Annotated in this window: 103 protein-coding genes, 3 tRNA genes and 1 pseudogene (2 of these 107 running past the window's edge); 47 read left to right on the top strand and 60 right to left on the bottom strand. The window is 70.8% G+C overall.

Annotated features, from left to right (window positions below; all coding sequences use genetic code 11):
- The 3 genes in view from ACPXCS_RS04825 to pdhA are tightly spaced (each overlapping or abutting the next) and all read right to left on the bottom strand, a layout consistent with a single transcriptional unit that may run on beyond the window.
- Positions 1 to 1,038, bottom strand: the 5' portion of a protein-coding gene (locus tag ACPXCS_RS04825; protein WP_425944223.1) for a dihydrolipoamide acetyltransferase family protein. 546 nt of this gene lie to the left of the window's left edge; only the first 1,038 of its 1,584 coding nucleotides appear in the window; the start codon lies at positions 1,036 to 1,038; its stop codon lies off the left edge, out of view.
- The gene (locus ACPXCS_RS04820) at positions 1,038 to 2,042 is read right to left on the bottom strand and encodes an alpha-ketoacid dehydrogenase subunit beta (protein ID WP_425944225.1); all 1,005 of its coding nucleotides are present in this window, start codon (positions 2,040 to 2,042) and stop codon (positions 1,038 to 1,040) included. The genes ACPXCS_RS04825 and ACPXCS_RS04820 overlap by 1 nt, the downstream gene beginning before the upstream one ends.
- Positions 2,039 to 3,181 (bottom strand): pyruvate dehydrogenase (acetyl-transferring) E1 component subunit alpha, encoded by a 1,143-nt coding sequence (pdhA, locus tag ACPXCS_RS04815; RefSeq protein WP_425944227.1) that lies wholly within the window; start codon positions 3,179 to 3,181, stop codon positions 2,039 to 2,041. Before pdhA ends, ACPXCS_RS04820 begins: the two co-directional genes overlap by 4 nt.
- A gap of 188 nt (positions 3,182 to 3,369) precedes the next feature.
- Here pdhA and ACPXCS_RS04810 point away from each other — a divergent pair, with 188 nt between their 5' ends.
- Complete coding sequence (locus tag ACPXCS_RS04810) at positions 3,370 to 3,855, top strand: Lrp/AsnC family transcriptional regulator (protein WP_425944526.1); 486 nt, start codon at positions 3,370 to 3,372, stop codon at positions 3,853 to 3,855.
- Between the two features lie 42 nt (positions 3,856 to 3,897).
- Here the strand turns inward: ACPXCS_RS04810 and ACPXCS_RS04805 are convergent, their stop codons facing one another.
- The gene (locus ACPXCS_RS04805) at positions 3,898 to 4,488 is read right to left on the bottom strand and encodes a TetR/AcrR family transcriptional regulator (RefSeq protein WP_425944229.1); all 591 of its coding nucleotides are present in this window, start codon (positions 4,486 to 4,488) and stop codon (positions 3,898 to 3,900) included.
- The gene (locus ACPXCS_RS04800; RefSeq protein ID WP_425944231.1) at positions 4,485 to 6,002 is read right to left on the bottom strand and encodes a 3-hydroxyacyl-CoA dehydrogenase; all 1,518 of its coding nucleotides are present in this window, start codon (positions 6,000 to 6,002) and stop codon (positions 4,485 to 4,487) included. The genes ACPXCS_RS04805 and ACPXCS_RS04800 overlap by 4 nt, the downstream gene beginning before the upstream one ends.
- A gap of 160 nt (positions 6,003 to 6,162) precedes the next feature.
- Here ACPXCS_RS04800 and paaN point away from each other — a divergent pair, with 160 nt between their 5' ends.
- Positions 6,163 to 7,854: a phenylacetic acid degradation protein PaaN gene (gene paaN / locus ACPXCS_RS04795; RefSeq protein ID WP_425944233.1), complete on the top strand. Its 1,692-nt coding sequence runs from the start codon at positions 6,163 to 6,165 to the stop codon at positions 7,852 to 7,854.
- A 60-nt stretch (positions 7,855 to 7,914) separates the two neighbouring features.
- On the opposite strand, the gene ACPXCS_RS04790 is transcribed toward paaN, so the two are convergent.
- From ACPXCS_RS04790 to ACPXCS_RS04780, 3 genes are read right to left on the bottom strand one after another with little or no spacing between them, the layout of a single operon-like run.
- A complete protein-coding gene (locus ACPXCS_RS04790) occupies positions 7,915 to 8,679 on the bottom strand; it encodes a TrmH family RNA methyltransferase (protein ID WP_425944235.1) in 765 nt (254 codons plus the stop codon).
- Positions 8,676 to 9,890, bottom strand: a complete 1,215-nt coding sequence (locus ACPXCS_RS04785; protein ID WP_425944237.1) for an HTTM domain-containing protein — start codon at positions 9,888 to 9,890, stop codon at positions 8,676 to 8,678. Before ACPXCS_RS04785 ends, ACPXCS_RS04790 begins: the two co-directional genes overlap by 4 nt.
- Entirely contained in the window at positions 9,887 to 10,924 is a 1,038-nt protein-coding gene (locus ACPXCS_RS04780; protein WP_425944239.1) for a DUF5819 family protein, read from the bottom strand. The genes ACPXCS_RS04785 and ACPXCS_RS04780 overlap by 4 nt, the downstream gene beginning before the upstream one ends.
- Before the next feature lie 389 nt (positions 10,925 to 11,313).
- Here ACPXCS_RS04780 and ACPXCS_RS04775 point away from each other — a divergent pair.
- Positions 11,314 to 11,783, top strand: a pseudogene (locus ACPXCS_RS04775) (acyl-CoA dehydrogenase family protein); the annotation flags it as partial.
- A 62-nt stretch (positions 11,784 to 11,845) separates the two neighbouring features.
- Here the strand turns inward: ACPXCS_RS04775 and ACPXCS_RS04770 are convergent.
- From ACPXCS_RS04770 to ACPXCS_RS04755, 4 genes are all read right to left on the bottom strand, one after another.
- Positions 11,846 to 12,193 carry a rhodanese-like domain-containing protein gene (locus ACPXCS_RS04770; protein WP_094058009.1) on the bottom strand — a complete coding sequence of 116 codons (348 nt, stop codon included), beginning with the start codon at positions 12,191 to 12,193 and terminating at the stop codon, positions 11,846 to 11,848.
- Between the two features lie 47 nt (positions 12,194 to 12,240).
- On the bottom strand, positions 12,241 to 13,095 hold the full coding sequence (locus ACPXCS_RS04765) for a hypothetical protein (RefSeq protein WP_425944241.1): 855 nt from the start codon (positions 13,093 to 13,095) through the stop codon (positions 12,241 to 12,243).
- Positions 13,096 to 13,144: 49 nt separating this feature from the next.
- Positions 13,145 to 14,572, bottom strand: a complete 1,428-nt coding sequence (locus tag ACPXCS_RS04760) for a DUF2252 domain-containing protein (protein ID WP_425944243.1) — start codon at positions 14,570 to 14,572, stop codon at positions 13,145 to 13,147.
- 383 nt (positions 14,573 to 14,955) lie between these two features.
- Complete coding sequence (locus tag ACPXCS_RS04755) at positions 14,956 to 15,747, bottom strand: ScbR family autoregulator-binding transcription factor (protein WP_425944245.1); 792 nt, start codon at positions 15,745 to 15,747, stop codon at positions 14,956 to 14,958.
- A gap of 159 nt (positions 15,748 to 15,906) precedes the next feature.
- Here ACPXCS_RS04755 and ACPXCS_RS04750 point away from each other — a divergent pair, with 159 nt between their 5' ends.
- A complete protein-coding gene (locus tag ACPXCS_RS04750; protein WP_425944247.1) occupies positions 15,907 to 16,905 on the top strand; it encodes a ScbA/BarX family gamma-butyrolactone biosynthesis protein in 999 nt (332 codons plus the stop codon).
- Positions 16,902 to 17,825, top strand: coding sequence for an NAD-dependent epimerase/dehydratase family protein (locus tag ACPXCS_RS04745; protein ID WP_425944249.1), 924 nt, complete (start codon positions 16,902 to 16,904; stop codon positions 17,823 to 17,825). Before ACPXCS_RS04750 ends, ACPXCS_RS04745 begins: the two co-directional genes overlap by 4 nt.
- Here the strand turns inward: ACPXCS_RS04745 and ACPXCS_RS04740 are convergent.
- From ACPXCS_RS04740 to ACPXCS_RS04730, 3 genes are all read right to left on the bottom strand, one after another.
- Complete coding sequence (locus ACPXCS_RS04740; protein WP_425944251.1) at positions 17,770 to 19,098, bottom strand: cytochrome P450 family protein; 1,329 nt, start codon at positions 19,096 to 19,098, stop codon at positions 17,770 to 17,772. The genes ACPXCS_RS04745 and ACPXCS_RS04740 overlap by 56 nt on opposite strands.
- Positions 19,099 to 19,232: 134 nt before the next feature.
- Positions 19,233 to 19,892, bottom strand: a complete 660-nt coding sequence (locus tag ACPXCS_RS04735) for a response regulator (RefSeq protein WP_425944527.1) — start codon at positions 19,890 to 19,892, stop codon at positions 19,233 to 19,235.
- Positions 19,882 to 21,153, bottom strand: a complete 1,272-nt coding sequence (locus tag ACPXCS_RS04730) for a sensor histidine kinase (RefSeq protein ID WP_425944253.1) — start codon at positions 21,151 to 21,153, stop codon at positions 19,882 to 19,884. Before ACPXCS_RS04730 ends, ACPXCS_RS04735 begins: the two co-directional genes overlap by 11 nt.
- Before the next feature lie 211 nt (positions 21,154 to 21,364).
- On the opposite strand from ACPXCS_RS04730, the gene ACPXCS_RS04725 reads away from it, so the two are divergent.
- The 4 genes from ACPXCS_RS04725 to ACPXCS_RS04710 all read left to right on the top strand — a co-directional run bounded on the left by ACPXCS_RS04725 (position 21,365) and on the right by ACPXCS_RS04710 (position 25,546).
- Entirely contained in the window at positions 21,365 to 22,090 is a 726-nt protein-coding gene (locus ACPXCS_RS04725) for an ABC transporter ATP-binding protein (protein WP_425944255.1), read from the top strand.
- The gene (locus ACPXCS_RS04720; RefSeq protein ID WP_425944257.1) at positions 22,084 to 24,285 is read left to right on the top strand and encodes an FtsX-like permease family protein; all 2,202 of its coding nucleotides are present in this window, start codon (positions 22,084 to 22,086) and stop codon (positions 24,283 to 24,285) included. Before ACPXCS_RS04725 ends, ACPXCS_RS04720 begins: the two co-directional genes overlap by 7 nt.
- A 140-nt stretch (positions 24,286 to 24,425) precedes the next feature.
- Positions 24,426 to 24,959, top strand: a complete 534-nt coding sequence (locus tag ACPXCS_RS04715; RefSeq protein WP_425944259.1) for a winged helix-turn-helix transcriptional regulator — start codon at positions 24,426 to 24,428, stop codon at positions 24,957 to 24,959.
- Between the two features lie 251 nt (positions 24,960 to 25,210).
- The gene (locus ACPXCS_RS04710) at positions 25,211 to 25,546 is read left to right on the top strand and encodes a hypothetical protein (RefSeq protein WP_425944261.1); all 336 of its coding nucleotides are present in this window, start codon (positions 25,211 to 25,213) and stop codon (positions 25,544 to 25,546) included.
- Between the two features lie 124 nt (positions 25,547 to 25,670).
- Here ACPXCS_RS04710 and ACPXCS_RS04705 read toward each other — a convergent pair.
- Positions 25,671 to 25,754 (bottom strand) — tRNA-Leu (locus ACPXCS_RS04705).
- A gap of 471 nt (positions 25,755 to 26,225) precedes the next feature.
- On the opposite strand from ACPXCS_RS04705, the gene ACPXCS_RS04700 reads away from it, so the two are divergent.
- The 7 genes from ACPXCS_RS04700 (at position 26,226) to ACPXCS_RS04670 (ending at position 34,982) form a co-directional block, all read left to right on the top strand.
- Positions 26,226 to 27,080, top strand: coding sequence for an FhaA domain-containing protein (locus ACPXCS_RS04700; RefSeq protein ID WP_425944263.1), 855 nt, complete (start codon positions 26,226 to 26,228; stop codon positions 27,078 to 27,080).
- A 10-nt stretch (positions 27,081 to 27,090) separates the two neighbouring features.
- Complete coding sequence (locus ACPXCS_RS04695; protein ID WP_425944265.1) at positions 27,091 to 27,600, top strand: FHA domain-containing protein FhaB/FipA; 510 nt, start codon at positions 27,091 to 27,093, stop codon at positions 27,598 to 27,600.
- Positions 27,601 to 27,732: 132 nt separating this feature from the next.
- On the top strand, positions 27,733 to 29,280 hold the full coding sequence (locus tag ACPXCS_RS04690; protein WP_425944267.1) for a Stp1/IreP family PP2C-type Ser/Thr phosphatase: 1,548 nt from the start codon (positions 27,733 to 27,735) through the stop codon (positions 29,278 to 29,280).
- 27 nt (positions 29,281 to 29,307) lie between these two features.
- Positions 29,308 to 30,750 (top strand): FtsW/RodA/SpoVE family cell cycle protein, encoded by a 1,443-nt coding sequence (locus ACPXCS_RS04685; RefSeq protein ID WP_425944269.1) that lies wholly within the window; start codon positions 29,308 to 29,310, stop codon positions 30,748 to 30,750.
- Positions 30,747 to 32,225 (top strand): peptidoglycan D,D-transpeptidase FtsI family protein, encoded by a 1,479-nt coding sequence (locus ACPXCS_RS04680; RefSeq protein ID WP_425944271.1) that lies wholly within the window; start codon positions 30,747 to 30,749, stop codon positions 32,223 to 32,225. Before ACPXCS_RS04685 ends, ACPXCS_RS04680 begins: the two co-directional genes overlap by 4 nt.
- Positions 32,226 to 32,394: 169 nt before the next feature.
- Positions 32,395 to 34,413, top strand: a complete 2,019-nt coding sequence (gene pknB, locus ACPXCS_RS04675) for a Stk1 family PASTA domain-containing Ser/Thr kinase (RefSeq protein WP_425944273.1) — start codon at positions 32,395 to 32,397, stop codon at positions 34,411 to 34,413.
- Between the two features lie 161 nt (positions 34,414 to 34,574).
- A complete protein-coding gene (locus tag ACPXCS_RS04670) occupies positions 34,575 to 34,982 on the top strand; it encodes a hypothetical protein (protein ID WP_425944275.1) in 408 nt (135 codons plus the stop codon).
- Between the two features lie 162 nt (positions 34,983 to 35,144).
- Here the strand turns inward: ACPXCS_RS04670 and ACPXCS_RS04665 are convergent, their stop codons facing one another.
- Genes ACPXCS_RS04665 through ACPXCS_RS04640 form a run of 6 tightly spaced genes read right to left on the bottom strand, consistent with a single transcriptional unit; the run spans position 35,145 to position 39,507 of the window.
- Positions 35,145 to 35,894 (bottom strand): class E sortase, encoded by a 750-nt coding sequence (locus ACPXCS_RS04665; protein ID WP_425944277.1) that lies wholly within the window; start codon positions 35,892 to 35,894, stop codon positions 35,145 to 35,147.
- A 13-nt stretch (positions 35,895 to 35,907) separates the two neighbouring features.
- A complete protein-coding gene (locus tag ACPXCS_RS04660) occupies positions 35,908 to 37,179 on the bottom strand; it encodes a class E sortase (protein WP_425944279.1) in 1,272 nt (423 codons plus the stop codon).
- Positions 37,176 to 37,814, bottom strand: coding sequence for an aminodeoxychorismate/anthranilate synthase component II (locus ACPXCS_RS04655; protein WP_425944281.1), 639 nt, complete (start codon positions 37,812 to 37,814; stop codon positions 37,176 to 37,178). Before ACPXCS_RS04655 ends, ACPXCS_RS04660 begins: the two co-directional genes overlap by 4 nt.
- Positions 37,811 to 38,008 carry a hypothetical protein gene (locus ACPXCS_RS04650; protein WP_179272487.1) on the bottom strand — a complete coding sequence of 66 codons (198 nt, stop codon included), beginning with the start codon at positions 38,006 to 38,008 and terminating at the stop codon, positions 37,811 to 37,813. The genes ACPXCS_RS04655 and ACPXCS_RS04650 overlap by 4 nt, the downstream gene beginning before the upstream one ends.
- A 17-nt stretch (positions 38,009 to 38,025) precedes the next feature.
- Positions 38,026 to 38,703: a class E sortase gene (locus tag ACPXCS_RS04645; RefSeq protein WP_425944283.1), complete on the bottom strand. Its 678-nt coding sequence runs from the start codon at positions 38,701 to 38,703 to the stop codon at positions 38,026 to 38,028.
- A 24-nt stretch (positions 38,704 to 38,727) separates the two neighbouring features.
- On the bottom strand, positions 38,728 to 39,507 hold the full coding sequence (locus ACPXCS_RS04640; protein ID WP_425944285.1) for a DUF881 domain-containing protein: 780 nt from the start codon (positions 39,505 to 39,507) through the stop codon (positions 38,728 to 38,730).
- 139 nt (positions 39,508 to 39,646) lie between these two features.
- Here ACPXCS_RS04640 and crgA point away from each other — a divergent pair, with 139 nt between their 5' ends.
- Positions 39,647 to 39,901: a cell division protein CrgA gene (gene crgA / locus ACPXCS_RS04635; RefSeq protein WP_311682564.1), complete on the top strand. Its 255-nt coding sequence runs from the start codon at positions 39,647 to 39,649 to the stop codon at positions 39,899 to 39,901.
- A gap of 256 nt (positions 39,902 to 40,157) precedes the next feature.
- Here crgA and ACPXCS_RS04630 read toward each other — a convergent pair whose 3' ends face one another.
- Together ACPXCS_RS04630 and ACPXCS_RS04625 are read right to left on the bottom strand one after the other, a co-directional pair.
- Positions 40,158 to 41,048 carry a rhomboid family intramembrane serine protease gene (locus tag ACPXCS_RS04630; RefSeq protein WP_425944287.1) on the bottom strand — a complete coding sequence of 297 codons (891 nt, stop codon included), beginning with the start codon at positions 41,046 to 41,048 and terminating at the stop codon, positions 40,158 to 40,160.
- Between the two features lie 93 nt (positions 41,049 to 41,141).
- Positions 41,142 to 41,669, bottom strand: a complete 528-nt coding sequence (locus tag ACPXCS_RS04625; RefSeq protein ID WP_425944289.1) for a peptidylprolyl isomerase — start codon at positions 41,667 to 41,669, stop codon at positions 41,142 to 41,144.
- A 338-nt stretch (positions 41,670 to 42,007) separates the two neighbouring features.
- On the opposite strand from ACPXCS_RS04625, the gene ACPXCS_RS04620 reads away from it, so the two are divergent.
- The gene (locus ACPXCS_RS04620) at positions 42,008 to 42,709 is read left to right on the top strand and encodes a DUF5324 family protein (RefSeq protein ID WP_425944291.1); all 702 of its coding nucleotides are present in this window, start codon (positions 42,008 to 42,010) and stop codon (positions 42,707 to 42,709) included.
- 175 nt (positions 42,710 to 42,884) lie between these two features.
- Here ACPXCS_RS04620 and ACPXCS_RS04615 read toward each other — a convergent pair.
- A tRNA-Ala gene (locus ACPXCS_RS04615) sits at positions 42,885 to 42,957 on the bottom strand.
- Positions 42,958 to 43,137: 180 nt separating this feature from the next.
- Here ACPXCS_RS04615 and ACPXCS_RS04610 point away from each other — a divergent pair.
- Together ACPXCS_RS04610 and ACPXCS_RS04605 are read left to right on the top strand one after the other, a co-directional pair.
- The gene (locus tag ACPXCS_RS04610; RefSeq protein ID WP_175433579.1) at positions 43,138 to 43,686 is read left to right on the top strand and encodes a helix-turn-helix domain-containing protein; all 549 of its coding nucleotides are present in this window, start codon (positions 43,138 to 43,140) and stop codon (positions 43,684 to 43,686) included.
- A 193-nt stretch (positions 43,687 to 43,879) separates the two neighbouring features.
- A complete protein-coding gene (locus ACPXCS_RS04605) occupies positions 43,880 to 45,586 on the top strand; it encodes a protein kinase domain-containing protein (RefSeq protein ID WP_425944293.1) in 1,707 nt (568 codons plus the stop codon).
- 31 nt (positions 45,587 to 45,617) lie between these two features.
- Here the strand turns inward: ACPXCS_RS04605 and ACPXCS_RS04600 are convergent, their stop codons facing one another.
- Complete coding sequence (locus tag ACPXCS_RS04600) at positions 45,618 to 46,976, bottom strand: hypothetical protein (RefSeq protein WP_425944295.1); 1,359 nt, start codon at positions 46,974 to 46,976, stop codon at positions 45,618 to 45,620.
- Positions 46,977 to 47,116: 140 nt separating this feature from the next.
- The gene (locus ACPXCS_RS04595; protein ID WP_003999697.1) at positions 47,117 to 47,245 is read right to left on the bottom strand and encodes a DLW-39 family protein; all 129 of its coding nucleotides are present in this window, start codon (positions 47,243 to 47,245) and stop codon (positions 47,117 to 47,119) included.
- A gap of 337 nt (positions 47,246 to 47,582) precedes the next feature.
- Between ACPXCS_RS04595 and ACPXCS_RS04590 the strand changes: the two genes are divergently transcribed.
- On the top strand, positions 47,583 to 47,948 hold the full coding sequence (locus ACPXCS_RS04590) for a DUF6344 domain-containing protein (RefSeq protein WP_425944297.1): 366 nt from the start codon (positions 47,583 to 47,585) through the stop codon (positions 47,946 to 47,948).
- Positions 47,949 to 48,291: 343 nt separating this feature from the next.
- Here the strand turns inward: ACPXCS_RS04590 and ACPXCS_RS04585 are convergent.
- From ACPXCS_RS04585 to dnaA, 9 genes are all read right to left on the bottom strand, one after another.
- Positions 48,292 to 48,365: transfer RNA gene (locus tag ACPXCS_RS04585), tRNA-Ile, on the bottom strand.
- A 100-nt stretch (positions 48,366 to 48,465) separates the two neighbouring features.
- Positions 48,466 to 49,284, bottom strand: a complete 819-nt coding sequence (locus ACPXCS_RS04580; protein ID WP_425944298.1) for a DUF3566 domain-containing protein — start codon at positions 49,282 to 49,284, stop codon at positions 48,466 to 48,468.
- A gap of 18 nt (positions 49,285 to 49,302) precedes the next feature.
- The gene (gyrA, locus tag ACPXCS_RS04575) at positions 49,303 to 51,897 is read right to left on the bottom strand and encodes a DNA gyrase subunit A (protein WP_425944300.1); all 2,595 of its coding nucleotides are present in this window, start codon (positions 51,895 to 51,897) and stop codon (positions 49,303 to 49,305) included.
- A 42-nt stretch (positions 51,898 to 51,939) separates the two neighbouring features.
- Positions 51,940 to 54,012, bottom strand: coding sequence for a DNA topoisomerase (ATP-hydrolyzing) subunit B (gene gyrB / locus ACPXCS_RS04570; protein ID WP_425944301.1), 2,073 nt, complete (start codon positions 54,010 to 54,012; stop codon positions 51,940 to 51,942).
- A 363-nt stretch (positions 54,013 to 54,375) separates the two neighbouring features.
- Positions 54,376 to 54,906, bottom strand: coding sequence for a DUF721 domain-containing protein (locus tag ACPXCS_RS04565; RefSeq protein WP_425944303.1), 531 nt, complete (start codon positions 54,904 to 54,906; stop codon positions 54,376 to 54,378).
- Positions 54,903 to 56,024 carry a DNA replication/repair protein RecF gene (gene recF / locus ACPXCS_RS04560; RefSeq protein ID WP_425944306.1) on the bottom strand — a complete coding sequence of 374 codons (1,122 nt, stop codon included), beginning with the start codon at positions 56,022 to 56,024 and terminating at the stop codon, positions 54,903 to 54,905. Before recF ends, ACPXCS_RS04565 begins: the two co-directional genes overlap by 4 nt.
- Before the next feature lie 55 nt (positions 56,025 to 56,079).
- Complete coding sequence (gene gnd / locus ACPXCS_RS04555; RefSeq protein ID WP_425944308.1) at positions 56,080 to 56,955, bottom strand: phosphogluconate dehydrogenase (NAD(+)-dependent, decarboxylating); 876 nt, start codon at positions 56,953 to 56,955, stop codon at positions 56,080 to 56,082.
- Positions 56,956 to 57,119: 164 nt separating this feature from the next.
- Positions 57,120 to 58,250, bottom strand: coding sequence for a DNA polymerase III subunit beta (dnaN, locus tag ACPXCS_RS04550; RefSeq protein ID WP_356441910.1), 1,131 nt, complete (start codon positions 58,248 to 58,250; stop codon positions 57,120 to 57,122).
- Between the two features lie 881 nt (positions 58,251 to 59,131).
- Positions 59,132 to 61,282: a chromosomal replication initiator protein DnaA gene (gene dnaA / locus ACPXCS_RS04545; RefSeq protein ID WP_425944311.1), complete on the bottom strand. Its 2,151-nt coding sequence runs from the start codon at positions 61,280 to 61,282 to the stop codon at positions 59,132 to 59,134.
- A gap of 374 nt (positions 61,283 to 61,656) precedes the next feature.
- On the opposite strand from dnaA, the gene rpmH reads away from it, so the two are divergent.
- The 9 genes from rpmH (at position 61,657) to ACPXCS_RS04500 (ending at position 68,593) form a co-directional block, all read left to right on the top strand.
- Positions 61,657 to 61,794, top strand: a complete 138-nt coding sequence (rpmH, locus tag ACPXCS_RS04540) for a 50S ribosomal protein L34 (protein ID WP_003956500.1) — start codon at positions 61,657 to 61,659, stop codon at positions 61,792 to 61,794.
- A gap of 21 nt (positions 61,795 to 61,815) precedes the next feature.
- A complete protein-coding gene (rnpA, locus tag ACPXCS_RS04535) occupies positions 61,816 to 62,187 on the top strand; it encodes a ribonuclease P protein component (protein WP_078650725.1) in 372 nt (123 codons plus the stop codon).
- Positions 62,184 to 62,558: a membrane protein insertion efficiency factor YidD gene (gene yidD / locus ACPXCS_RS04530; protein WP_365736438.1), complete on the top strand. Its 375-nt coding sequence runs from the start codon at positions 62,184 to 62,186 to the stop codon at positions 62,556 to 62,558. Before rnpA ends, yidD begins: the two co-directional genes overlap by 4 nt.
- Positions 62,559 to 62,561: 3 nt before the next feature.
- Positions 62,562 to 63,848 carry a membrane protein insertase YidC gene (yidC, locus tag ACPXCS_RS04525; RefSeq protein ID WP_425944315.1) on the top strand — a complete coding sequence of 429 codons (1,287 nt, stop codon included), beginning with the start codon at positions 62,562 to 62,564 and terminating at the stop codon, positions 63,846 to 63,848.
- 15 nt (positions 63,849 to 63,863) lie between these two features.
- Positions 63,864 to 64,376, top strand: coding sequence for a protein jag (locus ACPXCS_RS04520; RefSeq protein WP_425944317.1), 513 nt, complete (start codon positions 63,864 to 63,866; stop codon positions 64,374 to 64,376).
- 126 nt (positions 64,377 to 64,502) lie between these two features.
- Positions 64,503 to 65,219: a 16S rRNA (guanine(527)-N(7))-methyltransferase RsmG gene (gene rsmG, locus ACPXCS_RS04515; RefSeq protein WP_425944319.1), complete on the top strand. Its 717-nt coding sequence runs from the start codon at positions 64,503 to 64,505 to the stop codon at positions 65,217 to 65,219.
- Positions 65,220 to 65,484: 265 nt separating this feature from the next.
- The gene (locus ACPXCS_RS04510; RefSeq protein WP_425944528.1) at positions 65,485 to 66,561 is read left to right on the top strand and encodes a ParA family protein; all 1,077 of its coding nucleotides are present in this window, start codon (positions 65,485 to 65,487) and stop codon (positions 66,559 to 66,561) included.
- The gene (locus ACPXCS_RS04505; protein ID WP_425944321.1) at positions 66,558 to 67,655 is read left to right on the top strand and encodes a ParB/RepB/Spo0J family partition protein; all 1,098 of its coding nucleotides are present in this window, start codon (positions 66,558 to 66,560) and stop codon (positions 67,653 to 67,655) included. The genes ACPXCS_RS04510 and ACPXCS_RS04505 overlap by 4 nt, the downstream gene beginning before the upstream one ends.
- A gap of 320 nt (positions 67,656 to 67,975) precedes the next feature.
- Positions 67,976 to 68,593: a GNAT family N-acetyltransferase gene (locus tag ACPXCS_RS04500; protein WP_425944323.1), complete on the top strand. Its 618-nt coding sequence runs from the start codon at positions 67,976 to 67,978 to the stop codon at positions 68,591 to 68,593.
- A 95-nt stretch (positions 68,594 to 68,688) separates the two neighbouring features.
- Here ACPXCS_RS04500 and trxA read toward each other — a convergent pair whose 3' ends face one another.
- From trxA to ACPXCS_RS04465, 7 genes are all read right to left on the bottom strand, one after another.
- Positions 68,689 to 69,021, bottom strand: a complete 333-nt coding sequence (gene trxA / locus ACPXCS_RS04495; protein WP_030847066.1) for a thioredoxin — start codon at positions 69,019 to 69,021, stop codon at positions 68,689 to 68,691.
- A 44-nt stretch (positions 69,022 to 69,065) separates the two neighbouring features.
- Positions 69,066 to 70,034 carry a thioredoxin-disulfide reductase gene (gene trxB / locus ACPXCS_RS04490; protein ID WP_425944326.1) on the bottom strand — a complete coding sequence of 323 codons (969 nt, stop codon included), beginning with the start codon at positions 70,032 to 70,034 and terminating at the stop codon, positions 69,066 to 69,068.
- 166 nt (positions 70,035 to 70,200) lie between these two features.
- Positions 70,201 to 71,259, bottom strand: a complete 1,059-nt coding sequence (locus ACPXCS_RS04485; RefSeq protein WP_425944328.1) for a hypothetical protein — start codon at positions 71,257 to 71,259, stop codon at positions 70,201 to 70,203.
- Positions 71,256 to 71,975, bottom strand: coding sequence for an RNA polymerase sigma factor SigM (sigM, locus tag ACPXCS_RS04480; protein WP_425944330.1), 720 nt, complete (start codon positions 71,973 to 71,975; stop codon positions 71,256 to 71,258). Before sigM ends, ACPXCS_RS04485 begins: the two co-directional genes overlap by 4 nt.
- Positions 71,976 to 72,000: 25 nt before the next feature.
- Entirely contained in the window at positions 72,001 to 73,719 is a 1,719-nt protein-coding gene (locus tag ACPXCS_RS04475; RefSeq protein ID WP_425944332.1) for a protein kinase family protein, read from the bottom strand.
- 140 nt (positions 73,720 to 73,859) lie between these two features.
- The gene (gene murJ / locus ACPXCS_RS04470; protein WP_425944334.1) at positions 73,860 to 76,136 is read right to left on the bottom strand and encodes a murein biosynthesis integral membrane protein MurJ; all 2,277 of its coding nucleotides are present in this window, start codon (positions 76,134 to 76,136) and stop codon (positions 73,860 to 73,862) included.
- 43 nt (positions 76,137 to 76,179) lie between these two features.
- Entirely contained in the window at positions 76,180 to 78,588 is a 2,409-nt protein-coding gene (locus tag ACPXCS_RS04465; protein ID WP_425944336.1) for a DUF6049 family protein, read from the bottom strand.
- Between the two features lie 255 nt (positions 78,589 to 78,843).
- On the opposite strand from ACPXCS_RS04465, the gene ACPXCS_RS04460 reads away from it, so the two are divergent.
- Positions 78,844 to 80,286: a CCA tRNA nucleotidyltransferase gene (locus ACPXCS_RS04460; RefSeq protein ID WP_425944338.1), complete on the top strand. Its 1,443-nt coding sequence runs from the start codon at positions 78,844 to 78,846 to the stop codon at positions 80,284 to 80,286.
- Positions 80,287 to 80,387: 101 nt separating this feature from the next.
- Here the strand turns inward: ACPXCS_RS04460 and ACPXCS_RS04455 are convergent, their stop codons facing one another.
- From ACPXCS_RS04455 to ACPXCS_RS04440, 4 genes are all read right to left on the bottom strand, one after another.
- Entirely contained in the window at positions 80,388 to 80,900 is a 513-nt protein-coding gene (locus ACPXCS_RS04455) for an LppU/SCO3897 family protein (protein WP_425944340.1), read from the bottom strand.
- A 110-nt stretch (positions 80,901 to 81,010) separates the two neighbouring features.
- Positions 81,011 to 82,288 (bottom strand): MFS transporter, encoded by a 1,278-nt coding sequence (locus ACPXCS_RS04450; protein ID WP_425944342.1) that lies wholly within the window; start codon positions 82,286 to 82,288, stop codon positions 81,011 to 81,013.
- 89 nt (positions 82,289 to 82,377) lie between these two features.
- Complete coding sequence (locus tag ACPXCS_RS04445) at positions 82,378 to 83,460, bottom strand: inositol-3-phosphate synthase (RefSeq protein WP_425944344.1); 1,083 nt, start codon at positions 83,458 to 83,460, stop codon at positions 82,378 to 82,380.
- 44 nt (positions 83,461 to 83,504) lie between these two features.
- Entirely contained in the window at positions 83,505 to 84,179 is a 675-nt protein-coding gene (locus tag ACPXCS_RS04440) for a helix-turn-helix transcriptional regulator (protein ID WP_425944346.1), read from the bottom strand.
- A gap of 798 nt (positions 84,180 to 84,977) precedes the next feature.
- Here ACPXCS_RS04440 and ACPXCS_RS04435 point away from each other — a divergent pair.
- Positions 84,978 to 87,248 carry a transglycosylase domain-containing protein gene (locus ACPXCS_RS04435; protein WP_425944529.1) on the top strand — a complete coding sequence of 757 codons (2,271 nt, stop codon included), beginning with the start codon at positions 84,978 to 84,980 and terminating at the stop codon, positions 87,246 to 87,248.
- A gap of 120 nt (positions 87,249 to 87,368) precedes the next feature.
- Entirely contained in the window at positions 87,369 to 88,880 is a 1,512-nt protein-coding gene (locus ACPXCS_RS04430; RefSeq protein WP_425944530.1) for a glycosyltransferase family 87 protein, read from the top strand.
- Positions 88,881 to 88,964: 84 nt separating this feature from the next.
- Here ACPXCS_RS04430 and ACPXCS_RS04425 read toward each other — a convergent pair whose 3' ends face one another.
- From ACPXCS_RS04425 to ACPXCS_RS04415, 3 genes are all read right to left on the bottom strand, one after another.
- Positions 88,965 to 89,996: an alanine racemase gene (locus ACPXCS_RS04425; RefSeq protein ID WP_351349899.1), complete on the bottom strand. Its 1,032-nt coding sequence runs from the start codon at positions 89,994 to 89,996 to the stop codon at positions 88,965 to 88,967.
- 134 nt (positions 89,997 to 90,130) lie between these two features.
- Positions 90,131 to 91,252 carry a peptidoglycan bridge formation glycyltransferase FemX gene (femX, locus tag ACPXCS_RS04420; RefSeq protein WP_425944348.1) on the bottom strand — a complete coding sequence of 374 codons (1,122 nt, stop codon included), beginning with the start codon at positions 91,250 to 91,252 and terminating at the stop codon, positions 90,131 to 90,133.
- A 167-nt stretch (positions 91,253 to 91,419) separates the two neighbouring features.
- Entirely contained in the window at positions 91,420 to 91,725 is a 306-nt protein-coding gene (locus tag ACPXCS_RS04415) for a hypothetical protein (RefSeq protein ID WP_425944350.1), read from the bottom strand.
- Positions 91,726 to 91,988: 263 nt separating this feature from the next.
- Here ACPXCS_RS04415 and rpsF point away from each other — a divergent pair, with 263 nt between their 5' ends.
- From rpsF to rplI, 4 genes are all read left to right on the top strand, one after another.
- Positions 91,989 to 92,279: a 30S ribosomal protein S6 gene (gene rpsF, locus ACPXCS_RS04410; RefSeq protein WP_030237450.1), complete on the top strand. Its 291-nt coding sequence runs from the start codon at positions 91,989 to 91,991 to the stop codon at positions 92,277 to 92,279.
- A gap of 71 nt (positions 92,280 to 92,350) precedes the next feature.
- Positions 92,351 to 92,938, top strand: coding sequence for a single-stranded DNA-binding protein (locus ACPXCS_RS04405; RefSeq protein WP_425944351.1), 588 nt, complete (start codon positions 92,351 to 92,353; stop codon positions 92,936 to 92,938).
- 45 nt (positions 92,939 to 92,983) lie between these two features.
- Positions 92,984 to 93,220 carry a 30S ribosomal protein S18 gene (rpsR, locus tag ACPXCS_RS04400; protein ID WP_003949403.1) on the top strand — a complete coding sequence of 79 codons (237 nt, stop codon included), beginning with the start codon at positions 92,984 to 92,986 and terminating at the stop codon, positions 93,218 to 93,220.
- A gap of 18 nt (positions 93,221 to 93,238) precedes the next feature.
- Positions 93,239 to 93,685: a 50S ribosomal protein L9 gene (gene rplI / locus ACPXCS_RS04395; RefSeq protein WP_010032778.1), complete on the top strand. Its 447-nt coding sequence runs from the start codon at positions 93,239 to 93,241 to the stop codon at positions 93,683 to 93,685.
- 167 nt (positions 93,686 to 93,852) lie between these two features.
- Here rplI and ACPXCS_RS04390 read toward each other — a convergent pair whose 3' ends face one another.
- Entirely contained in the window at positions 93,853 to 95,190 is a 1,338-nt protein-coding gene (locus tag ACPXCS_RS04390; RefSeq protein ID WP_425944352.1) for an MATE family efflux transporter, read from the bottom strand.
- 460 nt (positions 95,191 to 95,650) lie between these two features.
- Between ACPXCS_RS04390 and dnaB the strand changes: the two genes are divergently transcribed.
- Entirely contained in the window at positions 95,651 to 97,132 is a 1,482-nt protein-coding gene (gene dnaB / locus ACPXCS_RS04385; RefSeq protein ID WP_425944353.1) for a replicative DNA helicase, read from the top strand.
- A 59-nt stretch (positions 97,133 to 97,191) separates the two neighbouring features.
- Positions 97,192 to 98,577 carry a serine hydrolase domain-containing protein gene (locus tag ACPXCS_RS04380; RefSeq protein WP_425944354.1) on the top strand — a complete coding sequence of 462 codons (1,386 nt, stop codon included), beginning with the start codon at positions 97,192 to 97,194 and terminating at the stop codon, positions 98,575 to 98,577.
- Positions 98,578 to 98,641: 64 nt separating this feature from the next.
- On the opposite strand, the gene ACPXCS_RS04375 is transcribed toward ACPXCS_RS04380, so the two are convergent.
- Together ACPXCS_RS04375 and ACPXCS_RS04370 are read right to left on the bottom strand one after the other, a co-directional pair.
- Complete coding sequence (locus ACPXCS_RS04375; RefSeq protein ID WP_425944355.1) at positions 98,642 to 99,094, bottom strand: GNAT family N-acetyltransferase; 453 nt, start codon at positions 99,092 to 99,094, stop codon at positions 98,642 to 98,644.
- A 33-nt stretch (positions 99,095 to 99,127) separates the two neighbouring features.
- A complete protein-coding gene (locus ACPXCS_RS04370; RefSeq protein WP_425944356.1) occupies positions 99,128 to 99,592 on the bottom strand; it encodes a MarR family winged helix-turn-helix transcriptional regulator in 465 nt (154 codons plus the stop codon).
- Positions 99,593 to 99,733: 141 nt separating this feature from the next.
- On the opposite strand from ACPXCS_RS04370, the gene ACPXCS_RS04365 reads away from it, so the two are divergent.
- Together ACPXCS_RS04365 and ACPXCS_RS04360 are read left to right on the top strand one after the other, a co-directional pair.
- On the top strand, positions 99,734 to 100,942 hold the full coding sequence (locus tag ACPXCS_RS04365; protein ID WP_425944357.1) for an MFS transporter: 1,209 nt from the start codon (positions 99,734 to 99,736) through the stop codon (positions 100,940 to 100,942).
- A gap of 46 nt (positions 100,943 to 100,988) precedes the next feature.
- Complete coding sequence (locus tag ACPXCS_RS04360; RefSeq protein ID WP_425944358.1) at positions 100,989 to 101,420, top strand: GlcG/HbpS family heme-binding protein; 432 nt, start codon at positions 100,989 to 100,991, stop codon at positions 101,418 to 101,420.
- 64 nt (positions 101,421 to 101,484) lie between these two features.
- Here the strand turns inward: ACPXCS_RS04360 and ACPXCS_RS04355 are convergent, their stop codons facing one another.
- Complete coding sequence (locus tag ACPXCS_RS04355; protein ID WP_425944359.1) at positions 101,485 to 102,351, bottom strand: GNAT family N-acetyltransferase; 867 nt, start codon at positions 102,349 to 102,351, stop codon at positions 101,485 to 101,487.
- Between the two features lie 593 nt (positions 102,352 to 102,944).
- Between ACPXCS_RS04355 and ACPXCS_RS04350 the strand changes: the two genes are divergently transcribed.
- On the top strand, positions 102,945 to 104,528 hold the full coding sequence (locus tag ACPXCS_RS04350) for a globin domain-containing protein (RefSeq protein WP_425944360.1): 1,584 nt from the start codon (positions 102,945 to 102,947) through the stop codon (positions 104,526 to 104,528).
- Between the two features lie 13 nt (positions 104,529 to 104,541).
- Here ACPXCS_RS04350 and ACPXCS_RS04345 read toward each other — a convergent pair whose 3' ends face one another.
- The 5 genes from ACPXCS_RS04345 to ACPXCS_RS04325 all read right to left on the bottom strand — a co-directional run bounded on the left by ACPXCS_RS04345 (position 104,542) and on the right by ACPXCS_RS04325 (position 108,343).
- Positions 104,542 to 105,024 carry an NUDIX domain-containing protein gene (locus tag ACPXCS_RS04345; protein WP_425944361.1) on the bottom strand — a complete coding sequence of 161 codons (483 nt, stop codon included), beginning with the start codon at positions 105,022 to 105,024 and terminating at the stop codon, positions 104,542 to 104,544.
- Positions 105,025 to 105,186: 162 nt separating this feature from the next.
- Complete coding sequence (locus ACPXCS_RS04340) at positions 105,187 to 106,092, bottom strand: LysR family transcriptional regulator (RefSeq protein ID WP_425944362.1); 906 nt, start codon at positions 106,090 to 106,092, stop codon at positions 105,187 to 105,189.
- Between the two features lie 194 nt (positions 106,093 to 106,286).
- Positions 106,287 to 107,471, bottom strand: coding sequence for a cystathionine gamma-lyase (locus ACPXCS_RS04335; RefSeq protein WP_425944363.1), 1,185 nt, complete (start codon positions 107,469 to 107,471; stop codon positions 106,287 to 106,289).
- The gene (locus ACPXCS_RS04330) at positions 107,468 to 107,959 is read right to left on the bottom strand and encodes a low molecular weight protein-tyrosine-phosphatase (RefSeq protein ID WP_425944364.1); all 492 of its coding nucleotides are present in this window, start codon (positions 107,957 to 107,959) and stop codon (positions 107,468 to 107,470) included. The genes ACPXCS_RS04335 and ACPXCS_RS04330 overlap by 4 nt, the downstream gene beginning before the upstream one ends.
- Before the next feature lie 6 nt (positions 107,960 to 107,965).
- The gene (locus tag ACPXCS_RS04325; protein ID WP_425944365.1) at positions 107,966 to 108,343 is read right to left on the bottom strand and encodes a phage holin family protein; all 378 of its coding nucleotides are present in this window, start codon (positions 108,341 to 108,343) and stop codon (positions 107,966 to 107,968) included.
- A 60-nt stretch (positions 108,344 to 108,403) separates the two neighbouring features.
- On the opposite strand from ACPXCS_RS04325, the gene ACPXCS_RS04320 reads away from it, so the two are divergent.
- From ACPXCS_RS04320 to ACPXCS_RS04305, 4 genes are all read left to right on the top strand, one after another.
- A complete protein-coding gene (locus tag ACPXCS_RS04320; protein ID WP_425944366.1) occupies positions 108,404 to 108,721 on the top strand; it encodes a cupin domain-containing protein in 318 nt (105 codons plus the stop codon).
- A 155-nt stretch (positions 108,722 to 108,876) separates the two neighbouring features.
- The gene (locus tag ACPXCS_RS04315) at positions 108,877 to 109,089 is read left to right on the top strand and encodes a DUF5326 family protein (protein WP_425944367.1); all 213 of its coding nucleotides are present in this window, start codon (positions 108,877 to 108,879) and stop codon (positions 109,087 to 109,089) included.
- Between the two features lie 334 nt (positions 109,090 to 109,423).
- Positions 109,424 to 110,137: an IclR family transcriptional regulator gene (locus ACPXCS_RS04310; RefSeq protein ID WP_425944531.1), complete on the top strand. Its 714-nt coding sequence runs from the start codon at positions 109,424 to 109,426 to the stop codon at positions 110,135 to 110,137.
- Between the two features lie 99 nt (positions 110,138 to 110,236).
- Positions 110,237 to 110,671, top strand: coding sequence for an SsgA family sporulation/cell division regulator (locus ACPXCS_RS04305; protein WP_031115219.1), 435 nt, complete (start codon positions 110,237 to 110,239; stop codon positions 110,669 to 110,671).
- A 93-nt stretch (positions 110,672 to 110,764) separates the two neighbouring features.
- On the opposite strand, the gene ACPXCS_RS04300 is transcribed toward ACPXCS_RS04305, so the two are convergent.
- Entirely contained in the window at positions 110,765 to 112,129 is a 1,365-nt protein-coding gene (locus ACPXCS_RS04300; protein ID WP_425944368.1) for a YibE/F family protein, read from the bottom strand.
- Between ACPXCS_RS04300 and ACPXCS_RS04295 the strand changes: the two genes are divergently transcribed.
- Positions 112,043 to 112,456, top strand: partial view of a hypothetical protein gene (locus tag ACPXCS_RS04295; protein ID WP_425944541.1) — the 5' portion only. It continues 213 nt past the right edge of the window; the window shows 414 of its 627 coding nt (coding positions 1-414); its start codon is at positions 112,043 to 112,045; the stop codon falls past the right edge of the window. The genes ACPXCS_RS04300 and ACPXCS_RS04295 overlap by 87 nt on opposite strands.

Here is a 112,456-nt window from a genome sequence, read left to right as displayed (position 1 = left end):
CGCGTTCATGGCCGCGCGCGCCCGCATCAGCTCCGTGGCGTCGGCGTCCACCCAGCAGGTCGCGTCCGGGATCTCCCGGCGGCTGCGCGCCAGCTTGTCGGCGACGGCGCCGCGGACGCCCTTGAGGGGCGTGCGGATCTCGCCGGGGGCCGCGGTCGCGGAGGACCGGATCGCGGGGGCTGCCGGGGCGGCCGCCTGTGGCGCGGGCACGTGCGGCTGCGCCGCCGGGGCGGCCGCGCCGCCGCGGCCCGCCGCGCGCAGCGCGTACTCCACGTCCGCCCGCAGGATCAGCCCGTCCGGGCCGGAGCCCGTCAGTTCGCGCAGGTCGAGGCCGTTCTGCCGGGCCAGCCTGCGGACCAGGGGCGAGATGACCGGGACGGGTCCGTCGTCGACGGCGAGGCCGCCCGCGTGCCCGTTCACCGGGCGGGCGGAGCCGCCGGCCTCCGTCCGTACGGCCGCGCCGGCGCGGGCGGATCCGGCCGCACCGGTCCCGCCGTCCGGGGCCGCCTCGGCCCGCCCGTTCGCGGCGGCGCCGGGGCGTGCGCCATCGGCGGCGGCCGCCGTGGAGGCACCCGTCACCGGCCGTCCCGGCCGGACCCTGCGGCGCCGCGCGGGCGCCTCGGACGTGCCGTACCCGACGAGGACGTTGCCCGAGCCGTCACCTCCGGCCCGGGACGAGCCCGCGCCACCGTCACGGGACGCGCCCGCGGCCCCGCCACCGGACGAGGACCCGGCACCGGCACCGGACAAGGACCCGGCGCCGGGGTCCGCGCTGCCGCCGGACGGCGTCCGCTCCCCCACCGCCACGGTGATCAGCGGCGCCCCGACGGGCAGCTCCGTACCCTCCTCGCCGAAGCGGGCCGTGACCACACCGCCGTAGGGGCAGGGCACCTCGACCATCGCCTTGGCCGTCTCGACCTCGACCACCGGCTGGTCGATGGCGACGACGTCGCCCACCTCGACCAGCCAGCGCACGATCTCCGCCTCGGTGAGCCCCTCTCCGAGGTCGGGCAGCTTGAACTCCAGCACCTGTGCCATCAGCTCTCGGCCTCCCACTGCAGGCGCCCCACGGCGTCCAGGATCCGGTCCACACCGGGCAGGTGGTGGCGCTCCAGCATCGGCGGCGGGTACGGCAGGTCGAACCCGGCCACACGCAGCACCGGCGCCTCCAGGTGGTGGAAGCAGCGCTCCGTGACCCGGGCGGCGATCTCCCCGCCCGGGCCCCCGAAGGAGCCCGACTCGTGGACCACGACCGCGCGTCCCGTCCGCCGCACCGAGGCGCACACCGTCTCGTCGTCGAACGGCACCAGGGAGCGCAGGTCGACGACTTCGAGGTCCCAGCCCTCGGCCCGGGCCGCCTCGGCCGCCTCCATGCAGACGGGTACGGACGGCCCGTACGTGATGAGCGTGGCGCTCCGGCCCGAGCACCGCACCACCGCGCGGCCGATCGGTTCAACGGGCGTGGGCTCCTCGGGGTTCCAGGAGTCCTTCGACCAGTAGAGCCGCTTGGGCTCCAGGAAGACGACCGGGTCGTCCGAGGCGATGGAGGCGCGCAGCAGCCCGTAGGCGTCGGCGACGGTCGCGGGCGTGACCACATGGAGCCCCGGAGTCGCCATGTAGTACGCCTCGGAGGAGTCGCTGTGGTGCTCCACGCCGCCGATGCCGCCACCGTAGGGGACGCGGATGGTGAGCGGCAGGGGCATCTTCCCGCGCGTGCGGTTGCGCATCTTCGCGACGTGCGAGACCAGCTGCTCGAACGCCGGGTAGGCGAACGCGTCGAACTGCATCTCCACGACCGGGCGCAGGCCGTACATGGCCATGCCGACGGCGGTGCCGAGGATGCCCGCCTCGGCCAGCGGGGTGTCCGTGCAGCGGTCCTCGCCGAACTCCTCGGCGAGTCCGTCGGTGACGCGGAAGACGCCGCCCAGGGTGCCGACGTCCTCGCCCATGACGTGCACGGCGGGGTCGGCGGCCATCGCGTCGCGCAGGGCGCGGGTGAGGGCCTGTGCCATGGTGGCCGGCTTGACGGCGACGGTGGTCATCGGTGGGTGCCCTCCTCCTCGGCCTCGGCCTCCAGCTCGGCCCGCAGCTGCTCCCGCTGCTCGCGCAGCTGGGGCGTGGGCTCGGCGTAGACGTGGGTGAACAGGTCCATCGGGTCCAGGACCGGGTCCTGGTTCATCTGCTCGCGCAGGGCGGCGGCCATGGTCTCGGCGTCCTGGCGGGCGGCCTCGATGCCGGCCTCGTCGAGCAGCCCCCGCGCGGTCAGCTCGCGCTCCAGCAGCACGATCGGGTCGTGCGCGCGCCAGGCCTCGACCTCGGCGTCGCCGCGGTAGCGGGTCGCGTCGTCGGCGTTGGTGTGGGCGTCCATGCGGTAGGTGATCGCCTCCACCAGGGTGGGTCCGCCGCCCGCGCGGGCGTGGCGCACGGCGTCGGAGAGCACCTCGTGCACGGCGGCGGCGTCGTTGCCGTCGACCAGGCGGCCGGGGATGCCGTAGCCGACGGCCTTGTGGGCCAGCGACGGGGCCGCGGTCTGCTTGGCGAGCGGGACGGAGATCGCGAAGCCGTTGTTCTGCACGAGGAAGACGACCGGGGCCTGCCAGACCGCGGCGAAGTTCAGCGCCTCGTGGAAGTCGCCCTCGCTGGTGCCGCCGTCGCCGACCATGGCCAGCGCCACCACGTCGTCGCCCTTGAGGCGGGCGGCGTGCGCGAGGCCCACGGCGTGCGGCAGCTGCGTGGCGAGCGGGGTGGACAGGGGGGCGACCCGGTGCTCGTAGGGGTCGTAGCCGGTGTGCCAGTCGCCGCGCAGCAGCGTGAGCGCCTGGGCCGGCTCCACGCCCCGGGCGACCACGGCGAGCGTGTCCCGGTAGCTCGGGAAGAGCCAGTCGCGCTCCTGGAGCACCATCGCGGCGGCGACCTCGCAGGCCTCCTGGCCGGTGGTGGAGGGGTAGACGGCGAGGCGGCCCTGCTTGGTGAGGGCGGTGGCCTGCGCGTTGTAGCGGCGGCCGCGGACCAGCTGGGCGTAGAGCGTCCGCAGCAGCTCCGGGTCGGCCTTGGCGGCCGCCTCGGTGCCGAGGACGCGGTACGGCTCCGCGTCGGGCAGCAGCGGCGCGGGGTCGGTACGCGGCTGCCAGGCGGGCGGCGGGGTCGGCCGGTACGCGCCCCGCTGCTCCATGACCGTCATGACGGCACCTCCTCGTGGGAGCGGCTTGGAGGCACGTCGGCTGTGATGCGCCTCACCTACCGATTGTTCGGTCGTCGGCACATTTTGGCTACGGGTGGCCTCAGGCTGTGGACAAACGGTTCTCCACAACCTGAGATGGACGCAGTACGTCCATGGCGGGGAGGGTGGCGCGGGTGGCATCTGAACAAATGGCCGAAAGCCAGGACGACAGCGGCTCGCTGCCGCCGGCCCGGCCGCTGGACGCCGTCGACCAGGACATCCTGCGCATGCTCCAGGCGGACGGCCGCGCCTCGATACGGTCGGTCGCCGAACGGGTCCACGTCTCGCGCGCCAACGCCTACGCCCGCATCAACCGGCTCGTCGAGGACGGCGTCATCCGCGGTTTCGGCGCCCGCGTCGACCACGAGCGGGCCGGTCAGGGCACGTCCGCGTACATCACGCTGAAGATCGTGCAGAACTCCTGGCGCACGGTGCGCGAGCAGCTCAGACAGCTGCCCGGTGCCTCTCACATCGCCCTGGTGGGCGGGGATTTCGACGTGCTGCTGCTGGTGCACGTGTCCGACAACCGGTCGCTGCGCGAGCTGGTGCTGACCCGGCTCCAGGCGATCCCGGAGGTGCTCAGCACGCGCACGCTGCTGGTCTTCGAGGAGGAGGACCTGGAGCCGCAGGGCTGAGCCGAGCCGCTCCCCGCCGCCCTCAGCCGCTCCCCGCCGGTCTCAGCCGCTCCTGCGCAGCCCCCCGAACGCCAGCTGCACCACCGCGTCGGCCACCTCGCGCTCGTTCATCCCGCGCCCGTCGGGCCGGTACCACTCGACGATCGAGTTGATCATCCCGAAGACCAGCCGGGTCACCAGCCGGACCTCCACGTCGCCGCGCACGTCCCCGTCGGCCGCCGCCGCCTTGAGCAGGTCGGCGACCCGGTGGTCGAAGTCGCGGCGGCGCTCCAGGGCCCACCGCTCGGTGCCGGTGTTGCCGCGCACGCGCAGCAGCAGCGTCACATAGGGCAGTTCGGCTATCAGCACCTCGACCATGCGCCGCACGACGTACTCCAGGCGCTCGGCGGCGCGCCCCACGCGCGCGTGCTCCTCGTCGAGGATCCCGAAGAGGCCGTCCAGGGCCCGGCTCACGGCCCGGCGCAGCAGCTCCTCCTTGCCGGTGACGTGGTGGTAGATCGAGGACTTGGAGATGCCGGCCGCCCTGGACAGGTGCTCCATGGAGGTGCCGTCGTAGCCGCGCTCGTTGAACACCCGGACGGCGACGGACAGCAGCGTGTCCGGGGTGTAGGTGTCGCGCTTGGCGGTGGTCATGAGGCGTTGCCCTCCCGCTGGTCGGAGGCGTGGGCGTGGCGGTACAGCGCGAGGGAGGGCGCGTAGCGCCCCGAGGGGTCGCGCAGGTGCAGGTCGTCCAGGAGCGCGTAGGCCCAGGAGCGGCCGAGCCTGCGGCTCCACTCGAAGGGCCCCAGGGGGTAGTTGACACCGAGGCGCATCGCGGTGTCGATGTCCTCCTCGGTGGCGACGCCCTTGGCGACCGCGTCGTGCGCGAGGTCGATGATCCGGGCGACCGTGCGGGCGACGATCATGCCGGGCACGTCACCGATGACGGTGACCTTCTTGCCGAGCGCCTGGAACAGGCCGATGGCCTCGGCGAGGGTCTGCGGGGCGGTGTCCTGGGAGGCGGCCAGGGCGATCCGGGTCGCCTTGCGGTAGTCGAGGGCCAGGTCGAAGTAGACGACGTCCCGGAACTCCACGGAGGTCTGCCCGTCGGCGAGGGCCAGCTGCCCGCCACCGGGCAGCACCAGCCGGGTGCCGTTGTCCTCGTCCTCCTCGCGGACCTGGATGCCCGCCTCCCGGATCAGCGCGAGCAGGTCGGAGGCGGGGCCCAGGTCGCCCTCGGCGACGACGTAGGCGGGCGGCTGCCGCTCGTCCGCCGTGTCCGGTTCCGGACGCTCGGCGCCGTCCTGGTGGTCGTACCAGCCCCGGCCGCTCTTGCGGCCCAGCCGGCCCGACTCGACCAGGCGCCGCTGGGCGAGGGACGGCGTGAAGCGCACGTCCTGGAAGAACGACTCCCACACCGACCGCGTGACCGACTCGTTGACGTCCTGGCCGATCAGGTCGGTCAGCTCGAACGCGCCCATCCGGAAGCCGCCCGACTCGCGCAGCACGGCGTCGATGGTCGCCGGGTCGGCGCCCTGCGCCTCGTACACCGCGAAGGCCTCGGCGTAGAAGGGCCGGGCGATGCGGTTGACGATGAAACCGGGGGTGTCCGCGCAGGCGACCGGCGTCTTGCCCCAGGCGCGGGCGGTCTCGTACGCGCGCGTGGCGTAGGTGACGTCGGTGGCGAAGCCGGAGACGACCTCGACCAGCGGCAGCAGCGGGGCGGGGTTGAAGAAGTGCAGGCCCACGAAGCGGCCCGGGACGCGCAGGGCGCCGCCGATGGCGGTGACGGACAGCGAGGAGGTGTTGGTGGCGAGCAGGCAGTCGTCGTCGACGACGTCCTCCAGCTCGCGGAACAGCTCCTGCTTGACGTCCAGCCGCTCCAGGACCGCCTCGACGACCAGCGAGCAGTCCGCGAGTTCGGCGAGGGTCTCGGCGGGCAGCAGCCGGGCGCGGGCGGCGTCCCGGTCGGCGGCGGTGAGCCGCTCCTTCTCGACGAGCCGGTCGAGGCGGGCCCCGATCGCGTCGGCCGCCTGCCGCGCCCGCCCCGGGAGGGCGTCGTACAGCCGTACCGGATGGCCCGCGACCAGCGCGACCTGGGCGATTCCCTGGCCCATGGTGCCGGTGCCGACGACGGCCACGGGGCTGCTGAGGTCCAGTGCTGTCATGTGCGCGATCCTCCCGCACGGGGTTTTCCACAGATGCGGCGGACCCCCTTGAACCGACCGATCGTTCGGTTACTCTAGCTCTGTCCGAGTGTTCCTGCCCAGGTTTCTGCCCAGGTCATGAACTCGACGAGGAGTTCTTGAGACGAGGAGTTGGTCACCCATGACCGCCGCACTCTCGGCGCACGAGCTGATCGCCCGGCACCGGTCCACCCTCGACCAGGCGCTGGAAGCGATCCGCACGCGCGCGTACTGGTCCCCGCACCCCGAGCACCCCAAGGCCTACGGGGAGAACGGCAGCCTGGACGCGGCGGCGGGCAAGGCCGCCTTCGACGCCCTGCTCGGCTCCCGCCTCGACCTCGGCCAGCCCGGCACGGACGACTGGGTGGGCGGTGAGAGCTCCCCGTACGGCATCGACCTGGGCGTGACGTACCCGCACGCGGACCTCGACGTGCTGCTGCCCGCCATGAAGGCCGGGCAGCGGGCCTGGCGGGACGCGGGCGCGGAGCAGCGGGCGGTCGTCTGCCTGGAGATCCTCAAGCGCATCAGCGACCGGACGCACGAGTTCGCGCACGCGGTCATGCACACCTCCGGCCAGGCGTTCATGATGGCGTTCCAGGCGGGCGGGCCGCACGCGCAGGACCGCGGTATGGAGGCGGTGGCGTACGCGTACGTGGAGCAGGTGCGCACGCCCGACAACGCCGAGTGGACCAAGCCGCAGGGCAAGCGCGACCCGCTGGCGATGACCAAGCAGTTCACCCCGGTCCCGCGCGGCATCGCACTGATGATCGGCTGCAACACGTTCCCGACGTGGAACGGCTACCCGGGCCTGTTCGCCTCCCTCGCCACGGGCAACGCGGTCCTGGTCAAGCCCCACCCGCGCGCGGTGCTGCCGCTCGCCCTCACCGTGCAGGTGGCCCGCGAGGTGCTCGCCGAGACCGGCTTCGACCCGAACCTGGTGGCCCTGGCCGCCGAGCGCCCCGGCGAGGGCATCGCCAAGACGCTCGCGCTGCGCCCCGAGATCCGGATCATCGACTACACGGGCTCGACGGAGTTCGGCGACTGGCTGGAGGCCAACGCCCGGCAGGCGCAGGTCTACACGGAGAAGGCCGGCGTCAACACGGTCGTCGTGCACTCCACGGCGGACTACCAGGGCATGCTCTCCAACCTGGCGTTCTCGCTGTCCCTGTACAGCGGCCAGATGTGCACCACGCCGCAGAACCTGCTCGTCCCGCGCGAGGGCATCACCACCGACCAGGGCCCCAAGTCCTACGACGAGGTGGTCGCCGATCTCGCCCGGGCGGTGGACGGGCTGCTGGGTGACGACGCCCGGGCCAACGCGCTGCTCGGCGCGATCGTCAACCCGGACGTGAAGGCCCGTCTGGAGGCCGCGGCGGGGCTGGGCGAGGTCGCCCTGGCCTCCCGGGAGATCACCAACCCGGACTTCCCCGGTGCGGTCGTGCGCTCGCCGGTCATCGTGAAGCTGGACGGGGCCAAGCCGGACGCCGAGGCCGCGTACATGAGCGAGTGCTTCGGGCCGGTGTCCTTCGCCGTCGCCGTCGACTCGGTCACGGACGCGGTGGAGCTGCTGGGCCGGACCATCCGCGAGAAGGGCGCGATGACGGTCGGCGCGTACACCACCGACCCCGAGGTCGAGCAGGCCGTGCAGGAGGTGTGCCTGGAGGAGGCGGCACAGCTGTCGCTGAACCTGACCGGCGGGGTGTACGTGAACCAGACGGCCGCGTTCTCCGACTTCCACGGCTCGGGCGGCAACCCGGCGGCCAGCGCGGCCCTGTGCGACGGGGCGTTCGTGGCGAACCGGTTCCGGGTGGTCGAGGTACGCAGGGAGGCCTGACCCTCAGGGGTGCGGGGTGCGGGGTGCGGTCGCTGTGCGGCCGCGGGCCGTCCGTGGTTGTCAGCGCCGTTCCCCGCGCCCCTGACGGGGCGCTGCCAGGCTCCAGTGGTACAGCGTCATCGCCACACTCGTCGCCAGGTTGTAGCTGCTGACCTGAGGGCGCATCGGCAGGGACAGCAAGTGGTCGGCGCGGGCGCGGAGTTCGGCCGACAGACCCGTGCGTTCCGAGCCGAACGCCAGGACGGCGTCGTCCGGGAGCCGTACGCCCCGGAGGTCGTCGCCCTCCGGGTCGAGGGCGAACAGGGGGCCCGGGGGCAGTTCGTCGACGGTCAGGCGTTCCACCGCCGTCGCGAAGTGCAGGCCCGCGCCGCCGCGCACGACGGTCGGGTGCCAGGGGTCGACCGTCCCGGTCGTCACCACGCCGGTCGCCCCGAAACCGGCCGCCAGGCGGATCACCGCGCCCGCGTTGCCGAGGTTGCGCGGGTTGTCCAGGACCACGACCGGGGCCGTGCGCGGGGCGTGCGCCAGCCGCTCCAGGTGGGACGCGCGCGAGGGGCGCACGGCCAGGGCCGCCACGGCCGTCGGGTGCGGGCGCGGCACGAGCGAGGTGTACGTCCCGTGCGGGACCTCCGTCAGCAGCGCGTCCAGCGTGTCCCGCACGTCCGGGGCCAGCTCGTCCGCCAGGGCGAGCGCGGCCGCCCGGTCGGCGGTGACCGCCACCGGCACCTCGGCACCGAACCGCAGCGCGTGCTTGAGGGCGTGGAAGCCGTCGAGCAGGACGGTGGTGCCGGCGAGCCGGTGCCAGCCGGTGACGGGGTCGGTCATGCCCCGAAGCCTACGTGCGTGGTCTCGTGGCTCTCGTGCCCGCGCTGCCCGGGCAGCCGCGGGCGCTCGGCGCGGCGGCGCGTGAGCCGGTCGCGCACGCGGGCCGCCCCGGCGCCCAGACGGCCCAGGAAGGCCGTCGGCAGGAACACCGCGTCCGCCGCGATCATCGCGAGCGAGAAGAACGGCAGGCCGAGGACGACGGCGATCCCGACGTGCTCGGTGATCATGACCGCGAGCAGGACGTTCTTCACCCGCCGGTTGAACAGCGTGAACGGGAAGGCGACCTGGACGAGGACCGTCCCGTAGGTCACCAGCATCACGAGCGTGCCACTGGCGGACAGCAGGTCGGCGAGGGCGGGCCAGGGCGAGAACGACTCCAGGTGGAGCGGGTAGTAGACGGCGGTGCCGTCCTGCCAGCGCGAGCCCTGGATCTTGTACCAGCCCGCCGTCGCGTAGATCAGGCACGCCTCGGCCATGATCACGAGCAGGGCGCCGTTGTGCACGACGTTGGCGACGACGTCGAGCATGATCCGCGGCTCGCCCGGGCCGGCGCGGCGGCCGGCCAGCCACCACAGCGCCTGTGCCGTCCACACGGTCCACAGCAGCGCCGGGATCAGCCAGTCGCCCTGCATCCGGCCGACCAGCGTCACCGCGATCAGCGCACACCCCAGCACACCCCACAGGGCCGGTCCCGTCCGGTCGGTGACCCGCTCGCCGCGCGCGCGGGCCGCCCGGGCCCGCGCGGCCCGCCGGGCGTCCAGCGACCACACCTGCGCGCAGCGCGTGAACACCAGGTAGATCGACATCAGGTGCAGCACGTTGTCGCCGCCGTCGCCCATGAAGACGCTGCGGTTCTGCAACGACAGCACGCCGACCATGAACAGCACCGACATGGTGCGGGTGCGCCAGCCCAGCAGGAGCAGGGCGCTGGTGAGGATCGACAGCGCGTAGACGGTCTCGGACCAGACGCGGCCGTCGGACCACATCAGGGCGGTGAAGGCGCCGTTGCTGCTGATCAGCTGCTCGGCCAGGCCCCAGCTCCACGGGCCGTCGGGGCCGTAGAGCTCCTGGCGGTGGGGGAGCTCGCGGAGCAGGAACAACAGCCAGGTGGCGCTGAAGCCGATGCGGACGACGGCGGTCTGGTGGGGGCCGAGGGCGGCCTCGGTCACCCGGGCGATGCCGCGCGAGACGGCGAGGGAGAAGCGGTTCACCGCACGCCTCCCAGGGCCTCGTCGCGCGGCACCTTCCACCAGGGCAGCTCACGGTAGGAAGGCGTGGTGGAGACCTTCTCCCGGCTCCACTCGGGCGGGGGCACGTTGCTGGTGCGGGAGCGCACCTGCACCCGCTCCAGGACCCCGCCGCCCCCGGTCGTGGCCCGCACGGCGTCGTTGCGGTCCAGGCGCAGCACCGCGATCCGGCGCAGATACGCCTCGGACAGCGCGCCGCGCATGCCCACCGGGCGGTTCTGGCCGTCGTGGGTGGCGACGAAGAAGTCCCAGGCGCGGCGCAGCTCGTTCTGCTGGGTGTGGCTGGGCAGCGGGTTGCCGTCGACGGCCCGGCCGTCCTCGGCGGACAGGTCGTACCAGCCGCTGGTCACGGTCATGCCGTCCGTCCCGCGCACCGAGGCCCGGACCTGGACGGAGATGTTCTGCTGCAGCGGGTTGGGGGCGAACAGCTTCCAGTTCTGCTCGAACTCCGGGTAGATCCAGTCGTCCACGGCCTCGCCGTGCTGCCTGGTGACGGTGTTCGCCGGCGCGACGTGCAGGAAGGTCATCCCGAGGTGGACACAGACCCCGACCGCGACGACCGCGAGGGCCAGCGCGACACCGATCCGGTAGGGCAGCGAGAGCAGGGCGACACCGGACCGGGGCTCCCCGGGCGGGTGGGCCGCCCAGGGCGTAGCGGGCTGCTGGGCTGTCCGGGGCGGACCGGTCCGGCGGGTCGTCCAGGGCGAACCGGGCTCGGCAGGCAGCTGTTCAGGCTCTGCCGATACCGCCCCGGGTTCGGCAGGCGACTGACCGGACTCGGCCGGTGACGGAACAGGTTCGGCAGGCGACTGACCGGACTCGGCAGACAGCTGAACGGACTCGGCCGGTGGCGGACCGGACTCGGCAGACAGCTGAACGGACTCGGCCGGTGGCGGACCGGGCTCGGCAGGCGGTCGGCCGGGCTCCGCGGGTGGGTCCGGCCGGGGTGGCACGCCCGGGCCGTTCCGGGCGGTCGAGCCCTCGTCGTACGCGTCCATTCCGCCCCGTTCCACGATCCCGCCCCGTCGTTCCGTCCGCCCGGTCGCGAGGGCGTCGCACCGCACCGCGCACCGCTGCGCGATCCCGGCACCGGCACGGTACTCAGGCCGCCCACCCCGGCACAGCCCCTCCCGGCCGGTCCGGGCCGTGGCCGTCGCCACACCGGGCAGGCCGACCGTACGGGCGCTCGGGCCGCCCCGGGCCCCGGTCCCCTCGGCTCACAGGGGACCCCCGCAGGTTATCCACAGGCCGCCCGGCCGGTCGTCCACAGGAGTGACACCCTACGGCCCCGCCCGTACACCCCTTCTCTTCTTCTGGAACCTGTTCTATCTGACATGCCGTCAGCTCAACGGAGGAGCAGCAGGCGGCGGCCGAGGCGGCGAAGGGCGTGTTCGCCGATGTCGTCCCCCGACGCCGTGCCCGGCCCGGCCCCGCCCTCACCCCGGGCGTCGTCGCCGAGACCTACGACCGGGCCCTGTGGACGAGGCTCGCCGACGCGGGCCTGCTGAGCCCGCTGCTCGACGAGCGCTACGGCGGGGCGGGCCTGGTCGCCGTCGCGCTCTGCCTGGGTGCTGCGCGAGTCCGCGCGGGTGCCGGCCCGGATGCCGCGGCTGGAGTCGGCCCGGGCCGCCGCCCGGGCATGATCGAGGCCGACGGGGCGTCGGAGTGGCTGCGCGACCTGCCGGCCACGGGGGCATGCGCCCTCGCGCTCGGTCCCGGGCTCGGACTCGGAATCGGGCTCGGACTCGGACTCGGGCTCGGGCTCGGGGAGCGGGTGCTGCGGATGACCGCGGAGTTCGCGATCAGGCGGGTGCAGTCGGCCACCCCGTCGCGACCTTCCAGGCCGTCGCCGTGCAGCCGGGGCGGGGCCTGGAGGACGAAACCGGGGCGGGGCCCGGAGGGACGAACCCTGGCGAGGACTAGAGGACGAACCCGGGCTGGCCGTCGTCCGTCACGACGGGGCGGCCCGCCGCCTCCCACACCTGCATGCCGCCGTCCACGTTCACGGCGTCGACGCCCTGCTGGGCCAGGTACATCGTGACCTGCGCGGAACGGCCGCCGGAGCGGCAGATCACGTGCACCCGCCCGTCCTGCGGGGCGGCCTCGGTCAGCTCGCCGTACCGGGCGACGAACTCGCTGATGGGGATGTGCAGCGCCCCTTCGGCGTGCCCCGCCTTCCACTCGTCGTCCTCACGGACGTCCAGCAGGAAGTCGCCGTCCTTGAGGTCCGCGACCGCGACGGTGGGTACACCAGCTCCAAAACTCATGTGTCCGACGCTACCCGAACCCGCTCCCGGGACGGCCGGGGCTCCGCTCAGCCCGTGCCGTCGCCGAGCAGCCCGGCCAGCTCCGTCTCGCGCTCGCCGACCTGGGTCAGCAGCTGCTGCCCGATCTCGTCCAGGAGACGGTCCGGATCGTCCGGGGCCAGCTGGAGCATGTGGCCGATGGCACTGTCCTCCAGCTCCCTGGCGAGCAGCGCGAGCAGTTCCTTGCGCTGGGCGAGCCATTCGAGGCGGGCGTACAGCTCCTCGGCGCGGCTCGGGCCCCGCTTCAGCTCGGGCCCCTTGGCCCACTCCTCGGCGAGCTCGCGCAGCTCGGCCTCGTCGCCGCGGGCGTAGGCGGCGTTGACGCGGGTGATGAACTCCTCGCGCCGCTCGCGCTCCTTCTCCTCCTGCGCGAGGTCCGGGTGGGCCTTGCGGGCGAGGTCGCGGTAGAGCTTGCGGGCCTCCTCGCTGGGGCGGACGCGCTGCGGGGGCCGGACCGCCTGGTCCGTGAGCATGGCCACGGCCTCGGGGAACAGGCCGCTGTCGTCCATCCAGCCGTGCAGCAGCTCCTCCACGCCGGGGATCGGCGCGAGCCGGGCGCGGGCCTCCTCCGCCCGGCGGTGGTCCTCGGGGTCGCCGCTGCGGGCGGCCCGGGCCTCCAGGATCCGGGCGTCCAGCTCCTCCAGGCGGGCGTAGAGCGGACCGAGCTTCTGCTCGTGGAGCCGGGAGAAGTTCTCGATCTCGACGCGGAAGGTCTCCACCGCGATCTCGTACTCGATCAGCGCCTGCTCGGCGGCGCGTACGGCCCGCTCCAGCCGCGCCTCGGGGCGCGCCGCCTCGTCCTCGGGCGTCACCTGTTCCTCACCGGCGCCGCCACCACCCTGCTCAGCTTCCGGGGTCGTCACCCGACCAGCCTAGGCCACGGCCGGACCGGGCCCGCGCCCCCGCCGCGCGTCACACGCCCGTCTCCGCGGCGACCTTCCCCGCGCGCACCGCCGCCACCAGGTCCGCGTGGTCCGCCTCCGTGCGGTCGGCGTAGGCGACGGCGAAGGCCGCCATCGCCTCGTCCAGCTCCTCGTTCTTGCCGCAGTAGCCGGCGATGAGCCGCGGGTCGGCGCTGTGGGCGTGGGCCCGGGCCAGCAGGGCGCCGGTCATCCGGCCGTAGTCGTCCATCTGGTCGGCGGCCAGGGCGGCCGGGTCGACGCTGCCCTTGCGGTTGCGGAACTGGCGGACCTGGAAGGGGCGTCCGTCGACCGTCGTCCAGCCGAGGAGGTTGTCGCTGACGACCTGCATGCGCTTCTGGCCCAGCACGACCCGGCGGCCCTCGTGCCCGGCCTCGGGCGGTTCGAAGCCGGCCGTCACCAGATGCGGCACCAGCGCCGAGGCCCGCGCCTCCTTCACCTGGAGCACCAGCGGCTCGCCCCGGTGGTCCAGGAGCAGCACGACGTAGGACCGGGTGCCGACGCTGCCGGTGCCGACCACGCGGAACGCGACATCGTGCACCGCGTACCGGGCGAGCAGGGGCAGGCGGTCCTCCGGGAGGGTGCCGACGTACTCCTCCAGGGACGCCGCGACCGCCGCCGCCTCCTCGTCCGGGACGCGCCGCAGCACCGGCGGGGCGTCGACGAAGCGGCGCCCGCCGCCCTCCGTGGCCTCGGTCGACTTGGCCGCGAAGCGCCCGCTGGTGTTGAGGCGGGCCTTCTCCGAGACCCGCTCCAGCGTGCCGAGCAGGTCGTGGGCGTCCGTGTGGGAGACGAGCTCCTCGTCCGCGATGGCGTTCCACGCGTCCAGGACCGGGAGCTTCGCCAGCAGCCGCATGGTGCGGCGGTAGGCGCCCGCCGCGTCGTGGGCCGCCTTGCGGCAGGTGTCCTCGTCCGCGCCGGCCTCCCGGCCGGCCAGCACCAGGGAGGTCGCGAGGCGCTTGAGGTCCCATTCCCAGGGGCCGTGCACCGTCTCGTCGAAGTCGTTCAGGTCGATGACCAGGCCGCCGCGCGCGTCGCCGTACAGGCCGAAGTTGGCCGCGTGGGCGTCGCCGCAGATCTGGGCCCCGATCCCGGTCATGGGGGTGCGCGCCAGGTCGTGGGCCATGAGGCCGGCCGCGCCACGCAGGAAGGTGAACGGGGTGGCGGTCATGCGGCCCACCCTCAGGGGGGTGAGTTCGGGGAGCCGGCCGCGGCCCGACTCCTCGACCGCGCTCACCGCGTCGGGCCGGGAGGGGTCCGCGTCGAACGCGGCGTGCGCGCCGCGCGGGACGCGCTCGCGCAGGGCCTTGCCCTCGTCCTTGGGCGCGCCCGCGGCAGGCCACTCCGCGAAGCCGCGCACCCGCGGCAGCCTGGGCGCCGTTCCGTCCCCGCCGCTCGTCCCGGCCGCTGTTCCGGTCATTCCGACCGCCTCCCCCGTACGCGCACGAACATCAACTCGTGCCGACCGTACAACCGGCAGCCGAAACGCGTCAGACCCTGTGGACAACTCCGTGGCTGTGGACGACGCGACGGCTGTGGACGACTCCACGACTGTGGACCACTCCACCACTGTGGACGACTCCACGGCTGCGGACCACTCCACCACTGTGGACGACTCCACGGCTGCGGACCACTCCACCACTGTGGACGGCTCCACCGCTGTGGACGGCTCCACCGCTGTGGACGACTCCACGACTGTGGCCGGCGACGACTCGGTGGTCTGTGGGCAGCCCACGCGGCCCCCGCGCCACAACCGCCCCCTCAGGGCGCCCGCCCCGGCCCCGGCCCCGGGAAGAACCCGGCCTACGCCCCCGAGGGCGCCCGCTCCGGCACGGCCCCTTCCGGCCCGGACTCCTCCGGCCCGGACTCCTCCGGCCCGGACTCCTGAACGGACTCCTGAACGGACTCCTGCCGGGGCTCCTGCCCGGATTTCTGCCCGGGCCCCTGCTCCGGCCCCTGCTCCTCCACCCCGCACTGCGCCAGCACCCGCCGCGCGCGGTCCACCGAGATCTCCAGGCGGGCCAGCACCGCGGGGACGGCGATGCTCGGCATGAGGTGCTCGAACATCACCACGACCCGGCGTTCCAGGTCCTGCCGCTGGCAGCGCAGCTGGGACAGCAGCTGCACGCCGGAGAAGCTGCCGACCAGCAGCTCCGAGGTCTCCGCCACGTCGACGTGCGGCAGCAGTTCGCCCCGCTCCTTGGCCTCGCCCAGCCGCTGCACGTTCTGGTCGATCCACATCTGGAAGGCGGGTGTGCGGTCGAGGTCCATCGCGCCCTGGTCCAGGGCGAGCCCCACACTGGCCCGCACCAGCGGCTCGGACCGCAGCCGGCCGGCCAGCAGCAGCCCGGAGTCGACGAGCTCCTGGAGCTTGCCGTCCTGCGGCGGGAGGGTGATCGCGAGCTGTTCCTCGAACACCCCGATCGCCAGCTCCTCCTTGGAGCCGAAGTGGAAGTACAGCGCGCCCTTGGTGACACCGGCCCGGTCCAGGATCTCCCCGATGGTCGCCGAGGTGTAGCCGCGTTCGTCGAAGACGGCCGCGGCCGCCTCCAGGATGGTCCGCCGGGTGCGGATCGCGCGCTCCTGTCGCGCCATCGGGTGCCTCCTGATCTGCGTCGGTCCCAGTCAACTCGCGGTGCGGCGAGGCCTCGAGAGCCCGTCCCGGCGACTTGGCTCACCCTTTGGAAAAAACCGGCTCGTCCGTATCTTAGTCAAACATCGACCCCAGCCAGGCAGCCGATCCCGGGGGTTCCCATGCCGCGGACAGGACCTTCGAGCGCACGCACGGACGATCACACCGGACGCGAGGGCCCTCCGGCAAACAGAACCACGACGGTCGTCGAGAACGCGCCACAGACGACCGTCACCAAGGAACTCGCCCACCGGTCCTCGGACACGGACGTCTTCCCCGCCCGGTGGAGCCGAATCTCCGACACCCGTTTCCGCTTCACCGCGCACTGGCCCGCCGCCCATGCCTTCTTCGGCCCGGTGGACGGGATCCACCAGGACCCGATGGTCGTGGGCGAAACGTTGCGGCAGGCCTCGATGGTGCTCGCGCACGCCGAGTTCGGGGCCCCGGCCGACACCCGTTTCGTCATGTGGGACCTCACGGTCCGCACCGACCCGGCCGCGCTGCTGCTGACGGACGCCGCCGAACCGGTCGTCATCGACGTCGTCTGCTCCGAGATACGCCGCCGCGGCCGCGGCCTGGCGGGCATGCGGACCACGATGGAGTTCCACCGCGCGGGCCGGTTCATCGCCCGCGGCACCGGCAGCACCGGCTGCACCTCGCCGCTCGCCTACCGCCGCCTGCGCGGGTCCCGGGCGGACGCCGTGGACACGCCCGTGCCGCTGCTGCCCGGGATCGACCCCCGGCTCGCCGGCCGCGCCCGGGCCGAGGACGTCGTCCTCGCACCCGGTGACCGGCCCGGGGTCTGGCGGCTGCGCGTGGACACCGGCCACCCCGTCCTCTTCCCGCGGCCCAACGACCACGTGCCCGGCATGGTCCTGTTCGAGGCGGCCCGTCAGGCCGCGACCGCCGCCAGCGGCCGGCACCCCTTCCTGCCGCGCACGATGACGGCCGCCTTCACCCGGTACACCGAACTGCACAGCCCCTGCCTGCTGGAGACCGAGGTGCTCGACGAGGGCCTTCAGGACGTGACCGTGCACGTCCGCGGGCGGCAGGACGGCGAGTCCGTCTTCACCGCCAGCCTGACGGCCGCGCGGCCCGGGCCGGTACGGTCCCCGTCATGACGGTCACCCTCCTCGTCACGGGCGCGAGCGGCTTCGTCGGCAGCCGGGTGGCGGCCTCGGCCCGCCCCCGCCCCGGCGTCCGCGTACGGCGGCTGTCCCGGCAGGACGCGCCCGGGGCCGACGCCGTCCGCGGCGACCTGGGGGACCCGCCCTCCCTGCGCGGCGTCTGCGCCGGTGCCGACGTCCTGGTGCACTGCGCCACGCGGATCGACGGCGACGCCCGGACCGTCGAGGCCGTCAACGACCACGGCACCCGCGCCCTGGTCGAGGAGGCCGTGCGCGCCGGGGTGCGCCGGATCGTGTACGTGAGCACGGCCGCCGTCCACGGCCGGGGCCCCTTCCACGGCGTGCGCCCCGGCCAGGTCCCCGTGGCGCCGGCGTCGGCCACCAGCCGCACCCGGGCCGCCGCCGAACGGCACGTGCTCGACGCGGGCGGCCTGGTGCTGCGGCCGCACCTCGTGTACGGCGAGGGCGACCGCTGGGTCGTCCCGGGACTGGTCCGGCTGCTGGGCGCGCTGTCGGCGACGGTGACCGGGTGCACGGCGCTGCAGTCGATGATCGACGTCGAGACCCTGGGCCGCGCGGTGGTGGCCGCCGCGCTGTCCCCGGAGCACCGGGGCGGCGCCCGCTACGTCGCCCACCCCGAGCCGGTGCATGCCGACGAGCTGCTCGGGGCCGTGCGCGAGCACCTGGGGGAGCCCGGCGGCGGTGCGGCGGTGGACGTCGCCACCGCCCTGGAGCGGGCCGCCGGATCCCCCCTCGCCCTCCATCACCTCGGCATGCTCACGGTCGACCACTGGTTCGTGGACGACGCGTTCTGGAAGGAGCTGGACTGCTCGCCCGGGGACGGGTTCACCGCCGAGTTCACCCGCGCGGCACCCTGGTACCGCTCGTTCCTCGCAGGCCGGACAGCTTCCTGATCGCCTCCGCCTCCTCCGGGCGCGGTGCCGCGTGGCCGCCGTGCAGCAGCACCGGCAGCTCCTGGTGGCCGGTGGAGATGATCGAGCGCAGCCGTCGCGGCGGGCGCGCCGGATCGGCCGGGGCCAGCCGCGGGAACCGCTCGAACAGGGAGGTCAGCGCCACCGTCGCCTCGGCCATCGCCAGGGGCCGGCCCAGGCAGTGGTGCACGCCGTGCCCGAAGGAGATGTGGTCGCGGCTGCTCGCGCGCGTCACGTCGAAGCGGTCGGCGCCGGGCCCGTGCCGCTCCGGGTCGCGTCCGGCGCCGGCGAAGGAGACGACGAGCGGGTCGCCCTTCGGGATGACGAGGCCGGGTTCGATCTCGATGTCCTCCACGGCGTAGCGCAGGCCCGACATGGCGCCCGGCGCCTCGTACCGCAGCGACTCCTCCAGGGCGTCCTCCCAGCTCGCCCGGCCGGAGCGGACGAGCTCCAGCTGGTCGGGGTGGGTGAGCAGGCTGTGCACGGTGTTGTCGATGAGGTTGACCGTGGTCTCGAAGCCCGCGGTGAGCAGCAGGATGAGGTTGTCCATCAGCTCCTGTTCGCTGAGGCTGCCTTCGTCGCGGGCGGCGATCAGGGCCGTCGTCAGGTCGTCGGCCGGGTGCGCGCGCTTGTACGCGAGGAACGAGGTCAGCGTGGCGTACAGGTCGACCGCGTTGGCCTGGGCGTCCTCCAGGGAGATCGCCGTGTCGAAGAAGCGGCCGATGATGCGGTAGAGGGCCCGGCGCGGGCCGTCCTCGCCGTGCGGTACGCCGAAGAGCTCGCACACCACCTCGTGCGGCACGGGCGCCGCGAACGCCGCGCGCAGGTCGACGACTTCGCCCTCCGGGAGCCGCTCCAGGGCGTCCAGGGACCGGTCGACGATCTCCTGGACCCGCGGCAGCAGCGCGTCGACGCGGCGCTTGGTGAAGGCCGCGGCCATCGGTTTGCGCAGCCGGCTGTGGTCGGCGCCGTAGGCGGTGACCATGTTGCGCACCGAGACCCAGATGGCCAGCGGCCAGGTGCGGGAGATGTCCCCGTTGATCCAGGCCGGCCAGTGCCGGTAGGCGTCCTTGCTGGTCTCGGGTCCGGCCAGGAGCCGCTTGTTCAGCTCGAGGCCGTTGATCCACCAGGCCGTCACGCCGCCCGGGAGTTCCACCTCCACGGCCGGACCCCGGTCGCGGATCCGGGCTATCTCGTCGTAGAGGTCCTGGCCGGACGGATCGATCGTCAGGAAGGGGCAGGCCGGTTGGGTCATGACACGTCGCTCCTCGGTCCCGGGGATGGGAGACCATCGTGCGATCCGGGAGCCGGAAAAACTTGGCAACCGGTTTGTTTTGGTCACCCGGCTTTCCCTGGCTGGGGGCCGGCGGCGAAAGGGAGGCCTCCGGCCTAGGCGCGCAGGTACGCCAGCACCGCCAGCACCCGGCGGTGGGTGTCGTCCGCCGGGGGCAGGTCCAGCTTGGTGAGGATGCCGGAGACGTGTTTGCCCACGGCCGCCTCCGAGACGACCAGCCGGCGGGCGATCGCGCTGTTGGAGCGGCCCTCGGCGATCAGCGCCAGCACCTCACGCTCGCGCGGGGTGAGCCGCTCCAGCGGGTCGCGGCGGCGGCGCAGCAACTGCCGTACCACCTCGGGGTCGACGACCGTGCCGCCGTCGGCCACCTCGCCGAGCGCGGTGACGAACTCCTCGACCTGGCCGACGCGGTCCTTGAGCAGGTAGCCGACGCCCGTGCCGTCGCCGGAGTCGAGCAGCTCGGCGGCGTACCGGCGCTGCACGTACTGGCTGAGGACCAGCACGGGCAGCGTGGGCCGCTCCCGGCGCAGCCGCACGGCCGCGTGCAGGCCCTCGTCCTGGAAGCCGGGCGGCATCCGCACGTCCGTCACGACCACGTCCGGGTCGTGCTCCCCGACGGCGGCGACCAGGGCCTCCGCGTCGCCCACCGCGGCGGCGACCTCGTGCCCGCAGCGGCCGAGCAGCCCGACCAGGCCGTCCCGCAGCAGCACGCTGTCCTCGGCCAGGACGACCCGCAGCGGGCGGTCAACTCGCAGGGCCACAGGGGATCTCCACACGCAGCAGGGTCGGTCCGCCGGGCGGGCTGGACAGGGAGAGTCTGCCATCGAGCACCGACACCCGGTCGGCGAGACCGGTCAGCCCGCTGCCCCGCCCGGCCCGCGCACCGCCGCGTCCGTCGTCGCGGATCGCCAGCGACAGCCGGCCGTCGCGGTGCCCGCCGCTGACCTCGGCCCGGCTCGCCCCGCTGTGCCGGGCCACGTTGGCGAGCGCCTCGCACACCACGAAGTAGGCGGTGGCCTCGACGGCCGGGGAGAGCCGCCCGGGCAGCTCCAGGTCGACGTCCACGGGCACGGCCGAGCGGTCGGCCGCGTCGGCGACGGCTGCTTCGAGGCCGTAGTCGGCGAGGACCTTGGGGTGGATCCCGTGGATGAGCTCGCGCAGCTCCGCCAGGGCGGCCACGGCTTCGTCGTGCGCCGTGGCCAGCTGGTCGGCGAGGGGGCCGGGCGGGGCGTCGAGCCGGGCCAGGCCGAGCGTCATCGTCAGGGCGACGAGCCGCTGCTGGGCCCCGTCGTGCAGATCGCGTTCGATGCGCCGCCGCTCCGCCTCGAAGGCGTCCACCAACCGCGCCCTGGAACGCGTCAGTTCGACCACCCGCGCCCCCAGCGCCGGCTCCCGCGGCGCGACCAGCAGCCGGGTCAGACCGGCCCGGGCCCCGGCCGCCACCCCCAGCAGGTAGGCGCCCGGCACGAGCAGCAGCAGCCCGAGCACGGCCCATCCGAACGCGGCCGGCCAGCCGGTGACCAGCCACACCTTGAGCACCTTCGCCTCGCCGAGGACGAGCACCAGCACCGGTGTCACGGCCACCGACAGCGGCGCCAGCAGCCCGAGGACGAGGACCAGGGCGTCCACCGGCCACAGCAGCCCCGCGAACAGCAGGGCGTGGCCGAGCTCCCGCCAGGTGGCCCGCTCCCGCAGCCGCGTCGACAGCCAGGCCCGCAACCCCGGTGTGCCGGGCGGCCCGTGCGGGTCGGGCGCCGGTTCCGCGTCGACCAGCCGCAGCCGCAGCCGCTCCGCCGCCGCCACCGGAAGACCCGCCAGGGCGGTCGCGAGCAGCAGCGGGATCCCGACCAGGGCGAGCGTCAGGACACCGCCGGCCACCGCCGACAGCACGAGGCCGACGAGCACGGCGGCGCCGGTCAGCGCGCCGGTGAGCAGGTAACCGGCCGAGCGCCAGGGCCACGCCGACAGCGGGTAGCCGGGGCGGGCCAGGGCCTGCCACACGTTCGAGGGGTGCATGGGCAGCACCGTAGGAGCCCGTCCCCATCGCCGCCATGGGCGTGGGCGGAGGTCCGGGGGTAGGCCTGGCCCTACCCCAGGTGTAGGTCCCGCCGCACTGCGCCGGCCCGCTCCCGCCGGGTTCTCTGGGGCGACACGGAAAACCGGCACCGAGCCCCGCCACCGGGCGCCACGAGCGACGCCCCACGGGGCGGAACACACAGGGGGATCCATGACGCACGACGCCGTCCGGCTGGACGCGGTCACCAGGAGGTACGGGGCGGTGACCGCCCTCGACGGGGTCTCCCTGGCGCTGCCCGCCGGGAGCTTCACCGCCGTGATGGGACCGTCCGGCTCCGGCAAGTCCACGCTGCTGCAGTGCGCCGCCGGCCTGGACCGGCCGGATGCCGGCTCGGTCACCGTCGGCGGCACCGAACTGACCGGGCTGAGCGAGCGGCGCCTGACGCTGCTGCGCCGCGAACGGATCGGGTTCGTCTTCCAGGCGTTCAACCTGCTGCCCGCCCTGACCGCCGAGCAGAACGTGGCCCTGCCCCTGCGCCTGGCGGGCCGCCGCGTGCCGAAGGCCCGGGTGCGTCAGGCGCTGGAGCAGGTGGGACTCGCCGACCGGGGCCGGCACAGGCCCGGGGAGCTCTCCGGCGGGCAGCAGCAACGCGTCGCCCTGGCACGGGCGTTGGTCACCCGCCCGGCGGTGCTCTTCGGCGACGAACCGACCGGCGCCCTGGACACCCGCACCGGCCGGGAGGTGCTCGGACTGCTGCGCGGCATGGTCGACCGCGAGGGCCAGACGGTCGTCATGGTGACGCACGATCCGGTGGCCGCCGCGCACGCCGACCGCGTGGTCTTCCTCGTGGACGGCCGGGTCGGCGCGGAGCTGACCGGTGCCGACGCCGGCACCGTCGCCGCGCGCATGACCCGGCTGGAGGCCGTGCCGTGCTGAGCGTCGCCCTGCGCACCCTGCGCACCCGCTGGACCGCCTTCACGGGCAGCTTCGTCGCGCTCGCCCTGGGCGTGGCCCTGCTCACGGTCACGGGGCTGGCCCTGGCCTCGTCGGTGTCCGCTCCGCAGCGTGCGCCCGAGCGGTTCGCCGCCGCACGGGTCGTGGTCACGAGCCAGGACACCCTGCGGGTGCCGACCCCGGCCGGGGAGCGCACGGCCCGGCTCGCCCACCCCCGTCCCATCCCGGCGGCGACCGTGGAACGACTGCGGAAGCTGGGCCCGGTGGTCGTGGACCGGTCGGGCACCGGCGTCCACCGGCCGGGCACCGGCGTCCACCGGCTGGGCGTCGAGGCCGACCCGGCGGCCGTGCGGGAGGTGGTGGGCGGCGGCGCCCGGGTCCTCACCGGAACCGCGCGCCGTCTCACCGGCCCCGGCCCGGAGCGGGACCGTGAGGCGCTCACCGCCATGAACGCCCTGTTCGGCACCGCGGGCGGGGTCAGCGCCTTCGTGTCGGTCTTCGTCGTGGCGTCGACGTTCGCCTTCGCGGTGGCCCAGCGGCGCCGGGAGTTCGCGCTGCTGCGCACGGCCGGGGCCACCCCGGGCCAGATCCGCCGCACCGTCCTCCTCGAGGCCCTGGCCGTCGGCGTCCTCGCCTCGGCCGCCGGCTGCGCCCTGGGCTCCCACGTGGCACCGCTGCTGGCGGCCCGGGTGGCCGAGGAGGGCCTGGCCCCGCACTGGTTCACCGTCGGGGACCACGCCTGGCCCCGCCACGCGGCGTTCTGGACCGGCCTGTCCGTCGCCCTGTGCGGCGCGGCCGCGGCCTCCTGGCGGGCAGGGCGCACGGCCCCCGCCGAGGCCCTGCGCGAGGCGTCGGCGGACCGCGGCCGGATCACCCGGGGCCGCCTGCTGTGCGGCACGGCCCTGCTGCTCACCGCCGCCGTCACGCTGGCCCTGTCGCTGACCGGCGACCCGGGCGACCTGCTCCACCGCAAGACCTACGTCAGCCGCCCCATGCTGCTGATCACGGCGGCCGCGCTGCTCGCCCCGCTGTGGGTGCGCCCCCTGGTCGGGCTGCTCACCCGCCTGCCGGGCGTGTGCGCCCTGCTCGTGCGTGAGAGCACCGCCGCCGGGGCCCGCCGTGCCGCCGCGCTCGCCGCCCCCGTCCTGGTCACGGTCGCCCTCGCGGGCTGCCTCCTCGGCACGACGGCGACCCTGGAACGGGCCGGGGCGGCCGAGGCGCGCGAGCGCACCGCCGCCGCGTTCGTCGTGACCCCCGCCGACGGCACGGGCTTCGACGCGGCGGCCCTGCGGCGGCTGCGGGCGGTCCCGGGCACCGTCGTGTCGCCCTCGCGCACGACGGCCGTGCACGTGCTGGAGGACGGCGTGGCCCTGATCCGCTCCGAGGCCCGGGCCGCCGACCCCGAGGCCCTGGCCGCCACCGCCCGTCTGCCCCTCGCCGCGGGCCGGACCGGCGACCTCGACGACGACTCGATCATCGTCAACGAGGAATGGCAGCGGCACCGGGTCGGCGAGCGCGTCCGGGTCTGGCTCGGCGACGGGACCCGGCGGACCCTGCGCATCGCCGCGGTCATGACGACGGGCACCGGCGACAACGGCGTCCACGTCACCCCGCGCAACGCCCCGGGCGCCGCGACCGACCGGGTCGACGTGGCCCTGGCCCGGGGCGCGGACCCGCGGGCCGTGGCCGCCGGCCTGCGCGCCGCGGCCGGCACCGGCCGGGTCCTCAGCCGGGACGCCTGGCTGCGCGACACCCGCCCCGGGACCGAACGCGCCACCCGCCTGGGGCTCTGGCTGGTCCTCGGCATCGCGCTGCTGTACACGGGCATCTCGGTGGCCAGCACCACCGTCATGGGCCAGTCCGACCGGGTCCGCGACCTGGCCGCGCTGCGGCTGGCCGGGGCCACGCGCGGGCAGGTGCTGCGGCTGACCGCGGCCGAGGCCCTGACGGTCGTGGCGGCGGGTGCGGTCCTCGGCCTGCTGGTCACCGGCGTCCACCTGGCCGGGTTGGCGGCCGCCCTCGCCCTGCTGTCGGCGCCGCCCGTCGTCGCCGTCCCGTGGCAGGCCCTGGGCACGACGGCGGCCGCTTGCGCGCTGCTCGCCGTGACCTGCGCGGTCGTCCCCGCCGCGCTCACCCTGCGCCGCAGGGCGGTGGACCCGACCGGGACCCGCGAGTGAGCGGCCGGGGCCCTGGCGGGCGGACCCACCGATCGATGCCGGGGCGGACCCGCCGCTCGATGCCCTCGGTGCGCCCTGCGACGGCCCCCGGTCGATCTCATCATGAGACCGACCGGGCGAACCGTCCTACAGTGGAGCCCATGCGACGCACCTCGTTCGGCGACTGGCCCTGCTCGATCGCCCGCACCGCCGACCTCCTCGGCGACGCCTGGACCCTGCTGGTGCTGCGCGAACTCTTCTACGGCGAGTCCCGCTTCGACGGCTTCATCGGCACGCTCGGCATCGCCCGCAACACCCTCACCGACCGGCTGCGCCGCCTGGAGGCCGAGGGCCTGGTCGAGCGGCGGGCGTACCAGAGCGAACCGGTCCGCCACGCGTACCTGCTCACGGACAAGGGCCGCGACTTCTTCGGCGTGCTCGCCGCGCTCAGCGCCTGGGGCGACCGCTGGCTGGCCGGCGACGCGGGCGCCCCGGTCGTCCTGCACCACACGCCCTGCGGCCACGACACCGAGGCCCGGGTCGTCTGCTCCCACTGCGGCGAGACCCTGCACCAGCGGGACCTGACCGCGCGCACCGGCCCGGGCTACCCGGACCGCCTGCTCGGCGACCCGGTCGTGCGGGCCCGCTTCGGCACCGGACGCCCCCTGGGCGACGACGGCTCCGAGCAGGCCTGACACGCCACCGGCATCGCCACCCGCCGACCGGCGACACCACCGGCGTCACCCGTCGGCGGGCTCCTTGACGCGCTCGGCGTCGCAGTAGTCGCCGAGCGCGGGCAGCGCGACGCTGAGGATGGAATGGAGAAGTCCAGGGCGGGCATGAACTGGGCGGCGGCAACGCCGAGATCGTCGCCGTCGACGCCGGGCACGCGGTCCGGCTGGACGGCGAACTCGCCGCGCTGGACAGCGCGTCGGCGGCCGGCTCCGTGTGCAACGTCACCACCGCCCTCGGCGTGCTCACCTCCGCCGGGCACCTCGCCCCCGGCGAGACCGTGGTCGTCCTGGACTCCGTCGGCGGCTCCTTCCGCTCCTCCGTGACGGGCCTCCTGGCGGCCTTCGGCCGGCCCGTCGTGTTCGGCAACGCGGCCACCGAGGACGTCACCTTCGAGGGCACCCACCCCGGGTACACCAACAGTTCGCCGGCCGGCTACAACCTCGGCGGCGTCGCGTGCCGCGCCCCGCAGCTGCTCCGCGCCCACATGGAGCAGGCCCTGGCGGAGGTCGCGAAGGAGCGCGGGAACAGTCCTCGGCCCGGCCCGTGAGATAGCTCACGGGCCGGGCCGGGAGAACGCTCACGGAAGGCTGTGGGATGCCTCACAGCGATCTTGGAAACGAGAATCGGGCCCCTGCGGTGACTTCCGTCACCGCAGGGGCCCGATCCCTCTGTGCGCGAGGGGGGAGTTGAACCCCCACGCCCTTGCGGGCACTGGAACCTGAATCCAGCGCGTCTGCCTATTCCGCCACCCGCGCATTGGGTGTGTCCTGGGCTCCGGCCCCTTGGGGCTGGCGCCTTCCGACACCCAGAACATTAGCACGCTGGACGGGGTGGATTCACATCCGTTCCTGCCCCCGGCAACGGCCCCGGCGAACCTTCCGTGGCCCCGCCACGTATCAACGCGTGCCGCTTCACGTATCAACCTCGTACCGGTAGCCGCTCACCCCCACGAGGGGGTCCGGGTCCACAGCCGGGTGCGGGACACTGGTCTCCGGCCGCCTCTACGATCCATGGCGGGAGTACCTGAAGCGGTTGCGCGCGGCAGTACCCCGGTAGGAGTTCGAAGAGGAGCTCCACAGGGAACTTCGTCATGCGTCGACACCCGTCGGCCGGCCTGACAGGGGGAACCAGCCGATCGACCGGCGCGTGGATACGATCAGTAAGCAGTACCAGGCAAGTGGCCCGCAGGGCTGTACACAGGACGGCAGCGACGGAGGAGGTGCCCCATGGGAGTCCTGAAGAAGTTCGAGCAGCGTCTCGAAGGTCTGGTCAACGGCACCTTCGCCAAGGTGTTCAAGTCCGAGGTCCAGCCCGTGGAGATCGCGGGAGCGCTCCAGCGCGAGTGTGACAACAACGCCACCATCTGGAACCGCGACCGCACGGTCGTCCCCAACGACTTCATCGTCGAGCTGAGCACGCCCGACTTCGAGCGGCTCAGCCCCTACTCCGGCCAGCTCGGCGACGAGCTCGCCGGCATGGTGCGCGACTACGCCAAGCAGCAGCGCTACACCTTCATGGGCCCGATCAAGGTGCACCTGGAGAAGGCGGACGACCTCGACACCGGCCTGTACCGGGTGCGCAGCCGTACGCTCGCCTCCTCCAGCAGCCAGCAGGGCGGCCCGGGGGGCGGCGCCGCGCCCGCAGCCCCGGCCGGCCGCCCCGGCGGTTACGGCTACCCGCCGGCCGCCTCGCCCGCCGGTGCCCCGCCCATGCCGGCCGCGCCGCCGCCCGGCGGCCGTCCCGGCGGTTACGGCTACCCGCCCGCCGCGGGCGCCCAGCGGCCCCCGGCCGCCGGCGGCCGCACCCGCCACTGGATCGAGATCAACGGCACCCGCCATCAGATCTCCCGTCCGACGCTGGTGCTGGGCCGCAGTACCGACGCCGACGTGCGGATCGACGACCCCGGCGTCTCCCGCCGGCACTGCGAGATCCGGACCGGAACGCCCTCGACGATCCAGGATCTCGGATCCACCAACGGCATCGTGGTGGACGGGCAGCACACCACCCGCGCTACGCTCCGCGACGGCTCGCGGATCGTCGTGGGCAGCACCACCATCATTTACCGGCAAGCCGAAGGGTGAAGCGGGGGCAATGTCAGAGCTGACCCTCACGGTCATGCGGCTGGGTTTCCTGGCCGTACTGTGGCTGTTCGTGATCGTGGCCGTGCAGGTCATCCGGAGCGACCTGTTCGGCACGCGGGTCACCCAGCGCGGATCGCGCCGCGAGGCCGGACGCCAGCAGCAGGCCGCCCGCCAGGCGCCGCCACCGCAGCGCCAGCAGTCCGGCGGCGGCCGGCGCGGCCGTAACGCCCCCACCAAGCTGGTCGTGACCGAGGGCACCCTCACCGGCACGACGGTCGCGCTCCAGGGCCAGACCATCACCCTGGGCCGGGCCCACGACTCGACGATCGTGCTGGACGACGACTACGCCTCCAGCCGTCATGCCAGGATCTACCCGGACCGCGACGGCCAGTGGATCGTCGAGGACCTCGGCTCCACCAACGGCACGTACCTGGACCGGACCCGGCTGACGACTCCCACACCGATTGCCCCGGGCGCGCCGATCCGCATCGGCAAGACCGTCATCGAGCTGCGGAAGTAGTACGACAATGAGCGAGCGGAGCGAGCACGCAGTGGCGGGCCCCACCCCGGGCCCCGGCGCGCTCCCGACCGGAGGGTGGGCAGTGTGGCTCGACACGACCGGCTGTACCCGGAGCCGACAGGCGAGGTGCGCATGAGTCTGTCACTGCGCTTCGCGGCCGGATCGCACAAGGGCATGATCCGGGAGGGCAACGAGGACTCCGGGTACGCCGGCCCGCGCCTGCTCGCCATCGCCGACGGCATGGGCGGCGCCGCCGCCGGTGAGGTCGCCTCCTCCGAGGCCATCTCCACCATCGTCGCCCTCGACGACGACGTCCCCGGCTCCGACATCCTCACCTCGCTCGGCACGGCGGTGCAGCGCGCCAACGACCAGCTGCGCTCCATGGTCGAGGACGACCCGCAGCTGGAGGGCATGGGGACCACCCTCACCGCCCTGCTGTGGACCGGTCAGCGGCTCGGCCTGGTGCACGTCGGCGACTCCCGCGCGTACCTGCTCCGCGACGGCGTCCTCACGCAGATCACCCAGGACCACACCTGGGTGCAGCGCCTGGTCGACGAGGGCCGCATCACCGAGGAGGAGGCGACCACGCACCCGCAGCGCTCGCTGCTGATGCGCGCCCTCGGCTCCGGCGACCACGTCGAGCCCGACCTGTCGATCCGCGAGGTCCGCGCCGGCGACCGCTACCTGATCTGCTCCGACGGCCTGTCCGGCGTGGTGTCCCACCAGACGCTGGAGGACACCCTCGCCAGCTACCAGGGCCCCCAGGAGACCGTCCAGAACCTGATCGAGCTGGCGCTGCGCGGCGGCGGCCCGGACAACATCACGGTCATCGTGGCCGACGTCCTCGACCTGGACACCGGCGACACCCTCGCGGGCCAGCTCTCCGACACCCCGGTCGTGGTCGGCGCCGTCGCCGAGAACCAGCACCAGCTGCACGACAACGGCATCATGCAGACCCCCGCCGGCCGCGCCTCCGGGCTCGGCCGGCAGGGGCAGGGCGGCGGAGGTGGCGAGTTCGGCCCGCCCGGCTCCGGCGACACCACCGGCTACATCCCCGCGGCCGGCTTCGACTACGACGACGGCGACTTCACCAAGCCCCGCAGGAAGGGCCGCTGGCTGAAGAGGTCCGTCTACGGCGTCCTGGCCCTCGCCGTCGTCGGCGGCGGCCTGTACGGCGGCTGGCGCTGGACGCAGACCCAGTACTACGTCGGCGCCCAGGACGAGCACGTCGCGCTGTACCGCGGCATCAGCCAGGACCTGGCGTGGGTGTCGCTGTCGAAGGTCGAGAAGGACCACCCCGAGATCGAACTCAAGTACCTCCCGCCCTACCAGCAGAAGCTGGTCAAGGGGACGATCGCCGAGGGCGACCTGAAGAACGCCCGGGCGAAGATCGAGGAACTGTCGGTGCAGGCCTCCGCGTGCAAGAAGGAGGCGCAGCGGCGCGAAGCCGAGAGCAACAACGCCAGGACCGGCGAAGGTGAGGCCGGGGGCACCACGGGAACCACTCCCGCCTCCTTCACGTCCAAGGCCACACCGACGCCGAACCCGTCGAACCCGTCGGGCTCGCCGTCGGCGCCTGAGAAGTCCACGCCCCCGACCACGACCGCACCCACTCCCAGCCCCGGCCCCAGCCTCTCGGAGGAAGAGCAGAAGGTCGTCTCGCTGTGCGGTAAGCAGTAGGCAAGCCGTGAGAGGCCCCGTCACACGATGAGCAGTACTTCCAACTCGCCGACGCACCACACGTCCACCATCGGCGCGATCGGCGCCCCGAGCCGCCGCAACACCGAGCTGGCCCTGCTGGTGTTCGCCGTCGTCATCCCGGTGTTCGCCTACGCCAACGTCGGGCTGGCCATCAACGACTCGGTCCCGCCGGGCCTGCTGAGCTACGGTCTCGGACTCGGCCTGCTGGCCGGCGTCGGCCACCTCGTCGTCCGGAAGTTCGCACCGTACGCGGACCCGCTGATGCTGCCGCTGGCGACGCTGCTGAACGGACTCGGGCTGGTCGTCATCTGGCGCCTGGACCAGTCCAAGCGGCTCAGCAACTACGCCGAGGCCGCGCCGCGCCAGCTGCTGTACTCGGCGATGGGCGTCGCGCTGCTGGCGGTCGTGCTGATCTTCCTCAAAGACCACCGCGTCCTGCAGCGCTACACGTACATCTCCATGGCGGGTGCGCTGTTCCTGCTGATCCTGCCGCTCGTGCCGGGCCTCGGCGCGAACATCTACGGCGCCAAGATCTGGATCAAGATCCCCGGTCTCGGCACGCTGCAGCCCGGTGAGTTCGCCAAGATCGTGCTCGCGGTCTTCTTCGCCGGCTACCTCATGGTCAAACGGGACGCGCTCGCCCTGGCCAGCCGCCGCTTCATGGGCCTGTACCTGCCGCGCGGCCGCGACCTCGGTCCGATCCTCGTGGTCTGGGTGATCTCGATCCTCATCCTGGTCTTCGAGACCGACCTCGGTACCTCCCTGCTGTTCTTCGGCATGTTCGTCATCATGCTGTACGTCGCCACCGAGCGGACCAGCTGGATCGTCTTCGGTCTGCTGATGTCCGCGGTCGGCGCCGTCAGCGTGGCGAGCTTCGAGCCGCACATCCAGACGCGTGTGCAGGCCTGGCTCGACCCGATGCGCGAGTTCGAGCTCTCCCGGGCGGGCGTCCAGGACGGTGTCGTCCACTCCGAGCAGGCCATGCAGGCGCTGTGGGCCTTCGGCTCCGGCGGCACGCTCGGCACCGGCCTCGGGCAGGGCAACTCCGACCTCATCGGCTTCGCCGCCAACTCCGACTTCATCCTCGCCACCTTCGGCGAGGAACTCGGGCTGGCCGGCGTCATGGCGATCCTGCTGCTGTACGGCCTGATCATCGAGCGGGGCGTGCGCACCGCGCTCGCGGCCCGCGACCCGTTCGGCAAGCTGCTGGCCATCGGCCTGTCCGGCGCCTTCGGCCTCCAGGTCTTCGTGGTGGCCGGCGGTGTCATGGGCCTCATCCCGCTGACCGGTATGACGCTGCCGTTCGTGGCCTACGGCGGTTCGTCCGTGATCGCCAACTGGGCGCTGATCGGCATCCTGCTGCGCATCAGCGACACCGCCCGACGCCCGGCCCCCGCTCCCGCCGCCAACCCCGACGCCGAGATGACCCAGGTGGTCCGCCCGTCATGAACAAGCCCCTGCGCCGGATCGCGATCTTCTGCGGCCTGCTCGTGCTGGCACTGCTGATCCGCGACAACTGGATCCAGTACGTCCAGGCCGACGAGCTGAGGACCGACCCCAAGAACCGCCGCGTCATCATCGAGCGGTACGCGGCGCCGCGCGGCGACATCATCGTCGGCGGCAAGCCGATCACCGGCTCGGCCGAGACGTCGGGCAGCGACTTCAAGTTCAAGCGAACCTACAAGGACGGCCCGATGTGGGCGCCGGTCACCGGGTACGCCTCCCAGGCCTTCGGCGCCACGCAGCTGGAGTCCATCGAGGACGGCATCCTCACCGGCAACGACGACCGGCTGTTCTTCCGCAACACCCTCGACATGCTCACCGGCGAGAAGCAGGGCGGCGGGAACGTCGTCACGACGCTCAACGCCGCCGCGCAGAAGGCCGCGTTCAACGGTCTGAAGAAGCAGGGCGGCAAGGGCGCGGTCGTCGCGCTCGAGCCGTCGACGGGCAAGATCCTGGCGCTGGCCTCCTACCCGTCGTACGACCCGTCGTCCTTCGCCGGCAACTCCACGACGACGGACTCCAAGGCCTGGCAGAAGCTCCAGAAGAAGAACAACGCCGACGACCCGATGCTCAACCGGGCGCTGCGCGAGACGTACCCGCCCGGCTCCACCTTCAAGGTGGTCACCGCGGCCGCGGCCCTGGAGAACGGCCTGTACACGGACCCGGACGCGAAGACGGACTCGCCCGACCCGTGGGTCATGGAGGGCACCACCACCAGGCTGCCCAACGAGGGCAACATCCCCTGCAAGAACGCGACGCTGCGGGTGGCGCTCCAGTACTCCTGCAACACGGTCTTCGGCAAGATCGGCGCCGACCTCGGCAACGAGAAGATGCTGAAGGAGGCCCAGGAGTTCGGCTTCGGCGAGGAGCAGTTCACGCCGGTCCGGGCCAACGCCTCGGTCTTCTCAGACGACATGAACCCCTCGCAGACCGCGCTGTCCTCCATCGGCCAGTTCAACACCGCCGCGACGCCGCTGCAGATGGCCATGGTGGCCTCGGCCGTCGCCAACGACGGCAAGCTGATGAAGCCGTACATGGTCGACGAGCTCCAGTCGCCCGGCCTGGACCCGATCGAGAAGACCGACCCGGAGGAGCTGAGCCAGCCGCTGTCCGCGGAGAACGCCCAGATCCTCCAGTCGATGATGGAGACGGTCGTCGACAAGGGCACCGGCTCCAACGCCAAGATCGACGGCGTGAAGGTGGGCGGCAAGACCGGTACCGCCCAGCACGGCGTGGACAACAGCGAGAACCCCTACGCGTGGTTCATCTCCTACGCCAAGAACGCCGACGGCAGCGCACCGGTCGCCGTGGCGGTGGTCGTCGAGGACGACAACGCCGTGCGGGACGACATCTCCGGCGGCGGCCTCGCGGCACCGATCGCGAAGGGCGTGATGGAGGCGGTCATCAACGGCAAGAAGTGACCCCGCTCACGTCTGCTTCACATCGGTGCACGTTGCGATACCGGTCCTGTATCGGCTGACGGGCTTGGCCAGGTCACACAAAGCGAGCCGGGTACGGTAGGCCCGGACGGCAGCCTCCGACCGTACAAGCGTGCCGGTCGGGACCGACGGAGAGGGCTGGTAGGTAGCTATGGAAGAGCCGCGTCGCCTCGGCGGCCGGTACGAACTGGGCCAGGTGCTCGGGCGTGGTGGCATGGCGGAGGTCTACCTCGCGCATGACACCCGCCTCGGCCGCACCGTGGCGGTGAAGACGCTGCGCGCGGATCTCGCGCGCGACCCTTCCTTCCAGGCCCGGTTCCGCCGGGAGGCCCAGTCGGCCGCCTCGCTCAACCATCCCGCGATCGTCGCGGTCTACGACACGGGCGAGGACTACATCGACAACGTGTCGATCCCGTACATCGTCATGGAGTACGTGGACGGCTCGACCCTCCGTGAGCTTCTCCACTCCGGCCGCAAGCTGCTGCCGGAGCGGGCCATGGAGATGACCATCGGCATCCTGCAGGGCCTGGAGTACGCCCACCGCAACGGCATCGTCCACCGTGACATCAAGCCCGCGAACGTCATGCTGACGCGCAACGGCCAGGTCAAGGTGATGGACTTCGGCATCGCCCGCGCCATGGGCGACTCCGGCATGACGATGACCCAGACCGCGGCCGTCATCGGCACCGCCCAGTACCTCTCCCCGGAGCAGGCCAAGGGCGAGCAGGTGGACGCCCGCTCGGACCTCTACTCCACGGGCTGCCTGCTCTACGAGCTGCTGACGGTCCGCCCGCCCTTCGTCGGCGACTCCCCGGTGGCCGTCGCGTACCAGCACGTGCGGGAAGAGGCCCAGGCCCCGTCCGTCTTCGACCCCGAGATCACGCCCGAGATGGACGCGATCGTGCTGAAGGCGCTCGTCAAGGACCCCGACTACCGCTACCAGTCGGCCGACGAGATGCGCGCCGACATCGAGGCCTGCCTCGACGGCCAGCCGGTCGCGGCGACGGCCGCGATGGGTTCGGTGGGGTACGGCGGCTACCCGGACGACCAGCCGACCACGGCCCTGCGCGCGGACTCCGGCGCCGGCGCCACGTCGATGCTGCCCCCCATGAACCCGGACGACGGCGGCTACGGCTACGACGACCGCCCCGACCGGCGCCGCGGGCAGCAGCGTAAGTCCAACACCTCCACGATCCTGCTGGTGGTGGCGGGCGTCCTCGTCCTGGTCGGCGCGATCCTGATCGGGCGCTGGGCGGTCAGCGGCAACAGCGGCTCGGGCGACGACACCCTGCCGGCACCGAACTTCGTGGGCGAGACCGAACAGAACGCCCGCAAACTGGCGACCAACTCCGACCTGGAACTGACCTTCTCGAAGAAGCCCTGCGAGAACCAGGCCAAGGGCAACGTCTGCTCCCAGAACCCGACGGCCGGCACGGACGTGAAGAAGGGCGAGACGATCGCCCTGGTGGTGTCGACGGGCGCGCCCAAGGTGACGGTGCCGGACGTCACGGGCCTGACCTACGAGAAGGCCAAGGCCGAACTCGAGGACAAGGGGTTCCAGGTCGAGCAGAAGACCGAGGAGTCGGACCGCACTCCTGGCGTGGTCACCAAGCAGGACCCCAATGGTGATACGGAGCAGGAGAAGGGTTCCACGATCACGCTGACCGTCGCCAAGGAGGCGGCGAGGGCCACCGTCCCCGACGTCCTCGGCCAGAGCTGTGACGCGGCCAAGCAGCAGATGCAGGCCAGCAACCTGGTCGGCAACTGCACCGAGGTCGAGACCGAGGACGACAACCAGGTCGGCAAGGTCATCCAGACCACGCCGCAGGCCGGCACCTCCGTCGACAAGAACTCGTCGGTCACCATCCAGATCGGCAAGAAGAAGCAGCAGCAGAAGACGCGCGTACCCCAGGTCGTCGGCCAGACCGTCGGCCAGGCCAAGCAGGCCCTGGCGGCGGCCGGCTTCACGAACATCCAGTTCGCGAACGGCAGCGACCAGAACGACAACGCCCTTGTCACCGGCCAGGACCCCCAGGGCAACCAGGAGGTCGACAACCCGGGCGGCACCACGGTGACGCTCCAGACCGTCGGCTTCGGCGGCAACAACGGCGGCAACCAGGGCGGCGGCAACAACGGCGGCATCTTCGGCGGCCTCAACGGCGGCGACTGACAGCACATCGCTTGCAAGTGAGGGCTCCCGGTCCCCTTCAGGGTGTACCGGGAGCCCTCACCTATATGCACGCGCTTCCTGATCACCAGCCAGTTATCATGTGCACGCAAATCACTCGTGAGCTCTGACCGTGCTCACAGACCATTCGTAGGGGGACATGCGTGAAGAAGGCAGCGCAGATACTTGGTGTGGCGGCGACCGCCATGCTGATCGGGACCCTGACCACCAGTCCCGCTCAGGCGGCGGCTGTGAGCCCGGGTTGCACGACCAAGGGCGCAGAGGGCTTCATCTACATACCTAAGTTCGATGGCCCGGTGACCTCGCTCAAGCTCGAGTGGCACATCACGGACATCCTTGCGGATGACCACCACGCTCGCATCCGTTTCCTGTCCAAGCAGCACAATGGGAAGATCCATTACTGGCCGTGGCACAAGGCTACGGGTGGTAAGGGGGACCACCAGTACGCTCCCACCACTGCCAACGATGATTACGGCATTTTCGACGTGGGCGCAGAGGTGGCCCGGTTCGAAGGCAACACGAAGCTGAACTCCTGCGTCGAGTGGAGCTGACGAACAGGGGGCAGTGACCGAAAGCGCGGTCCTCTGACTCCGCTTCGGACCTCACAGCCTGGAGAATCAGTCGCGTGAACCGCGACAAAGGCCCGGCGCCACAGAGCAAGCTGCGGCGTCGGGCCTCTCCGACGAGACGGCTGCCCCCCGCGACGTGAGCAGTCAGTCGAGTTCCTTCGGCGGTGTCCGGTCCTCGTCGACCTTCTCGACGCGCTCCAGTTCGCCCCAGACGACGTACCGGTAGGTGCTCGTGTACAGCGGCGTGCACGTCGTCAGCGTGATGTAGTGGCCCGGCTTCTTCCTGCCGGACTCCTTCGGGACGTCCGAGAGCACCTTGACGTTGTACTTCGACGTCTCGGGGAGGATGCCGTACACCTTGTAGACGTACCACTTGTCCTTCGTCTCGAAGACGATCGGGTCGCCCTTCTCGATCTTGTCGATGTCGTGGAACTTGGCGCCGTGGCCGTCGCGGTGGGCGGCGAGGGAGAAGTTGCCCTTCTTCCCCGACATCGGCAGCGTCGCCTTGACGGGATCGGTGTAGTACCCCGCGACACCGTCGTTGAGGATCTTGTTCGTGGTGCCCTTCTCGACCAGGACCTCGCCGCCGCTCATCGTCGGCACGTGCAGGAAGCCGATGCCGTCCTTAGTGTCCAGCGCGCCCGGTCCGCCCCGGCCGTGCGCCCAGTCGTCACGGACGCGGTCCGCCTGCTTGCCGGCCGCGCGGTCCGCGACGACGTTCGTCCACCACAGCGAGTAGACGACGAACAGGCCGAGGACCAGGCCCGCGGTGATGAGAAGTTCCCCGAAGAAGCTGACCGCCCTGGCGATCGGGCCGGGCCGGCGGCGTGCCGCAGGCGGCCGGGAGGCCGCGCCGGTGTGCTCTTCGTGCTCCGTGTCGGTGGTCGCTGCCACTGGTCATCTGCCCTTAATTGACGAGCGCATCCGGCTTGCCCTTGCTGCGCGGCCGTTCCTCGACCATCTTGCCCCAGACGATCATCCGGTACTTGCTGGTGAACTCCGGCGTGCACGTGGTCAGCGTGATGTAGCGGCCGGGCTTGGTGAACCCCGACCCCGTGGGGATCGGATTCAGGACGCTCGTGTTGCTCGGCGACGTCACCGGCAGGATCGAGGCCATCTTGTAGACGTAGTACTCGTCCTGCGTCTCCACGACGATCGGATCGCCCGGAGCGAGCTTGTTGATGTAGCGGAACGGTTCGCCGTGGGTGTTGCGGTGCCCCGCGAGCCCGAAGTTGCCGGTCTTGTCACCGGGCATCGCCGTCTTCAGCGCGCCCTCGGCGTAGTGCCCGACCATGCCCCGGTCGAGCACGCCCTTGCTGCTGGTGCCCTCCGCGATCGGCACCACCACGTCCAGCTTCGGGATGTGCAGGATGGCGAAGCCCTGCCCCGGCTCGAAGACACCCGGGTTGCGCTTGCCGCTCGCCCAGTCGTTCTGCAGGCTGCTGGCCTCCTGGCCGGCCTGGGCGTGGGCCCGGACGTTCGTCCACCACAGCTGGTAGGTGACGAACAGCAGCATCAGCACGCCGGTGGTGATGAACACCTCGCCGATGGCCCGGCTGGCCACGACCGCCGCGCCCGGCTTGCTCGCCCGCGCCCGGCGCCGCGCCTCGACCCGGGACAGCGGCGCCCGGCCCCCCTCCCGGTCCGCAGGGGCCGTGGGGGCCTCGGCGGCACCCCCATGACGCCCGTGACGGCGCTTGGCGGCCTTTCTGCGGGCCGCACGGCCACCGGGGGCGGGACCGTCCTGCCGGGCGCGTGAGGAGGCCCCAGAGCCCGGTACGGGGTCGTCCTCCCCGAGCGGCGGATCCGGTATCCGCAGCGCCACCGTCTCCTCGTCGACGGGCGGCAGGAAGGACTCCCCGGCGCCGGCTCCGTACGACCCCTCATACGGCTCCGGATCCGGCCCCGGCCCGGAGGACTGCGGCCCCGGCGCGTACGGCTGGGGCTCGGGCCCCGGTGCATAGGGCTGGGGCTCGGGCCCCGGCGTGTACCGCTGGGGCTGCGGCCCCGGCGGGTAGGTCTGCGCCTCCTGCGGGTACGGCGGTGTGTGCTGCTGCCGTCCCGGCCGCGGAGCCGAGCCGTACGCCCCGCCCGACCAGTCCTCCGACGCGCCCGGCACCCCGTACGACTGCTGCCCGTACGAGGTGTCGGACTCGCGCTCGGGGCGCAGCGCGGTCACGCCGTGGCCCTGCCCACCACCGGGGCGAGCCCGGCCGACCTCGCCACCGCGCCCTGGTCGCCGCACTCCACCAGCCAGTTGGCCAGCATCCGGTGCCCGTGCTCGGTCAGCACCGACTCGGGATGGAACTGCACGCCCTCGACCGGCAGTTCGCGGTGCCTGAGGCCCATGACGATGCCGTCGTGGGTCCGGGCCGTGACCTCCAGCTCGGCCGGGACCGTCGCCGGCTCGGCCGCCAGGGAGTGGTAGCGGGTCGCCGTGAAGGGCGACGGCAGGCCCGCGAAGACGCCCCCGCCGCTGTGCTCGACCAGCGAGGTCTTGCCGTGCAGCAGCTCCGGCGCACGGTCCACCACACCGCCGTACGCCACCTGCATCGACTGCATGCCCAGGCAGACGCCGAAGACCGGGACACCGGTCGCGGCGCAGTGCCGGACCATCTCCACGCACACCCCGGCCTGCTCCGGCGTCCCGGGGCCCGGGGAGAGCAGAACCCCGTCGAAGCCGTCCTGGGCGTGTGCCGTCGAGACCTCGTCGTTGCGCAGGACCTCGCACTCGGCGCCCAGCTGGTACAGGTACTGGACCAGGTTGAAGACGAAGCTGTCGTAGTTGTCGACGACGAGAATGCGCGCGCTCACTGGTTGTCCACCGTCACATCGTTGAAGGGCAGCAGCGGTTCCGCCCACGGGAAGACGTACTGGAAGAGGACGTAGACCACGGCCACGACCAGGGCGAGCGAGATCACTGCCTTCACCCACGTGTTCCCCGGCAGATGCCGCCAGATCCAGCCGTACATGCCGTCCCTTCCGTCGTACCACGGCACCAGACCCACGCCGTACAGCCACCAGACTAACGGCGCAGCGCCTCAGGTTTCCCGGCCTCCACAGGCTGGGTGGAGTCCAGGTGCGCCCAGGCGATCAGCCGGTGACTGTGCCCCCACTCGGGTTCGCACGTGGTCAGCGTCAGATACCGGCCCGGACGCGTGTACCCGGAAGTACGGGGGACAGGGTCGATCACCTCGATGTCCGAGGGCACTGTTTTGTACGGGCCCTTGTCGATCCGGTACGTGAACCACGTCGTGCCGTCGGTCAGCACCACCGCGTCCCCGCGCCGCAGCCTGGGAAAGTCCTTGAAGGGGTCGCCGTGGGTACGGCGGTGACCGGCGACCGCGAAGTTCCCCCGCTGCCCGAGTCGGGCGGTCTCCGCGTAGTGCCCGAGCCCTTTCTTCAGGGTGGAGGTGGCCGTGCCCTCCAGCACCGGCTTGTTCCACGTGAAACCAAGCCGTGGGATGTACATGATCGCGAAGGGCCTGCCCCGGAGGTAGGGCTTCGGTTCCTCGGGGGCGGTTGCGGGGCCGCCGCTCGGCGGGCGGGGCTGGGACCACTCCTTCCGGAGCAGGTCGATCTGGTCGTCCATGACGCCGTCGGCCTGCACGCCGGTCCAGAACAGCACGTAGACGACGAACAACAGGATGAGGCCGCCGACGGTGACGCACAGTTCGCTGAGGGCCCTGACGATCACGCGCACCGGCGGCTCCCCCGGCCTGGGCTGCTACTCCACGGGCTTCGCGTAGTGCAGATCCACTGTGCCCGAGTAGCCGGGCAGAGTCACCGGGCCGTTCTCCTCGACTTTCCATCCGAGCCCGTAGACATTGACGTAGACCATGTAGTTCTGGATCGCCGGGGATGCCGCGAGCGCCTGCTGCAGCTTCCCGGGGTCGCCGACCGCGGTGATCTTGTACGGGGGCGAGTAGACGCGGCCCTGGAGGATCAGCGTGTTGCCGACGCAGCGCACGGCGCTCGTGGAGATCAGCCGCTGGTCCATGACCTTGATGCCCTTGGCCCCGCCCTGCCACAGCGCGTTCACCACCGCCTGCAGGTCCTGCTGGTGGATGACCAGGTAGTCGGGCTGCGGCTCGGGGTAGCCGGGCAGCTTGGCGGTGGCGTCCGGCGGGGCGTCGTTGAGCGTGACCGTGAGCGACTCGCCCGTGAGCTTCTGGGTGCCCGCCCGCTTTTCCAGGGCGGCCAGCTTCTCGTCCTCCGCCTCGGTGGAACCGTCGTCCCGCTCGGCGAGCGCCTCTATGTCCTTGCGCAGGGCCCCGTTCGTCTCGTCCAGCTCACCGTTCTCCCGGCTGCGTTCCTGGATGAGGTCGGACAGTTTCAGCAGCGAGGTGTCCGAGCGGATGTTGGTGCCCTTGGCGGTGTCGAAGCTGGTGAAGAAGATCAGCCCGGCCAGAGCGAAGACGGCCGCCGTGAGAATCCGCACGGGCCGGAAACGGCGCGCGCGCCCAGGGGTGGATCCCGTCCCGGGGGAGTCGGCAGAATTGCTCAACGTACCCTTATCTCCTTCGGCGCGGCGGAAGCACTACGCTAACGGACGCCCGGGGGAGCATTCGGAGTCCCCTCACGCTGCCCCGAGACCGACCCAGTTACCTGCGCGGCCACGCAGCGCATCGACAGGAGAGACCCTCGTGCCGAAGTCACGTATCCGCAAGAAGGCCGATTACACGCCGCCGCCGTCGAAGCCGACGACCGCGATCAAGCTGAACAGCCGCGCCTGGGTCGCACCGGTCATGCTGGCGATGTTCCTCATCGGCCTGGCCTGGATCGTCGTCTTCTACGTCACGGACGGCTCGCTGCCCATCGACTCCCTGGGCAACTGGAACATCGTGGTGGGCTTCGGCTTCATCGCCGCCGGATTCGGCGTCTCGACCCAGTGGAAGTAGCGGCCACCGGAAGGTGACCACAGCTCTGCCCAGGGCTGTTCGCTGAGTTATCCACAGCCGTTATCCACATGGGGAAAAAGAAAGACGATCTGTGGATAACTCGTCGGGTGTTGACGCCGGTATGACGGAAGTACCGCGACTCGAAAACATGTTCGCCCCCTGTCTGACCTGCGCAAACACGGGTCAGTGACAGGGGGCACATGTGTTCTCGCACACTGTGCACAAGATCCGCCACCGCTGTGGACAACGGGCGCGCTCAGCTGAGCTGGGCCGTCCTCAACAGCGTCACCAGGACCACCACCGCCAGCACCAGGGCGCAGGCGCCGTACTGGATCAGGGCGCGGCGCTCGCGCGGGGCGTGGACCATGGCGTATCCGACGGCGACACCGGCGACGAGTCCGCCGATGTGGGCCTGCCAGGAGATGTTGAAGCCCGGGCTGAAGGTGAAGATCAGGTTGATCGCCAGCAGCGCGATGATCGGCCGCATGTCGTAGTTGAGCCGCCGCATCAGCACGGCCGTGGCGCCGAACAGGCCGAAGATCGCGCCCGAGGCTCCCAGGGTCGCCGTGTTCGGCGAGGCCAGCAGATAGGCGAGCGCACTGCCGGCGAGGCCCGAGACGAGATAGAGCGCCAGATAGCGGACGCGTCCCAAGGCCGCTTCGAGGGGACCTCCGAGCCACCAGAGGCTGAGCATGTTGAAGGCGATGTGCCAGATCTCCTGGTGGGTGAAGACCGACGTCACCATGCGGTACCACTCGCCGCCCGCCACACCCTGGGTCGGGGTGAAGGGCGCGGGCGGCCAGGCGCCGAGCAGGACGAGGTCGCTGAGGAGCGACTCGTGGACCCGGACGGCGATGAAGACCGCCAGGTTGATCCCGATGAGGATCTTGGTCAGCAGGCGCGGGTCGGCGGCGATGCTGCCGCCCGCCAGCGTCCGGGGCATCGAGGCCGAGGGGGCGTGACCGGTGCCGGAGCCGGTGCGGACGCACTCGGGGCACTGGAAGCCGACGGAGGCGTTGACCATGCACTCGGGGCAGATCGGGCGTTCGCAGCGGGTGCAGCGAATGCCCGTCTCACGGCCCGGGTGGCGGTAGCACATGGGGACGCTGTGGGCGCCCTGCGGGCTGCCCGCAGCCTGCTCGTCCATGGGTTCCCCTCGGTCTTGGTGAAAAAGCCCGCCCTGCTCATCCCTACGGATGAGCAGGGCGATTGGTTCCCCGCGCAGGCCTCGGTGGATGCCTCAGCGGTTCTCGATCACCACGGACTCGATGACCACGTCCTTGACCGGACGGTCGGTGCGCGGGTTGGTCTGGGTGGTGGCGATGGTGTCCACGACCTTCTGGCTGGCCGCGTCGGTGACCTCGCCGAAGATGGTGTGCTTGCGGGTCAGCCACGCCGTCGGGGAGACGGTGATGAAGAACTGCGACCCGTTGGTGCCCGGGCCGGCGTTGGCCATCGCCAGCAGGTAGGGCTTGTCGAAGCGCAGGTCCGGGTGGAACTCGTCCTCGAACTGGTAGCCGGGACCGCCGGTGCCGTTGCCCAGCGGGTCACCGCCCTGGATCATGAAGCCGCTGATCACCCGGTGGAAGACCGTGCCGTCGTAGAGCCTGTCCGTGGTCTTCTCGCCCGTCTCCGGGTGCGTCCACTCCCGCTCGCCCTGGGCGAGCTCGACAAAGTTCTTGACCGTCTTGGGGGCGTGGTTCGGCAGCAGCCGGACCTCGATGTCGCCGTGGTTGGTCTTCAGGGTGGCGTAGAGCTGCTCAGCCACGATCTGCCTTCCGTTGTCTTTCTGTGACTCCCTGATCCTCGCATGGACGGGCCCTCGCGTCGCCCGGCCTCGGCGCAGCGGGGGGAAACCCTCGGCGGGCGGTCACAGAAAACAGGTCGAGTAGCCCCGGGGCGGGGGCGCTCGGCAGGGATCCGTGGCATTGTCGACGACAAGCTCCTGTTGCCCCCTATTCATCCGCTCTTGCACGCGATCGGCACTGGATGCCGGTTTGCGTGACCCGGATGCCCGCCCGCGCATGCCTGGTAGGGCTCCCGGAGGCATGATCCGTAAAAGGGTGGAAAGTCGAAATACCGTACGCCACCGAGGAGGAGGAACCCGTGACCCGCATCGACAGCGTGCGCGCCGCGACTGGTTCGGCGAAGGACAGCGTGCTGCACGCCGCGGAAGTGGTGGCGCCCTACGCCGACACGGCCAAGGACAGGGCCGCGCACTACGCACACGAGGCGCGCGTACGGCTGGCGCCCAAGGTGACGCAGGCCGCCGGGCAGGCACGTGTCCAGTACGGCGCCCATGTGCAGCCTTATCTGGAGCAGGCCCGCTCCCATGTACCGCCGAACGTCGACCAGGCCGCCCGCGAGGCCGCCGTCCGCACGCGCAAGGCCGCCCGCCAGGCGGCTGACTACTCCCGGCCGAGGCTGGAGCAGGCGATGGCCGTGGCCGTCCCTGTGACGACCGAGGCCGCGGCCCGGAGTGCGGCCGCGATGGCCGCGCTGCGCGGTCAGGTCTCGTCGAAGGAGATCCAGAAGCTGGTCCGCCGGCACGAACGGCGGGCGAGGGCCGGCAAGGCCGTCAAGACGCTGGTGATCGTCGGCGCCTTGGCGGGCGGGGCCTTCGCCGCGTGGAAGTGGTGGGACAAGCAGGCCAACCCGGACTGGCTGGTCGAGCCGCCTGCCGCGACCGAGGTCCCCGAGTCGGGCCACCTGTCCGCCGTGGACGGCAGCGGCCAGTCGGCTCTGGACCCCGAGGTCCAGGCCAAGCAGGCCGAGGACGAGGCCGCCGAGCGCGACGACCGTTCCTGAACGTCGCCGAAGCGTCACCGATCAACAGCACGGCGGGGCGAGAGACTTGAGGCATGCCTCGAGGTCTCTCGCCCCGCCGTGCTGTTTCACGTGAAACACCCGCCCACCTCGGCGGGCGGGCCCACGAAAAACGCCCTCCGTGCCTGCGTTTCCGCAGCTCGGAGGGCGTTTCCAGTGGAGCCTAGGGGAGTCGAACCCCTGACATCTGCCATGCAAAGACAGCGCTCTACCAACTGAGCTAAGGCCCCGGAAGAAGACGTCCGACCAGAAGACCACATCCGGGCGGGCGTCGGAGACCAGAGTACCGGGTCACCCCCGTGGTTCCGCAAAAAGATTGGGGGTCCCCGTCGCCGACCACTCTCCGTAAGATGCTCGGCGTGGTTCGCTACCGCGAACCGCCGTACTTGGGGAAGCGATGGGGAGACGCAATGGACGCCGCACAGCAGGAAGCCACCGCAAGAGCGCGGGAACTGCAGCGGAACTGGTACGGGGAGCCGCTGGGGGCGCTCTTCCGTAGGCTCATCGACGATCTTGGCCTCAACCAGGCTCGTCTCGCGGGGGTGCTGGGGCTGTCCGCGCCGATGCTGTCGCAGCTGATGAGCGGCCAGCGGGCGAAGATCGGCAACCCGGCCGTGGTGCAGCGGGTGCAACTGCTGCAGGACCTGGCCGGACAGGTCGCGGACGGCAGCGTCAGCGCGGCCGAGGCCACCGAGCGCATGGAGGAGATCAAGAAGTCGCAGGGGGGATCGGTGCTCAGCAACACCACGCAGACGACCAGCAGTTCGGGAGCGCCCACGGTGAAGCGGGTCGTCCGCGAGATCCAGTCGCTGCTGCGCTCGGTGGCGGCGGCCGGCGACATCATCGACGCCGCGGACACCCTCGCCCCGACCCACCCGGAGCTGGCAGAGTTCCTCCGGGTCTACGGCGCCGGCCGTACCTCGGACGCGGTCGCGCACTACCAGTCCCACCAGAGCTGATCCTCCGCCCGGCCGCCGAAGGGGGTTCGGCAGCGGGCGTGGGGACGCAGTGACGGGGGTGCGTCACGATACGGGCGGGCACGAGGGGGCGTGTGCCGCACGGGGGACCGCCGGAGGACCGTCGGGGGAGTCGTAGCGCTCGCCGCGGGGGAAGCAAGGGGGGAGACCACAGGGGGAGGAGCGACCTACAGCCATGGGTGAGGTCTTCGCCGGCCGGTACGAACTGGTCGACCCGATCGGACGCGGGGGCGTCGGCGCGGTCTGGCGCGCCTGGGACCACCGCCGCCGCCGCTATGTGGCCGCCAAGGTCCTGCTGCAGAGCGACGCGCACTCGCTGCTGCGCTTCGTCCGCGAACAGGCCCTGCGGATCGACCATCCCCATGTGCTCGCCCCCACCAGCTGGGCCGCCGACGACGACAAGGTCCTGTTCACGATGGACCTGGTCGCCGGGGGTTCCCTGGTGCATCTCGTCGGGGATTACGGGCCCCTGCCGCCGGCGTTCGTCTGCACCCTGCTCGACCAGTTGCTGTCCGGACTGTCCGCGGTGCACGCGGAGGGCGTGGTGCACCGGGACGTGAAACCCGCCAACGTGCTGCTGGAGGCCACCGGCACGGGCCGGCCGCGGCTGCGGCTGTCCGACTTCGGCATCGCGATGCGGTTGGGCGAGCCCCGGCTGACCGAGACCAACCTCGTCGTGGGGACGCCCGGCTATCTCGCGCCCGAGCAACTGATGGGCGCCGAGCCGGACTTCCCCGCCGACCTGTTCGCCGTGGGCCTGGTCGCGCTGTACCTGCTGGAGGGCGCGAAGCCGGACAGCAAGGCGCTGATCCAGTACTTCGCCGAGCACGGCACGCCGGGAGCGCCCAAGGGCATCCCCGAGCCGCTGTGGCAGGTGGTGGCCACCCTGCTGCAACCGGATCCGGAGGCGCGGTTCCGTACCGCCACAGGGGCGCGCAAGGCGCTCGCGGCCGCGGCGGAGCTCCTCCCGGAGCCGGGCCCGGACGACGAGCTGATCGAGATCTTCGACCAACTCGGGCCCCTGCCCAAGGGGTTCGCACCCGAGGGGCCGCTGGAGCGGGCACGGGGGCTGGGGCCGAGAGAGAACTGGAGCGGTTCGGAGCCGGGGACGAACGGGAGTTCGTCGAGCCCGTCGGCCGGCGCGGAACCGGCCGCGGGCCCGGCCCAGCAGGCCCAGCAGGTCCAGGAGGCCCAACAGGCCCAGGAGGCCCAGGAGGCCCAGGAGGCCCAACAGGCCCAACCTCCGACAGGAACGGCATCCACGGGGTTCACGGGTTCCACCGGGTCGCCGGGTTCCACGGCATCCACGGGCTCGACCGGGTCCACGGGCTTCACGGCGTCCACGGGGTCCCGGCAGCAGGCTGAAGCCTCCGGCGCGGAGAACGGCCGACCTGCCCCGGCGGGCACCGGTTCCGTACAGCCGGACCCCCGGCAGACCCCGGACTCTCCGCCCTCCTCCCCTGCTCCGCAGCCCTCCATATCGGACACGGGCAGCTTCCACCTGCCGCCTCCGCAGTCCACGGGGGCCTCCTCCCCCGCACCGGCCGCGGCCGACCACGCGCCACCCCGACCCGCTCATCCCCAGCCCCGGTTCTCCCCCTACGACCTCACGCATCCCCGGCCCGCCGCCCAGCCGCTGCCCCCGGCGTACCCGGCCCCCGGGCACCTGCCCCCGGCCGAGCCACAGCGCGCGGACACCGTCACCGCCTCGTACACCGCCCGGACCCCACAGGCCGCTCCGGCCACAGGCAGCCAGCCCGCGTCCCGGCACCGGGCACCACGGCCGTCCCGCCCCGGCCCCCCGGCCAAGGTGGCGATCCCCCTGCTGCTCCTCGCCCTGGCCTGCTACGCCGTGGGCTTCTGGGCGCTGACCCGCATCTGAGGCCCCGGCCCGGGGCGACGGCCGGGCACGGCTACGCGGCGCTTCGGCGCCGAGCCACCAACGTCCACACCCCGAGCCCCACGAGCAGCGCGCTCCCGGTGCCGATCCCGCCCACGGCGACCACCCGCATCGCGGTGTCGTCGCCCGACGCGGGCACGCCCTCCGCGGCCGCCTCCCGGTCCTGCTCGGAGACGTCGAAGACGCCCGCCGGCCGGGACTCCCCCTCGTATCCGGGCCCGCTGCGGGGCTCGCCGCTCACCTTCACGCGCAGAGTCATCGCGAACGGCCCCTCGCCGAAGCTGTCGGCGACGTCCCGCGCGAGGTGGGCGACGAGGTAGTAGGAGCCGGCGAAGCGCATCGCGTTGACCTGGGGTACGGCGCCGTAGCGGTTGGTGTGGTCGACCGGGGGCAGCGGCGGCAGGCTGCCGGACGCCTGGTCGCCGTCGTAGCCGACGCCGACACCGGCGGCGCGGCCGCGCGCGGGGTTGTAGAGGGCCAGGTCGAGGGCGCCGGCCGCGTACCCGGTGCCGCCGGAGCCGGAGCTGCCCAGGTCGGCCGTCACCGAGAGCTGCTGGCCCCAGTCGACCGGCACCGCGTAGAAGAGCGTCTGACCGGGGCGGATGTCGTCACGCCAGACCCCTTCGTCGAGGGGAGTCGCCCCGGCGAACCCCGCACCGCCGCGCCGGGGCTCTGCGTCGCCCTGGAGCGGCTGGGGGGTGGCGGAATTCCACACCTGTGGGGCGCCGGTCGCGCCGGTCTTCGCCGTCGGCGGCTCGGTCGTGACGAGGAGTTCCAGGTCCCAGGCGCCGGGCGAGGACCCCTCACCGTCGGGGTCGGAGCGCTCGACGGACACGTAGTACGCGCCGGCCTCCTGGCACAGCGACTTGGTGGGGGAGATCTCGCGCACGCCCCACGCGGCGACGGGGTGAGGGCTGCGGGCGGCACCGAAGCTCGCGGTGTCGGACGAGCAGGAGTTGCCCTCGGCGTCCTGCACGGACACCCTGAGCCCGTCGACGACGGAGACCGTGCTGCCGGCGGGTGGGACGGCGGTGACGGAGACGTACGCGCTGGACGTCGCGTCGAGCAGGATTCGGTAGCTGACCTTGCCGTCGCTCGGCAGGGAGCTCTTGTAGGCGGTACCGGGCGTCAGGCGCTCGGCGTCCGCGGTGCTGCGCGCCCCCTCGACGGTCCTGGCGCCGTCGGCGAAGGCGTACGGGCCCGGTGTGGCCGCCCTGGCGGAGTCGCCGGCGGCCTGAGCGGCGGGGCCCGGCCCCACGGCGGCGGTCGTCCCCAGCGCCACGGCCACGGCGCCCAGGCGCACGGCCTTCGACGGCCTGCCGCGCCACGCCCCCGCACGCCGCTCGCGCGCCGTACTCCACCGTCCCCTCACGCGCCACCTCTCACGTCGCCGGACCGGAACCGTGAACCGTGGCCCATCCTGCCTCGCCGCGCGGGCTCGCGACCGGCCCTCGGCACACAAAACCCCGACCGCGAGGCGGCCGGGGTGTGCTCGTCAGTGGTTGTCGTGACTCACGAACCCGTGGGCACGGAGTCAGTCGCCTCCGTCCACAGATCCTGCTCGGCGCGATCCGCCTGGATCTGGCGGTACACGAGGAGCCCGCCGATGGCGGCCAGTGCGACCAGGAGAAGCTTCTTCACCGCGCGACCTCGTCTTTCGTTGACGTAGGGGACCTCTGGCGCCCGACTATACACACCGACCGATACCGATCGGTGACCTGCGTCGGTCGTCAACTCCCGGCCCGCAGACCGGGATAGAAGCGGAGGCCACCGCTCCGATCGGAGGGTGATCACACGCCGACGGACGGTTACTTCGACCACTCTCCTCCCCTCTCCTCACGTTTTCGGGGCTCTTGCGTCCATACGGGTGGTGTTCATCTGAACATCGTCGCGCCACGGCCGGAGGTCCACCACTTCGCAGCCCTCCTACACATCATGAGGAAAGTACGCAAATCGCCCAACCCGAAAGTGAGGGGCCATGGCCCGGAACAAGGTCATGAAGCTGTGGACCGCCATCGTCACCGCCTTCCTCGCCCTGTGCACGGCGCTCGGATTCATCACCACGACCGCCGCGGCCGCAGTACCGCAGGCCGAGCAGCAGCGCAACAGCGAGCGCATCCCGCACCAGCGGACGGCACCGGTGAGCGCTCCCTGGGCCCAGGCGAGGGCCCTGCCCCCCACGATGAAGCAGCGCATCCGCGCCGAGGCTCACGGCAAGTCCCCGCGCTGCCGCCACCGCTCCCTCACGGACTCGACGGCCCCGACCACGACCGACTGCCACGACGAGGACCCGGACGCCGAGGGCGACCCCGCCGCCGCCCGCCTCACTCCCCTCACGCGCTGAACGCCCGGTCCCTGGTACGTCCTGGCGATCTTGCGTACCCCCACGACCCACCAGAGACCCGCAAAGACCCCGGCCGCTTACGGCCGGGGTCTTCGCATGTCCCGAGCCGGCACGTCCCGATCACCGGCAGAGGACCGCGAGAAGCACATCGGTGCCCACCCCACTGCACACCGGCGCCAGTGCCCACCCCACTGCACACCGGCGCCGGCCGTCACACGCCCCTTGCCCGCGCGCCGCTCCCACGGCTCGTCACAGAGCCACCCCACACCGCAGGCCGCGGGCTACGGCTGTCTTCCTGGGAACGAGAAAACCCCCGGTCCAGTGGACCGAGGGTTCTTCACTGTGGGGCTAACAGGATTTGAACCTGTGGCCTCATCCTTATCAGGGATGCGCTCTAACCAACTGAGCTATAGCCCCGCCGCGCTCTGCGGTGTGTGTCCCGCGCGCTGACTCCTGAAGATTAGCGCACGACATGGGCAGTCCCAAAATCGGTTGCCGGGGCGACCGCAGAGGGGCGTCACTCGTCCTCGGCGAGCGTCAGCTCCACACCGCCCACGAAGCCCGCGGAGAGGTTGTAGATGAACGCGCCGAGCGTCGCGAGGGCCGTCGCGAGGACGACGTCGATGACCGCGATGACCGACGTGAACAGCAGGACGTTGGGCAGTGACAGGAAGGCCTGCAGGTCGAAGCCGTTGGACTCGTTGGAGCCGGTGGCCTCGGAGATCGTGCCGCCGACGGTCGAGAAGACGCCCATCGCGTCCATGACCATCCACAGCACCGCTGCGGCGACGATCGTGCAGATGCCCAGCGCGATGGAGAGCAGGAAGCTGACCTTCATCACCGACCACGGGTCGGCCTTGGCCACCCGCAGGCGCGCCTTGCGGACGCGGGGCGTGGTGCGCGCCCCCGTGCGCGGACGCCGCATCGCGGCCGCCCCCGCGTCGGCACCGGCGACGGCCCCCTGCTGCGCCGGGTAGGCCTGCGGCGGGTGGTACGGCCCGGCCGGCTGCTGCGTCTGCCGTTCCCCCGGCAGCGGCGAGGCCGGCTGCGCGGCGGCGCCCTGGTCCTGGGCGGCCGGCTGCGGCTGCGCCGGTGCGCCGGTGGCGGCCGGGCCCGCTCCAGGCTTGTGCTGGGTCTGCGGACCTCGGGTGTCCGTCACAGTTCCCCCCTGTGATCCATGCGCGTCAGGCGAGGCCGAGTCCTTGGTCGGGGACTTGATCGCCTTCAGGTTGGTCGTGTGCGGATCCGCCGCACGCGCGGCGGAGCCACGGCCGCCGCCGTCCGTCTCCGTACCCTTCGAGGTACCGGCCGGTCCGGCGCCCGTGGCTCCGCTCACGCTGACTCACTCCTCGTGCTACTCGGCCGAGGGCGCCTCACCCTCGTCCGTGCCGGTGGTCCCGGCCCCCTCGGCGGACTCGTCGACGACCACGTCGCCGTCGACCTCCTCCGCCTCGCGTCCCGCCTCGGCGTTGCGAGCGATGCCCACGACGGCATCGCGCTTGCCCAGATTGATCAGTTGGACGCCCATGGTGTCACGGCCGGTTTCCCTGATCTCGTTGACTCGCGTGCGAATCACACCGCCCGACAGCGTGATGGCGAGGATCTCGTCGGTCTCCTCGACCACCAGCGCGCCGACGAGGGAACCGCGGTCCTCGACGATCTTGGCGGCCTTGATGCCGAGGCCGCCGCGACCCTGGACGCGGTACTCGTCGACGTTGGTCCGCTTCGCGTACCCGCCGTCTGTGGCAGTGAACACGAACGTACCGGGTCGAACAACATTCATCGAGAGCAGCTCGTCACCCTCGCGGAAGCTCATGCCCTTGACACCCGAGGTGGCACGGCCCATGGGCCGCAGGGTGTCGTCCGATGCGGTGAACCTGATCGACTGCGCCTTCTTGCTGATCAGAAGCAGATCGTCATCGGCAGAGACGAGTTCGGCACCGATCAGTTCGTCGTCCGAACCGTCCTCCATCGACCGGAGGTTGATCGCGATCACACCGCCGGAGCGGGGCGAATCGTAATCCTTCAGTGGCGTCTTCTTCACAAGACCGGCCTTGGTGGCGAGCACGAGGTACGGAACGGCCTCGTAGTCGCGGATCGCCAGGATCTCGGCGATCGCCTCGTCCGGCTGGAAGGCGAGCAGGTTCGCCACGTGCTGGCCGCGCGCGTCCCGGCCGGCGTCGGGCAGCTCGTAGCCCTTCACGCGGTAGACGCGGCCCTTGTTGGTGAAGAACAGCAGCCAGTGGTGCGTGGTGGACACGAAGAAGTGGTCGACGATGTCGTCTTCCTTGAGCTTCGCGCCGCGCACGCCCTTGCCGCCGCGCTTCTGGGCGCGGTAGTCGTCGGTCTTGGTGCGCTTGATGTAGCCGCCCCGGGTGACCGTGACGACGATGTCCTCCTCGGCGATCAGGTCCTCGATGGACATGTCGCCCTCGTACGGGATCAGCTTGGTCTTGCGGTCGTCGCCGTACTTCTCGACGATCGCGGCCAGCTCCGCGCTGACGATGCCGCGCTGGCGGACCGGGGAGGCCAGGATCTCGTTGTACTCGTTGATCTTCGCCTGGAGCTCGTCGTGCTCCTGGACGATCTTCTGGCGCTCCAGGGCGGCCAGCCGGCGCAGCTGCATCTCGAGGATGGCGTTGGCCTGGATCTCGTCGATCTCCAGCAGGCTCATCAGGCCGCCGCGGGCGATCTCGACGGTGTCGCTGCGCCGGATCAGCGCGATGACCTCGTCGATGGCGTCCAGGGCCTTCAGCAGGCCGCGCAGGATGTGGGCCCGCTCCTCGGCCTTGCGCAGCCGGAAGCGCGTACGGCGGACGATGACCTCGATCTGGTGCGTCACCCAGTGGCGGATGAACGCGTCGAGCGAGAGCGTGCGCGGCACGCCGTCGACCAGCGCCAGCATGTTGGCGCCGAAGTTCGTCTGCAGGTCCGTGTGCTTGTAGAGGTTGTTCAGGACGACCTTGGCGACCGCGTCCCTCTTGAGCACGATCACGAGCCGCTGGCCCGTGCGGGAGGACGTCTCGTCGCGGACGTCCGCGATGCCGCCGATCTTGCCGTCCTTGACGAGGTCGGCGATCTTCTGGGCGAGGTTGTCCGGGTTCGTCTGGTACGGCAGCTCGGTGACGACCAGGCACTGGCGGCCCTGGATCTCCTCCACCTCGACCACCGCGCGCATGGTGATGGAGCCGCGGCCGGTGCGGTACGCCTCCTCGATGCCCTTGCGGCCGACGACGAGCGCGCCGGTCGGGAAGTCGGGGCCCTTGATGCGCTCCAGGAGGGCGTCCAGCAGTTCCTCGTGCGAGACCTCGGGGTTCTCCAGGTACCACTGGGCACCGGCCGCGACCTCGCGCAGGTTGTGCGGCGGGATGTTGGTCGCCATGCCGACCGCGATACCGGCCGAGCCGTTGATCAGCAGGTTCGGGAAGCGGGCCGGCAGGACGGTCGGCTCCTGGGAGCGGCCGTCGTAGTTGTCCGTGAAGTCGACGGTCTCCTCGTCGATGTCACGGACCATCTCCATCGACAGCGGCGCCATCTTGCACTCGGTGTACCGCATGGCCGCGGCCGGGTCGTTGCCCGGGGAGCCGAAGTTGCCGTTGGAGTCGACGAGCGGCATGCGCATCGACCAGGGCTGGGCGAGGCGCACGAGCGCGTCGTAGATGGAGGAGTCGCCGTGCGGGTGGTAGTTGCCCATGACGTCGCCGACGACGCGGGCGCACTTGTAGAAGCCGCGCTCGGGGCGGTAGCCGCCGTCGTACATGGCGTACAGGACGCGGCGGTGCACGGGCTTGAGACCGTCGCGGACGTCGGGCAGCGCACGCGAGACGATGACGGACATCGCGTAGTCGAGGTACGAGCGCTGCATCTCCGTCTCGAGCCCGACGGGCTCGACACGCATCGCGAGGTCGCCGCCCTGCTCAGGGGTGACGGGAGTGTTCTCGTCGGTCATTGCTGGTGGGGATCCTTCCTGGTGCGGTCAGCTGAGACCGACTCAGATGTCGAGGAAGCGGACGTCCTTGGCGTTGCGCTGGATGAACTGGCGCCGGGCCTCGACGTCCTCGCCCATCAGGACCGAGAACAGGTCGTCGGCCTGCGCGGCGTCGTCCAGGGTGACCTGGCCGAGGACCCGGTGCTCCTGGTCCATCGTGGTCACGCGCAGCTCCTCGGCGTTCATCTCGCCGAGACCCTTGAAGCGCTGGATCGAGTCCTCGCGGACGCGCTTGCCGCGCTGACGGCCCATCTCGATGAGCGCGTCGCGCTCGCGGTCCGAGTAGGCGTACTCGACGTCGTCCCGGCCCCACTTGATCTTGTACAGCGGCGGACGCGACAGGTACACGTGCCCGGCCTCGACCAGCGGCCGCATGAAGCGGAACAGGAAGGTCAGCAGCAGCGTGCTGATGTGCTGGCCGTCGACGTCGGCGTCCGCCATCAGGATGATCTTGTGATAGCGGAGCTTCTCGATGTCGAAGTCCTCGTGCACACCCGTGCCGAAGGCCGAGATCAGCGCCTGGATCTCCTGGTTCTGCAGGATCTTGTCGATCCTGGCCTTCTCGACGTTGAGGATCTTGCCGCGGATCGGGAGGATCGCCTGGTACTGCGGGTTGCGGCCGGACTTGGCCGAACCGCCGGCGGAGTCACCCTCGACGATGAAGATCTCGCACTTGGTGGGGTCGTTCGACTGGCAGTCCGAGAGCTTGCCCGGCAGGGACGCCGTCTCCAGCAGGCCCTTGCGGCGGGTCAGGTCGCGGGCCTTGCGGGCGGCCACGCGCGCGGTGGCGGCCTGGATGCCCTTGCGGACGATGTCCGCGGCCTCGACCGGGTTGCGGTCCAGCCAGTCGTTGAGGTGCTCGTAGACGGCCTTCTGGACGAAGGTCTTCGCCTCCGTGTTGCCCAGCTTGGTCTTGGTCTGGCCCTCGAACTGGGGCTCGCTCAGCTTCACCGAGATGATCGCGGTGAGACCCTCGCGGATGTCGTCGCCCGTGAGGTTGTCGTCCTTCTCGCGGAGCAGCTTCTTGTCGCGCGCGTACTTGTTGATCAGGTTCGTCAGCGCCGCGCGGAAGCCCTCTTCGTGGGTGCCGCCCTCGTGGGTGTGGATGATGTTGGCGAAGGAGTACACGCCCTCGCTGTAACCACTGTTCCACTGCATGGCGACTTCGAGGGAGAGGGACTTGTCCTTGTCCTCGGCCTCGAGGTCGATCACCGACGGGTGCACCGCCTCTCCCTTGCGGGAGTTGAGGTACTTCACGAAGTCGACGATGCCGCCCTCGTAGTGGTACGTGACCGTCTTGACCTCGGCGGTCTCGTCCGCGCCGGCCTCGTCCGCACCGGAGGTGGCCTTGGCCGACTCGCGCTCGTCGGTGAGCTTGATGGTCAGGCCCTTGTTGAGGAAGGCCATCTCCTGGAAGCGCCGCGACAGCGTCTCGAAGGAGTAGTCGGTGGTCTCGAAGATGTCGCCGTCGGCCCAGAAGGTGACCGAGGTGCCGGTCTCGTCCGTGGCCTCGTGCTTGGCCAGCGGCGCCGTCGGCACGCCCATCTTGTAGTCCTGCGTCCAGCGGTGGCCGTCGGTCCGCACCTCGACGGAGACCTTGCTGGACAGGGCGTTCACGACCGAGACGCCGACGCCGTGCAGACCACCGGAGACCGCGTAGCCGCCGCCGCCGAACTTGCCGCCCGCGTGCAGCACGGTCAGCACGACCTCGACGGCCGGCTTGCCCTCGGACGGGACGATGCCCACCGGGATGCCGCGGCCGTTGTCGACGACGCGCACGCCGCCGTCGGCGAGGATCGTGACCTCGATCGTGTCCGCGTGCCCGGCCAGCGCCTCGTCGACGGAGTTGTCGACGACCTCGTACACGAGGTGGTGCAGGCCGCGCTCACCGGTGGAACCGATGTACATACCGGGTCGCTTGCGGACCGCGTCCAGACCCTCGAGGACGGTGATGGCACTGGCGTCGTACGACGCCGTTACGGAGGCCTCGGCGACTCCGGCCGGGGCCTCGGGGGACGGGATGTTCTCGTTGGGGTTGCCGGAATCGGCCACGAAGCGCCCTTTCTGGCACAGCACGAGCCAGGCTCGTCGGCGGGTTGCCGGAGCGGCTGCGGCATGTTGCGTTGGTAAGCCTTGATCAGCGTTGCTCAGCTTTTCCCGGACGGTCCCCACGAGTGGGGCGGGATTGCTCCCAGTCTACCGGTAGCACTGACACTGATGGGGGTTTGCCGGTACCTGAGTCCGCATGTGCCGCCCTCGACGGGTCTCGTCCGACTCCCGATATACGGATGGGGGCTCCAAGAGGCTCACGGAGCCACTCAGCGCTTCCGGCCGTCAACCCTTGGCTACTTCGGAGTCAGGTCGCGATTCGCAACCGTGTGCGGTGCGGCGACAGGACGGCCGCAGACGCCGGTCCGGGCCCGAAAGACGTGACGTAAGTCACCTGTAGCTGTCGTCGGGACCGCTGCTGCCGGGGGCGCGCAGAGGGCCGTAGCGGCGCGCGGGAGCGCTGGGTCCGACGACCTTGATGTGCCGCACGGTGCCGTGCCCCAGGTCCTCGTTGAGGCGGGCGACGAGCACCGGAGCAAGGCGGCGCACCTCGGTCGCCCAGACCGGCGACTCGCACTGCACGATCAGCACCCGCTCGTCCTCGTCGTACCGCTGCGGGGTGCAGTGGCCGGCGAGCTGCTCTCCGACGATCTGCGGCCAGCGGCCCATCACACCGCCCACCGCGGCCGGGGCCTCCCAGCCGCGCTCGGTGATCAGCCGGTTGATCGCTCCGCCGAGCGCCATGGGGTCGCGGCCGTCGGCGCGCGCGCCGGAGCGCAGCCCGCCGCCGCGGCGCGCCTGCTTCTTCTGCTGCGCGGCGTCCCCCCGCGCGCGGGCGGCCTCCTTGGCGGCGCGCAGGGCCACGCGCGCGAGGTCCACACCGGAGGGCTCGGGGTTCTTCTTCGGCTCCTGCGCGCTCATACGCGCTCCACCGTCCCCTCGGACACGGCGTACCGCGCCCCGGACAGCACGTGCGGGACGTCGTCGTCCACCGCCGCGGTCACCAGGACCTGCTCACCGGGGGCGACCAGTTCGGCGAGGCGCTCGCGCCGGCGGGTGTCCAGCTCCGCGAAGACGTCGTCGAGCACCAGCACCGGCTCGTTGCCCTCGGCCCGCAACAGGTCGTACGAGGCCAGGCGCAGCGCCAGCGCGTACGACCAGGACTCGCCGTGGGAGGCGTAGCCCTTGGCGGGCAGCTGGCCGAGCTTGAGCAGCAGGTCGTCGCGGTGCGGCCCGACCAGCGTCACGCCCCGCTCGATCTCCTGCTTGCGGGCCTCGGCGAGCGCGGCCGTCAGCTGCTCGAACAGGTCGTCGCGCGTGTGCGCCTCACCCGGCGCGGACGGCTTGTACTCCAGGGCGACCGGGCCGCCGCCGGGGGCGAGCTGCTCGTACGCCTTGTCGGCCAGCGGCTGGAGCGTGGCGATCAGGTCCAGGCGCTGGGCGAGCAACTCGGCGCCCGCGCGCGCCAGATGCTGGTCCCACACGTCCAGGGTGGACATGTCCATGGAGCGGCCGCCGTGCCGCCGGGCCAGCGCGGCCGACTTCAGCAGGGTGTTGCGCTGCTTGAGCACCCGGTCGTAGTCGGAGCGGACCCCGGCCATGCGCGGCGAGCGGGCGGTAATCAGCTCGTCGAGGAAGCGCCGCCGCTCCCCGGGGTCGCCCTTGACCAGGGCGAGGTCCTCCGGCGCGAACAGGACCGTACGGACGATCCCCAGCACGTCACGCGGCCTGACCTGCGAGGATCTGTTGATACGGGCGCGGTTGGCACGGCCCGGGTTGATTTCGAGCTCGACCAGCTGCTGCCGTTCGCCCTGCCGCACCTGGGCCCGGATGATCGCGCGCTCGGCGCCCATGCGGACCAGGGGGGCGTCGGAGGAGACCCGGTGGCTGCCGAGGGTGGCCAGGTAGCCGACGGCCTCGACGAGGTTGGTCTTGCCCTGCCCGTTCGGCCCGACGAAGGCCGTCACCCCCGGGTCGAGCGGGACCTCGACCCGGGGATAGGAGCGGAAGTCGGCCAGCGACAGATGCGTGACGTGCATGGTCGTTCCGCCGACCTCCCTCGGTGCTCGGTTGCTTCCGGCTACTTCTTCTCGGCTACTTCTTCTCGACCGCGTGGCCGCCGAACTGGTTGCGCAGCGCCGCGATCATCTTCATCTGGGGCGAGTCCTCCTGACGGGAGGCGAACCGCGCGAACAGCGACGCGGTGATCGCCGGCAGCGGCACCGCGTTGTCGATCGCGGCCTCCACGGTCCAGCGTCCCTCGCCGGAGTCCTGTGCATAACCCCGGAGCCCGTCCAGGTGCTCGTCCTCGTCGAGCGCGTTCACCGCGAGGTCGAGCAGCCAGGAGCGGATGACCGTGCCCTCCTGCCAGGAGCGGAAGACCTCCCGGACGTCGGTCACGGAGTCGACCTTCTCCAGCAGCTCCCAGCCCTCGGCGTAGGCCTGCATCATGGCGTACTCGATGCCGTTGTGGACCATCTTCGCGAAGTGGCCCGCGCCGACCTTGCCGGCGTGCACGGAACCGAAGTCGCCCTCCGGCTTGAGGGCGTCGAAGACCGGCTGCACCTTGGCGACGTTCTCCGGGTCGCCGCCGTACATCAGCGCGTAGCCGTTCTCCAGGCCCCAGACGCCGCCGGAGACGCCGCAGTCGACGAAGCCTATGCCCTTGGCGGCCAGCTCCTCGGCGTGCTTCTCGTCGTCCGTCCAGCGGGAGTTGCCGCCGTCCACGACGACGTCGCCCGGCTCCAGCAGCTCGGCGAGGCGGTCGACGGTGGACTGGGTGGCCTCGCCCGCCGGGACCATCACCCAGACCACGCGCGGTCCGCTGAGCTTGCCCACAAGCTCTTCCAGGCTGTGGACATCGGCGAGGTCCGGGTTGCGGTCGTATCCGTACACGGTGTGGCCCGCGCGGCGGATCCGCTCGCGCATGTTGCCGCCCATCTTGCCGAGGCCGACGAGACCGAGCTCCATCAGTTGTTTTCCTTCGGTTTGCAGGTGTCCGACGTGGCGCTGCGACACGTGTGTGCCGCGTCCGAGCCTAATCCCGGACGCTCGCGCACATCTGTGGGCATACGCGCTCAGTCGCACGCCCCCACCTGCGGCTTTACCCCCAGCCTGTGGACAGCCGGCGGGGCTCAGCCGCTGAGGCGCACCGGCATGATCAGGTACTTGTAGGCCTCGTCCGCCTCGGCGTCCAGCGCGGGCTTGCCGCTGAGCAGCGCGGGCTTGGTGGACGTCGTGAAGGACAGCTGGGCGACCGGGGAGTCGATGGCGCTCAGGCCGTCCAGCAGGAACGTCGGGTTGAAGGCGATCGAGATGTCGTCACCCTCCAGCTGGGCGTCCACCCTTTCCACAGCCTGTGCGTCGTCGCTGGAGCCGGCCTCCAGGATGAGCACGCCCTGCTCGAAGCTCAGCCGCACCGGGGTGTTCCGCTCGGCGACCAGGGCCACGCGCTTGACGGCCTCCACGAAGGGGGCGGTCTCGATCACGGCGACGCTGTTGAACTCCGTCGGGAACAGCGTGCGGTACTTCGGGAGGTCGCCCTCCAGCAGGCGGGTCGTGGTGCGGCGGCCGGCGCCCTCGAAGCCGATCAGGCCCTCGCCCGAGCCCGAGCCGGACAGCGCCAGGGTCACCTGGTCGCCGCTGGTCAGGGCCTTGGCGGTGTCCAGGAGCGTCTTGGCGGGCACCAGGGCGACCGCGGAGGCGTCCGGGTTCTCCGGCTTCCACAGGAACTCGCGGACCGCGAAGCGGTAGCGGTCGGTGGAGGCCAGCGTGACGGTGTCGCCCTCGATCTCGATGCGGACGCCGGTGAGGACGGGCAGCGTGTCGTCACGGCCGGCGGCGATGGCGACCTGGGCGGCCGCGGAGGCGAAGACCTCGCCGGGGACCGTGCCCGTCGCGTTCGGCATCTGGGGCAGGGCCGGGTACTCCTCCACAGGCAGGGTGTGGAGGGTGAACCGCGAGGAGCCGCAGACCACCGTCGCCCGTACACCGTCTGTGGAGATCTCCACCGGCCGGTTGGGGAGCGCGCGGCAGATGTCCGCGAGCAGGCGGCCGGAGACCAGGACCGTGCCCTCCTCCTCGACCTCGGCCTCGACGCCCACCCGGGCGGAGACCTCGTAGTCGAAGCCGGACAGGCTCAGCTGGCCCTCCTCGGCCTTCAGGAGCAGGCCGGCGAGGACAGGCGCCGGCGGACGGGCCGGGAGGCTGCGAGCCGCCCAGGCCACTGCCTCCGCGAGTACGTCGCGTTCCACCCGGATCTTCACTGTTGCCGCCTCCTGCTGTTGCCGGCGCTTCTCGCTCTGCCTGGCCCTCGTCGTCTGTCTCGGTGTCGACGGTCCCTGAGACGGGGAGGACACCGGGGACCAGTCTGACGCACGGCACTGACAGTAGGTGCCTCTCGGGGTCAAGTCGTGACGAGGGGCAGCCGGGCGCCGAGGAGCGAGTTGTGCACAGGACCCGCTTCGAAACGGATTCCGCTCTCTCTCTAGTCGGGAGTAGTAGTAGGGCCTGTGGATACCGTGGATAACCACGTTTGCCCAGCTCAGAGCGGAAATTTTGTCCACCGGGCCTGTGGGTGACGGCGGTGGACAACCGGGCGTCTCTGTGGAGAACGGAAAGTTCTCCACACCCCGTGCACAGGGTGAGGCGAGTTCTCCCCAGTGCCGTCCCCAGGTTTACCCAGCTTTCCCACAGCCCAACCCGGCACCTTTGTGTGACGCCTTTCACTCGACCCGGTGAGGAGGCGCGTCGGGTTGCCGAACAGTGGACAGCCATGTGGAGAAGCCGCCGATCGCTGGGGACAACCGCCCCCAGCCTGTGGGCGACCCGTGGACAACTCGGTGCACAGCCTGTGGATCACCGCTTCGTCCACAGTCTGTGGAGATCCTTCGTCCACCAATCCACAAGCGGCTGAGCTGGTCTGATGGTCTTTCAACCGCGCTCCCTGTGGACACGATCTGGACAACTTCCCGGTCCCCAGGATGTGGACGGCAGAAAGTCCCCGAATCTGTGGAGGGAGGCCGTAACCCCGCGACTATTCGAACAGCGGGGTGTGGGCGGCGGCCGGCGCGGATGCCCCTGAGCACGCGGAAGGGCGCCCCCGGGAGGCTCCGGGGGCGCCCTTCCGCGGTCCGGGTAGCGGCGCTCAGCCGTTCTTGATGCGGTTGGTCAGCTCCGTGACCTGGTTGTAGATGGAGCGGCGCTCCGCCATCAGATTGCGGATCTTGCGGTCCGCGTGCATGACCGTCGTGTGGTCGCGGCCGCCGAACAGCGCGCCGATCTTCGGCAGCGACAGGTCCGTCAGCTCCCGGCACAGGTACATGGCGATCTGCCGGGCGGTGACGAGGGCACGGCCGCGGGAGGTGCCGCACAGGTCCTCGACGGTCAGCCCGAAGTAGTCGGCCGTGGCGCCCATGATGGCCGTGGAGGTGATCTCCGGCGCCGAGTCGTCGCCGCCGGGGATGAGGTCCTTGAGGACGATCTCCGTGAGTCCCAGGTCCACCGGCTGCCGGTTGAGCGAGGCGAACGCCGTGACCCGGATCAGCGCGCCCTCCAGCTCGCGGATGTTCCGCGAGATCCGGGACGCGATGAACTCCAGGACCTCCGGCGGCGCGTTCAGCTGCTCCTGCACCGCCTTCTTGCGCAGGATCGCGATCCGCGTCTCCAGCTCGGGCGGCTGGACGTCCGTGATCAGTCCCCACTCGAAGCGGTTCCGCAGCCGGTCCTCCAGCGTCACCAGCTGCTTGGGCGGCCGGTCGCTGGAGAGCACGATCTGCTTGTTGGCGTTGTGGAGCGTGTTGAAGGTGTGGAAGAACTCCTCCTGCGTCGACTCCTTGTCCGCCAGGAACTGGATGTCGTCGACGAGCAGGATGTCCATCTCGCGGTACCGCTTGCGGAAGCTGTCGCCCTTGCCGTCCCGGATGGAGTTGATGAACTCGTTCGTGAACTCCTCCGAGCTCACGTACCGCACCCGCGTGCCGGGGTACAGGCTGCGCGCGTAGTGCCCGATGGCGTGCAGCAGGTGCGTCTTGCCGAGCCCGGACTCCCCGTAGATGAACAGCGGGTTGTACGCCTTGGCCGGCGCCTCCGCGACGGCGACCGCGGCCGCGTGTGCGAAGCGGTTGGACGCGCCGATGACGAAGGTGTCGAAGAGGTACTTCGGGTTCAGGCGTGCGGTGGGCTCGCCCGGGCCGGTCGCCGGCGCGGGCTGCGCGGCCAGCGGGCCGGGCGCCCCGGTCGTCGGCAGGTTCGGGCCGACCGGGCCGCCCCGGTGCACGTGCCCCGAGCCGGCCGGCGGCTCCGGCAGCTCGCGCCGGACCGGGTCGCGCTGGTCGTAGTCGGGCCGCGAGGCCTCGTACTCGGAGCGCTGCTGCTCGTAGGAGGGGCGCTCCATCGGCTGCGGCCGGTAGTCCTGCGATCCGTAGGGCTCCTTCGGTGAGCCGTAGGAATCGGGGGATCCGTAGGAGTCCTGGCCGCCGTAGGCGTCCTGCGAGGGTGACGCGTACGGGTCACGGTCGGGGAAGCCGAGGCGCTGCTGCTGCCAGCCGTAGTCGTCCTGCGTCGGCCGCGGCCAGGCGCCGGGCTCGGGGCGCTGGTACTCGGAGGGGTAGGCCGGTCGGGCCGTCGGAAGCTGGTCTGCGCGCGTAGGCGGATGCTGGTCGCCGCCCGTGCCGGGCAGCGGCTCGGCACGGTGCCGGCCGTAGCCCTCGTACCCGTCCCGGTCCTTGCGGCCGTCGTAGCCGTCCCGGTCCTTACGGCTGTCGTAGCCGTCCCGGTCCGGACGGTTGTCGTACGCGTCACGCTCCGGGCGCGCGTCGTAGCCGTCGCGGTCCGGACGCGCGTCATACCCGTCGCGGTCCTGGCGGCTGTCGTAACCGTCGCGGTCCTTGCGGCCGTCGTAGCCGTCACGGTCGGGGCGGGCGTCGTAACCGTCGCGGTCCTGGCGTGCGGACGGGAGCTCGGGCTCCTCGTAGCGCGACTGGGGGCGGGCCTGCGGTGCCGGCGCGGGCGGGGGCTCGCCCGCGGAGTCGTCGACGGTGATCGCGATCCGGATCGGACGGCCGCACTCGCGGCTCAGCGTCTCGCTGACGACCGGCGCCAGACGGCCTTCGAGCACGCCCTTGGCGAATTCGTTCGGTACGGCGAGCAGAGCCGTGTCGGCGACCAGCGCGAGCGGCTGGCAGCGCCGGATCCAGTGCTCGTCCTTCGCCTCGACCCCTTGGCCGCGGCCCTCCCCGAGGAGCTGCTCCAATACGCGTGGCCACACTGCGGCAAGATCGGCAGGTACGTCAGCCACAGGGCACGCTCTCTCACGGGTCCCTCGAAGGTGTGATCCGGGGACGGGTCGGGATGTAAATCGGGTCGGGCAGGGATAAGGGAACGAATCGGAGTCCAGTCACGGTAGTCAGGGCGGCGGCTGCGGTTCAAGTTGTTGTCCCCAGCCTGTGGACAAGTGTCTCCCGGGGACTCCTGGTTTGACCGGATGGCGTAGCCGCGCGTACCGTAACCAGGTCGAGTTGTCGATGGCTGCTGCCGCCTGCCTCCGATGGGCACAGATCACTGGGGTGATCGGTCAGCGGTGCACTCGGGCGTAACTGCGAGCTACTCGTGGGCGCACGGTGACAGCCAGGACGGCACCCCGCAACCACCGATTCTTTCTGGAGCCCCCGAGTGAGCAAGCGCACCTTCCAGCCGAACAACCGTCGTCGCGCGAAGACCCACGGCTTCCGGCTGCGTATGCGCACCCGTGCCGGCCGCGCGATTCTCGCGTCCCGCCGTAGCAAGGGTCGCGCCCGCCTGTCCGCCTGATCCCGATCAGGTCATGACGTCGTGCTGCCCACCGAGAACCGGCTGAGGCGGCGCGAGGACTTCGCGACCGCGGTACGACGAGGTCGTCGGGCAGGCCGCCCGACCCTCGTCGTCCACCTTCGAAGCGGTGCCACGGACCCGCATGCGCCTGGGGAGAGCGCTCCCCCGACGCGTGCGGGTTTCGTCGTGAGCAAGGCTGTGGGTGGCGCGGTCGTGCGCAACAAGGTGAAGCGCAGGCTTCGCCACCTGATGCGCGAGCGAGTCGCCCAGCTGCCCCCCGGTAGCCTGGTAGTCGTACGAGCGCTGCCCGGATCGGGCGACGCCGACCATGCACAGCTGGCCCGAGACCTGGACGCCGCCCTTCAACGGCTGCTGGGAGGGGGCGCGCGATGAAGTACCCGCTGCTGGCTCTGATCAAGCTCTACCAGTGGACGATCAGTCCGCTGCTCGGGCCGGTCTGCAAGTACTACCCGTCGTGCTCCCACTACGGCTACACGGCCATCGACCGGCACGGTGCCATCAAGGGCACGGCACTCACGGCCTGGCGCATCCTGCGGTGCAATCCGTGGTCGCTGGGCGGTGTGGACCACGTCCCGCCGCGCAAGCGTCCGCGGTGGCACGAAATGCTGCGTAACGCGTGGCGCGCACGCAAGGGCGGGCCCTCCTCCGCCGACCCGGCCACCGAGGGACAGACTTCTCCCACAAGTCCGTCGAGTCCTTCGAGCCCGGCCGCAGAGACACCGTCCCATGCCCAAGGAGCATGATTAGTGGACACGATTGCCAGCCTCTTCAGCTTCATCACCACACCCGTCTCCTGGGTCATCGTCCAGTTCCACACGGTGTACGGCGCCATCTTCGGCCCCGACACCGGGTGGGCCTGGGGCCTGTCGATCGTGTCCCTGGTGATCCTGATCCGTATCTGCCTGATCCCGCTCTTCGTGAAGCAGATCAAGGCGACCCGGGCGATGCAGACGCTCCAGCCCGAGATGAAGAAGATCCAGGAGCGCTACAAGAACGACAAGCAGCGTCAGTCCGAAGAGATGATGAAGCTGTACAAGGAGACGGGCACCAACCCGCTCTCCTCGTGCCTTCCCATCCTGGCGCAGTCCCCGTTCTTCTTCGCCCTGTACCACGTGCTCAACAGCATCGCCTCGAACGACACCATCGGTGTGATCAACGAGAACCTGCTGCAGAGCGCGCAGAAGGCGCACATCGTCGGTGCCCCCCTGGCGGTGAAGTTCACCGACAGCGCGTCGAAGGTCGAGGCGCTCGGCGCCACCCTCACCGACGTCCGCGTGGTCACCGCCGTCATGATCGTCCTGATGTCGGCGTCGCAGTTCTTCACACAGCGCCAGCTGATGACGAAGAACGTCGACACCACGGTGAAGACGCCGTTCATGCAGCAGCAGAAGATGCTGATGTACGTCTTCCCGGTCATGTTCGCCGTCTTCGGCATCAACTTCCCGGTCGGTGTCCTCGTCTACTGGCTGACCACCAACGTGTGGACCATGGGCCAGCAGATGTACGTCATCCGCAACAACCCGACTCCCGGTTCCAAGGCCCAGGCCGAGTACCTGGAGCGCCTGCACAAGCACGTCACGCAGCGCGCCAAGGTCAGCCGGCGCCGCGACCGCGTCATCGTGAAGGCCATCGTCGCCAAGGGCCGCGACCGCAACGAGTTCGAGCGCAAGTTCATCAACGGCCTGAGCAAGGCCGGACTCGCCGCCCAGGCCGACGGCACCGTGATCAAGAGCGACGCCGCGGCCGCCGCCCAGGCCGAGGACGGTACGCCGGTGACCACCGGAACGCCGAAGCGCCAGCAGCCCAAGCGGCAGACCAAGGCGCAGCGCCAGTCCGGCACCGTCGGAGGTGCGAAGGCGGCCGGTGAGCAGGAGCCGAAGACCTCGCTGACCAAGTCCGACGAGCCCGAGGACGCCAAGCCCGCCCCCGCTGCCAAGAAGGGCGGCGCGAAGCCCGCCGGCGGTACCCGCAGCAAGGCCCAGTCCGGACAGCGCAAGGGTCCCCAGCGGCCCAAGTCCCCGTCCAAGAAGTAAGAAGGAGTCCATCCCGTGACGGAAGGCACCACCTCCGCCGCTGCCGAGGGTGCAGACACCCTGACTCGCCTGGAGCAGGAAGGCGAGATCGCGGCGGACTACCTGGAGGGTCTGCTCGACATCGCCGACCTCGACGGCGACATCGACATGGACGTCGAGGCCGACCGTGCCTCTGTCTCGATCATCAGCGACACGGGCAGCCGTGACCTGCAGAAGCTGGTCGGCCGCGACGGCGAGGTGCTGGAGGCGCTCCAGGAGCTCACCCGTCTGGCCGTGCACCGGGAGACCGGTGACCGCAGCCGTCTGATGCTCGACATCGCGGGATACCGCGCCCGGAAGCGCTCCGAGCTGTCCGAGCTGGGCGCCAAGGCCGCCGCCGAGGCCAAGAGCAGCGGCGAGGCCGTGAAGCTGCAGCCGATGACGCCCTTCGAGCGCAAGGTCGTGCACGACGCGGTCAAGGCCGCCGGCCTGCGCAGCGAGTCCGAGGGCGAGGAGCCGGAGCGCTTCGTCGTCGTTCTGCCCGCCTGATCGGCCTCTACGTTTCCCCGGCCCCGTCTGTTGCGCAGACGGGGCCGAACTTTGTCAGCCTGATAGTTCTGTGGTTCTGATGTCGGCGCCGAGTGCGCCGACGCGGTACGGAAGGACGGTCCCCCCGTGACGGAGGCAGCGGAGCTTCCCCCCGCGCCCGAGCAGGCGCGCGAGGTGTTCGGTGACCGCTTCGCGGATGCGGTGCGGTACGCCGAGCTGCTCGCTGAGGCGGGCGTGCAGCGCGGTCTCATCGGTCCACGCGAAGTGCCCCGCCTGTGGGAGAGGCACCTGCTGAACTGCGCGGTGCTCTCCGAGGTCGTACCCGAGGGTGTGACGGTGTGCGATGTCGGCTCCGGTGCCGGCCTTCCGGGCATTCCACTGGCGCTGGTCCGGGAGGACCTCAAGATCACCCTGCTGGAGCCGCTGCTGCGGCGCACCAACTTCCTCACCGAGGTCGTCGAGCTGCTCGGCCTCGATCATGTGACGGTCGTGCGCGGCCGGGCCGAGGAGGTCATGGGGAAGGTCCAGCCCGTCCATGTGGTGACCGCCCGAGCCGTCGCGCCCCTCGATCGTCTTGCCACCTGGGGTATCCCGCTGCTGCGCCCGTACGGAGAGATGCTGGCGCTGAAGGGCGACGCGGCCGAGGAGGAGCTGAAGAGCGCCTCGGCGGCCCTGAGCAAGCTCGGAGCCGTGGAGACCTCCATCCTGCACGTGGGCCAGGGTGTGGTGGATCCCATGTCCACCGTCGTGCGGGTCGAGGTCGGGGAGAGCCCGGGCGGCGTGCGCTTCGCCGCGAAGCGGGCCAAGGCGGCCCGCGCGGGTCGCGCCCGACGGCGACGCTGATCCGTCCTGCGGACGAGACGTACTCCACACAAGCTGCCAAACCTACGCATGCCGGAGTGTCGCGGCTGCTCGGCCACGGCTGCCCTGCATCGTGTTTCACGTGAAACGTCGCTCACTGCTGCACGGCATCATCAGTCGTGGCCGCGCTGCGGCCGAACCCCGCGACCGTAAGCCCCTCGGTTCACTCGATGAGGGAGCCGAGTTGTCCACAGAGGTGGATTTCTCCACAGAACGCCAGGCCTCACTGGTTCACGACCCCGAAGGCATGGGAGGCTCTGTTCATTGCGAGCCTGAAGTCGAGGAGAGTGAATCCTTGCGGTCCGACGCCAACATCGCGGGACCGATGACCGATCCGGTCCCCGGTCCCCGTACCGAGTCGATGGGGGCGGATGTTTCACGTGAAACACCGCCTCCGATGGACGACACTCCCATCGGTCGTGCTGCCCAATTGGCGGTGGAGGCTCTGGGCCGGGCCGGCGAGGGCCTGCCGCGACCCGAGCAGACCCGCATCATCGTGGTCGCCAACCAGAAGGGCGGTGTGGGCAAGACGACGACGACCGTCAACCTGGCCGCGTCGCTGGCTCTGCACGGCGGCCGGGTCCTCGTGGTCGACCTCGACCCCCAAGGGAACGCGTCCACCGCACTGGGGATCGACCATCACGCCGAAGTTCCGTCCATCTACGACGTGTTGGTGGAGAGCAAGCCGCTCTCCGAGGTCGTCCAGCCGGTCCCCGATGTCGAAGGCCTCTTCTGCGCCCCCGCCACGATCGATCTCGCCGGTGCGGAGATCGAGCTGGTGTCCCTGGTGGCACGGGAGAGCAGGCTGCAGCGCGCCATCCAGGCGTACGAGCAGCCGCTGGACTACATCCTCATCGACTGCCCGCCCTCGCTCGGACTCCTGACGGTCAACGCCTTGGTGGCGGGCCAGGAGGTCCTGATTCCGATCCAGTGCGAGTACTACGCGCTGGAGGGTCTGGGCCAGTTGCTGCGCAACGTCGACCTCGTGCGGGGGCACCTCAACCCCACCCTGCACGTCTCGACCATCCTGCTCACCATGTACGACGGCCGGACGCGCCTGGCGTCCCAGGTCGCCGAAGAGGTACGGACCCACTTCGGCGACGAGGTACTGCGGACCAGCATCCCCCGGTCCGTCCGTATCTCCGAGGCGCCGAGCTACGGACAGACGGTCCTGACTTACGATCCAGGATCGAGTGGTGCCCTCTCTTATCTTGAGGCGGCACGAGAAATCGCACTGAAGGGCGTGGGCATCAGCTATGACGCCACACACGCCCACATCGGCGCACAGCAGAACGACCCGAGCATGGTGGAGGGCATCCAGTGAGCGAGCGACGGAGGGGGCTGGGCCGTGGTCTCGGCGCACTGATCCCTGCCGCCCCGACCGAGAAGTCGGTGGCCCAGGCCGCGGTGGGGGGCGCCGCTTCCGCATCCCCTGCGGCAGTGCCCACGCTGCCCAGTGAACGGGGAGTGGCCGCAGCGAAGGTGGCGACGCTGCCGCCTGTTTCACGTGAAACGGAGGAGCCGGCGCAGCCCAGTGCGCCCGCTCCCGCGGCACCGATCGGTGCGCACTTCGCCGAGATCCCGCTCGATGCGATCACGCCCAACCCTCGGCAGCCGCGCGAGGTCTTCGACGAGGACGCGCTGTCCGAGCTCATCACCTCCATCAAGGAAGTGGGGCTCCTCCAGCCGGTCGTCGTACGGCAGGTGGGTCCCACCCGCTACGAGCTCATCATGGGCGAGCGTCGCTGGCGGGCCTGCCGCGAGGCGGGCCTTGAGGCGATCCCTGCGATCGTGCGGGCCACGGAGGACGAGAAGCTCCTTCTGGACGCCCTGCTGGAGAACCTGCACCGGGCTCAGCTGAACCCGCTGGAAGAGGCCGCTGCCTACGACCAGTTGCTCAGGGACTTCAACTGCACGCACGATCAGCTGGCGGACCGCATCGGCCGTTCCCGTCCACAGGTCTCCAACACCCTGCGGCTGCTGAAGCTCTCGCCGGCTGTGCAGCGCCGGGTCGCCGCGGGGGTGCTCTCCGCCGGTCATGCTCGGGCTCTGCTGTCCGTCGAGGACTCGGAGGAGCAGGACAAGCTGGCTCACCGCATCGTCGCCGAAGGACTCTCGGTGCGTGCCGTCGAGGAGATCGTGACCCTTATGGGATCGCGGCCTCAGAAGGCTCAGCGCCCCAAGGGACCGCGCGCCGGGGGCAGGGTCTCTCCCGCGCTCTCCGATCTCGCCATGCGGCTCTCAGACCGTTTCGAGACGCGGGTGAAGGTCGACCTGGGACAGAAGAAGGGCAAGATCACCGTCGAGTTCGCCTCGATGGAGGACCTTGAGCGGATCCTCGGTTCTCTCGCCCCCGGCGAGGGACCGGTTCTGCAGAAGAGTCTCCTGGAGGGCGACTCCGAGGAAGGCGAGTCCTGAGTCTCCGGAAGGAGTCTCGACTGTGCAACCGACGGAGCGGGCCGTGTCCGGTGTGTACCGGAACGTGGCCCGCTCTTTCCTTTCTGGCGGTTTTGATGGAATCGCATCGTGGATACGATGCGTTCGGGTACGGCGCGACCACCCGGCAGCACCTCCGAGAGCGAGGCAGGGGCCATGCGAACGATGAGCCGCACCGGACTGGTGAGCGCCGGTTTGGGGCTGGGGGCCGTCGGTGGGTACATCGGCAGCCTCCTCAGGGAACGGAGTGCTCTGACAGCCGCCCGCGATGCGGCGGGCGAAGGAAGCGAGGAACAGCCTTCATGGGCCGTCGGCTTGTACCCCTCACGCTGGACAACCTCCAGGACCTTCCCCAGCGCTGCCGCTCGTGTGTCTTCTGGGAGCTCGACCCGGTCAGCGGTGAGGCAGCGGTAAAGGCGGGCACGTCCGACCTGGAGAAGGAGTCGTGGATCTCAGCGGTGCTGCTGGACTGGGGCTCCTGCGGCCGGGTCGTCTACGTCGACGACGTTCCGGTGGGCTTCGTGCTCTACGCCCCTCCCGCCTATGTCCCCCGCTCCACGGCGTTCCCCACGAGCCCGGTCTCCCCGGACGCCGTCCAGCTGATGACCGCGTTCATCGTGCCGGGCTACCAGGGGCAGGGGCTGGGCCGGGTGATGGTGCAGACGGTGGCGAAGGATCTGCTGCGGCGTGGCTTCAAGGCGATCGAGGCGTTCGGAGATGCGCGCTGGAAGGAGCCGGCCTGTGTCCTGCCCGCCGATCATCTCCTGGCGGTGGGCTTCAAGACGGTTCGGCAGCATCCCACCCACCCCCGGCTGAGACTGGAGCTGCGGTCCACGCTCTCCTGGAAGGAAGACGTCGAGATGGCGCTCGACCGGCTTCTGGGAGCCGTCCAGAAGGAACCGGCGCTGAGGCCGCTGTAGCGGTCCGGCACACAAACGAATGGGCCAACCCTTCCGGGTTGGCCCATTCGTGTTTCACGTGAAACATGCACCGCCGAGGTGGCGGCTCAGCTGGCTCACTCGGCGATGAACTCCTCCAGGTCGCGCACGATCGCGGCCTTCGGCTTGGCACCCACGATGGTCTTGGCGACCTCGCCGCCCTGGTAGACGTTCAGGGTCGGGATGGACATGACGCCGTACTTGGCGGCCGTACCCGGGTTCTCGTCGATGTTCAGCTTGACGATCTCGATCTTGTCGCCGTACTCGGAGGCGATGGCCTCGAGGGAGGGGGCGATCTGGCGGCACGGGCCGCACCAGGCGGCCCAGAAGTCCACCAGGACGGGCTTGTCACTCTTGAGGACGTCCTGCTCGAAGGAATCGTCGGTCACATTCTTCAGGGTGCCGGCCACGGCGGGCTCCTTAACTGTTGGTGCGCGGGGCGGGTAGGGAGGGGTCAGACAGCGGTCTTCTCGGGCTCCGGCTGCTCCTCGTCCGCGAGGGCGGCCAGGAAGCGCTCGGCGTCGAGAGCGGCGGAGCAGCCGGTCCCGGCCGCCGTGATCGCCTGCCGGTAGGTGTGGTCCACGACGTCGCCGGCAGCGAAGACACCCGGCAGGTTCGTGCGCGTCGACGGCGCGCTCACCTTCAGGTAGCCCTCTTCGTCCAGGTCGAGCTGACCCTTGAAGAGCTCGGTGCGGGGGTCGTGGCCGATGGCGATGAACAGACCGGTCACCGCAAGGTCCGAAAGCTCGCCGGTCTTGAGGTTGCGCAGCTTCAGCCCGGAGAGCTTGGGGTCGCCCTGGATCTCGGCGACCTCGCTGTCCCACACGAACGAGATCTTCGGGTCGGCGAAGGCGCGCTCCTGCATGGCCTTGGAGGCACGCAGGGTGTCCCGGCGGTGGACGACGGTGACGGACTTGGCGAACCGCGAGAGGAAGGTCGCCTCCTCCATCGCGGTGTCACCACCACCGATCACGGCGATGTCCTGGTCCTTGAAGAAGAACCCGTCACAGGTGGCACACCACGACACGCCACGGCCGGAGAGGGCGTCCTCGTTGGGCAGGCCGAGCTTGCGGTGCTGCGACCCGGTCGTCACGATGACGGCCTTGGCCCGGTGGACGGTGCCGGCGGTGTCCGTGACGGTCTTGATCTCACCGGTCAGGTCGACGGCCACCACGTCGTCAGGAACGAGCTCGGCGCCGAAGCGCTCCGCCTGGGCCCGCATGTTGTCCATGAGCTCGGGGCCCATGATGCCGTCCTGGAAGCCCGGGAAGTTCTCGACGTCGGTGGTGTTCATGAGCGCACCACCCGCGGTCACCGCGCCCTCGAACACCAGGGGCTTCAGCGACGCGCGTGCGGTGTACAGCGCCGCCGTGTAACCGGCGGGCCCGGAGCCGATGATGATCACGTTACGGACGTCGCTCACGGCTAGATTCCTCGTCTCTGGACTGCGTCGTTCGACCGGGGCGAGCTTCTTTCGGAGCTCTCACCCCACCCAACGGATCCTAAGGGGCGTGCATTCCCGCTGTGTCCGGGCACACGGAGATGCGCCCCCTACCGGATGGCGCGTGGGGCGACGAGGAGGTGCCGGCTCAGGGAGACGGGTAGCTGCGTTCCAACAGGACCTTGCCCTGGGCGGCGGTGTCCTTCTGATCCACGCAGGTCGCGTCGACGATGTAGGCGGTGACGCGGGTCGGGTCGGCAGCATCGGGAAGCAGCACGAGCATGGCCCTCTTCCCCTCATACCTGCCGTTCTCGACGGCGAGGGCGTTGTCCTCTCGCCCGATGCCGTCACGCACGCAGGCGGGTACCACGACCGCCTTGAAGACCCGGTGGTCGTCGGAGCCCGGGGCGGTCGCCGCGCCGAAGGGACTGTTCGTGCCGCCGCCTTCCTTCGTCTCGCTCTTGTTCCCGGCGAGAAGGTCGGAGACCCGGCTCTGCAGCTTCCCTTCGGAGAAGGTGTCCGCGGAGTCGGTCTGCCGGCCCTCTGCCGTGTCGCGTGCGGGCTGGCCGTCACCGAGAGACGACAGCAGGACGGATCCCAGGCCGAGGGCGGCGACGGTGAAGACGGTGCCCAGGACGGCGATCCTGCGGCGTCCGTTCCGCGTGCGTCCCTTGCGTCCCGGGCCGGTGGTGGAGGAGCGAGGACGTCCGGAGGGCCGGTCGGCGGGTGTCGATGTTTCACGTGAAACATGCGTACGGCTGTCGTCCTCGGAGTCGGCGCCGGAACCGGCGTCGGAGCCGGCTTCAACCTCGGAGCCGGATTCACGCTCGGGGCCGGATTCACCCTCGGGGCCGGACTCGACATCGGGGCCGGAGCCGGGTGCCGAGCCGCTCTGCGAGCCGGGAGCACTCGCGGGCGCGACCGGGTTCTCCGAGATCTCCTCGGGGCGGGTGGCCGTCAGCAGCGCCTCGGCGGCGAGAGCGGCATCGATGCGGCCTGCGACCTCGGCGGGCATGCGCGGCGGCCCGGGCAGGGTGCCGAGCAGCCCGCGGATCTCTTCCAGGGAGGTGTACACGTCCGAGCAGAGCTCGCACGAGTCGAGGTGCCGCCGCAGGTCGCTGCTCCGGGCCGGTGGGAGGAGGCCCTCGGCGAGGTCGGAGATCTCCGCGACGTCCGGGTGCCCGGCCATGTCGGTCGTCGACGTCACGCTCGTCCACCTCCGCCCTTCACTACGGCTGGGTCGCTCGGTCCTGTGTCCGGCGGTTCCGCTGGACACGGTCCCGCTGCGGGTGGGACGGACGAATCCGGCGTCCGGTTCCGTTCCGCGCCCGTCTTCTTGCCGCTGCCGTCCGGCCGGAGGTGGGTGAGCAGCGGCAGGAGTCTGGCTCTGCCGCGTGCGCACCGGCTTTTGACCGTGCCGGTCGGCACATCGAGGATCCGGGCCGCCTCCGCGACGGGGTAGCCCTGCATGTCCACCAGGACGAGCGCGGCGCGCTGGTCGGCCGGCAGTGTGCCCAGCGCCTCGACGAGCTGCCGGTGGAGGTCGTTGCGCTCGGCGGGGGCCGAGGCCGACTCGTGCGGTTCCAGCAGCTGCTCGAGCCGCTCGGTGTCGTCGACGGGGGAGGTCTTGCGCGAGGCCACCTTCCGTGCCCGGTCCAGGCAGGCGTTCACCGTGATCCTGTGCAGCCAGGTCGTGACGGCCGACTGGCCCCGGAAGGTGTGGGCGGCCCGGTAGGCGGAGACGAGGGCGTCCTGGACCGCGTCAGCGGCCTCCTCGCGGTCCCCCAGCGTGCGCAGGGCGACGGCCCAGAGCCGGTCGCGGTGCCGCCGGACGATCTCGGCGAAGGCGTCGGGGTCGCCCTCGACATGCCGGGCGAGGAGATCCTGATCCGTTGCACCGCTGTGCTCGGCGCTGTCCCCCATCGGACCCCCTCCCCTCGGTCGGCTCTCAGCCCGTGAACTTCACTTCGGTGATGGCCTGCTTGTATCCCGGGTCGCTGAAGTTGGACGGGTCGGCGCCCGAGTACGGCAGTGCCGTCAGCCAGACCAGCACGTACCGGCTCTTGACGGGCTTGTCGACGGTGACCTTCGCGGAGGTGCTGCTCGACGTCGCCTCGCCGAGCTTCTTCATGGCGCTCAGCGGAGTGGAGGAACCGGGGGAGCCGGTCGCGTACAGCTCGACCGTGGTGTGGTCACCGCCGTACCGCAGGGACAGGGTCGCCGCCGAGACCTGCTGCTCGGACCCGAGGTCGTAGACGATGCCGACACCCGGCTTTATCACCATCTGCGGACCGTCGAGGTAGCTGTTGGTCCGCCAGCCGGTGGAGGTGTCGCCGTCGTAGGTCTTGCCGACGTCGGCGGCGTGCTGCGCCTCGCCCTTGGCCACGTACTCCTGGGAACCCTTGATCGCGATCGGCTTCGGGGCCGGACGGTTCTTGTTCTTGTCGCCGCCCTCGTTGGTCTGCGTCTTGGTCGGGTCGTCCGCCTTGCCGCCCTGGTCCATGAGGGCGTCGGCAAGCTGCCAGCTGCCGAGGCCCAGCGCGGCGATCAGGAGGGCGGACACGGCCCACTTCAGGGCCTTGCCGGTGCGGCTCTGCAGCGGGGGCGGCGGGGCCGCGATCGGCTGGGGGGCACCGGGGCGGGCCGTCTGACGGCCGTACGTGCCCTGCTGGTACGTCGTGCGCTGGTACTCGGGCGGGGCGGTGAACGCCGGCTCCGGCGGGCGGATGCGGGGCATCTCGCCGATCGCCTTCACGAGCTCCTCCGGCGTGGTGCACGGCGACTCGTGCCGGGAGGCGGTGGCACCGTCGTTGGCGAGGGCACGCATGGAGAGCTCGGACAGGCCGCGGTGCACTCCGGCCCGCACCTGGTCCGGGGCGATGAGGCCGATGTCCTTCGGAAGCCCCGACAGCCCGTAGGCGTCGCTCTCGTACGGCCAGCGCTGGGTCAGCGCCGCGTACAGCAGGGCCCCGATGGCCTCGGTGTCGGTGCGCTGCGGGGTGTCGGACGAGACACCGCGCAGCGCGGCGTTCACGGCGAGGCCGCGGATGCGCCACTGGCCCGTGGAGGCGCGCAGGACGGCGTTGGGGTTCAGTCGCAGATGGGCCAGGCCCTCACGGTGGGCGGCGGCCATGGCGGCGGAGACCTGGCTGACCATCTGATAGGCGTCGTACGGCTCCAGCGGCCCGGAGGCGAGGAGCGTGGTCAGTTCCGTCGCGTCCGGGAGCCACTCGTGGACCACGTAGACGAGGTCGTTCTCCTCCACGGCGTCCAGCACCTGGACGAAGCGGGGGTCACCGAGCAGCGCGGAGGAACGGGCGGCGGCCAGGACGGACCGGGCCCGCGCGTGGTCGGCGGGCAGGATGTGCACGCCGACGGCGCGGCGGAGCTTCTCGTCCACGGCACGCCAACTGCTGAAACCGTCCAGACGGGTGACGCACTCCTCGAGACGGTAGCGTCTGGCGAGCTTGTGGCCACTGTGCAGTTCAGGCGTCGAGGTCCTGCCGGAACCATCGGTCCCGGTGCTCTCCTGTACCTCGTCGCTGTCCGTGTCCCGCTCCCGGTTCTTGGCCACCCCGTCGGCCGTGGACTGGTCCGCCTGTGCGGTCAGCGACGCCTCGCCGCTGTTGTCTGCCACGTCGACGGCAGCCGTACTCCGTTCCGCCACCGTCGTCCCTGCCTCCCCATCCATTGCGCGCCGGCCGGCATCCGTTGCGCGCCGTCCGAAGCCGAAACCAATTGTGCCCACAGTCCGCCGCTATGCACGACACGCGGTGGCTGACGATGGTTGTGCGCCTACCCCCCGACTCAGCGCCCCAGGCGTCCGCGGACCATGCCGACCAGCGAGTTGAGTTCCTCGATGCGCATGCGGCGGGCCGCGACGAAGAAGACTCCGAGCAGCACGGCACCGCCGGCGAACACCGCGAGGAGCGAGCCCGCGACACCCTGGCCGAGCGTGTGGCCGATGCCGTAGACGGCCGCGCCGCTGAGCAGGGCGGCCGGGACCGACGCGATGCACAGCCGTGCGTAGGTCCGCAGGACACGGGCGCCGTCGAGGTCACCGCCCAGCCGCTTGCGCAGCCGGCGCCAGGCGACACCGACGCCGATCGCGTAGGCCAGTCCGTAGGAGGCGGCCATGCCGACCACGGCCCAGCGGGACGGGATGACGAAGTAGCAGACCGCCGAGGCGCCGGCGTTGACCGCGGCCACGATGACCGTGTTGTAGAAGGGAGTTCGGGTGTCCTCGTAGGCGTAGAAGGCGCGCAGGACCACGTACTGCACGGAGTACGGGATCAGGCCGAGGCCGAACGCCATCAGCATGTAGCCCATGTTGGTCGCCTCGCTGGTGCCCGAGGAGCCGAACATCAGGGTGCACATCGGGATGCCGAGCGAGAGGAAACCGAAGGCGATCGGCACGATTGCGACGGCCGTGTTGCGCAGGCCCTGCGAGATGTCGTCGCGGACCGCGCCGCCGTCGCCCTCGGCCGCCGAGCGCGACAGGCGCGGCAGCAGGGCGGCCATGAGGGAGACCGTGATGATGGCCTGGGGAAGGCCCCAGATCAGCTGTGCGTTGGCGTAGGCGGCGAAGCCGGTGCCGTCGACGGGCGAGGACTTGCCCGCCGCGGTGGACAGCTGGATGACGATCATCGCGCCCGCCTGGTTGGCGAGGACGAACAGTACGGTCCACTTGGCGAGCGTGACGGCCTTGCCGAGGCCCTGGCCCTTCCAGTCGAAGCGCAGCCGCAGCCGGAAGCCGGTCTCCCGCAGGTAGGGGATCATCGCCAGCGCCTGGACGACGAGGCCGAGCAGGACACCGACGCCGAGCAGACGCTGGCCCTCCGGCGGGATGGTGGTGACCTTCATCCCCGAGTCGGCCGCGGTGCCGTAGACGTAGATGAACATGCCCAGCGTCACGATGATGACGATGTTGTTCAGGACCGGGGTCCACATCATCGCGCCGAACTTGCCGCGCGCGTTGAGGATCTGGCCCATCACCACGTGAATGCCCATGAAGAAGATCGTGGGCAGGAAGAACTGGGCGAAGGTGATGGCGACCTGGTTCGCTGCCGGATCGCTGGCGACCCCGTTGGACAGCACGCGGATCAGCAGCGGCGCGCCGAGCACCGAGAGCGCGGTGAGCCCGCCGAGCGTGACGATGACCAGGGTCAGCAGACGGTTGGCGTAGGCCTCGCCGCCGTCCTCGTCGTTCTTCATGGCGCGCACCAGCTGCGGTACGAACACGGAGTTGAGACCGCCGCCGACGGTGAGGATGTAGATCATGGTCGGCAGCTGGTAGGCGACCTGGAAGGTGTCACCGAGAAGGCCGACGCCCAGGGCCGAGACGATCAGCGCGGAGCGGACGAAGCCGGTGAGGCGGGAGACCATCGTGCCCGCCGCCATCACGGCGCTGGACTTCATCAGCCCCGCTGCGCGGCCGGTCTTCTTCGGAGCGGGTGCGGGGGCGGGCTCCCGGGCCGGGGGCTCGTCCGTCACGGGCGCCATCGCGGCGGTCTGCTCGGGTGCCGGGTACGGGTACTGCCCCTGCGCCGCGGGCGCCGGGAACTGACCGGGCACCGAGGCCGACTCGTACGACGGGTGACCGCTGCTCTGCTGCTGGTCCCGGAAGAGGTGCGCGAACGCGTCCGGCTCCTGGCGCGGCTCACCCGCCTGGGAGACGAGGTCGTCCACGCCGACGAACTGGGTGGTGCGGGGGTCGTCGCCGTACGGAAGGTGCCGCGTGGGGCCCTCCGGCTCGGGGGCGGGCGTCTGGGCCCACACCCGCGGGTCGGGCGCGTACGGCGACTGCGGCGGCTGGGCGTACAGCTGCTGCTGGGGCTGGTAGGTGCCCGGGGCGGGCGGCGGGTGGGCGGCGCGGTCGTAGAGCGCCTCGGCCACCGGGTCCTGGGCGGAGAGGTCGTGTGCCTGGTAGGGGTCCGGGGCGTAGGCGTCCTGGAGGTACATGTCCGCGGGCGGCTGCGGCGGTACCTGGCCGTGCTCGGCCGGCGAGCCCTCGGGCCCGCCCGACTCGGGGTGGCCCGGGCTCCCCGCGGCACGGCCGCGGTCACCGTCGTACGGCGCGTTCATGGTTACCCCACCTCATCGTCCCCGGCCCACCGGCCACGACATCTCAACGGTCCACTCTCTCACCCGTGCCGGACGGGTCGGCGCTTTCGGCTGCGGTGTCCGGGGCCGGGTCACTCGGCTGCTCCGGGGTGTCTGCCCGGGAGCCGGCAGCGGACTCCTCCGTGAGACGGTCGCCGGCGGTGTGCGGGTTCTGCGGAGCGCCGGCCGGTTCCCGCGGGTCGCCGGCGCCCTCCTCGGACTCGACGGCCTCGTCCGGCTCGGCGGCTTCGCGGGCGGCGGCGCGCTTGCGCTGGGTGTACATGCGGAAGCCGGCCAGGACCAGCAGCAGGAAGCCGCCGCCGATGACCAGCATCACGGTGGGCGTGACCTCGGTGACCCGCACGTCGAAGGTGACGGGGTCGCCGTAGGGCCGGCCGTCCTCCGTGTAGAGCTGGGCGACCACCTCGGCCCGTCCGTTGGCGTTGGCGGACGTGGTGAACTTCACCGACTGGCTGTGGCCGCCGTTGACCGCGACGGGCTGCTCCTCGTAGGCGGCGCCGTCGATCTTGAGTCGGGTCGGGTTCGTGGACGTGAGCCGCAGTTTCAGGTGCTCCACGCCCTGCACCAGGTTGTTCTGGACGGTCACGGGGATCGTGGCGCTGCGGCCGGAGAGCTTGGTCTCCGTCTTCTGGATCAGCTTGACCCCGTCGATGAGCCCGTCGAGGTAGGACTCGATGCCGTCGCGGTAGCCCGCCGCCGCGACGCCCCGGCCGCGCCAGGACGTGGACATCTCGCGGTTCATGGCCCGTCCGAACGGGGTCACGACGCGGGACTGGCGGGTGAGGATCACCTTGAACTTGTCGAGCTTGCCCTGGGTGGTGGCGATCTGCTCGAACGCGTCCCGCGGCAGCTCCTGCCCGCGCAGCGCGCGCGGGTAGGTGGCCGCGGACGGCACCCTCGTGTTCGCCGCGGGGTCGGGCTTGGCCTTGGCCGCGTCGGCGAGGTCCTGCGCCTCGGACCAGTTCCCGTCCTGCAGGGCTGCCAGGGCCTCGGACATGGTCCGGGCCTGGCTGACGGAGGGCATCCGCTGCGGGGCCACGACGACGCTGCGCTGCTTGCCGGTCTGCAGGCCCAGCGTGAGGCTCTGGGCGAGGAACCGCTGGACGGCGAGCGTGGCGGTGGAGGCCTTCGCCAGGTCGCCCTGGAAAGGCGTGGACATCCTGGCGTCCGCCACGACCGCCGTGGTGCCGCCCCCGATGGGCCGGGCCGCGGAGGGCGTGTAGGACAGGTTGTCCTGGAGGCTGTCGCCGCGGACGATCACCTTGTCGGCCCCCGCGGACGTGGCGACCTTCACGATCGACGGGTCGACGGCGCCGTCGACGGGCCAGGCGAAGTCCGTGTTCGGCTTCACATGGAGGATCGTCTCCACCGTGTCGTCGACGACGTCGGTGGCTTCCTTGAGGTGGCTCAGCGAGCCGGTGACGTTCGTGCCGTTGTGGGCGAGGGAGGCCAGGTCGGGGTCGCCGAACGGCAGGGCGACGACCTCTTTGCCGGCGACCGCCTGCTGGAGCTCGGTCAGCCACCGCTTCGCGAGGGCCTGGTTCCCGCCCGGGGTGGTGGTGCCGTCCGCCGCGCTGACTTCGTAGCTCCCCGTCATGGCGTCCACGGACGCCAGCAGGTCCGGGTCGACCACCCAGGTGACGTCGAGGCCCTTGCCCAGCGCCACCATCTGGGCGAGGCGGCCGCCCGGGGCGATCTCCTCGGCGAGTTCCTCGTCGCGGAAGACCGGCGTCTGCTGCTCGTTCGAACCCGTCTCGGCCGCCATGTGCGAGCTGGAGACGAGCGGCCACAGGAACGTCGTCTTCGTCTTCGTGCCGGCTTCCTCCGGCTGCCACGGCAGGAACGTGCGCTGGATGCCGAGAACCTGGTCCCAGGGCTGCGCCGCGGTCTCTCCGGAGAGAGCGACGCCCAGCTGGTAGACGCCGTCCCCGCCGAGGTCCAGCTCGTCCACCGGCACGGAGATCGTGAAGGGCTCCGCCACGCCGGGGGTGAGCTTGGGGAACTTCTCGGAGTACTTGCCGCCGACCTCCTCGCCGACGGAACCCTGGAGGGCGTTGCTCTTCTTGGCCAGGGTGTCGATGGACGAGCGGGTCTCGACCTGGGGGCCCACCCGCAGATCGACGTGGGCGTCGGTGACCGTCTGCTTGCCGTTGTTGGTGACCGTGCCCGACACCGTCACCGTGTCCCCGTCGGTGGGGGCGCTGGGGGTGAGCGAGTCGACCGCTACGGAGACCGAGCCCGTGCCGGGGACAGCCTGGGGGGCCTCCTGGCCCGCCGCGTCCGCCGGGGTCGCGCCGGGCAGCTGGAGGAGTCCGGCCAGCAGGGGCGCACCGGCGAGCAGTGCCCCGGTGCGCCGCAGCCACCGGCGGGCAGGTGAGGCACTGGTCCCCTGGAAGTCTGCCGCGTCGGCCACGCGATCGTCCGTCCCTCGTCGTCGTCAGCGGTCGTCGGAATGTGCGTCCACGCATGGTAACGATGTGCGCTGAGGGGAAGTGCCGCGGTCCGTCCCACAAGATCGCGGACTCGGGCTCTGCCGCCCGGTATGGGGACCTATGGAGGGGAGCGGTTCTTTACCGCTCATGAGCGCCCTTGTGCGGGTATGCAGGGACGTGTCCGCACCGTTATACGGGAGGCTGCGGGGCGCCCGGGCCACGTACCCTCTTCTGTTGTGCCGAACGCCAACGAAGAAACGTCCAGTGTCCTGAGCCAGGTGCAGCATCGCGCGGTGAGTGAACTGCTGCGGGTCGCTCCTGTCGCCGACGACCTCGCCCGCCGCTTCCAGGAGGCCGGGTTCTCACTCGCCCTGGTCGGCGGCTCGGTCCGGGACGCGCTGCTGGGCCGGCTCGGCAACGATCTGGACTTCACGACCGATGCCCGCCCCCAGGACGTGCTCAAGATCGTGCGGCCCTGGGCGGACGCCGTCTGGGAGGTCGGGATCGCTTTCGGTACGGTCGGCGCCCACAAGGACGGCTACCAGATCGAGGTGACCACCTACCGGTCGGAGGCCTACGACAGGACCTCGCGCAAGCCCGAGGTGTCGTACGGCGACTCGATCGAGGAGGACCTCGTCCGCCGTGACTTCACCGTCAACGCGATGGCCGTCGCGCTGCCGGAGAAGGAGTTCATCGATCCGCACGGAGGCCTGGAGGATCTCGCGGCGCGTGTCCTGCGCACCCCGGGTACCCCGGAGGAATCGTTCTCGGACGACCCGCTGCGGATGATGCGGGCCGCGCGCTTCGCGGCTCAGCTTGATTTCGAGGTCGCTCCCGAGGTCGTCGCCGCGATGGGCGAGATGGCCGGACGGATCGAGATCGTCTCGGCCGAGCGGGTCCGGGACGAGTTGAACAAGCTGATCCTCTCCCCGCACCCGCGCAAGGGCCTGTCGCTGCTCGTGGACACCGGCCTCGCCGACCGCGTGCTGCCCGAACTGCCGGCCCTGCGTCTGGAGCGTGACGAGCACCACCGCCACAAGGACGTCTACGACCACACGCTGATCGTGCTGGAGCAGGCGATGGCCCTGGAGGAGGGGCCCGACCTGACGTTGCGGCTGGCCGCCCTGCTGCACGACATCGGCAAGCCGCGCACCCGGCGCTTCGAGAAGGACGGCCGGGTCTCCTTCCACCACCACGAGGTGGTCGGGGCGAAGATGACCAAGAAGCGCATGACCGCGCTCAAGTACTCCAACGAGCTGGTGAAGGACGTCTCCCGCCTGGTCGAGCTCCACCTGCGTTTCCACGGCTACGGCACCGGAGAGTGGACGGACTCCGCGGTCCGCCGCTACGTCCGTGACGCCGGCCCGCTCCTCGACCGCCTCCACAAGCTGACCCGCTCGGACTGCACCACCCGCAACAAGCGCAAGGCGGCGGCGCTGTCCCGGGCGTACGACGGGCTGGAGGAGCGCATCGCCCGGCTGCAGGAGCAGGAGGAGCTGGACTCCATCCGTCCCGACCTCGACGGCAACCAGATCATGGAGATCCTGGGCGTCGGCCCCGGCCCGGTCGTCGGCCGCGCCTACCAGCACATGCTGGAGATGCGGCTGGAGAACGGGCCGATGGAGCATGACGCGGCGGTCGCGGTGCTCAAGGAGTGGTGGGCCGAGCAGGAGGGCTGAGTCGGTGGAGCGGGGTCATGTTTCACGTGAAACATGACCCCGCTCCGGACAGACCAAGGGGCGGTGTTTCACGTGAAACACCGCCCCTCTCCGCGTCCGCGTTACTTCTTGTAGTCCTGCAGGCAGAGCAGGAAGTCCTTGCCGTCACCGCTCTCGGTGTACGTGTACTGGAAGTCCTTGGCCTCGGCCTCGCACTTGCTCGACGCCAGGGTCTCCGTCATGTAGGAGCCCTCGATCTTGGCCAGCACCTTGAACTGGGCCTTGGCGTCGCTGCACTCGACGACCTCAAGGTCCGGGTTGTTGTCGTTGGTGCTGCCGCGGTGCATGCAGTCGCCGACAGACGCCGTGTTCGCGTCGTCCCGGCTGGTGATCCAGCCGCCGATGGCGATACCCGCCACCGCGACGACGATCACGATGTTCTTGATGGTCTTGAAGCTGAGCTTGCGGCCGGACGGCTGCGGCGGAACCGGGGCGTAGGGAGCGCCGCCCTGGGCCGGGACACCGGGCTGGCCCGGCTGCTGGGGGTAGCCGTCCTGCGGCGGGTACGGAGCCTGGGGCTGACCCGCGGGCTGGTTCTGCGCGAACGGGTTGCCCTGGGGCGGCGGAGTAGACACTTGGGGGTCCCCCTAAAAACATGGATGAGTGACGCGAACATGTCGCGAGATAAGACCCACGTAAGGTAGCGGTCCCCACTGACAAGGCAGTAGTCAGGAGTGGCTCTGTGTCATTGATGTGACACTGACTCACGGCCAAACCGGGCCATAGCAGCTGCTACTGCCGCGTAGATAACGGCGATCGTGATCACCAGGGGCACGGATCGGCCGTCCGGCGGCAGCATCAGGGCGGCCACGGCGGCCGCACCGACGAAGAAGACGTTGAAAAGGACGTCGTAAACGGAGAAGATCCGGCCACGGAAGCCGTCCTCCACGCAGGACTGGACGACGGTGTCCGTTGCGATCTTCGCGCCCTGGGTGGTCAGACCCAGGACGAACGCCGCGACCAGCAGGGGCACCGTGGCGAACGGCAGCCCGAGAGCGGGCTCCAGCACGGCGGCGGCACCGGCGCACACGACGATCCAGCGGCCCGGTCCGAGCCGCCCCGCCGTCCAGGGCGTCACCACCGCCGCCGCGAAGAATCCGGCACCCGAGACACCCAACGCCAGTCCCAGCAAGGCGAGTCCGTCGTCCGTGGTGGAGGTGAGCGCGTACCGGCAGAGCATCAGCAGCATGACGAGCAGGGCGCCGTAGCAGAACCGCATCAGGGACATCGCAGCGAGCGCCCAGGCGGCTTCCCGGCGTTCCGGCGCCGCCAGGTGCCGTACGCCTGCCGCGAGTTCGCGCACCGTGCTGCTGAGTGCCGTGCCGATCCGCACGTGCGCCGTGCTCCGGTCCGGGCCGAGGAGGTCCCGCGCCATGCTCAGCGTCGCCAGGGCCGCGCACAGGTACAGCCCGGCCGCCACGAGCACCACGGCCGCGTCGGAGTCCGCGACCACCAGGCGGACCACGAAGGCGAGGCCGCCGCCCGCGGTGGCGGCCAGCGTCCCGGCGGTCGGGGACAGGGAGTTGGCGAGGACCAGGCGGTCGGCGTCCACGACGCGCGGCAGGGCGGCGGACAGGCCGGAGAGGACGAAGCGGTTCACGGCGGTGACGCACAGGGCGGAGACGTAGAAGAGCCAGTCCGGTGCCGGACTGAGTATGAGCAGGGCCGTCGCGCAGGCCAGCAGAGCGCGCAGCAGGCTGCCGTGGAGCAGGACTTGGCGGCGTCGCCAGCGGTCGAGCAGGACCCCGGCGAAGGGGCCGACGAGTGAGTACGGGAGCAGCAGGACGGCCATCGCGGAGGCGATCGCGGCCGCTGAGGTCTGCCGTTCCGGTGAGAAGACGACGTAGGCGGCGAGCGCGACCTGGTACACGCCGTCCGCTCCCTGGGAGAGCAGGCGGACGGCGAGCAGGCGCCGGAAGCCCTGGAAGCGCAGGAGTACCCGCAGGTCACGGACGACGGCCATGGGGCCCAGCCTCACATACGGGGAGGGTCCCCGGGCCATACGACCCGGGGACCCTCACAGCCCTGGCAGGAGCGACCGGTGGTGGCGCGTCAGCGCTCGACCTCACCCGCGATGAACTTCTCGACGTTCTCGCGGGCCTCGTCGTCGAAGTACTGCACGGGCGGGGACTTCATGAAGTAGCTCGACGCCGACAGGATCGGGCCGCCGATGCCGCGGTCCTTGGCGATCTTCGCGGCGCGCAGGGCGTCGATGATGACGCCGGCGGAGTTCGGGGAGTCCCAGACCTCGAGCTTGTACTCCAGGTTCAGCGGGACGTCACCGAAGGCGCGGCCCTCCAGGCGGACGTAGGCCCACTTGCGGTCGTCCAGCCAGGCGACGTAGTCGGACGGGCCGATGTGGACGTTGCCCTCGCCCAGGTCGCGGTCGCGGATCTGGGAGGTGACGGCCTGCGTCTTGGAGATCTTCTTCGACTCGAGGCGGTCGCGCTCGAGCATGTTCTTGAAGTCCATGTTGCCGCCGACGTTCAGCTGCATCGTGCGGTCCAGGATGACGCCCCGGTCCTCGAACAGCTTCGCCATCACGCGGTGCGTGATCGTGGCGCCGACCTGCGACTTGATGTCGTCGCCGACGATCGGGACGCCCGCCTCGGTGAACTTGTCCGCCCACTCCTTGGTGCCGGCGATGAAGACCGGGAGGGCGTTGACGAAGGCGACCTTGGCGTCGATGGCGCACTGGGCGTAGAACTTCGCCGCGTCCTCGGAGCCGACGGGCAGGTAGCAGACGAGGACGTCGACCCGCTGGTCCTTGAGGACCTGGACGACGTCGACGGGCTCCTCGGCGGACTCCTCGATGGTCTCGCGGTAGTAGCGGCCGAGGCCGTCGAGGGTGTGGCCGCGCTGGACCGTCACGCCGGTGCGGGGGACGTCGCAGATCTTGATGGTGTTGTTCTCGGAGGCGCCGATGGCGTCCGCCAGGTCGAGACCGACCTTCTTGGCGTCCACGTCGAAGGCGGCGACGAACTCGACGTCACGGACGTGGTAGTCGCCGAACTGGACGTGCATCAGGCCCGGCACCCTGGCCGCCGGGTCGGCGTCCTTGTAGTACTCGACTCCCTGCACCAGCGACGCGGCGCAGTTGCCGACGCCGACGATGGCTACGCGAACCGAACCCATTCCGGTTGCTCCCTGTGTGTACGAGTGAGGCCCGCGACGGGCTCTCACGTGGCGGTGTCGTCGGGCGTATCCGGACGGGGGTCGTCCCCCGGCCGGGGCAGGCCGCCCGACGCTCCAGATGTGGTGTCACGCGAAGCGGGCTCCCCTGAGGCGGGGCCCTTGAGGTCCCGCCCCGCCCGCTCGCTCTCGATGAGCTCGTTCAGCCAGCGCACCTCGCGCTCCACGGACTCCATCCCGTGGCGCTGAAGTTCGAGCGTGTAGTCGTCGAGCCGCTCACGGGTCCGGGCCAGGGAGGCGCGCATCTTCTCCAGGCGCTCCTCCAGCCGGCTGCGGCGGCCCTCCAGTACGCGCATGCGCACATCGCGTGAGGTCTGCCCGAAGAAAGCGAAACGGGCGGCGAAGGTCTCGTCCTCGTACGCGTCGGGCCCCGTCTGCGAGAGCAACTGCTCGAAGTGCTCCTTACCCTCCGCCGTCAACCGGTAGACGATCTTGGCGCGGCGGCCGGTGAGGGGCACGGCCTCGGACTCGTTCCCCGGTTCCTCGATCAACCAGCCGTTGGCGACCAGCGTCTTGAGGCAGGGGTAGAGCGTCCCGTAACTGAACGCACGGAACACGCCCAGCGACGTGTTGAGGCGTTTGCGCAGCTCGTAACCGTGCATCGGGGACTCGCGGAGCAGGCCGAGTACGGCGAACTCGAGGATGCCGGAACGCCGGCTCATCGTCGCCTCCTCTCCGCCCGGTGTGCGGGTCTCCGTCGGTGTATCGCTCCGATGTCTCGGGGCGATGTGTCGAGCTGATGTATCGACTCGATACATCACGACGATAGAACGGCCTTCCGGATGCGACAAGAGGGGGTGTGGTGAACGGGATCACATCACCGATTCATCGGACGCGAGTTGCCTGATTTGAGGTGAACTTCGGGGCTCGGCAGGTTTTGGCGGTGCGTAGTCTGTGCGCCATGCACATCACCGGGAACCAAGTGACCCCCGAGAGCGTCGTGGTCTTCGGTGTAGTACGGGTGCATGCGGGACCGATGAATGCGGAGCCGGCCGCATCCGTACTTCGGGGGGACCGGAAACCAGCCGCCGTTTCCAGGCGCGCACGGGTGCGCCTGCCCGAGGAGTAGTCGTTCGATGAGCGAGCACCGTCGCAAACCGCCGCAGCCGCAGGGAGGCGGACGTGCCGCGGCCCGACGCGGCCAGTCCGGCTCGTCCTCCGGCCGCCGAGCGGCACCGCGAGGCGCCACCGGGTCTCCGTCCGACTCCTATGGGTCGGACTCCTACGGCTCGGGGGGTGAGGAGCGTTCGTACGGCGGCCGTGCCGAGGCCCGGCGTGCGGCGCAGAGGAGTGGGGGCGGCCGCAGGAGAGCGGCCGAACCGCCGCGAGGCGGCCGGCGTGGCGCCGCCATGGGCGCCGCCGGAGCGGCCGCCGCCGGCCGCGGCCGCGCGACCGGCATGTCCGACAAGAAGCGGCTGATCGACTATCCGCGGGCCGGCAAGTACGGCTGGCAGCGCTGGATGCCGTCCTGGAAGCTCGTCTCCGGTCTGTGCATCGGCTTCTTCGGCAGCCTGGTCGCCGTGGCGGGCATCGGATACGCCATGGTGGGTGTCCCCAACGAGGAGAACGCGGCGGCCCTGTCGCAGAACAACGTCTACTACTGGTCCAACGGCCAGCAGATGGTCGCGACGGGCAGTGGCCAGAACCGGCAGAACGTCACGATCGACCGGATCCCCAAGGCCATGCAGCAGGCCGTGATCTCGGCCGAGAACAAGACCTTCTACCAGGACTCGGGCGTCGACCCCATGGGCATCGCGCGAGCCCTGGCGAACATGGCCCGGGGCGGTGACACACAGGGTGGTTCGACGATCACCCAGCAGTTCGTGAAGAACACGTACCTGAGCCAGGAGCAGACGGTCTCCCGTAAGTTCAAGGAGATGTTCATCTCGATCAAGGTGGGCACGAAACTCTCCAAGGACACGATCCTCCAGGGGTACCTGAACACCTCGTACTACGGGCGTGGCGCCTACGGCATCCAGGCAGCGGCCCAGACGTACTACGGCAAGGACGCCTACGAGCTCACCCCGAGCGAGTGCGCGTTCCTCGCCGCCCTGCTCAAGGGGCCGACGTACTACGACCCGGCGGGCAACGAGAGCCTCGACCCGGCGGCGAACGCCAAGGACAACCGCAAGCGCTCGGAGGAGCGCTGGGGCTGGATCCTCGAGCAGATGCACAACGACGACAAGCTCACGGACGCCCAGTACCAGGAAGCGATCAAGGAGTACCCCGAGCCGCAGGGCCGCAAGGCCACGAAGGGCATGAGCGGCCAGATCAGCTACCTGGTGGACACCGCCAAGAAGTACGTGCTGAACCACTCCGACATCACGGAGCAGCAGTTCGACCAGGGCGGTTACCAGATCAAGACGACCTTCGAGAAGAGCAAGGTCGAGGCGCTCGCCAAGGCCGTCAAGAAGGTCGAGAAGGAGAAGCTGGACCCGAAGAACCGTGAGCTGGACAAGCACGTGCAGTTCGGTGCGGCGTCGGTGAAGCCCAAGGACGGTGCGATCGTCGCCCTCTACGGCGGCGCCGGCTACGAGAACGGCCACTTCAACAACAACGCGGACACCTCGGGTGTCCCGGTCGGTTCGACGTGGAAGCCGTTCGTGCTCGCCGCGGCCATGGAGCACGGCACCTACCGCAGCGACGGTCCCCTCTCGCCGCTCAGCAAGTACAACGGCAACGATCACCTCAAGATCAAGAACAATGACGGCTCCTATGTCCTGAAGAAGGACAACACGCCGTTCTTCCAGGAGAACGAGAGCGATCGCCCCTGGGGCTACATCACCTTGCACAAGGCGATGGAGCAGTCCGTCAACACGCCGTTCGTACAGCTCGGCATGGACGTGGGGATGAGGAACGTGCGGGACGTGGCCGAGAAGGCCGGGATCCTGGACGGCAGCTTCGCCACGCTCAACCCGTCGTTCGCGCTCGGTACCTCCACCCCCAGCGCGATCCGTATGGCCGACGCCTACGCGACGTTCGCCGCCGCGGGCAAGCAGGCCGCCCCGTACTCGGTGACCAGCGTCAAGTTCAACGGGCAGGAGGTCGACGGCTTCGAGAAGCCGAGGATCACGCAGGCGATGCCCGAGAACGTGGCGAACAACGTCACGGAGGTCCTGGAGAACGTCATCCAGAACGGTACGGGTAAGAACGCCCTGGCCCTGGGCCGTAAGGCGGCCGGCAAGACCGGTACGACGGACGAGAACAAGTCGGCCTGGTTCGTCGGCTACACCCAGCAGTTGTCGACCTCGGTTGCGATGTTCCGTGAGGACCCCAAGAGCGCCAAGCTGCTCTCCATGAACGGCACGGCGGGTGAGGAGTCCATCCACGGTGGTGACGTCCCGACCCTGGTGTGGACCGAGTACATGAAGGCCGCGCTCAAGGGCAAGCCCGACCTCGGTTTCCCCAAGGCCGAACCGATCGGGGACGTCCAGGACGCGGAGGGCGCTCCGTCGCCGACGCCGACTCCCAGCGCGACACCGAGTGAGACGCCGAGCGAGACGCCCAGCGCCACGCCCAGCGAGACCCCGACCCTTCCGTCGCCCTCGCCGAGCGACACCTGCGGCTTCTTCGGCTGCGAGGAGGACACCGGCGGGCAGAACGGTGGTGCGGACAACGGGGGCACGGACGGAGGAGCGAGTACCGAGCCCTCGCCGACCGGTACGGAACTGGACGGCGGCAGCACCAGAGGAAACGGCAACGGGGGCATCTTCGGAGGCCCCGCCGGATAGCCGGCCGATCGCCCGGCTTGGGTGTTTCACGTGGAACACGCTGTTTCACGTGAAACAAGGGCCGCCGTACCCGACTCGGGTATGGCGGCCCTCGACGTTTTGCCGGACCCGTACGGCAGGATGTGCGACATGCCCAGTGCAGAAACGACGCCAGCGAGCGTCCACGAGCCGGACCCGGTGCGGCCGACGCAGGAGGACAAGGTCGCCGCGGCCGGCAGCGAGCTGATCGGTGGCCCGCTCGGGCGGCGCGCCCTGCTCGGGGCGTCCTGGTGGACTCCCGTCCGGGTGATCGCCCTGGTGGCGATCGGGATGTTCGCCCTCGGCCTGGTCCAGAAGGCGCCCTGCTACAACGGCGCCTGGTTCTTCGGCGCCAGCTCGCAGTACACGCACGCGTGCTACTCGGACATCCCGCACCTCTACCAGGGGCGCGGTTTCGCCGACGGGCTCGTGCCGTACTTCGACCGGCTCCCCGGCGACATGCAGTACCTGGAGTACCCGGTGCTGACCGGTGTCTTCATGGAGGTCGCCTCCTGGCTCACGCCCGGCAGCGGCACCATCCAGGACCAGGAACAGTGGTACTGGACGGTCAACGCCGGGATGCTCATGGTCTGTGCGTCCGTCATCGCCGTCTGCGTGACCCGCACCCACGCACGGCGTCCCTGGGACGGTCTGCTGGTCGCCCTGGCGCCCGCCTTCGCACTGACGGCGACGATCAACTGGGACCTGCTGGCGGTCGCTCTGACGGCCGCGGCGATGCTGATGTGGTCCCGGGGACGCTCGCTCGCGTTCGGCGTCCTGCTGGGCCTTGCCACGGCCGCCAAGCTCTATCCGTTCCTGCTCCTCGGGCCGCTGCTGGTGCTGTGCTGGCGCGCCGGCCGATGGCGCGAGTTCGCCACGGCCGTGGGCGGAGCGGTCGTCGCCTGGGTCGTCGTGAACGGGCCGGTGATGCTCTTCGCGTTCGAGGGCTGGTCGAAGTTCTACACGTTCAGCCAGGAGCGGGGCGTCGACTTCGGGTCCTTCTGGCTGATCATGGCCCAGAACTCGGACGACCCGCTCGCCACCGACACCGTCAACAGCCTCGCCACGCTGCTGATGCTGGTGTGCTGCGCGGCCGTCGCGGCCCTGGCGCTGACCGCCCCGCGCCGTCCGCGGTTCGCTCAGCTCGCCTTCCTGATCGTCGCGGCGTTCATCCTCACCAACAAGGTCTACTCGCCCCAGTACGTGCTGTGGCTGGTGCCCCTGGCCGCCCTCGCCCGGCCCAAGTGGCGGGACTTCCTGATCTGGCAGGCCTGCGAGGTGGCGTACTTCCTGGGGATCTGGCTGTATCTCGCGTACACGACCAGCGGGGACGCCCACAAGGGGCTGCCCACCGACGGCTACCACTGGGCCATCGCGCTGCACCTGCTGGGCACGCTCTACCTGTGTGTGATGGTCGTGCGCGACATCTTCCTGCCGGATCGGGACCCGGTGCGCCGCTCCGGGGGCGACGACCCCTCGGGCGGAGTGCTCGACGGCGCCGAGGACGTCTTCGTCCTCGGGCCCGCGGCCCGCTCCCGGCGCAGGGAGACCGCTCACTTCGAGGGGCCGCCCATCGAGTGGGGCAAGCAGGGCGCCCCGGGCGGTTCGCTCTGAGCGAACGGCGCGGAACACCCGTGCCGGAGACACCGAAGGCCGTACAGGGACACCCTGTACGGCCTTCGCGCTGTGCAGCGGCGGTCAGCGGTCCACGAGCCGGTCGAACTGCGTGGTGGTGTGCCGCAGATGGGCCACGAGCTCCTCACCGACCTTCGGCTCGGGCGCGTCCGCGGGGACGAACAGGATCGACACCTGCATGTGCGGCGGCTCGGCGAACCAGCGCTGCTTGCCGCCCCAGACGAAGGGAGAGAGGTTCCGGTTCACCGTGGCCAGGCCGGCCCGGGCGACGCCCTTGGCGCGCGGCATGACGCCGTGCAGCGCCTTGGGGGCCTCCAGGCCCACCCCGTGCGACGTTCCGCCCGCCACGACCACCAGGAAGCCGTCGGAGGCCGCCTTCTGCTGCCGGTAGCCGAAACGGTCGCCCTTGGCGACGCGCGTGACGTCCAGAACGGCGCCGCGGTACTCGGTGGCGTCGTGGTCCCCCAGCCACAGCCGCGTGCCGATGCGGGCACGGAAACGGGTCTGCGGGAACTGCTGCTGGAGCCGGACGAGGTCCTCGGCCTTGAGGTGGCTGACGAACATCGTGTGCAGGGGCAGCCGCGCCGCGCGGAGCCGGTCCATCCAGCCGATGACCTCCTCGACCGCGTCCGAGCCGTCGGTGCGGTCCAGGGGCAGGTGCAGGGCGAAGCCCTCCAGCCGGACGTTCTCGATGGCGGCGTGCAGCTGGGCCAGGTCCTGCTCACCGATGCCGTGCCGCTTCATCGAGGACATCACCTCGATCACCACACGGGCACCGACGAGGCCGTACACACCGTCTATCGACGAGACCGAGCGGATCACCCGGTCCGGCAGCGGCACCGGCTCCTCGCCGCGCCGGTAGGGCGTCAGCACCAGGAGGTCACCGCTGAACCAGTCCTTGATCCGGGCGGCTTCGTACGTCGTGCCGACGGCGAGCACGTCCGAGCCCAGCCGCGTGGCCTCCTCCGCCAGCCGCTCGTGCCCGAACCCGTAGCCGTTGCCCTTGCAGACCGGCACCAGGCCGGGGAACTGCTCCTGCACGTGCTTGTGGTGCGCCCGCCAGCGCGCGGTGTCGACGTAGAGCGTGAGCGCCATGGCCGGACCTGGAACCTTTCTCGTGGTCGCCGTGAATCAGCGGTTGCCGTCTGTCGGCGGTTGCCGTGTGTCAGCGATTGCCGTGTACCGGCGGTTGCCGTGTGTCAGAGGTATAGAAAAGCACTGAACGAACATCAACGACGCGACATGTAGATGTCGAGCGCCTTGTGCAGCAGCTTGTTCAGCGGGAAGTCCCACTCGCCGAGGTACTCGGCGGCCTGGCCACCGGTGCCGACCTTGAACTGGATCAGGCCGAAGAGGTGGTCGGTCTCGTCCAGCGAGTCGGAGATGCCGCGCAGGTCGTAGACGGTCGCGCCGAGCGCGTAGGCGTCGCGCAGCATCCGCCACTGCATCGCGTTCGACGGCCGGACCTCGCGGCCGATGTTGTCGGAGGCGCCGTAGGAGTACCAGACGTGGCCGCCGACGATCAGCATCGTCGCCGCCGACAGGTTCACGCCGTTGTGCCGTGCGAAGTACAGCCGCATGCGGTTGGGGTCCTCGGTGTTGAGGGCCGTCCACATGCGCTGGAAGTACGACAGCGGGCGCGGGCGGAAGTGGTCGCGCACAGCCGTGATCTCGTACAGCCGCTGCCATTCCTCGAGGTCCTGGTAGCCGCCCTGGACGACCTCGACACCGGCCTTCTCGGCCTTCTTGATGTTGCGGCGCCACAGCTGGTTGAAGTTCTTGTGGACCTCTTCCAGGGAGCGGTTCGCCAGCGGCACCTGGTAGACGTAGCGCGGCTGGACGTCGCCGAAGCCGGCGCCGCCGTCCTCGCCCTGCTGCCAGCCCATGCGGCGCAGCTTGTCGGCGACCTCGAAGGCACGCGGCTCGATGTGGTCGGCCTCGATGTCGCGCAGACGCTTGACGTCCGGGTTCTGGATGCCCTGCTTGATGGAGGTGGCCTCCCAGCGGCGGATGATCACCGGCGGGCCCATCTTCACCGAGAAGGCGCCCTGCTGCTTCAGGTGCGCCAGCATCGGCTCGATCCACTCCGTCAGATTCGGCGCGAACCAGTTGATGACCGGACCCTCGGGCAGGTACGCGAGGTAGCGCTTGATCTTGGGCAGCTGCCGGTAGAGGACCAGACCCACACCGACCAGCTCGCCGGTGCGGTCGTCGAACCAGCCGAGGTTCTCGGAGCGCCATTCCGCCTTGACATCAGCCCAGGCCGGGACCTGCATGTGGCTCGCCGACGGCAGGCTCTGGATGTAGGCCAGATGCTGCTCTCGACTGATGGTCCTCAGGGTCAGGCTCATTCGGGGCGCTCCTCGGGCTGGTGTGTCCCCATGGGTTCAGGGGCTCCGGCTCTCGCGCGAAGCCTACTGCGCCGTGGGGGCGCGCCGGTTGGGCGTACGCAACCTGCGCCCCGGCCCGAGGACGTCCGGGGCGCGCCGTCCGCTGTTCGTCAGGGGGTGCTGTGGCGTCAGCCGATGAGACCGCCGTGCATCATGCCCAGGAAGAACCCGACGCCGGACGCGCCCAGGCCCAGGATCAGCCCGAAGCGCTCACGCGTCGTCTCCGAGATCCACTGGCCGTAGGCGCCCGTGAGAATGCCCACCAGGCCGGTCCAGGAGCTGAGCACGTGCAGGTTGTCGTCGATGATCGCCGTGAGGAACGCGGTCAGGCCCAGCACGAGGGTGACCGCGAGCAGCGTGTCCTGGAGGGGATGGGGCTTGCCGTCCGTGGCGAAGAGGCCGCCGGCGGTGTTGGGTCGCAATGCCTGTGCCATAGGGCACCTCCTGCGAAAGTCGGCGCATCGTAGCGCCATACACACCCGATGCGTACAGATTGGCTGCCCTCCCGACCGGATTTCAACCGGAAGCCACCGTGCGGGTACTCTGTACCGTCCGCACCGGTGTCTGCCCATGTCATGGCAAGGGCTTCTCCACAGAACCCCTGAGTGTCAGTGGTGGCCGATACCGTTGCTACGCATCACAACCCTCCTGCCACGGAACGACCGTGGCCGCTGAGTCCAAAGGAGGTGGGTTCCACATGCGTCACTACGAGGTGATGGTCATCCTCGACCCCGACGTCGAGGAGCGCGCTGTCTCCCCGCTGATCGAGAACTTCCTCTCTGTCGTCCGTGACGGCGGCGGAAAGGTCGAGAAGGTCGACACCTGGGGTCGTCGTCGTCTCGCGTACGAGATCAAGAAGAAGCCCGAGGGCATCTACTCGGTCATCGACCTGCAGGCCGAGCCTGCGGTCGTCAAGGAGCTCGACCGCCAGATGAACCTGAACGAGTCGGTCCTCCGGACCAAGGTCCTCCGTCCCGAGATGCACTGAGCTTCCACGCTCAGCTGATTCCGGGATTCGAGTAGCAAGCAGCCAGAGCAAACCCGCCGAGAGGTTCCCCCATGGCAGGCGAGACCGTCATCACGGTGGTCGGCAATCTTGTCGACGACCCCGAGCTGCGCTTCACCCCCTCCGGTGCGGCCGTCGCGAAGTTCCGTGTCGCGTCCACTCCCCGCACCTTCGACCGCCAGACGAACGAGTGGAAGGACGGCGAGAGCCTGTTCCTGACCTGCTCGGTCTGGCGTCAGGCGGCGGAGAACGTCGCGGAGTCGCTCCAGCGAGGCATGCGCGTCATCGTGCAGGGCCGGCTGAAGCAGCGGTCCTACGAGGACCGTGAGGGCGTCAAGCGCACGGTCTACGAGCTGGACGTCGAGGAAGTCGGCGCCAGCCTGCGCAATGCCACGGCCAAGGTCACCAAGACCAGCGGTCGCGGCGGCCAGGGCGGTTACGGCGGCGGCGCTGGCGGCGGCCAGGGTGGCGGCGGCTGGGGCGGCGGCCCCGGTGGCGGCCAGCAGGGCGGCGGAGCACCTGCCGACGACCCGTGGGCCACCGGTGCTCCCGCCGGTGGCAACCAGGGCGGTGGCGGCGGCTGGGGTGGAAACTCCGGCGGCGGCGGTGGCGGCGGCTACTCGGACGAGCCCCCCTTCTAAGGGCGGGTTCGCACCCACACTTCTTGATCACACAGGAGAATCACCATGGCGAAGCCGCCTGTGCGCAAGCCGAAGAAGAAGGTCTGCGCTTTCTGCAAGGACAAGGTCACGTACGTGGACTACAAGGACACGAACATGCTGCGGAAGTTCATTTCCGACCGCGGCAAGATCCGTGCCCGCCGCGTGACCGGCAACTGCACGCAGCACCAGCGTGACGTCGCCACGGCCGTGAAGAACAGCCGTGAGATGGCGCTGCTGCCCTACACGTCCACCGCGCGATAAGGGAAGGGTGACCGACTCATGAAGATCATCCTCACCCACGAGGTCTCCGGCCTCGGCGCCGCCGGCGACGTCGTCGACGTCAAGGACGGTTACGCTCGCAACTACCTGATCCCGCGGAAGTTCGCTATCCGCTGGACCAAGGGTGGCGAGAAGGATGTCGAGCAGATCCGTCGTGCTCGCAAGATCCACGAGATCCAGACCATCGAGCAGGCCAACCAGGTGAAGGCCCAGCTCGAGGGCGTCAAGGTCCGTCTGGCCGTCCGCTCCGGCGACGCCGGTCGTCTCTTCGGTTCCGTCACCCCGGCCGACATCGCTTCCGCGATCAAGGCTTCCGGTGGCCCCGAGGTCGACAAGCGCCGCATCGAGCTGGGCTCGCCGATCAAGACGCTGGGCGCTCACGAGACGTCCGTGCGTCTGCACCCCGAGGTTGCCGCCAAGGTCAACATCGAGGTCGTCGCCGCCTGAGTGCTGCGCTCGCTGAAGCAGTGAGCGATGGGGTCGTGCCCTTCGGGGTGCGGCCCCATCGTCGTCTGCGCCGGGAGCTGTAGCCGTGTTTCACGTGAAACGCAGGGCGGCCATGGAGCAGGCCGACCGTTTCACGTGAAACGGTCGGCGCGTTTCACGTGAAACAGTCAGCGGGTCGCGCCCGTGACGAGCCAGCGTCCCGAGCGGGTCCGGAGCCACAGGGTCAGCATCCGCACGGTCATCATCAGGGTCATGGTGGCCCAGAGCGCGGTGAGCCCACCGCCCAGCACCGGCACCAGCAGGGCCGCGGGGGTGAACACCGCGAGAGTGAGCAGCATCGCCCAGGCCAGGTAAGGACCGTCACCGGCACCCATGAGGACGCCGTCCAGGACGAAGACGATCCCGGAGATCGGCTGTGAGAGGGCGACGATGATCAGTGCGGTCAGGGCTACGTCCTTGACCGCGGGGTCGCTGCTGAACAGCGGCAGGAACACCGGGCGCGTGATCACCACCAGGATGCCGAGGACGACGCCGACGGCGATGCCCCACTCGACCATGCGACGGCAGACGTCGCGGGCGCCCTGGGCGTCACCGGCTCCGAGGTAGCGGCCGATGATGGCCTGTCCAGCGATGGCGATGGCGTCGAGGGCGAAGGCGAGCAGACTCCACAAGGACAGGATGATCTGGTGGGCGGCGATATCGGCGTCTCCGAGCCGGGCAGCGACCGCCGTGGCGATCATCAGGATCGCCCGCAGGGAGAGAGTGCGGACCAGCAGGGGCACACCCGCCTGTGCGGAGGCCCTGATCCCGGCGGCGTCCGGACGCAGGGAGGCACCGTGCTTACGGGCACCCCGCAGAACCACCACGAGATAGACCGCGGCCATGCCGCACTGCGCGATGACCGTGCCCCAGGCGGAGCCGGCGATCCCCAGGTCGGCGCCGTAGACGAGTGCCGCGTTGAGGACGCCGTTGGCGACGAAGCCGGCGACGGCGACATAGAGCGGGGTCTTGGTGTCCTGCAGGCCGCGCAGAACACCGGTCGCGGCCAGGACGATGAGCATGGCGGGGATGCCGAGAACGGAGATGCGCAGGTAGGTGATGGCGTGGGGAGCGGCTGCCTCCGAGGCGCCGAAGAGGTCCACGAGATGGGGTGCCGTGGGCAGGGCGGCGACGACGACGGCGGCGCCGAGGAGCAGTGCCAGCCAGATGCCGTCCATGCCCTGCCGGATGGCGGCCTGGAGGTCTCCGGCGCCGACCCGGCGGGCGACCGCCGCCGTGGTGGCGTAGGCGAGGAAGACGAAGACGCTGACGGCGGTCATCAGCAGGGCCGAGGCGACGCCGAGACCGGCGAGCTGGGCCGTGCCCAGATGGCCGACGATGGCGGTGTCGGCCAGCAGGAAGAGGGGCTCGGCGACGAGCGCGCCGAAGGCCGGGACGGCCAGCGCGACGATCTCTCGGTCGTGCTGTCTCCGGCCGTCTCGGCGTCGCACGGGGGCCTGTGTCATGTGCACCAATCTAATCGTCCACAGGTAAGAGATGCAAAGCATTGGCGACCCTTACTTTCCGTTTGGGGACGCGCACTCCTGTGCACCTTTCGAAGCGATCTTGCGCCGGTTGGGGAAGTTTTTCTTCTGCACAGCCGGTGGACGGCAACGTTGCAGGTCAGGGGCCTCTCGGTGTGATGAGGCGCTGCTTGTTCACAGGCCTGTCCACCGGGTCGTGCACAGGTTTCGCGGAGTTCTCCACAGCATCTGGGCCGTCGTCCACATGGCCTGTGGATAACCAGATTGGCTGACGGTGCCGACAGGCCTACGGTGGTCCGGCGCCCGCTCCGTCCGCCGGTTTCCAAAGCACCGCAAAACCGGCGCCGACCAACCGGAGTTGGGCCTCTTATTTGTCAGTGCCGTGCCGTAGAAAAGAGAGGCACGGCGAGGTCTGCTGCGGCGGACGGGAGGAGGTGGCTCGGTGAGCATTTCCGAGCCCTTGGACGACCCGTGGGCCGACAGCGGGCCCAGTGATCGTCTGCCCGCCTCCCGCCGACGGGGCGACGGTTCCCGCGGCCGCGACGAACAGCACGACCGCGGCCAGGACAACGGGGTGTGGGATAGCGGCTCGGGCACGTCGTTCGAGCGGGTGCCCCCGCAGGACATCGAGGCCGAGCAGTCCGTGCTGGGCGGCATGCTGCTGTCCAAGGACGCCATCGCCGACGTCGTCGAGATCCTCAAGGGCCACGACTTCTACAAGCCGGCCCACGAGACGATCTTCCAGGCCGTCCTGGACGTCTACGCCAAGGGCGAGCCGGCCGACCCCATCACGATCGCGGCCGAGCTCACCAAGCGCGGCGAGATCAACAAGGTCGGCGGGGCCTCCTATCTGCACACCCTCGTCCAGACGGTGCCCACGGCGGCCAACGCGGCGTACTACGCCGAGATCGTCCACGAGCGCGCGGTCCTGCGCCGCCTGGTCGAGGCCGGCACGCGGATCACACAGATGGGATACGCGGCCGACGACGACGTCGACGAGATCGTCAACCGTGCCCAGGCCGAGGTCTACGCGGTCACCGAGCAGCGCACCAGCGAGGACTACCTGCCGCTCGGCGACATCATGGAGGGCGCGCTCGACGAGATCGAGGCGATCGGCTCACGCAGCGGCGAGATGACCGGTGTGCCCACGGGCTTCACGGACTTCGACTCGCTCACCAACGGACTGCACCCCGGCCAGATGATCGTCATCGCGGCCCGCCCCGCCATGGGCAAGTCCACGCTCGCGCTGGACTTCGCGCGGGCGGCCTCGATCAAGAACAATTTGCCGAGCGTGATCTTCTCGCTCGAGATGGGCCGCAACGAGATCGCGATGCGCCTGCTGTCCGCCGAGGCCCGGGTCGCCCTGCACCACATGCGCTCCGGCACGATGACGGACGAGGACTGGACGCGACTGGCCCGGCGGATGCCGGACGTGTCGGCGGCCCCGCTCTACATCGACGACTCCCCGAACCTGTCGATGATGGAGATCCGCGCCAAGTGCCGGCGCCTCAAGCAGCGCAACGACCTGAGACTGGTCGTCATCGACTACCTCCAGCTGATGCAGTCCGGCGGGTCCAAGCGGGCGGAGAGCCGGCAGCAGGAGGTCTCGGACATGTCCCGTAACCTCAAGCTGCTCGCCAAGGAGCTGGAGATCCCGGTCATCGCGCTCTCCCAGCTGAACCGTGGCCCCGAGCAGCGCACGGACAAGAAGCCCATGGTCTCCGACCTGCGTGAGTCGGGCTCCATCGAGCAGGACGCCGACATGGTCATCCTGCTGCACCGCGAGGACGCCTACGAGAAGGAGTCGCCCCGCGCGGGTGAGGCGGACCTGATCGTGGCCAAGCACCGAAACGGCCCGACGGCGACGATCACCGTCGCCTTCCAGGGCCACTACTCGCGGTTCGTGGACATGGCGCAGACCTGATCCACGCCGCGCGGCGAAAAGAAGTCGACTCCCGGGAGCGGGCCGGATGGACTGGGCCCATGACGACATCTCAGGAAGAGCTGCTTCCCGCCACACGGCGTGCGTTGCTGCACCGGATCGCCGTGGCACAGGCCGAGGGGCGGGCACCGTCGCTGGTCGCGGCCGTCGCCCGGGGCGGCCGTACGGTGTGGCACGGAGCCCGGACCTCGGTGGAGGGGCACGGGCCCGACGACACCGTGCAGTACCGGATCGGCTCGATCACCAAGACCTTCACCGCCGTCCTCGTGATGCGTCTGCGCGACGAAGGACTGCTCGCACTCGGCGATCCGCTGGAGAAGCACCTGCCGGGCACGGGCGCGGGGGAGGTCACGATCGCCCAACTGCTGGCGCACACGGGCGGATTGGCCGCCGAGTCGCCCGCCCCCTGGTGGGAGCGCACCTCGGGATCCCTGCGGCCGGAACTGTCCGACGTCCTGGGCGAGCAGCCTTTCCTGCACCCCGTCGGCCGACGGCACCACTACTCGAACCCGGGCTACACGCTGCTGGGCGCACTCGTCGAGGAACTGCGGGGGACCTCCTGGGAGGAGGCACTACGGCGAGAAGTGCTCGACCCCCTGGGCCTCGACCGGACGAGCGTGCGACCGCGGGCTCCGCATGCGGGCGGGTGGGCCGTGCATCCGTGGGCCGACGTGCTGCTGCCCGAGCCCGCCGAGGACCTCGGCCGTATGGCAGCCGCAGGCCAGCTCTGGTCCACCACCGCGGATCTGGCGCGGTTCGCGTCCTTCCTGGTGCGGGGCGACGAACGGGTGCTCGGCCCCGAGTCCCTGCGGGAGATGCGGACACCGTCGGCGCCGGCGGAGGCCGTGGACGTGATGTCCGGTGACGCCTACGGCCTCGGCATGCAGATCCAGCACCGGCACGGCCGGCTGCTCGTGGGGCACAGCGGGTCCCTGCCGGGCTTCCTGGCGAACGTGAGCATCAGCGTGGAGGACGACGTGGTGGCGGTCGTCCTGGCCAACTGCACCTCGGGTCCCGCGGTGTCGGCGGTCGCCGCCGATCTCGTGCGGATCGTCGCCGAGGCCGAGCCGCGCATCCCCGCCCCGTGGACCCCGATGCGCGCGGTGGATCCGGCCGCGCTGGAACTGGCGGGTCAGTGGTACTGGGGCACGCACGCCTTCGCCCTGCGGCTCACGGCCGACGGACTCGCGTCGCTGGAGCCGCTGTCCGGGAACGGGCGCCGCTCGCGCTTCCGCCCGAATGGCGACGGGACCTGGACCGGCCTGGAGGGCTACTACGCCGGAGAGCTGCTCAGGGCCGTACGAAGGCCGGACGGCTCCGTGAGCCACCTGGACCTCGGCTCGTTCGTGTTCACGCGTCAGCCGTACGACGAGACGGCTCCGGTGCCGGGTGGAGTCGATCCCCAGGGCTGGCGCGGGATCGGCTGAGCGCGGCAGAGACAGGATCGAGCGCCCGTGTTTCACGTGAAACACGGGCGCTCCCGTCCACCGGTCAGAGCTGGAGCTTGAAGCCTGTGTGGGAGGCCGTGAAGCCGAGCCGCTCGTAGAACCGGTGGGCGTCGGTGCGGGACGTGTCGGAGGTCAGCTGGACCAGCCGGCACCCCGCCTTCCGCGACTCGTCGATCGCCCACTCGATGAGCTGGGACCCCAGACCACTGCCGCGTTCGTCGGCGTGCACGCGGACGCCCTCGATGATCGACCTGGTCGCGCCCCGCCGGGACAGCCCGGGGATGATCGTGAGCTGGAGCGTGCCGACGACGCGACCCTCGCGGACCGCCACGACCAGGCGTTGGTTCGGGTCGGCGGTGAGCCGCTCCAGCGCGGTCAGGTACGGGGCGAGGTCGTCCGGTGACTCGCGCTGTGCGCCCAGCGGGTCGTCCGCGAGCATGGCGACGATCGCCGGGACGTCGTCGGCTACGGCGCTGCGTACTTCGAGATCTCCCATGGGCGGCACCCTACGCAGCGATGCCGAGGCGGCTTACGCGGGCACCGGGGCCTTCAGTGTCTCGACGACCCGGACCAGCGGCGCCAGCTCGGGGTTCTTCGCCGCTGCGTCGAGGGCCTCGCGCAGGGCGGCGTCATTGGTCGGCCGGGCCGCTTCCAGCAGCTTCAGGCCCGCCTCGGTGACGTTCGTGTAGATGCCCCGGCGGTCGGTGGGGCACAGATGGCGCTCCAGGAGCCCGCGGTCCTCGAGGCGGGTCACCAGCCGTGTGGTGGCGCTCTGGCTGAGGACGACCGCGTCGGCGACCTGCTTCATCTGCAGATGTCCTCCGTCGCCGTCGTGCTGCCGGCTCAGCACGTCCAGCAGGGAGTACTCGCGCGCACTCAGGTCGTGCTGTGCCTGCAGGGCGCGTTCTATGTGGGCCTCGATCCTCCCGTGGAGCAGGGAGAGGGCGCACCAGCCCTGGGCGAGGGCGGTGAGCGCGGGGTCCGTCGCTGTCATGGGGGTCCTCCGTCCCGGAGCGGCTGACATCCAGGATAGAACACTCGACGCAATAGACGGCGGTTGCATATAGCCCGCGTGTGCAACTATTGTGGACGCACGCAAAGCGCTCCTGCAATCTTCTGGGAAGGTAACCCCTCCATGCCTCTCGCGCTTCTGGCCCTCGCGATCGGGGCCTTCGGGATCGGAACGACAGAGTTCGTGATCATGGGCTTGCTGCCCGAGGTCGCGGGCGACTACGGGGTGTCCATCCCCACCGCCGGATACCTGGTCACCGGCTACGCGCTCGGCGTCATGTTCGGTGCCCCGCTGATGACCGTCCTCGGCACCAAGATCTCGCGCAAGCGGATGCTGATGCTGCTGATGGGCTTGTTCATCGTGGGCAACGTGCTCTCGGCCCTCGCCCCCGCCTTCGGCGTCATGCTGATCGGCCGGATCGTCGCCTCGCTGGCCCACGGCGCCTTCTTCGGCATCGGCTCGGTCGTCGCGGCCGACCTGGTGGCCCCGGACAAGAAGGCCGGAGCCATCGCGATGATGTTCACCGGGCTGACCGTCGCCAACGTCGTCGGCGTCCCGCTCGGCACGCTCGTCGGGCAGTCCGTCGGCTGGCGGGTGACCTTCGGCATCGTCGCCGCCCTCGGCGTCATCGGCCTGCTCGGCATCGCGCGGCTCGTCCCCGACATGCCCAAGCCGGAAGGGGTGCGCCTCCGGCACGAGCTGGCCGCCTTCAAGAACGTGCAGGTGCTGCTCGCGATGGCGATGACCGTCCTCGGCTTCGGCGGTGTCTTCGCCGCCATCACCTACATCGCGCCGATGATGACCCACGTCGCCGGCTTCGCCGACGGTTCGGTCACCTGGCTGCTGGTCCTCTTCGGCCTCGGCATGGTCGGCGGCAACCTTGTCGGCGGCAGGTTCGCCGACCGCGCCCTGATGCCCATGCTGTACGTCTCCCTGGGCGCCCTGGCCGTCGTCCTGGCACTGTTCACCCTCACCGCGCACGACAAGTTCCTGTCGGCCGTCACGATCGCGCTGATCGGTGCCCTGGGCTTCGCCACCGTCCCGCCGCTCCAGAAGCGGGTCCTCGACCAGGCGCACGGCGCCCCGACCCTGGCCTCCGCCGTGAACATCGGCGCCTTCAACCTCGGCAACGCGCTGTCCGCCTGGCTCGGCGGCCTGGTGATCGCGGCGGGCCTCGGCTACACCGCCCCCAACTGGGTCGGTGCCGCCCTCGCGGCGGGAGCCCTGCTGCTGGCCGTCCTCTCGGCCGCCCTGGAGCGCCGCACCGGAACGACCGGCACCGTCGTCACCGGGTCCGCGCCCGCGGAGCAGCGGACCGCCGTCCACCACTGAACAACCCGACCCCTCCCACCCTCACGTCCCTCAGGAGAACCACCTCATGAGCACTACCACCGCCGTCGCCCCGCTGACCACCCAGGACGCCGACGCCCTCGTCGCCGCCGCGAGCCGTGCCGCCGAAGCCGCGGGTGTCACCGTCAGCGTCACCGTCCTGGACGCGGGCGGGCACCTGCTCGCCTTCCGGCGCGACGACCGAGCCGTGCTGATCTCCGGTGAGACCAGCACCCGCAAGGCCTACACGGCGCTCCAGCTGAACGCGCCCACCGCCGACCTCGTCGACGCCGTCCAGCCCGGAGGCCTGTTCCACACCCTGCCCACCGCGCTCGACCGGCCGCTGCTGTTCATCGCGGGCGGCGTGCCGGTGCAGCGCGACGGCCGGCTGATCGGCGCGATCGGTGTGGGCGGCGGGGCCCCGGAGCAGGACCACGCCTTCGCCACGGCCGCCGTGGAGGCTCTCGTCCGACGCGTCTGAGCCTCGGACCGCGACGCCGGTTCCCCGAAGCCCGGGGAACCGGCGTTCGGCGTGCCGCAGCCGGTCAGCCCGCCGCGACCGTGACCGGAGCGAAGCGCCGGCTCCAGTCACCGGGCAGTTCCGTGATGCCGTACGCCATCACCGCGTTGAAGGCCACGGACTCCAGGCCGCGCTCCTTCACCCAGGCGAGCAGTTCCTCGTGCCGCACGTCGATGTCGGTGCGCAGCGGGCGGTCGGTGTGGGCGGCCAGAGAGGCGATGAGTGCCCGGGCCACCCCTGTGTCCCGGGCGATGAGCGGGCCGACGACGTGTGTGTGCATGTTGGGCCAGGCCGCCGCGTAGCCGACGATCCGCCCGCCCTCCTCGGCCACGCGCAACTGGTCGGCGAAGGCGGGCAGCCGGGTGACGATGTGCGTCCGGTCGGTCCCGAAGACCTGCTCGTCGAGCCGCAGGATCGCCGTCAGGTCCTCGGCGGTCGCGGCACGGGTGGCGACCTCCGGCTCCGGCCCACCGGGCATGAAGCGCCCCACCACCATCTCCGCCCGCCCGGTGACCTTGAAACCGAGTTCCTCGTAGAGCGGGCGACCGTACGGCGTCGCGTGCAGGGTGAGGGGCGTGGTGCCCATCGCGGAGATCACGTGACGCATCAGCCGGCGTCCGACGCCCTGCCGGGCGTGCCGTCCGGCGACCAGGACCATGCCGATCGCGGCGAGGGCCGGGCGCTCGTGCGGTCCGTACTCGGTGACGACGCAGGCGCTCACCAGGCCGCCGTCGGGATCGTCGATGCCCCACCCCTTTCCGGCCGTGAGGAGGAAGCCCCACTTGTGCTCCTCCCGTGGCCACCCCCGGTCCTCGGACAAGTCGGCGCAGGCGGTGAGATCCCGGAGCGTCAGACGGCGGATGGGCAGAGCGGCAAGGGAAGGAGTCGACACGCAGGTCAGGCTGTCCGACAGAAGCCCCCGGCGTCCACCTGTTTCGGAGGAAGCGTACGAGCTTTTGGCCAGTTGCAGTCGCATGCGGTGCGTGCGAACACCCCCCGCCTGTTTCACGTGAAACACGCGAGAACAGCAGGTGACCGAAGGGAACGCCCAATGCGTCTTTTAGGCCTGTTGGTTGACCCCTCTGACGATTCGCGTACCGCCCTCATTCGTGACGAGGGAAGGGGGGACTTGTGTGCACGGCGCGGGCCGGTAGGGTCGACTCCGGTTCGCGTCAGGGACGGATGACCCGTTTCTGTGTGGACCGAGCGCAGGGCAATGCAGCGTAAAGGGACGGAGAGATCGAAGACCCGCGTTTCCGGTAATGCGACGAGAACCGCCCAGGCGAGTGGGAAGCTCGCAGGAAGCACTGCGGGCAATGTCACACTCTCGCCTTACTTGTCCGTACGGAGTCGGGACACGGGTTGAATGTGGCCGCATTGGCCGCGACAAGGACGGGAACACGGCCCGTCCACGGGGGAAAGCAGGCACCTTCCGACCAGGGAAGTGCGCAGACCGACCGAAAGATGCTCGAGGCGAGGCACACCATGGACGCTCCGACCACCACGTCGGCCGACAACGGCACTTCCGGCGGCGGGGGCGGCTGGTTCACGCCCCGCAAGAAGCCGGAGCCGGGCAGCGAGCCCGGTCCCGCGGCAGAGGGACGCCGCCCGGCGACGATACGCCCGGTGGGCCGGCCCACGCCCCCTCCGGAGGCCCCTGCCGACGGCACGGCACCGCCGCCCTCGGCACCGGCCGGCAGCGCACTCACCGGCCCGCCGCGCCAGGAGCACGCGTCCGCGGACGCGATACCCGCGCGGACGCCCGTCGCAGCGCAGCACGCTCCGTCGTCCGGGACCGCGCAGCACGCCGCGGCCTCGTCGCCCGGCCCCGCGCCCACGGCGCTCACCCCGGCGCCGTTCGCCTCGGCCGTGGTTCCTCCCGCCGCCTCACGTGTCCCTGCCCAGCGGCCCGCGCCGGCGCCGACCCGAGGCCCGGCCGCTCCAGCTCCCCAGGCGTCCCCGGACGCCCTCCTCGTCCGCCGTGCCATGGCCGAGGTCGGTCCCGTCGCCGACAAGGTCACCTCGTACTTCTACGCGCTGCTCTTCGTCCGCCACCCCGATCTGCGGTCGCTGTTCCCCGCCGCGATGGACACCCAGCGGGACCGGCTGCTCCGGGCGCTGCTCACGGCCGCCGAGCACATCGACAACACCGACGTGCTCGTCGACTACCTCCAGAACCTCGGCCGGGGCCACCGGAAGTACGGCACCAGGGCCGAGCACTACCCGGCCGTCGGCGAATGCCTCATCGGCGCGTTGAGCAAGTACGCCGCCGGGGTCTGGGACGAGGAGATGGAGGCGGCCTGGGTCCGGACCTACACCACCATCTCCCAGATCATGATCGACGCGGCGGCCGCGGACGAACTGCGGGCCCCGGCCTGGTGGTACGCCGAGGTCGTCGCGCACGAGCTCAGAACCCCGGACGTCGCGGTCGTCACCGTCCGCCCCGACCAGCCGTACCCCTTCCTCGCCGGGCAGTACACCAGCGTGGAGACCCCCTGGTGGCCCCGGATCTGGCGGCACTACTCCTTCGCCTCGGCGCCCCGCTCCGACGGACTGCTGTCGTTCCACGTGAAGGCCGTCCCGGCCGGCTGGGTCTCCAACGCCCTGGTGCACCGCGCCCGGCCCGGTGACATCATCCGGCTCGGCCCGCCCGCCGGTTCCATGACCGTCGACCACACCACCGACAGCGGTCTGCTCTGCCTGGGCGGCGGTACCGGCATCGCACCCATCAAGGCCTTGGTCGAGGACGTCGCCGAGCACGGGGAGCGCCGTCCGGTCGAGGTGTTCTACGGCGCCCGCACCGACCACGACCTGTACGACATCGACACGATGCTCCGCCTCCAACAGACCCATCCCTGGCTCTCGGTCCGCGCGATCATCGACCAGCAGGCGCACCAGCAGCTCCCGGACGCCATACGGGCCTACGGGCCGTGGAACGAGTTCGACGCCTACCTGTCGGGCCCGCCCGGGATGATCCGCAGCGGTGTGGACGCCCTGCGGGACATCGGCATCCCGCCGAACCGCATACGGCACGACTCCGTCGAGGAACTGGTCTCGGCCGGCGAGTGATCCGGCGCCGGGTTCAGCCCAGGTCGGGTGCGTGCATGGCCCGCACACCCTCGATGTTGCCGTCGAGGTAGTGCCGCAGCGACAGCGGAACGAGGTGCACGGAGGCGATCCCGACCCGGGTGAAGGGCACACGCACGATTTCGTACTCGCCGAGGGGTTCGTCGACCTCGGGGCCGTGCCGGAGGGAGGGGTCCATGGACTCCAGCCGGCAGACGAAGAAGTGCTGCACCTTCACTCCGGTCGCGCCGCCGTCGTCCCCGATGTGCTCCACGGTGTCCACGAAGCAGGGCACCACGTCGGCGATCTTCGCGCCGAGTTCCTCGTACACCTCCCGGTGCAGGGCGTGGACGACGGTCGGGTCGTCGGGCTCGACCCCGCCGCCGGGCGTGACCCAGTAGGGATCGATGCCCGGCTTGGTGCGCTTGATCAGGATCAGGTCGTCACCGTCCAGAAGAACGGCGCGGGCGGTGCGCTTGACCACGGGTCGGACGGTCATGGGGGAAATGTGGCCCGGCTGGTTCCACGTGAAACATCGCGACAGGACACCGGCCGGGCGCCCGGAGTGAAAGGCCATGCCGAGCGACCCGGAGCGGGCGCCCTGCGCACCTCGTTCACGGGGTGCGGTGCCCCGCCCTCCGGCGATTCCGCCCGCGGAGCCTCAGCACCACTCGTCGGCTGCCCGCTGCAACCAGTCGTGCGCTCGGGCGATGTGCGGCATGGCCATGGTTCCGGTCCGGACCACCAGGAAGTACGTCCGCAGGGGCGGCACCGGCGGCTCGTGCAGCGCGACGACGTCGCCCCGTTCCAGTGCGGCGGCGCACAGATACCGCGGCAGCACCGCCAGGCCCGCGCCCGCGATCGCGCACGCGAGGACCGCGCGCAGGTCGGGCACGACGACCGTGCCCGGGGCGGCCGGGCGCGAGTCGAAGACGGAGGCCCAGTAGCGGGAGACGAAGGGCAGCGACTCGTGCACCTCCACCACGGGGACCTGCTCCAGGGACGGCTCCGGCTTGCGGTCCGGCTGCCCGGCGCCGATCTGTTCGGCCCAGCGGGGGGCGGCGACCAGGACGTGCTCCTCGTCGCAGAGCGCAGTCGCCGTGAGCAGCGCACCGCGTGGACGGGCCGTGCTGATGGCCAGATCATGATGTCCGGCGGAAAGCCCTTCCAGAATCTCCTCGGCGTTCCCGAAGGAGACACGCAGCGCGAAGCCCTGCCCGTCCTCGCCGGTGAGCTCGGTGAGCGCGGGCAGGGCTCGTTCGGCGGTGAACTCCGGGGGCCCCGCGAGGTGCAGCGTCCGTAAGGACGACTCGTCGTCGAGGCCGGTCTCGGTGATCTCCACCAGGGCGTCGAGATGCGGAGCGGCCTTGTGGGCGAGCTCGTCGCCGATGCTGGTCGGGGTCACGCCCCGGGCCTGCCGCAGGAACAGGGGGCGGCCCAGCTGCCGTTCCAGGGTCCTGATCTGCGAGGTGACGGCCGGCTGGGAGAGGCCGAGCAGGGCGGCGGCGCGGGTGAAGGAGCCGGCCCGGTGCACGGTCACGAAGGTCCGCAGCAAGGCCAGATCCACTGACGCTCTCCCCTCGTCGCCCCCGCTCCGGCCCCCGGCCGCGCCCAACTATAAATAAGTCGATAGGTCTCTGTCGCTACGGTGATTGGACACTGACAGAGAGTCAACTAGCCTTGGTCGCGCGGTTCTTGCGCGCGGAACCGGGGGGCGGTCCGAACCACGAGGGGGGAGGCTCGGACCGCCCGCGGGGAAGGTCAGGAGGCCGACGCGTCCAGGGCGCGCAGGAGGTCCGCCACCAGGTCGTCCGGGTCCTCGGCCCCGACCGACAGGCGGATGAAGCCCTCCGGCACGGCGTCCCCGCCCCAGCGCCCGCGCCGTTCGGCCGTGGACCGCACACCGCCGAAGCTGGTCGCGTCGTCCACGAGCCGCAGGGCCTCGAGGAAACGGTCGGCACGCGCGCGCGTGGGCAGCGTGAACGACACCACGCAGCCGAACCGCCGCATCTGCCGCACGGCGATCCGGTGCGAGGGATCCTCGGGAAGCCCGGGGTAGCGCAGCGCGGACACCTCGGGCCGCGCGCGCAGCGCCTCGGCGACCGTCAGCGCCGTCGCGCACTGCCGGTCGACCCGCATCTGCAGCGTCGCGATCGAACGGTGCGCCAGCCAGGCCTCCATGGGCCCCGGAATCGCCCCGACGATCTTGCGCCAGCGGCGCACGGCGGCCATGGCCTCGGCGTCACGGCCCACGACATAGCCGAGGAGGACGTCGCCGTGACCGGTGAGCTGCTTGGTGCCGCTGGCCACCGCGAAGTCGGCGCCGAGCTCCAGCGGGCGCTGGCCGAGCGGGGTCGCGAGTGTGTTGTCGACGGCGACCAGCGCACCCCGCGCGTGCGCCGCCTCGGCGAGCCGCCTGATGTCGCACACGTCGAGCCCCGGGTTCGACGGCGTCTCGATCCACAGCAGCTTCGCGCCGTCCAGCACGTCGAGCTGGGCGTCGCCGCCGGTCGGCGCGGTACGCACCTCGATGCCGTACGTCTCCAGCTGGGCGCGGACCAGCGGCAGCGCCTGGTAGCCGTCGGAGGGCAGCACGCACACGTCCCCGGCGCGCAGCTGGGAGAAGAGCACCGCGGAGGTCGCGGCCATGCCGGAGGCGAAGACGAGCGTCTCGGCATCGTCCTGGCCGGGCGCCTCCAGCTCGGCGACGGCGCGCTCCAGCAGCGTCCAGGTGGGGTTCTCGTCCCGGCCGTAGGTGTAGGGGCCGGTCGGCTCGCCCGGCAGGTGGAAGTGGGCGGCGAACACGGGACCGGGCAGGGTGGGCTCGTACTTGACCGCCTCGGGCAGTCCCGCCCGCACGGCGCGCGTGCCGTCACCGGGTCCCGCGGCCGCCCGGCCCGCGTTGCCCGTCGTTCCGTCCCGTCCACCCGTCGCGGATTCGCTCATGCCGCCCGTCCCTCCATGTCCTCGCGCACTGCGGCGAGCAGACCGCTGCTCGCCGCCTCCACCATCTCAAGACACTCCTCGAAGCCCTCCGGACCCCCGTAGTACGGGTCCGGCACGTCGAGGTCGTCGCCGGCGGCGGGGTCGTACGAGCGCAGCAGCCGCACCTTGCGCGCGTCCTGCTCCGTCGGCGCGAGACGGCGCAGCGCCCCCAGGTGGCCGGCGTCCAGGGCGATCACCAGGTCCAGGCGGGAGAACCACGACGGCTGGAACTGCCGGGCCGTGTGGTGCGCGGAGTAGCCGTTCTCCTCCAGCACCGCCACCGTGCGCGGATCGGCGCCGTCGCCCTCGTGCCAGCCACCGGTGCCGGCGCTGTCCACCTCGACGGCGTCGTCGAGCCCGGCCTCCGCGACCCGCGCGCGGAAGACGGCCTCGGCCATCGGGGAGCGGCAGATGTTGCCCGTGCAGACGAAACAGACCCGGTACGTCATGAGTGCTCAGTCCTCGTCGGGCAGGACGACGTGCAGCGCCCAGGAGACGACCGAGATGATCAGGCCGCCCAGGACGGCCGTCCAGAAGCCCTCCACGTGGAAGCTCAGGTCGAGCACGTCGGCCAGCCACGAGGTGAGCAGCAGCATCAGCGCGTTGACGACCAGGGTGAACAGACCCAGGGTCAGGATCAGCAGCGGCAGGCTGAGGAGCTTGACGACCGGCTTGACCAGGAAGTTCACCAGGCCGAAGAGCAGCGCGACGACGATCAGGGTGCCGACCTTCTTGCCCGTGCTGTCACCGGTCAGGGTGATCTTGTCGAGCAGCCAGACGGCGACCGCCAGGGCACCCGCGTTGGCGATCGTCTTGACTAGGAAATTCTTCATGTGTCTGATCGTGGCAGACCTGATCGGACAAGGGCACAAGAGGCAGGGGCGGACCAGGCGATGAAGGCATTCCGGCTGGATGAACTGGAGGCGGAGCGTGCCGCCAACGACGGCGCCTACCTGCAGTTTCTGCGGGAGCGGAACATGTCGGTCGGCCTGTACGCCCTGGACGCGGGCGCGCAGGATCCACAGAAACCGCACGATCAGGACGAGGTCTACTTCGTGGTGAGCGGCCGGGCCGCGATCACGGTGGGCATGGAGACGACCCAGGTGGCGCGGGGCAGCGTGATCTACGTGCCGGCCGGCGTGGCCCACAAGTTCCACCACATCACCGAGGACCTGAGGGTCATGGTGGTCTTCTCTCCGCCGGAGAGCTGAGGGGCCGTCCCCGGGTTCCCTAGGGGACCGGTCAGGGGAGGACAAGGGGTGCGGGGCCCCCGTGGCACCCCGTCCCGGACCTAGCATCGAGTGCAGGACATCAAGGACCGACAGGACCCGGCACTCGAGCGGGCGGAGAGGTGAGGACGAGGGCGATGCGAGAGATCTTCGCGGGACTGCCGTGGTGGGTGAAGTGGGTCGCGGTGCCGGTCATCGCCCTCGTCGTGTTCGGAGGGCTGATCGCCAGCGTGGTGGGCTTCGTCATCGGACTGCTCTTCAAGGTGCTGGTCTTCGTGGCGCTGGTCGGAGGACTGATGTACGTCGTACGGAAGTTCACGGCCCGCTCCTCGTCGCGCAGCGACTGGTGAGACGGATGGGAAACCGGTGGGGGTAGCGGGAAACGCCTGGAATCACCGGTTCCCTCGGCCGGGGGAAGTTTCCCCTCGGGGCGGTCTGCGCGCGGTAGCAGACGAATAGAGTCCGGAACTCGACGCGGGGACATCCCCGCGAGCGGCGTACACCCCCACCCGTGTTCCCCGCACGGGCTGCCCCCTCGCGCCTCGGGAGTGACCCTTGGTCCCGGCTGACACCGCCCCTGTCCACCTCCACACCGTCCCCGCGCAACCCAGATCGGCGGTCCCCTCCGCGCCCCCACCCCCCTCCCCGCCCCCGGCGACCCTCATCGGATCCGTGCAGCGCGCGATGCGTCTGCTGGAGACCGTCGCCCGGCACGAGTACGGCGCCCCCGCCAAGCAACTGGCCCGCGAGACCGGGCTGGCGCTGCCCACGACGTACCACCTGCTGCGCACGCTGGTGCACGAGGGCTATCTGCGCCGGGACAAGGGCTTGTTCTTCCTCGGGGCCGCGGCCGAGCTGCTGAGCAGCAGCGGAGCACGGCAGAAACGTCGCAGCACGGTCGTGGACGCCCTCGCGCGCTGGCGGGACGCGCTCGGCGCGCCCGTGTACTACGCGGTCTACCGCGAGGGCGAGATCGAGGTCATGTGCGTCTCCGACACGCCCGCCAACCCCGCCGTCGAGGAGTGGGCCGGCTTCCGGGAGACGGGGCACGCCCACGCCATCGGGCAGTGCCTGCTGTCCCAGCTGGACGAGGAGGCCCGCCGCGACCACCTGGACCGCTACCCGGTGCAGCCCCTCACGCCGTACACGGTGCGGGACAACCACAGCCTGCTGCGGCGCCTGGAGCGGATCCGCCGGATGGAACCGGTGATCGAACGTCAGGAGTACGCGCTGGGCGCGGTGTGCGCGGCGATCCCGCTGACCCTGGGCACCACCGCCGCGACGGTGGCCATCTCCCTGCCCGCCCACCAGTCCGACCGCCTGCTGCCCGCGGCCCGGCAGTTGCAGAACGAGATCGGGCGGCTCATCGGCTCGCTCGCGCTCTCTATCAGTATGTGAAAACTCACTCCTTGTGATCTGGTGTGTACGTTCAGCAAGATTCCACCAGATGTCAGAGGTTCGTACCCGGCCAGTCGACGGCGAATGACGGGGTTAGCGATGCGCGAGTCCGTACAAGCAGAGGTCATGATGAGCTTCCTCGTGTCCGAGGAGCTCTCCTTTCGCATTCCGGTGGAGCTGCGCTATGAGACCAGTGATCCCTATGCCGTGCGGCTGACCTTTCACTTGCCCGGTGATGCCCCGGTGACCTGGGCTTTCGGGCGGGAATTGCTGATCGACGGCGTCGGCAGACCGTGCGGCGAGGGCGATGTGCGGGTCACGCCGGTCGAACCGGACGCGTTGGGCGAGGTGCTGATCCGCCTTCAGGTGGGCAGCGACCAGGCATTGTTCAGGTCCTCGACGGCACCGCTGGTCGCCTTTCTCGATCGCACGGACAAGCTGGTCCCGTTGGGCCAGGAGGGTTCGCTCGCCGATTTCGACGCCCACCTCGACGAGGCCCTCGACCGCATCCTCGCGGAGCAGGGCGCCGGGTGAGACCCGGCCGGCGGCGTGGTGGAGTAACGCTTCACCGGACGCCGCCGAGCCGTGCAGGAACGCTTCTCCGTGTGCGTCCCCCCCCCGGAGGGATCAGCGCTTGCGGCGCCGGCCCCGCCCCGCGCGCACCGTGGCGGTCTCCACCGCGGGTTCCGCTCCCGGCCGGTCGGCCGAGACCACCAGCGCCGCCAGGGCCGTGGTGACCGGCACCGACGCGACCAGACCGATCGAACCGATCAGCGTGCGCACGATCTCCTCCGCGACCAGTTCGCTGTTGGCCACCGTGCCCACACCGCTCTGCGCGATGGAGAACAGCAGGAGCAGCGGCAGCGCGGCGCCCGCGTACGCGAGGACGAGCGTGTTGACGACCGAGGCGATGTGGTCGCGGCCGATCCGGATGCCCGCGCGGTACAGCCCGCGCCAGCCCATCGACGGATTCGCCTCGTGCAACTCCCAGACCGCGGACGTCTGGGTGACCGTCACGTCGTCGAGGACGCCGAGCGAGCCGATGATGACGCCGGCGAGCAGCAGACCGCTCATGTCGATCGTCGGGTAGAGCCCGTGGATGAGACCGGTGTTGTCGTCGGTGTTGCCGGTGAGCGCGGCCCAGCCGATGAACACCGAGCCGAGGACGCCGATCAGCAGCAGCGAGACGAGGGTGCCGAGCACCGCCACGGACGTCCGTGCGGACAGGCCGTGACACAGGTAGAGGGCGATGAGCATGATGGCGCTCGCGCCGACCACCGCCACGACCAGCGGGTTCGAGCCCTGCAGGATCGCGGGCAGGATGAACAGGTTCAGGACCATGAAGCTGATGGCCAGGGCGACCAGCGCCATGACGCCCCGCAGCCGCCCGACGGCCACGACCGCCAGCGCGAAGATGCCGGCGAGCAGCGCCAGCGGCACCCGCCGGTTGACGTCCGTGACCGAGTACTGAAGGTCCCTGGGCGCCGAGGGCTCGTAGGCGACCACGACCTCCTGGCCCTTCTCCAACTGGCGGGACTGGTCCGGCTGGACGATCTCGGTGAAGGTGCGGCCCTTGTCCTTGCCGCTGTCGACCCGGATCGTCGCCCGTTTGCAGGTGCCGTTCTCCTGCTGCACCGCTGAGGAGCCCTCGGCGGTGGAGGTGTCACCGGTCGGCGGGACCCCCGACGCCCCGGCCTCCTTGCAGCTGACGTCCACGACCTCGGTGACCGTGGCCTGCTGCGTCTGCCGGTCGAAACCGACGCCGGTGCGCTCGTGCTCGGGGGCGCCGCCGGGCCAGAGCACGGCGAGACCGACCAGCACGGCCGCGGCGAACGGGATCAGGATCGCCGCGATGACCTTGCGCAGATGCATCGAGACGGGCGTGGCCGGACCGTGGCTGTGCGAGTGACCGTGTCCGCCGCCGGGCACGGGCCCGTGGCCGTGACCGTGGCCGTCATCGCCACCGGCGCCCTGACCACCGCCGCCGGGCACGGGGCCCTGACCGCCGCCCCCGGGGCCGGAACCCGGCCCGGGGGAGCCCGAGCCCTGACCGCCACCGAAAGCGTCACCCGGGCGTTCACCGGCGCCCGGGCGGTATCCGCCGCCCTCGCCGTATCCGCCGCCCTGGCCATGGCCGTGGCCACCTCCGGACGCGGGCCCGTGGCCGTGACCGGCGCTGTCTCCCCGGCCGTACCCGCCACCGGAACCCGGCTGGTACGCGTTGCCGGAACTCGGCTGGTACGCGTTGCCGGAACCCGGCCGCCCGTGATCGCCGCCGTTTCTCGGGCCGTGGCGACCGCCGTCGCCCCGCGCCGCGTA

This window comes from Streptomyces sp. DT190 (assembly GCF_049846985.1).
Lineage (GTDB): Bacteria > Actinomycetota > Actinomycetes > Streptomycetales > Streptomycetaceae > Streptomyces.
This window is presented reverse-complemented; position numbering and strand designations above follow the sequence as displayed.

What these genes read in the sequence shown, in the direction of transcription:
- ACPXCS_RS04820 (WP_425944225.1), bottom strand. Translation starts at nt 2,042, where the DNA reads ATGACCACCGTCGCCGTCAAGCCGGCCACCATGGCACAGGCCCTCACC.
- pdhA (WP_425944227.1), bottom strand. Translation starts at nt 3,181, where the DNA reads ATGACGGTCATGGAGCAGCGGGGCGCGTACCGGCCGACCCCGCCGCCC.
- ACPXCS_RS04810 (WP_425944526.1), top strand. Translation starts at nt 3,370, where the DNA reads ATGGCCGAAAGCCAGGACGACAGCGGCTCGCTGCCGCCGGCCCGGCCG.
- ACPXCS_RS04805 (WP_425944229.1), bottom strand. Translation starts at nt 4,488, where the DNA reads ATGACCACCGCCAAGCGCGACACCTACACCCCGGACACGCTGCTGTCC.
- ACPXCS_RS04800 (WP_425944231.1), bottom strand. Translation starts at nt 6,002, where the DNA reads ATGACAGCACTGGACCTCAGCAGCCCCGTGGCCGTCGTCGGCACCGGC.
- paaN (WP_425944233.1), top strand. Translation starts at nt 6,163, where the DNA reads ATGACCGCCGCACTCTCGGCGCACGAGCTGATCGCCCGGCACCGGTCC.
- ACPXCS_RS04790 (WP_425944235.1), bottom strand. Translation starts at nt 8,679, where the DNA reads ATGACCGACCCCGTCACCGGCTGGCACCGGCTCGCCGGCACCACCGTC.
- ACPXCS_RS04780 (WP_425944239.1), bottom strand. Translation starts at nt 10,924, where the DNA reads ATGGACGCGTACGACGAGGGCTCGACCGCCCGGAACGGCCCGGGCGTG.
- ACPXCS_RS04770 (WP_094058009.1), bottom strand. Translation starts at nt 12,193, where the DNA reads ATGAGTTTTGGAGCTGGTGTACCCACCGTCGCGGTCGCGGACCTCAAG.
- ACPXCS_RS04760 (WP_425944243.1), bottom strand. Translation starts at nt 14,572, where the DNA reads ATGACCGGAACAGCGGCCGGGACGAGCGGCGGGGACGGAACGGCGCCC.
- ACPXCS_RS04755 (WP_425944245.1), bottom strand. Translation starts at nt 15,747, where the DNA reads ATGGCGCGACAGGAGCGCGCGATCCGCACCCGGCGGACCATCCTGGAG.
- ACPXCS_RS04750 (WP_425944247.1), top strand. Translation starts at nt 15,907, where the DNA reads ATGCCGCGGACAGGACCTTCGAGCGCACGCACGGACGATCACACCGGA.
- ACPXCS_RS04745 (WP_425944249.1), top strand. Translation starts at nt 16,902, where the DNA reads ATGACGGTCACCCTCCTCGTCACGGGCGCGAGCGGCTTCGTCGGCAGC.
- ACPXCS_RS04740 (WP_425944251.1), bottom strand. Translation starts at nt 19,098, where the DNA reads ATGACCCAACCGGCCTGCCCCTTCCTGACGATCGATCCGTCCGGCCAG.
- ACPXCS_RS04730 (WP_425944253.1), bottom strand. Translation starts at nt 21,153, where the DNA reads ATGCACCCCTCGAACGTGTGGCAGGCCCTGGCCCGCCCCGGCTACCCG.
- ACPXCS_RS04725 (WP_425944255.1), top strand. Translation starts at nt 21,365, where the DNA reads ATGACGCACGACGCCGTCCGGCTGGACGCGGTCACCAGGAGGTACGGG.
- ACPXCS_RS04715 (WP_425944259.1), top strand. Translation starts at nt 24,426, where the DNA reads ATGCGACGCACCTCGTTCGGCGACTGGCCCTGCTCGATCGCCCGCACC.
- ACPXCS_RS04700 (WP_425944263.1), top strand. Translation starts at nt 26,226, where the DNA reads ATGGGAGTCCTGAAGAAGTTCGAGCAGCGTCTCGAAGGTCTGGTCAAC.
- ACPXCS_RS04695 (WP_425944265.1), top strand. Translation starts at nt 27,091, where the DNA reads ATGTCAGAGCTGACCCTCACGGTCATGCGGCTGGGTTTCCTGGCCGTA.
- ACPXCS_RS04690 (WP_425944267.1), top strand. Translation starts at nt 27,733, where the DNA reads ATGAGTCTGTCACTGCGCTTCGCGGCCGGATCGCACAAGGGCATGATC.
- ACPXCS_RS04685 (WP_425944269.1), top strand. Translation starts at nt 29,308, where the DNA reads ATGAGCAGTACTTCCAACTCGCCGACGCACCACACGTCCACCATCGGC.
- ACPXCS_RS04680 (WP_425944271.1), top strand. Translation starts at nt 30,747, where the DNA reads ATGAACAAGCCCCTGCGCCGGATCGCGATCTTCTGCGGCCTGCTCGTG.
- pknB (WP_425944273.1), top strand. Translation starts at nt 32,395, where the DNA reads ATGGAAGAGCCGCGTCGCCTCGGCGGCCGGTACGAACTGGGCCAGGTG.
- ACPXCS_RS04630 (WP_425944287.1), bottom strand. Translation starts at nt 41,048, where the DNA reads ATGGACGAGCAGGCTGCGGGCAGCCCGCAGGGCGCCCACAGCGTCCCC.
- ACPXCS_RS04610 (WP_175433579.1), top strand. Translation starts at nt 43,138, where the DNA reads ATGGACGCCGCACAGCAGGAAGCCACCGCAAGAGCGCGGGAACTGCAG.
- ACPXCS_RS04605 (WP_425944293.1), top strand. Translation starts at nt 43,880, where the DNA reads ATGGGTGAGGTCTTCGCCGGCCGGTACGAACTGGTCGACCCGATCGGA.
- ACPXCS_RS04590 (WP_425944297.1), top strand. Translation starts at nt 47,583, where the DNA reads ATGGCCCGGAACAAGGTCATGAAGCTGTGGACCGCCATCGTCACCGCC.
- gyrA (WP_425944300.1), bottom strand. Translation starts at nt 51,897, where the DNA reads ATGACCGACGAGAACACTCCCGTCACCCCTGAGCAGGGCGGCGACCTC.
- ACPXCS_RS04565 (WP_425944303.1), bottom strand. Translation starts at nt 54,906, where the DNA reads ATGAGCGCGCAGGAGCCGAAGAAGAACCCCGAGCCCTCCGGTGTGGAC.
- recF (WP_425944306.1), bottom strand. Translation starts at nt 56,024, where the DNA reads ATGCACGTCACGCATCTGTCGCTGGCCGACTTCCGCTCCTATCCCCGG.
- gnd (WP_425944308.1), bottom strand. Translation starts at nt 56,955, where the DNA reads ATGGAGCTCGGTCTCGTCGGCCTCGGCAAGATGGGCGGCAACATGCGC.
- yidD (WP_365736438.1), top strand. Translation starts at nt 62,184, where the DNA reads ATGAAGTACCCGCTGCTGGCTCTGATCAAGCTCTACCAGTGGACGATC.
- ACPXCS_RS04510 (WP_425944528.1), top strand. Translation starts at nt 65,485, where the DNA reads ATGGGAGGCTCTGTTCATTGCGAGCCTGAAGTCGAGGAGAGTGAATCC.
- ACPXCS_RS04500 (WP_425944323.1), top strand. Translation starts at nt 67,976, where the DNA reads ATGGGCCGTCGGCTTGTACCCCTCACGCTGGACAACCTCCAGGACCTT.
- sigM (WP_425944330.1), bottom strand. Translation starts at nt 71,975, where the DNA reads ATGGGGGACAGCGCCGAGCACAGCGGTGCAACGGATCAGGATCTCCTC.
- murJ (WP_425944334.1), bottom strand. Translation starts at nt 76,136, where the DNA reads ATGAACGCGCCGTACGACGGTGACCGCGGCCGTGCCGCGGGGAGCCCG.
- ACPXCS_RS04450 (WP_425944342.1), bottom strand. Translation starts at nt 82,288, where the DNA reads ATGGCCGTCGTCCGTGACCTGCGGGTACTCCTGCGCTTCCAGGGCTTC.
- ACPXCS_RS04445 (WP_425944344.1), bottom strand. Translation starts at nt 83,460, where the DNA reads ATGGGTTCGGTTCGCGTAGCCATCGTCGGCGTCGGCAACTGCGCCGCG.
- ACPXCS_RS04440 (WP_425944346.1), bottom strand. Translation starts at nt 84,179, where the DNA reads ATGAGCCGGCGTTCCGGCATCCTCGAGTTCGCCGTACTCGGCCTGCTC.
- ACPXCS_RS04435 (WP_425944529.1), top strand. Translation starts at nt 84,978, where the DNA reads ATGCCGTCCTGGAAGCTCGTCTCCGGTCTGTGCATCGGCTTCTTCGGC.
- ACPXCS_RS04430 (WP_425944530.1), top strand. Translation starts at nt 87,369, where the DNA reads ATGTGCGACATGCCCAGTGCAGAAACGACGCCAGCGAGCGTCCACGAG.
- ACPXCS_RS04425 (WP_351349899.1), bottom strand. Translation starts at nt 89,996, where the DNA reads ATGGCGCTCACGCTCTACGTCGACACCGCGCGCTGGCGGGCGCACCAC.
- femX (WP_425944348.1), bottom strand. Translation starts at nt 91,252, where the DNA reads ATGAGCCTGACCCTGAGGACCATCAGTCGAGAGCAGCATCTGGCCTAC.
- ACPXCS_RS04415 (WP_425944350.1), bottom strand. Translation starts at nt 91,725, where the DNA reads ATGGCACAGGCATTGCGACCCAACACCGCCGGCGGCCTCTTCGCCACG.
- rpsF (WP_030237450.1), top strand. Translation starts at nt 91,989, where the DNA reads ATGCGTCACTACGAGGTGATGGTCATCCTCGACCCCGACGTCGAGGAG.
- ACPXCS_RS04405 (WP_425944351.1), top strand. Translation starts at nt 92,351, where the DNA reads ATGGCAGGCGAGACCGTCATCACGGTGGTCGGCAATCTTGTCGACGAC.
- rpsR (WP_003949403.1), top strand. Translation starts at nt 92,984, where the DNA reads ATGGCGAAGCCGCCTGTGCGCAAGCCGAAGAAGAAGGTCTGCGCTTTC.
- rplI (WP_010032778.1), top strand. Translation starts at nt 93,239, where the DNA reads ATGAAGATCATCCTCACCCACGAGGTCTCCGGCCTCGGCGCCGCCGGC.
- ACPXCS_RS04390 (WP_425944352.1), bottom strand. Translation starts at nt 95,190, where the DNA reads ATGACACAGGCCCCCGTGCGACGCCGAGACGGCCGGAGACAGCACGAC.
- ACPXCS_RS04380 (WP_425944354.1), top strand. Translation starts at nt 97,192, where the DNA reads ATGACGACATCTCAGGAAGAGCTGCTTCCCGCCACACGGCGTGCGTTG.
- ACPXCS_RS04375 (WP_425944355.1), bottom strand. Translation starts at nt 99,094, where the DNA reads ATGGGAGATCTCGAAGTACGCAGCGCCGTAGCCGACGACGTCCCGGCG.
- ACPXCS_RS04370 (WP_425944356.1), bottom strand. Translation starts at nt 99,592, where the DNA reads ATGACAGCGACGGACCCCGCGCTCACCGCCCTCGCCCAGGGCTGGTGC.
- ACPXCS_RS04365 (WP_425944357.1), top strand. Translation starts at nt 99,734, where the DNA reads ATGCCTCTCGCGCTTCTGGCCCTCGCGATCGGGGCCTTCGGGATCGGA.
- ACPXCS_RS04360 (WP_425944358.1), top strand. Translation starts at nt 100,989, where the DNA reads ATGAGCACTACCACCGCCGTCGCCCCGCTGACCACCCAGGACGCCGAC.
- ACPXCS_RS04350 (WP_425944360.1), top strand. Translation starts at nt 102,945, where the DNA reads ATGGACGCTCCGACCACCACGTCGGCCGACAACGGCACTTCCGGCGGC.
- ACPXCS_RS04345 (WP_425944361.1), bottom strand. Translation starts at nt 105,024, where the DNA reads ATGACCGTCCGACCCGTGGTCAAGCGCACCGCCCGCGCCGTTCTTCTG.
- ACPXCS_RS04335 (WP_425944363.1), bottom strand. Translation starts at nt 107,471, where the DNA reads ATGAGCGAATCCGCGACGGGTGGACGGGACGGAACGACGGGCAACGCG.
- ACPXCS_RS04330 (WP_425944364.1), bottom strand. Translation starts at nt 107,959, where the DNA reads ATGACGTACCGGGTCTGTTTCGTCTGCACGGGCAACATCTGCCGCTCC.
- ACPXCS_RS04325 (WP_425944365.1), bottom strand. Translation starts at nt 108,343, where the DNA reads ATGAAGAATTTCCTAGTCAAGACGATCGCCAACGCGGGTGCCCTGGCG.
- ACPXCS_RS04320 (WP_425944366.1), top strand. Translation starts at nt 108,404, where the DNA reads ATGAAGGCATTCCGGCTGGATGAACTGGAGGCGGAGCGTGCCGCCAAC.
- ACPXCS_RS04315 (WP_425944367.1), top strand. Translation starts at nt 108,877, where the DNA reads ATGCGAGAGATCTTCGCGGGACTGCCGTGGTGGGTGAAGTGGGTCGCG.
- ACPXCS_RS04310 (WP_425944531.1), top strand. Translation starts at nt 109,424, where the DNA reads ATGCGTCTGCTGGAGACCGTCGCCCGGCACGAGTACGGCGCCCCCGCC.
- ACPXCS_RS04305 (WP_031115219.1), top strand. Translation starts at nt 110,237, where the DNA reads ATGCGCGAGTCCGTACAAGCAGAGGTCATGATGAGCTTCCTCGTGTCC.